General features: G+C 34.2%; 88 protein-coding genes, 1 tRNA gene and 38 pseudogenes (1 of these 127 only partly in view). 50 read left to right on the top strand and 77 right to left on the bottom strand.

From position 1 onward, the window contains the following. On the top strand, positions 1-1067 hold the 3' portion of the coding sequence (gene typA / locus M3L71_RS05155; protein WP_280143288.1) for a translational GTPase TypA. Its footprint begins 763 nt before the window's first position; only the last 1067 of its 1830 coding nucleotides appear in the window; its start codon lies beyond the left edge, outside the window; it ends in the stop codon at positions 1065-1067. Between the two features lie 317 nt (positions 1068-1384). Next, complete coding sequence (locus M3L71_RS05160) at positions 1385-2611, top strand: CCA tRNA nucleotidyltransferase (protein WP_280144149.1); 1227 nt, start codon at positions 1385-1387, stop codon at positions 2609-2611. On the opposite strand, the gene M3L71_RS05165 is transcribed toward M3L71_RS05160, so the two are convergent. From M3L71_RS05165 to M3L71_RS05185, 6 genes are all read right to left on the bottom strand, one after another. After that, on the bottom strand, positions 2595-3110 hold the full coding sequence (locus tag M3L71_RS05165) for a hypothetical protein (protein ID WP_280143289.1): 516 nt from the start codon (positions 3108-3110) through the stop codon (positions 2595-2597). The two genes, M3L71_RS05160 and M3L71_RS05165, sit on opposite strands and share 17 nt — an antisense overlap. Further along, positions 3107-3685, bottom strand: a complete 579-nt coding sequence (locus M3L71_RS05170) for an IS630 family transposase (protein ID WP_349292745.1) — start codon at positions 3683-3685, stop codon at positions 3107-3109. The genes M3L71_RS05165 and M3L71_RS05170 overlap by 4 nt, the downstream gene beginning before the upstream one ends. A gap of 10 nt (positions 3686-3695) precedes the next feature. After that, complete coding sequence (locus M3L71_RS05175; RefSeq protein WP_280143290.1) at positions 3696-4046, bottom strand: IS630 transposase-related protein; 351 nt, start codon at positions 4044-4046, stop codon at positions 3696-3698. A 470-nt stretch (positions 4047-4516) separates the two neighbouring features. Beyond that, positions 4517-5065 carry an IS630 family transposase gene (locus tag M3L71_RS08445; RefSeq protein ID WP_410543466.1) on the bottom strand — a complete coding sequence of 183 codons (549 nt, stop codon included), beginning with the start codon at positions 5063-5065 and terminating at the stop codon, positions 4517-4519. Then, a complete protein-coding gene (locus M3L71_RS08450) occupies positions 4996-5373 on the bottom strand; it encodes an IS630 transposase-related protein (protein WP_410543468.1) in 378 nt (125 codons plus the stop codon). Before M3L71_RS08450 ends, M3L71_RS08445 begins: the two co-directional genes overlap by 70 nt. Before the next feature lie 58 nt (positions 5374-5431). After that, the gene (locus tag M3L71_RS05185; protein WP_280143292.1) at positions 5432-5605 is read right to left on the bottom strand and encodes a hypothetical protein; all 174 of its coding nucleotides are present in this window, start codon (positions 5603-5605) and stop codon (positions 5432-5434) included. Between M3L71_RS05185 and M3L71_RS05190 the strand changes: the two are divergent. Both M3L71_RS05190 and M3L71_RS05195 read left to right on the top strand, forming a co-directional pair. Next, positions 5599-6412 (top strand): annotated as a pseudogene (locus tag M3L71_RS05190) (IS630 family transposase); the annotation flags it as partial. The gene M3L71_RS05185 and the pseudogene M3L71_RS05190 overlap by 7 nt on opposite strands. A gap of 104 nt (positions 6413-6516) precedes the next feature. Beyond that, positions 6517-6708 (top strand): annotated as a pseudogene (locus M3L71_RS05195) (transposase); the annotation flags it as partial. A gap of 61 nt (positions 6709-6769) precedes the next feature. On the opposite strand, the gene M3L71_RS05200 reads toward M3L71_RS05195, so the two are convergent. Beyond that, positions 6770-9445 carry a 2-oxoglutarate dehydrogenase E1 component gene (locus tag M3L71_RS05200; RefSeq protein WP_280143293.1) on the bottom strand — a complete coding sequence of 892 codons (2676 nt, stop codon included), beginning with the start codon at positions 9443-9445 and terminating at the stop codon, positions 6770-6772. Positions 9446-10017: 572 nt separating this feature from the next. Between M3L71_RS05200 and M3L71_RS05205 the strand changes: the two genes are divergently transcribed. After that, positions 10018-10347, top strand: coding sequence for a hypothetical protein (locus tag M3L71_RS05205; RefSeq protein WP_280143294.1), 330 nt, complete (start codon positions 10018-10020; stop codon positions 10345-10347). On the opposite strand, the pseudogene M3L71_RS05210 reads toward M3L71_RS05205, so the two are convergent. Beyond that, positions 10307-11311: pseudogene (locus M3L71_RS05210) on the bottom strand (IS630 family transposase). The gene M3L71_RS05205 and the pseudogene M3L71_RS05210 overlap by 41 nt on opposite strands. A gap of 177 nt (positions 11312-11488) precedes the next feature. On the opposite strand from M3L71_RS05210, the gene M3L71_RS05215 reads away from it, so the two are divergent. Beyond that, a complete protein-coding gene (locus M3L71_RS05215) occupies positions 11489-12412 on the top strand; it encodes an Rpn family recombination-promoting nuclease/putative transposase (protein ID WP_280143295.1) in 924 nt (307 codons plus the stop codon). Positions 12413-12417: 5 nt separating this feature from the next. Here the strand turns inward: M3L71_RS05215 and M3L71_RS05220 are convergent, their stop codons facing one another. Together M3L71_RS05220 and M3L71_RS05230 are read right to left on the bottom strand one after the other, a co-directional pair. Next, positions 12418-13803, bottom strand: coding sequence for an IS630 family transposase (locus M3L71_RS05220; RefSeq protein ID WP_280143296.1), 1386 nt, complete (start codon positions 13801-13803; stop codon positions 12418-12420). Between the two features lie 253 nt (positions 13804-14056). Then, a protein-coding gene (locus tag M3L71_RS05230) for an IS3 family transposase (RefSeq protein ID WP_280144151.1) occupies positions 14057-15132 on the bottom strand; the annotation gives its coding sequence in 2 pieces (ribosomal slippage) (positions 14057-14898 and positions 14898-15132; 1077 coding nt in all). A 109-nt stretch (positions 15133-15241) separates the two neighbouring features. Here M3L71_RS05230 and M3L71_RS05235 point away from each other — a divergent pair. Next, a pseudogene (locus M3L71_RS05235) lies at positions 15242-15842 on the top strand (IS6 family transposase). Between the two features lie 142 nt (positions 15843-15984). Here M3L71_RS05235 and metG read toward each other — a convergent pair. Together metG and M3L71_RS05245 are read right to left on the bottom strand one after the other, a co-directional pair. Then, complete coding sequence (gene metG / locus M3L71_RS05240) at positions 15985-17514, bottom strand: methionine--tRNA ligase (protein ID WP_280143297.1); 1530 nt, start codon at positions 17512-17514, stop codon at positions 15985-15987. A gap of 370 nt (positions 17515-17884) precedes the next feature. Continuing rightward, the gene (locus tag M3L71_RS05245; RefSeq protein ID WP_280143298.1) at positions 17885-18109 is read right to left on the bottom strand and encodes a hypothetical protein; all 225 of its coding nucleotides are present in this window, start codon (positions 18107-18109) and stop codon (positions 17885-17887) included. Between the two features lie 38 nt (positions 18110-18147). On the opposite strand from M3L71_RS05245, the pseudogene M3L71_RS05250 reads away from it, so the two are divergent. Beyond that, positions 18148-18261 (top strand): annotated as a pseudogene (locus M3L71_RS05250) (IS630 transposase-related protein); the annotation flags it as partial. A gap of 119 nt (positions 18262-18380) precedes the next feature. Here the strand turns inward: M3L71_RS05250 and M3L71_RS05255 are convergent. Both M3L71_RS05255 and M3L71_RS05260 read right to left on the bottom strand, forming a co-directional pair. Continuing rightward, positions 18381-18746, bottom strand: a pseudogene (locus M3L71_RS05255) (transposase); the annotation flags it as partial. Beyond that, positions 18715-19119: an IS630 transposase-related protein gene (locus tag M3L71_RS05260; RefSeq protein WP_280143199.1), complete on the bottom strand. Its 405-nt coding sequence runs from the start codon at positions 19117-19119 to the stop codon at positions 18715-18717. The gene M3L71_RS05260 and the pseudogene M3L71_RS05255, both read right to left, overlap by 32 nt. Before the next feature lie 52 nt (positions 19120-19171). Between M3L71_RS05260 and M3L71_RS05265 the strand changes: the two are divergent. Continuing rightward, a pseudogene (locus tag M3L71_RS05265) lies at positions 19172-19927 on the top strand (IS630 family transposase); the annotation flags it as partial. On the opposite strand, the gene M3L71_RS05270 reads toward M3L71_RS05265, so the two are convergent. Further along, complete coding sequence (locus tag M3L71_RS05270; protein WP_280143299.1) at positions 19900-20592, bottom strand: DUF1129 domain-containing protein; 693 nt, start codon at positions 20590-20592, stop codon at positions 19900-19902. The pseudogene M3L71_RS05265 and the gene M3L71_RS05270 sit on opposite strands and share 28 nt — an antisense overlap. Before the next feature lie 81 nt (positions 20593-20673). Continuing rightward, complete coding sequence (locus M3L71_RS05275) at positions 20674-22077, bottom strand: NAD(P)H-dependent flavin oxidoreductase (protein WP_280143300.1); 1404 nt, start codon at positions 22075-22077, stop codon at positions 20674-20676. Between the two features lie 134 nt (positions 22078-22211). On the opposite strand from M3L71_RS05275, the gene coaE reads away from it, so the two are divergent. Then, positions 22212-22790, top strand: coding sequence for a dephospho-CoA kinase (coaE, locus tag M3L71_RS05280; RefSeq protein ID WP_280143301.1), 579 nt, complete (start codon positions 22212-22214; stop codon positions 22788-22790). Here coaE and M3L71_RS05285 read toward each other — a convergent pair. The 8 genes and pseudogenes from M3L71_RS05285 to M3L71_RS08605 all read right to left on the bottom strand — a co-directional run bounded on the left by M3L71_RS05285 (position 22780) and on the right by M3L71_RS08605 (position 30206). Next, positions 22780-23964 (bottom strand): ribonuclease D, encoded by a 1185-nt coding sequence (locus tag M3L71_RS05285; RefSeq protein ID WP_280143302.1) that lies wholly within the window; start codon positions 23962-23964, stop codon positions 22780-22782. The two genes, coaE and M3L71_RS05285, sit on opposite strands and share 11 nt — an antisense overlap. A gap of 84 nt (positions 23965-24048) precedes the next feature. After that, positions 24049-25368 carry a dihydroorotase gene (locus tag M3L71_RS05290; protein WP_280143303.1) on the bottom strand — a complete coding sequence of 440 codons (1320 nt, stop codon included), beginning with the start codon at positions 25366-25368 and terminating at the stop codon, positions 24049-24051. Positions 25369-25475: 107 nt separating this feature from the next. Next, complete coding sequence (locus tag M3L71_RS08600) at positions 25476-26240, bottom strand: TomO hydrophobic C-terminal domain-containing protein (RefSeq protein WP_280143304.1); 765 nt, start codon at positions 26238-26240, stop codon at positions 25476-25478. A gap of 203 nt (positions 26241-26443) precedes the next feature. Then, on the bottom strand, positions 26444-26647 hold the full coding sequence (locus tag M3L71_RS05300) for an ankyrin repeat domain-containing protein (RefSeq protein WP_280143305.1): 204 nt from the start codon (positions 26645-26647) through the stop codon (positions 26444-26446). Then, positions 26644-27501, bottom strand: coding sequence for an IS630 family transposase (locus tag M3L71_RS05305; protein ID WP_280143306.1), 858 nt, complete (start codon positions 27499-27501; stop codon positions 26644-26646). Before M3L71_RS05305 ends, M3L71_RS05300 begins: the two co-directional genes overlap by 4 nt. A gap of 47 nt (positions 27502-27548) precedes the next feature. Continuing rightward, a pseudogene (locus tag M3L71_RS05310) lies at positions 27549-28036 on the bottom strand (transposase); the annotation flags it as partial. Positions 28037-28463: 427 nt separating this feature from the next. After that, positions 28464-29393, bottom strand: a complete 930-nt coding sequence (locus M3L71_RS05315) for an AEC family transporter (protein WP_015588425.1) — start codon at positions 29391-29393, stop codon at positions 28464-28466. A gap of 254 nt (positions 29394-29647) precedes the next feature. Continuing rightward, positions 29648-30206, bottom strand: a pseudogene (locus M3L71_RS08605) (GNAT family N-acetyltransferase). A gap of 97 nt (positions 30207-30303) precedes the next feature. Between M3L71_RS08605 and M3L71_RS05325 the strand changes: the two are divergent. Both M3L71_RS05325 and M3L71_RS05330 read left to right on the top strand, forming a co-directional pair. Next, positions 30304-30795, top strand: a complete 492-nt coding sequence (locus M3L71_RS05325; protein ID WP_280144152.1) for an MFS transporter — start codon at positions 30304-30306, stop codon at positions 30793-30795. Next, complete coding sequence (locus M3L71_RS05330; RefSeq protein ID WP_280143308.1) at positions 30795-31331, top strand: MFS transporter; 537 nt, start codon at positions 30795-30797, stop codon at positions 31329-31331. The genes M3L71_RS05325 and M3L71_RS05330 overlap by 1 nt, the downstream gene beginning before the upstream one ends. 474 nt (positions 31332-31805) lie before the next feature. Here the strand turns inward: M3L71_RS05330 and M3L71_RS05335 are convergent. Further along, positions 31806-32594, bottom strand: a pseudogene (locus M3L71_RS05335) (Mur ligase domain-containing protein); the annotation flags it as partial. A 52-nt stretch (positions 32595-32646) separates the two neighbouring features. Between M3L71_RS05335 and M3L71_RS05340 the strand changes: the two are divergent. The 3 genes and pseudogenes from M3L71_RS05340 to M3L71_RS05350 all read left to right on the top strand — a co-directional run. Continuing rightward, a pseudogene (locus M3L71_RS05340) lies at positions 32647-33268 on the top strand (IS6 family transposase). 163 nt (positions 33269-33431) lie between these two features. Then, positions 33432-34100, top strand: a complete 669-nt coding sequence (locus tag M3L71_RS05345; RefSeq protein WP_349292694.1) for a septal ring lytic transglycosylase RlpA family protein — start codon at positions 33432-33434, stop codon at positions 34098-34100. A 348-nt stretch (positions 34101-34448) separates the two neighbouring features. After that, positions 34449-34755 (top strand): annotated as a pseudogene (locus M3L71_RS05350) (IS4 family transposase); the annotation flags it as partial. A 12-nt stretch (positions 34756-34767) separates the two neighbouring features. Here M3L71_RS05350 and M3L71_RS05355 read toward each other — a convergent pair. The 12 genes and pseudogenes from M3L71_RS05355 to M3L71_RS05410 form a co-directional block, all read right to left on the bottom strand. Beyond that, a pseudogene (locus M3L71_RS05355) lies at positions 34768-34959 on the bottom strand (transposase); the annotation flags it as partial. Positions 34960-35063: 104 nt separating this feature from the next. Beyond that, positions 35064-35878: pseudogene (locus tag M3L71_RS05360) on the bottom strand (IS630 family transposase); the annotation flags it as partial. Positions 35879-36020: 142 nt separating this feature from the next. After that, positions 36021-36551 (bottom strand): annotated as a pseudogene (locus M3L71_RS05365) (phage portal protein); the annotation flags it as partial. A 302-nt stretch (positions 36552-36853) separates the two neighbouring features. After that, complete coding sequence (locus tag M3L71_RS05370) at positions 36854-37120, bottom strand: type II toxin-antitoxin system RelE family toxin (protein WP_280143311.1); 267 nt, start codon at positions 37118-37120, stop codon at positions 36854-36856. Then, positions 37117-37374, bottom strand: a complete 258-nt coding sequence (locus M3L71_RS05375; protein ID WP_280143312.1) for a hypothetical protein — start codon at positions 37372-37374, stop codon at positions 37117-37119. The genes M3L71_RS05370 and M3L71_RS05375 overlap by 4 nt, the downstream gene beginning before the upstream one ends. 37 nt (positions 37375-37411) lie before the next feature. Further along, positions 37412-37645 carry a gpW family head-tail joining protein gene (locus M3L71_RS05380; protein ID WP_280143313.1) on the bottom strand — a complete coding sequence of 78 codons (234 nt, stop codon included), beginning with the start codon at positions 37643-37645 and terminating at the stop codon, positions 37412-37414. Positions 37646-37844: 199 nt separating this feature from the next. Continuing rightward, positions 37845-38432, bottom strand: a pseudogene (locus M3L71_RS05385) (transposase); the annotation flags it as partial. A gap of 491 nt (positions 38433-38923) precedes the next feature. Further along, positions 38924-39259, bottom strand: a complete 336-nt coding sequence (locus M3L71_RS05390; protein WP_280143215.1) for a transposase — start codon at positions 39257-39259, stop codon at positions 38924-38926. A gap of 32 nt (positions 39260-39291) precedes the next feature. Next, on the bottom strand, positions 39292-39942 hold the full coding sequence (locus tag M3L71_RS05395; RefSeq protein WP_280143314.1) for an IS110 family transposase: 651 nt from the start codon (positions 39940-39942) through the stop codon (positions 39292-39294). Positions 39943-40059: 117 nt separating this feature from the next. Then, positions 40060-40446, bottom strand: a pseudogene (locus M3L71_RS05400) (IS110 family transposase); the annotation flags it as partial. Between the two features lie 347 nt (positions 40447-40793). After that, positions 40794-41552 (bottom strand): cell division protein FtsQ/DivIB, encoded by a 759-nt coding sequence (locus M3L71_RS05405; protein WP_264374656.1) that lies wholly within the window; start codon positions 41550-41552, stop codon positions 40794-40796. Then, positions 41533-42486 carry a D-alanine--D-alanine ligase gene (locus M3L71_RS05410; RefSeq protein WP_280143315.1) on the bottom strand — a complete coding sequence of 318 codons (954 nt, stop codon included), beginning with the start codon at positions 42484-42486 and terminating at the stop codon, positions 41533-41535. Before M3L71_RS05410 ends, M3L71_RS05405 begins: the two co-directional genes overlap by 20 nt. A 370-nt stretch (positions 42487-42856) precedes the next feature. Here M3L71_RS05410 and M3L71_RS05415 point away from each other — a divergent pair. After that, positions 42857-43966 (top strand): annotated as a pseudogene (locus M3L71_RS05415) (IS3 family transposase). 88 nt (positions 43967-44054) lie between these two features. On the opposite strand, the gene M3L71_RS05420 reads toward M3L71_RS05415, so the two are convergent. From M3L71_RS05420 to M3L71_RS05450, 7 genes and pseudogenes are all read right to left on the bottom strand, one after another. After that, on the bottom strand, positions 44055-44210 hold the full coding sequence (locus M3L71_RS05420) for a hypothetical protein (RefSeq protein ID WP_280143316.1): 156 nt from the start codon (positions 44208-44210) through the stop codon (positions 44055-44057). Positions 44211-44274: 64 nt separating this feature from the next. Next, a pseudogene (locus M3L71_RS05425) lies at positions 44275-45279 on the bottom strand (IS630 family transposase). Between the two features lie 215 nt (positions 45280-45494). Continuing rightward, the gene (locus M3L71_RS05430) at positions 45495-47603 is read right to left on the bottom strand and encodes an FtsK/SpoIIIE family DNA translocase (protein ID WP_280143317.1); all 2109 of its coding nucleotides are present in this window, start codon (positions 47601-47603) and stop codon (positions 45495-45497) included. Further along, positions 47604-47882 carry a YggT family protein gene (locus M3L71_RS05435; protein WP_264374841.1) on the bottom strand — a complete coding sequence of 93 codons (279 nt, stop codon included), beginning with the start codon at positions 47880-47882 and terminating at the stop codon, positions 47604-47606. A gap of 183 nt (positions 47883-48065) precedes the next feature. Next, positions 48066-48687, bottom strand: a pseudogene (locus M3L71_RS05440) (IS6 family transposase). Between the two features lie 66 nt (positions 48688-48753). After that, entirely contained in the window at positions 48754-49371 is a 618-nt protein-coding gene (locus tag M3L71_RS05445; RefSeq protein WP_280144153.1) for an RDD family protein, read from the bottom strand. A gap of 22 nt (positions 49372-49393) precedes the next feature. Further along, positions 49394-49476 (bottom strand) — tRNA-Leu (locus tag M3L71_RS05450). 102 nt (positions 49477-49578) lie between these two features. Between M3L71_RS05450 and M3L71_RS05455 the strand changes: the two genes are divergently transcribed. Both M3L71_RS05455 and M3L71_RS05460 read left to right on the top strand, forming a co-directional pair. Continuing rightward, positions 49579-51021 (top strand): replicative DNA helicase, encoded by a 1443-nt coding sequence (locus M3L71_RS05455; protein WP_280143318.1) that lies wholly within the window; start codon positions 49579-49581, stop codon positions 51019-51021. 347 nt (positions 51022-51368) lie between these two features. Next, positions 51369-52865 (top strand): proton-conducting transporter transmembrane domain-containing protein, encoded by a 1497-nt coding sequence (locus M3L71_RS05460; RefSeq protein WP_280143319.1) that lies wholly within the window; start codon positions 51369-51371, stop codon positions 52863-52865. 6 nt (positions 52866-52871) lie between these two features. On the opposite strand, the gene M3L71_RS05465 is transcribed toward M3L71_RS05460, so the two are convergent. The 5 genes and pseudogenes from M3L71_RS05465 to M3L71_RS05490 form a co-directional block, all read right to left on the bottom strand. Beyond that, on the bottom strand, positions 52872-53531 hold the full coding sequence (locus M3L71_RS05465) for a VirB8/TrbF family protein (RefSeq protein WP_280143320.1): 660 nt from the start codon (positions 53529-53531) through the stop codon (positions 52872-52874). A gap of 44 nt (positions 53532-53575) precedes the next feature. Next, positions 53576-54370, bottom strand: a pseudogene (locus tag M3L71_RS08335) (hypothetical protein). Between the two features lie 36 nt (positions 54371-54406). Next, positions 54407-55258 (bottom strand): DNA polymerase III subunit delta', encoded by an 852-nt coding sequence (locus tag M3L71_RS05480; protein ID WP_280143323.1) that lies wholly within the window; start codon positions 55256-55258, stop codon positions 54407-54409. A gap of 17 nt (positions 55259-55275) precedes the next feature. After that, positions 55276-55863 carry an L-threonylcarbamoyladenylate synthase gene (locus M3L71_RS05485; protein ID WP_280143324.1) on the bottom strand — a complete coding sequence of 196 codons (588 nt, stop codon included), beginning with the start codon at positions 55861-55863 and terminating at the stop codon, positions 55276-55278. Between the two features lie 139 nt (positions 55864-56002). Continuing rightward, positions 56003-56473, bottom strand: a complete 471-nt coding sequence (locus M3L71_RS05490) for a hypothetical protein (protein ID WP_280143325.1) — start codon at positions 56471-56473, stop codon at positions 56003-56005. 75 nt (positions 56474-56548) lie between these two features. On the opposite strand from M3L71_RS05490, the gene miaA reads away from it, so the two are divergent. Continuing rightward, positions 56549-57433, top strand: coding sequence for a tRNA (adenosine(37)-N6)-dimethylallyltransferase MiaA (miaA, locus tag M3L71_RS05495; protein WP_280143326.1), 885 nt, complete (start codon positions 56549-56551; stop codon positions 57431-57433). A gap of 128 nt (positions 57434-57561) precedes the next feature. On the opposite strand, the gene M3L71_RS05500 is transcribed toward miaA, so the two are convergent. The 6 genes from M3L71_RS05500 to M3L71_RS05525 all read right to left on the bottom strand — a co-directional run bounded on the left by M3L71_RS05500 (position 57562) and on the right by M3L71_RS05525 (position 64682). Then, positions 57562-57687: a hypothetical protein gene (locus tag M3L71_RS05500; RefSeq protein ID WP_006013387.1), complete on the bottom strand. Its 126-nt coding sequence runs from the start codon at positions 57685-57687 to the stop codon at positions 57562-57564. 113 nt (positions 57688-57800) lie between these two features. After that, entirely contained in the window at positions 57801-59363 is a 1563-nt protein-coding gene (locus tag M3L71_RS05505; protein WP_280143327.1) for a Mur ligase family protein, read from the bottom strand. Further along, positions 59332-60564: a cystathionine beta-lyase gene (metC, locus tag M3L71_RS05510; RefSeq protein WP_280143328.1), complete on the bottom strand. Its 1233-nt coding sequence runs from the start codon at positions 60562-60564 to the stop codon at positions 59332-59334. The genes M3L71_RS05505 and metC overlap by 32 nt, the downstream gene beginning before the upstream one ends. A 7-nt stretch (positions 60565-60571) precedes the next feature. Then, positions 60572-60856 (bottom strand): BolA family protein, encoded by a 285-nt coding sequence (locus M3L71_RS05515; protein ID WP_265030515.1) that lies wholly within the window; start codon positions 60854-60856, stop codon positions 60572-60574. Positions 60857-60928: 72 nt separating this feature from the next. Further along, on the bottom strand, positions 60929-62851 hold the full coding sequence (gene dnaK, locus M3L71_RS05520) for a molecular chaperone DnaK (RefSeq protein WP_280143330.1): 1923 nt from the start codon (positions 62849-62851) through the stop codon (positions 60929-60931). Between the two features lie 73 nt (positions 62852-62924). Then, positions 62925-64682, bottom strand: coding sequence for an Rne/Rng family ribonuclease (locus tag M3L71_RS05525; RefSeq protein WP_280143331.1), 1758 nt, complete (start codon positions 64680-64682; stop codon positions 62925-62927). A 148-nt stretch (positions 64683-64830) separates the two neighbouring features. On the opposite strand from M3L71_RS05525, the gene rpmG reads away from it, so the two are divergent. Then, on the top strand, positions 64831-65031 hold the full coding sequence (rpmG, locus tag M3L71_RS05530) for a 50S ribosomal protein L33 (protein ID WP_012481745.1): 201 nt from the start codon (positions 64831-64833) through the stop codon (positions 65029-65031). A gap of 1379 nt (positions 65032-66410) precedes the next feature. Here the strand turns inward: rpmG and M3L71_RS05535 are convergent. Further along, positions 66411-67286, bottom strand: coding sequence for a zinc ABC transporter substrate-binding protein (locus tag M3L71_RS05535; RefSeq protein WP_280143332.1), 876 nt, complete (start codon positions 67284-67286; stop codon positions 66411-66413). Between M3L71_RS05535 and M3L71_RS05540 the strand changes: the two genes are divergently transcribed. The 4 genes and pseudogenes from M3L71_RS05540 to M3L71_RS05560 form a co-directional block, all read left to right on the top strand. Beyond that, positions 67278-68009: a metal ABC transporter ATP-binding protein gene (locus M3L71_RS05540; RefSeq protein WP_280143333.1), complete on the top strand. Its 732-nt coding sequence runs from the start codon at positions 67278-67280 to the stop codon at positions 68007-68009. The genes M3L71_RS05535 and M3L71_RS05540 overlap by 9 nt on opposite strands. Then, complete coding sequence (gene ubiB, locus M3L71_RS05545) at positions 68006-69427, top strand: 2-polyprenylphenol 6-hydroxylase (RefSeq protein WP_280143334.1); 1422 nt, start codon at positions 68006-68008, stop codon at positions 69425-69427. The genes M3L71_RS05540 and ubiB overlap by 4 nt, the downstream gene beginning before the upstream one ends. A gap of 578 nt (positions 69428-70005) precedes the next feature. After that, positions 70006-71009, top strand: a pseudogene (locus M3L71_RS05555) (IS630 family transposase). Positions 71010-71020: 11 nt separating this feature from the next. Further along, positions 71021-71389 (top strand): annotated as a pseudogene (locus M3L71_RS05560) (zinc ribbon domain-containing protein); the annotation flags it as partial. A 263-nt stretch (positions 71390-71652) separates the two neighbouring features. On the opposite strand, the gene M3L71_RS05565 reads toward M3L71_RS05560, so the two are convergent. The 3 genes from M3L71_RS05565 to M3L71_RS05570 are packed head-to-tail and all read right to left on the bottom strand — an operon-like array spanning position 71653 to position 72487. Further along, on the bottom strand, positions 71653-72222 hold the full coding sequence (locus M3L71_RS05565) for an IS630 family transposase (protein ID WP_349292746.1): 570 nt from the start codon (positions 72220-72222) through the stop codon (positions 71653-71655). Continuing rightward, positions 72219-72416, bottom strand: a complete 198-nt coding sequence (locus M3L71_RS08460) for an IS630 transposase-related protein (protein WP_410543495.1) — start codon at positions 72414-72416, stop codon at positions 72219-72221. The genes M3L71_RS05565 and M3L71_RS08460 overlap by 4 nt, the downstream gene beginning before the upstream one ends. Next, positions 72383-72487, bottom strand: a complete 105-nt coding sequence (locus tag M3L71_RS05570; RefSeq protein WP_280143269.1) for an IS630 transposase-related protein — start codon at positions 72485-72487, stop codon at positions 72383-72385. Before M3L71_RS05570 ends, M3L71_RS08460 begins: the two co-directional genes overlap by 34 nt. 88 nt (positions 72488-72575) lie before the next feature. Here M3L71_RS05570 and M3L71_RS05575 point away from each other — a divergent pair. After that, positions 72576-73041 (top strand): annotated as a pseudogene (locus M3L71_RS05575) (transposase); the annotation flags it as partial. Positions 73042-73184: 143 nt separating this feature from the next. Here M3L71_RS05575 and M3L71_RS05580 read toward each other — a convergent pair. Then, positions 73185-76397, bottom strand: a complete 3213-nt coding sequence (locus M3L71_RS05580; protein ID WP_280143335.1) for an ankyrin repeat domain-containing protein — start codon at positions 76395-76397, stop codon at positions 73185-73187. 207 nt (positions 76398-76604) lie between these two features. On the opposite strand from M3L71_RS05580, the gene tnpA reads away from it, so the two are divergent. Next, positions 76605-77039, top strand: coding sequence for an IS200/IS605 family transposase (tnpA, locus tag M3L71_RS05585; RefSeq protein WP_280143336.1), 435 nt, complete (start codon positions 76605-76607; stop codon positions 77037-77039). Between the two features lie 50 nt (positions 77040-77089). On the opposite strand, the pseudogene wmk reads toward tnpA, so the two are convergent. Next, positions 77090-77984, bottom strand: a pseudogene (wmk, locus tag M3L71_RS05590) (WO male-killing family protein Wmk). 113 nt (positions 77985-78097) lie between these two features. Here wmk and M3L71_RS05595 point away from each other — a divergent pair. The 5 genes and pseudogenes from M3L71_RS05595 to M3L71_RS05615 form a co-directional block, all read left to right on the top strand. Then, positions 78098-78421: pseudogene (locus M3L71_RS05595) on the top strand (Rpn family recombination-promoting nuclease/putative transposase); the annotation flags it as partial. Between the two features lie 107 nt (positions 78422-78528). After that, positions 78529-79202 (top strand): annotated as a pseudogene (locus M3L71_RS05600) (IS4 family transposase); the annotation flags it as partial. A 43-nt stretch (positions 79203-79245) separates the two neighbouring features. Further along, positions 79246-79593 carry an IS630 transposase-related protein gene (locus tag M3L71_RS05605; protein ID WP_280143264.1) on the top strand — a complete coding sequence of 116 codons (348 nt, stop codon included), beginning with the start codon at positions 79246-79248 and terminating at the stop codon, positions 79591-79593. A gap of 28 nt (positions 79594-79621) precedes the next feature. After that, positions 79622-80131 carry an IS630 family transposase gene (locus M3L71_RS05610; protein ID WP_280144154.1) on the top strand — a complete coding sequence of 170 codons (510 nt, stop codon included), beginning with the start codon at positions 79622-79624 and terminating at the stop codon, positions 80129-80131. Then, positions 80095-80490, top strand: a pseudogene (locus tag M3L71_RS05615) (nuclease/transposase family protein); the annotation flags it as partial. The gene M3L71_RS05610 and the pseudogene M3L71_RS05615, both read left to right, overlap by 37 nt. A 328-nt stretch (positions 80491-80818) precedes the next feature. On the opposite strand, the gene M3L71_RS05620 reads toward M3L71_RS05615, so the two are convergent. Beyond that, a complete protein-coding gene (locus M3L71_RS05620; RefSeq protein WP_280143337.1) occupies positions 80819-88384 on the bottom strand; it encodes a latrotoxin-related protein in 7566 nt (2521 codons plus the stop codon). An 827-nt stretch (positions 88385-89211) separates the two neighbouring features. On the opposite strand from M3L71_RS05620, the pseudogene M3L71_RS05625 reads away from it, so the two are divergent. The 5 genes and pseudogenes from M3L71_RS05625 to M3L71_RS05645 form a co-directional block, all read left to right on the top strand. Then, positions 89212-89886: pseudogene (locus M3L71_RS05625) on the top strand (IS4 family transposase); the annotation flags it as partial. Between the two features lie 43 nt (positions 89887-89929). Then, on the top strand, positions 89930-90073 hold the full coding sequence (locus M3L71_RS05630) for an IS630 transposase-related protein (RefSeq protein WP_280143338.1): 144 nt from the start codon (positions 89930-89932) through the stop codon (positions 90071-90073). A gap of 44 nt (positions 90074-90117) precedes the next feature. After that, a complete protein-coding gene (locus M3L71_RS05635; RefSeq protein ID WP_280144155.1) occupies positions 90118-90837 on the top strand; it encodes an IS630 family transposase in 720 nt (239 codons plus the stop codon). Further along, positions 90798-91214, top strand: a pseudogene (locus M3L71_RS05640) (transposase); the annotation flags it as partial. The gene M3L71_RS05635 and the pseudogene M3L71_RS05640, both read left to right, overlap by 40 nt. 217 nt (positions 91215-91431) lie before the next feature. Further along, positions 91432-92292: an IS630 family transposase gene (locus tag M3L71_RS05645; protein WP_280143339.1), complete on the top strand. Its 861-nt coding sequence runs from the start codon at positions 91432-91434 to the stop codon at positions 92290-92292. Positions 92293-92360: 68 nt separating this feature from the next. On the opposite strand, the gene cgtA is transcribed toward M3L71_RS05645, so the two are convergent. From cgtA to M3L71_RS05685, 8 genes and pseudogenes are all read right to left on the bottom strand, one after another. Then, positions 92361-93374: an Obg family GTPase CgtA gene (gene cgtA / locus M3L71_RS05650; protein WP_280143340.1), complete on the bottom strand. Its 1014-nt coding sequence runs from the start codon at positions 93372-93374 to the stop codon at positions 92361-92363. Next, a complete protein-coding gene (eno, locus tag M3L71_RS05655; RefSeq protein WP_280143341.1) occupies positions 93362-94636 on the bottom strand; it encodes a phosphopyruvate hydratase in 1275 nt (424 codons plus the stop codon). Before eno ends, cgtA begins: the two co-directional genes overlap by 13 nt. Positions 94637-94702: 66 nt before the next feature. After that, positions 94703-94836: pseudogene (locus tag M3L71_RS08610) on the bottom strand (WPE palindromic element domain-containing protein); the annotation flags it as partial. Positions 94837-94956: 120 nt separating this feature from the next. Continuing rightward, complete coding sequence (locus tag M3L71_RS05665) at positions 94957-95955, bottom strand: recombinase zinc beta ribbon domain-containing protein (protein WP_280143342.1); 999 nt, start codon at positions 95953-95955, stop codon at positions 94957-94959. A gap of 9 nt (positions 95956-95964) precedes the next feature. Further along, complete coding sequence (locus M3L71_RS05670) at positions 95965-96576, bottom strand: SURF1 family protein (RefSeq protein WP_052264983.1); 612 nt, start codon at positions 96574-96576, stop codon at positions 95965-95967. Position 96577: 1 nt separating this feature from the next. Further along, entirely contained in the window at positions 96578-97054 is a 477-nt protein-coding gene (gene bfr, locus M3L71_RS05675; protein WP_280143343.1) for a bacterioferritin, read from the bottom strand. A 53-nt stretch (positions 97055-97107) separates the two neighbouring features. Further along, complete coding sequence (locus M3L71_RS05680) at positions 97108-97581, bottom strand: RDD family protein (RefSeq protein WP_064085312.1); 474 nt, start codon at positions 97579-97581, stop codon at positions 97108-97110. Then, positions 97581-98222, bottom strand: a complete 642-nt coding sequence (locus tag M3L71_RS05685; protein WP_280143344.1) for an HAD family hydrolase — start codon at positions 98220-98222, stop codon at positions 97581-97583. Before M3L71_RS05685 ends, M3L71_RS05680 begins: the two co-directional genes overlap by 1 nt. A 124-nt stretch (positions 98223-98346) precedes the next feature. On the opposite strand from M3L71_RS05685, the gene M3L71_RS05690 reads away from it, so the two are divergent. Continuing rightward, complete coding sequence (locus M3L71_RS05690; protein WP_280143345.1) at positions 98347-99537, top strand: lipocalin/fatty-acid binding family protein; 1191 nt, start codon at positions 98347-98349, stop codon at positions 99535-99537. 208 nt (positions 99538-99745) lie between these two features. Here M3L71_RS05690 and M3L71_RS05695 read toward each other — a convergent pair. Beyond that, positions 99746-101082 (bottom strand): annotated as a pseudogene (locus M3L71_RS05695) (IS110 family RNA-guided transposase). A gap of 262 nt (positions 101083-101344) precedes the next feature. Here M3L71_RS05695 and M3L71_RS05700 point away from each other — a divergent pair. The 3 genes and pseudogenes from M3L71_RS05700 to M3L71_RS05710 form a co-directional block, all read left to right on the top strand. Beyond that, a complete protein-coding gene (locus M3L71_RS05700; RefSeq protein ID WP_280143346.1) occupies positions 101345-102229 on the top strand; it encodes an ankyrin repeat domain-containing protein in 885 nt (294 codons plus the stop codon). Between the two features lie 188 nt (positions 102230-102417). Continuing rightward, positions 102418-103806 carry a class II fumarate hydratase gene (gene fumC / locus M3L71_RS05705; RefSeq protein WP_264683365.1) on the top strand — a complete coding sequence of 463 codons (1389 nt, stop codon included), beginning with the start codon at positions 102418-102420 and terminating at the stop codon, positions 103804-103806. A gap of 81 nt (positions 103807-103887) precedes the next feature. Next, positions 103888-104124, top strand: a pseudogene (locus tag M3L71_RS05710) (IS6 family transposase); the annotation flags it as partial. Positions 104125-104228: 104 nt separating this feature from the next. Here the strand turns inward: M3L71_RS05710 and M3L71_RS05715 are convergent. After that, positions 104229-104612: pseudogene (locus tag M3L71_RS05715) on the bottom strand (transposase); the annotation flags it as partial. Then, on the bottom strand, positions 104591-104968 hold the full coding sequence (locus M3L71_RS05720; RefSeq protein ID WP_280143223.1) for an IS630 transposase-related protein: 378 nt from the start codon (positions 104966-104968) through the stop codon (positions 104591-104593). The gene M3L71_RS05720 and the pseudogene M3L71_RS05715, both read right to left, overlap by 22 nt. Positions 104969-105018: 50 nt before the next feature. Here M3L71_RS05720 and M3L71_RS05725 point away from each other — a divergent pair. From M3L71_RS05725 to M3L71_RS05760, 8 genes and pseudogenes are all read left to right on the top strand, one after another. Then, positions 105019-105429: pseudogene (locus tag M3L71_RS05725) on the top strand (DDE-type integrase/transposase/recombinase); the annotation flags it as partial. 145 nt (positions 105430-105574) lie between these two features. After that, entirely contained in the window at positions 105575-106174 is a 600-nt protein-coding gene (locus M3L71_RS05730; RefSeq protein WP_280144156.1) for a peroxiredoxin, read from the top strand. Next, positions 106161-107108 carry a thioredoxin-disulfide reductase gene (gene trxB, locus M3L71_RS05735; protein ID WP_280143347.1) on the top strand — a complete coding sequence of 316 codons (948 nt, stop codon included), beginning with the start codon at positions 106161-106163 and terminating at the stop codon, positions 107106-107108. Before M3L71_RS05730 ends, trxB begins: the two co-directional genes overlap by 14 nt. A 168-nt stretch (positions 107109-107276) precedes the next feature. Beyond that, positions 107277-108138 (top strand): annotated as a pseudogene (locus M3L71_RS05740) (IS630 family transposase). 27 nt (positions 108139-108165) lie between these two features. Then, positions 108166-109052: pseudogene (locus M3L71_RS05745) on the top strand (IS3 family transposase); the annotation flags it as partial. Between the two features lie 110 nt (positions 109053-109162). Beyond that, positions 109163-109255 (top strand): annotated as a pseudogene (locus M3L71_RS05750) (transposase); the annotation flags it as partial. 51 nt (positions 109256-109306) lie between these two features. Further along, a complete protein-coding gene (locus tag M3L71_RS05755; RefSeq protein WP_280143348.1) occupies positions 109307-109684 on the top strand; it encodes an IS630 transposase-related protein in 378 nt (125 codons plus the stop codon). Then, positions 109681-110193 carry an IS630 family transposase gene (locus M3L71_RS05760; protein ID WP_280144157.1) on the top strand — a complete coding sequence of 171 codons (513 nt, stop codon included), beginning with the start codon at positions 109681-109683 and terminating at the stop codon, positions 110191-110193. The genes M3L71_RS05755 and M3L71_RS05760 overlap by 4 nt, the downstream gene beginning before the upstream one ends. An 88-nt stretch (positions 110194-110281) precedes the next feature. Here the strand turns inward: M3L71_RS05760 and M3L71_RS05765 are convergent, their stop codons facing one another. Further along, positions 110282-111355, bottom strand: coding sequence for an IS3 family transposase (locus tag M3L71_RS05765; protein ID WP_280144158.1), 1074 nt, complete (start codon positions 111353-111355; stop codon positions 110282-110284). A 356-nt stretch (positions 111356-111711) separates the two neighbouring features. Between M3L71_RS05765 and proS the strand changes: the two genes are divergently transcribed. Together proS and M3L71_RS05775 are read left to right on the top strand one after the other, a co-directional pair. Next, entirely contained in the window at positions 111712-112971 is a 1260-nt protein-coding gene (proS, locus tag M3L71_RS05770; RefSeq protein ID WP_280143349.1) for a proline--tRNA ligase, read from the top strand. Beyond that, positions 112968-113342: a holo-[acyl-carrier-protein] synthase gene (locus M3L71_RS05775; RefSeq protein WP_007302804.1), complete on the top strand. Its 375-nt coding sequence runs from the start codon at positions 112968-112970 to the stop codon at positions 113340-113342. The genes proS and M3L71_RS05775 overlap by 4 nt, the downstream gene beginning before the upstream one ends. Positions 113343-113394: 52 nt before the next feature. Here the strand turns inward: M3L71_RS05775 and M3L71_RS05780 are convergent, their stop codons facing one another. Genes M3L71_RS05780 through M3L71_RS05790 form a run of 3 tightly spaced genes read right to left on the bottom strand, consistent with a single transcriptional unit; the run spans position 113395 to position 114950 of the window. Next, positions 113395-114129, bottom strand: a complete 735-nt coding sequence (locus tag M3L71_RS05780; RefSeq protein WP_280143350.1) for a hypothetical protein — start codon at positions 114127-114129, stop codon at positions 113395-113397. A 58-nt stretch (positions 114130-114187) separates the two neighbouring features. Continuing rightward, the gene (locus M3L71_RS05785; protein ID WP_280143351.1) at positions 114188-114577 is read right to left on the bottom strand and encodes a phage tail tube protein; all 390 of its coding nucleotides are present in this window, start codon (positions 114575-114577) and stop codon (positions 114188-114190) included. Further along, the gene (locus M3L71_RS05790) at positions 114552-114950 is read right to left on the bottom strand and encodes a DUF3168 domain-containing protein (protein ID WP_280143352.1); all 399 of its coding nucleotides are present in this window, start codon (positions 114948-114950) and stop codon (positions 114552-114554) included. The genes M3L71_RS05785 and M3L71_RS05790 overlap by 26 nt, the downstream gene beginning before the upstream one ends. Positions 114951-115343 lie beyond the last annotated feature (393 nt).

Below are 115343 nucleotides of genomic sequence, written 5' to 3' on the forward strand. Positions count from 1 at the left end.
CTAAGTTACTCTCATTTTCTGGCTTAAAACGCGTTCCAGTAGAGCAAGCTGTAGCTGGTGATATCATTGCCATTGCAGGACTTGAGAAAGCTTCAGTTTCAGACACTATAGCAGCACCAGAAGTTACAACTGCGATCAGCTCAACTCCAGTTGACCCGCCAACAATGGGGATTACTATAAGCGTGAATGACTCACCTTTTGCTGGGCAAGAGGGAACAAAACTTACCTCAACTGTTATAAAAGATCGTTTATATGCAGAAGCAGAAACAAACGTTGCAATTACTGTAACTTTGGCTCCAAGTGGTGAAGCATTTGAAGTAGGTGGACGTGGTGAGTTGCAGCTTGGGGTACTGATTGAAAATATGAGAAGGGAAGGTTTTGAACTTTCAGTTTCACGGCCTCGAGTGCTGTTTAAAGAAGAAGATGGCAAAAAACTTGAACCTATAGAGGAAGTAGTAATTGATGTAGATGATGAGTATAGTGGAATCATCATGGAAAAACTTAGCTTTCGAAAAGGTGAAGTAAATGACATGAGACCTTCTGGTAGTGGAAGAACTAGGTTGACATTTTTAGTGCCATCAAGGGGATTAATTGGCTATCAAGGAGAATTTTTAACTGATTCTCGCGGCACTGGTATAATCAACCGTTTATTTCACAGTTATGCTCCACATAAAGGTTCAATTTCCGGAAGGCGTAATGGGGTTTTAATTTCAACAGACAAAGGCGAAGCAGTAGCGTATGCAATTTTCAATCTGCAAGATAGGGGAATTATGTTTGTTAAGCCACAAGATAAGGTATATTGTGGTATGATTGTCGGTCAGCATAGTCGTGACAATGATTTAGAAATAAATGTACTTAAAGGTAAGCAATTAACAAACGTAAGAGCTTCAGGTAGCGATGAAGCTATAAAGCTTACTCCACCAAAAATAATGACACTGGAGGATATGATAGCATATATAGACGATGATGAATTGGTAGAAGTAACTCCAAAATCTATACGTTTGCGTAAGAAGTTCCTCGATCCGAATGAACGTAAGCGTGCAGGAAGGGCGAAGAATAAGGAGTAATAAACGTTCCTGATAAAAATCTGGATGAGCTACTAGGATAACACCATCATAAAGGGAACCAGTGTCAGTTACTTGAGCAGGTACTGGGATGACAAGAGAAGGCTACAAAGGTGTCATGCAAGTAGCTCATCCAGCTTTTTTATAATCATCGAAAACATTGTATTTTAACATTACTTTTATACTTATAAGTTTCTAGGCACTGGATTTGTTGTAGACTTACTCTATCACTTTACCCTCTTATTTTACCACTCTCCTGCCTATATATTTTTATATGAGGCTTTTTGCGAAAATTTTGCATTTTGTGTAATATGATATATATGAAAATTGATCACGAAGTTAGTATAATTATTGAGGCAATAGAGAAATTTGGTGGTGAGGCAAGGCTTGTTGGTGGGTGTGTTAGAGATTCAATTTTGCAGCGTGAAATTCACGACATTGATCTTGCTACTAATCTGCTGCCTAATCAAACAATTAAAGCGCTCAAGCTTTGCAATATAAAGAGTATTCCAACTGGTCTGAAACATGGAACTATCACTTCAATTTTACACAAGAGGTCCTTTGAGATTACAACGCTAAGGCATGATGTAAAGTGTGACGGTAGACATGCGAAGGTAGAGTTTACTAATGATTGGCAAGCTGATGCTTCAAGGCGAGATTTTACATTTAATGCTCTTTATGCAGACAAGCATGGCCATATATACGACTACTTTGGTGGCATTCAGGACTTAAAAACACGAAAGTTAAACTTTATAGGTAACGCTGAAGATAGGATTAAGGAAGACTATCTACGTATTTTAAGAGCGTTTCGTTTTCACGCTAAAATATGCATAGGAGATTTAAGTGATGAAATATTGGATGTGTGCAAAAAGCATTCGCACATGATTCAAAACCTCTCTGGAGAGAGAATAAGAGAAGAAATATTTAAACTCTTGGAATTCAATGATCCTGCTCCAACACTTAAGAGCATGCAAAAATCTGATGTTTTACAAAAAATTATTCCAAAAGAAGTAAAATGCGAAATTTTATCTTCACCACTTCTTATCAACACTAAACCTCCTACAAAACCCTCAGCGTATGTCCATACGCCTTTCCTAGATCCCACAATCGATGCACTAACAAAATTAGCTTTGCTTCTTAGGACTGCCGAAGATAGGATTAGTCTTGGGGAAGAAGTGAGCAAGTTTTTACGTCTTTCAAATAAGCAAAAGAAAAAGCTATTATTTTTATTATCAAACAATATTAAAACAGAGCTTTCAGAAAAAGAGCAAAAGAAATACATATCTTTATTTGGTAAGGAATTATATTGTGACTTAATGAAGATTTGTGGTATTGAGTCTGGAACAAATGTTGATGAGTATATTTTATTTGCCAATATATTCAATGTTCCAAAATTTCCTTTATCTGGGGATGATTTAATAATCATAGGTCACCAACCAGGAAAAAGTTTAGGTAGAAACTTAGAATTGCTACGACAACACTGGGAAGACAGCTCCTACACTTTAACAAAGGAGGAGCTGTTGCTTTATGCTAAGAGCCTACTCTAGTTACTCTCTGAATGTTTGATGTAGTAGTGTGACTCATGGAAGAATTAGGTGTTAATGGGAGTGTTAATTTGTATTCTTCTTTAGCTTTTTCTGTGAGTCGATATTCATTGTTTTTTCCTGAAATTTTAATGCACATTTTCTGATCTGGGCATAAAAATTTATCTCTTATACTTGATGCCAGTTGTTGAACCTTATCTGAAAAACATTTTATTTGAGCTTTTATTAACTCCTTCACAATAAATTTTTTGACTGAATCATTATTGCTATTATTTTTTTGAGCTAAAAAGTCTGTGAAAGAATGTATTACTGCTTTACTATCTTCTTCATTTAAGTACAACTCTTTTGCGCACTTTTGAACAGAAGATACCTTTATGACAGAATTTTTTTTAATCTCTTGTTCAAAAACTCGTGTAACAACTTGTTTAACCCGATCTTCTATGATCTCTTTTCCAGATTTAACCAAATTCTCTTCCAACAGTGCAAGTATAGCTCTTTTCATAATGGTCCAAACGGTTTAAAATAAGAGTTTATAGTAGTGAAGGTAAGTATGCCAGCAGCATATATAGTATTTTCTAAAATGAATGGATAAATTTCCATTATGGTATTACCAACCAAAAGTTGTAAGTCTGTACATTTATACATTAGAGGTCTGAGGCGGCTTTTGATGGTATGCCAACAGTGTTCTATGGGATTCAAATCTGGTGAATATGTTGGAAGATACAGCACATGAAAGCCAAAAGACTCTATTAATGATTTTGTTTTAGTGGTCTTATGAAATGTAGCATTATCCATAACTATGGTTGTGCCAAGTGGCAATTTAGGTAATAACATCTTCTCCAACAATATATTGAATACCTCTTTTTCACACCCACCTTTGAAAGTCATTGGTGCAATAAATCTCATTCCAATCCACCCGGCTACTATACTGATTCTCTCTCGAGTTCTCCCTGGAACATCTGCATAAATTTTCTTTCCTCTTGGAGCACGTCCATATTCTCGGTATAACTTATTATCAACTCCTGCTTCATCTATATATAAGATGCTGGAATGTTCTATTTTTGAGATTTTATCAATAAATTGCTGCCTATCTTCTTGATTGCGCTCTTGATATAGTGTGACTTTTTTTTTTTAAAGTATTTTTTAGCTGTTTTAGTCTATACCAAATTGAATTTATTCCAAATCCAAGATTTTGTTTCATCTCTGCCAGAGTATGATCTGGATTCTTTGTAACATATTCTTCGAGTATTTTTGGGTCTATTTTTCGAATAAAGCTACCGTTTTTAGATGGCTTTAAGCTTTCACCAGCAGCTTTCTTTTTTAACCAGCGGTACAGAGTTGCTATTCCTATCTCCATGAGCTCTGCTATCTCAACCTTTGTCTTCCCTTTTTCTATCATCAATACTGCCTTTTCCCTTAAATCCACACTATATGCCATTATAACTCAAATACTTTGTTATACCTTTATCATTTGCTTTGGGAAATACTATAATTGCTAATACAAGACTTAAAGAAGAATTTAATTTGCATATTTAAAAATTTACACAGCAGTAACTGAAATGAATATTGTGAATAAGTACGTTAACACAGACTTAAAGTACTTATTCACATATTCATTGGCTTAAGTAAAAATTGCTGTGGTAGCTGTTTGATATAGGATCCTATTTCTATGACAAGCGGGTTTTTATTACCCATATAATTTGCAAAATTACACAAATAAAAAAATTTTTAAAAACATAGTTGATACTAAGTAAGTAATTTTCTGCACTAATTGTTTGCAAACTTCTTGTCAAACAATATTATACTAATATAGTATTATGCTAGCATCTATATAGAGCTATTTGGGAATAGGTGTGAACTTTGTCTTCTTTCAATATTTATAGCTCTTTTCATAATAGTCCGGAAAGTTCATAGAAAAGCAGAATCAACAGCATGACGAAAAGATGTGAATAGAGGGATGTTTTTCCTAGCTCTATTTTTTATAGCAAACCAATGATGCTCAATTTTATTGAAATCTGGGGAATACGTAGGAAGATACAAAATTTCAGCACCAACTTCTTTAGCAAGTTCAGTAATCTTATTAGACTTATGAAAAGTAGCATTATCAAGGATAACAGTTTGTCCAGGTTCCAAAATCGGTGTCAAAAACTGCTCAAACCATTTATTAAAGATATCCATATTACAATGGCCCTCAAATGTTAACGGAACAACTATTTTTCTACTATTTAGAGCTGCAATCATGCTAATTCGTTGAGTTTTCTTTCCAGATTTTAGGGCATAAAATCGCTGTCCTTTCTGAGAATATCCATAGGGATAGTCTTCGGTATTATCAATACCAGATTCATCTATATATACTAAGTTTTGAGGTTCTTTCGTTGCTATAATTTTCAAAAATTCAGCACGTTTTTCTTCATTCCTTTCTTTGTATCCATATGTCTTTTTTGCGTGTGAGTCCAATTTTTAAGAGCTAGATGAATCGTTGGGGTACTAACATTACTCCAAAGCTTAGCCATTTCCGATAGAGTTTTTCCACCATGTTTTTTGGCAAATTCAGTAAATTTATTCCAGTCGGTAATTTTATGATTATAACCTCCATTTCCAAGTTTTTTCGACTGAAAATCTCCTGTTTCTTTTTTTCTTTGCTGCCACTCCCATAATGTAGTTCTTCCAATTTTAAATCTTTCTGCTACCGTTTCTCTGCTTTCCCCTTCGTCTAGTACCTCCATTGCTTTTTTTCTTAAATCATAACTATATGCTGCTGGCATACTTACCTTCACTACTATAAACTCTTATTTTAAACCGTTTGGACCATTATGAAAAGAGCTATACTATTCTTCTGTGGATATATGCTGCTTTATTTATCAAGACAAAGTATACCAATTGCTCTGCCACTGTTAATAGATACTCATACCAATTCCCGCTATAGAAAGAACAGATAGAGAATAATGGGGAAAAAGTCATACTAGAGTAAGTGAAATAGCGAGGTATAAATGGCATTAAGGTCAAAACTATTAGACGAAAGAGTTGTAAATTTAGCGAAAGAAATGTTAAAAAAGGTAAGAAATAACGCATATGTTTCAAAAAAGTTACAAGCGGTGATAGCAGGAAAAGAAAGTAGTATAAGCGCTGTGGCAAGAATATGTAAAATTTCAAGGACTGCTTTGACTGAATGGATAAAGCATCTAAAATTTGGTAGAGTAGAAAAATTATTTGCCCCGTTTCAGCGGAGAAGAAAAAGCAAATTAAACAAAAATCAACGTGAGCAAATTGAAATATGGGTAGAAAGAAATCCAAATATTACTATTAAGGAAGTACAAATAAAAATCTCAGAGGAATTTGCCCTAAACATCAGCAAATCAACAGTGCACCGTGAGATACAAAGGATGAAATTTTCTTACATAACACCGAGGCCAATGCACCATAAACAAGATAAAAACAAGCAAGAAGAGTTTAAAAGATACTTCAATAAAATAGTCAATTTCCACCCTAAAAGGGAGGTGTTTTTTTGATGAATCACGATTTGGGACTCATTCAAAAATCGGACACGGATGGTTTAAAAAAGGGGTCAGAACGCAGGTTAAAATGAAAATTGGTAGACAAAATTTCTATATCTAAAGTGCGGTAAATCCAAGAAGTGGTAAGAAAATTAGCCTACTTGCTCCATATGTAAACACTGATTGTATGAATATATTTCTGGAGCAGATGTCGAAAGATTTAGGCACGAAAGAAGCCTTTCTTGTAATGGATTGTGCAAGTTGGCATAGATCAAAAAGTTTGAAAATTCAGGAAAACATTACCATCATATATAGCCTTTCTTATAATAGTTCGAACGTGATAAGATATGTATTTATGACGATAGTGGGCCAGTAGCGTATTACGATACGTTCGGATTATTGTGAAAAGAGCTATACTTGCCTCCTTATTCACCGGAACTGAATCCTGTTGAAAGGTTGTGGCAATATATCAAATACAATACTTTACGCAATAGTATCTACGATACCATAGGTTTACTTGAAGATGTTTTGTGTAATTTTATTGTCAATATTTCCAGTACTACTATTAAACGAGTTTGTAATGTTTCTTATTTGTTCCGTCAGTAATGGATTTTGGTATAAGTTATCTAAGTGCCAGAGTCTAATTAATAAGTCTGCTTGAAGCCGCTCAGTGTTTGTACAGTTGTGCCTGCGCAACTTGCTTCAAAATTTCTGCTTGTTGCTGAGCATGGACATTAGCATAACCACATGCAGGAGATGCAGCAGCAGGTCTTGCAATGCACTTAGGTCTTTTTGCTTGAGTATTGAGGCCAGAAAATACCTCTTCTATCAATGGGTTGACAAAGAACCATCCTCCCATATTTTTTGGTTCCTCTTGACACCAGGTAATTTCAGCGTTCTTATATTTTTCGAGTTCATTGTTTAGTTTATCGGCCGGGAATGGATAAAATTGTTCTAAACGCACTACTGCTATATCGTTTATTTTTTGTGCTTCAAGCATTTCAATTATGTCGTAATAAACTTTACCACTACATATTACAACTTTACGTATTTTATCACTTGCAACTAAACCTGTTCTACACTCTGGAATTACCGTAAGAAATTTTCCTTCAAAGTCAGAAAGGTTAGAAACTGCGCTTTTATGACGCAATAGTGATTTAGGTGTAAACACCACTAAAGGCTTACGAAAATCTCGATTGATTTGTCGGCGTAAAGCATGAAAATAATTCGCAGGATTAGAGCAATTAACCACCTGCATATTATCCTCTGCACAGAGCTGCAAAAACCTCTCTATACGAGCAGAACTATGCTCAGGCCCCTGCCCTTCATAACCATGAGGCAAAAGTAGAACTAGACCACTTGACCGCAACCACTTTGTTTCTGCAGATGAGATAAATTGGTCAATCATAATTTGCGCGCCATTTGCAAAATCACCGAACTGCCCTTCCCAGAGCACAAGTGAATAAGGAGAATCAAGGCTATATCCATATTCAAAACCCATCACAGCATACTCAGATAGTGCGCTATCTATAACTTCAAAGCGAGCTTGCTTCTCACTTATGTTGTTGAGTGGAATAAACGTTTCTTCTGTTACTTGATCAACAAGTCTTGAATGACGGTGCGAGAAGGTACCGCGACCAGAATCTTGTCCTGACAAGCGCACTCCTATTCCTTCTTTAAGCAATGATGCGAATGCAAGACTTTCAGCAGTTGCCCAGTCTATGTTGCTACCGGAATTTATACTTTCTATTCTGCCATCAAGTATTCTTCTGACTTTATTATTGAGATTAAAACTACTTGGAATATTGCTATTTATGTGTACACCTAATTTTTTTAGCTCATCTGGTGAAACACCAGAGTCCGTATAATATTCACTCAAATCGTTCAACTTTGCTCTCCTGAGTTTTAACCACACTCCATCAAACCAATCAGCTTTTTTTGGAGTATAAGTCGTTGACTCAGTAAGGCTTTTATCTAATCTTGTTCTAAATTCGCTGCGTAATTTACTTACTTCATCGCTACCTAGCACTTTCTCTGCAGTCAGATTCTCTTCGTACAGCGTGCCTGGAGTTTTATGCTTTGATATTGCTTTATACATAAGTGGCTGAGTAAAATTTGGCTCATCGCCTTCATTATGGCCATATTGGCGGTAGCATATTATGTCAATCACCACATCCTTTTTAAATTTCTGCACATACTCCATTGCCAAATTCGCAGCAAAACTCACAGCTTCTGGATTATCTCCATTAACATGAAATATTGGAGCTTCTATTGATTTTGCTACATCAGTGCAATAAAAAGATGAGCGTGCGCAGGATGGGTTGGCGGTAAAACCAACTTGGTTATTAATAACAATATGCACGATACCACCTACTGTATAACCTTCAATGTTGCTCAAAGTAAGGGTTTCGGCAACCACTCCCTGCCCGATGAAAGCTGCATCACCATGAATTGATATGCCAAGCACAGATCTCGTATTTTGTTTTGCTCTTACTCTTCCAGCTAGAACCGGATTTACCGCCTCAAGGTGAGATGGGTTAGGACATAAACTTAAGTGTATTTTTTTACCACCAGCAAGTGCTCGATCAGAAGAGTAACCAAGGTGATATTTGACATCACCAGACACCTCAAGACCACTTGGGTATGCAAGATTGCCTTGAAATTCAGACAGCATTGCCGCATAATCTTTTCCCATCACTTTGGTTAGAACATTGAGCCGTCCTCGGTGGGCCATACCAAGAACTATTTCTTCAATACCAAAAGCTGCAGAATCACTAATAACTCTTTCAATTGCAACAATGGCTGACTCCCCACCTTCGATAGAAAAACGCTTATATCCAGGAAATTTCATATGGAGAAATTGCTCGAACATCTCAGATTCAATCAAGTGCCTTAGTATTTCTTTTTTATCCTTAGGGCTTAGCGTATAGACCTGATTTTCAATTTTCTCCTGCAGCCACACTCTTTCCTCATAAGAGGAAATATGCATAAATTCAAACCCGATGTTCTTGCAGTAAATATCTCTATAGATTCCAGCATCATGCGCTGGAGAGATATTCAAATATTTCTGACAATCTATTTCTTTATTTACATGCGGTGATAATGGATTTAAGTCCGCAAAAAAATGACCGTAAGATCTGAAGAAATTTGCTAAGCTAGAAATTGAATCATCCGACTTGACTGCGTGCTGTGCATTGCAGGCTTCCGTTTTATTCATTTCTAAATTGCTTGAAAAAATCCTATTCCAATCCTCCCCGATTGATTTATCGCCCTGCAGATAACGGCTATACATTTCTTCTACAAATTCTGCATTATCACCATAAAGGCAGCTTAGACTTAGCATAATCACTACAAAAGATATCAAATACTTATAAGTATACCTTAAGTTTTTTAAAAAAGAACTCCTTTAGTTTCTAATTATTAAGTTATACAAACACTGTAATACGAGTTTTCCAGAAAGGGTGTCATTCTAGACTGACATCTAATCTTTCCATAAATGATGTATTTCAACATAAAACAACTATACTCATCAACTTGTGCTCAATCATAATTCCTAGGTTCCAGTGTTAGCTACTTGTTTTTTGGATTTCTATACTATTGCTGATTATTGAAATTTTTTGCACATTAAGGAACGCAAGCGTTTATGAGTCAGAGGATAAGTCATATAACATTTACTCGGTCTTAATACTTTGAATTTATATTTGAGTAAACGATAAACAGTAATTGGTATGAGTGATCTATTTAAAAGTGACAATTATGATAAAAATCTCAATTCTTTGATAAGAGTCATAAAGCTGAAGGATACAAAAAAAAATTAATGAACAATATGATGAAACACTGAAAGATTTATCTCAAGCTCTGAAGAATTTTACAAACAACGCAAAAGATGTAGCCAAATTTGTTATATATAGCGACTTGAATAATTATGTAGAACCTTTGAGCACAAAGCCACTCTGTTTTATTGGAACATTAAAAGGGATATTAGATAGAGTCTTGGGAAAAGATATTCCAACTAATGATAATGACATAAAAAATTTTGTTGGTGATGAATTATCAGGTTTCACTATAGAAAAAGCAGCCGAATACACAAATATTTTAAGTACAATTAATCTATTCAAGAAAGGACTTAAAGAAATTTTAGATTCGAAACAGAGTGGAAAAGGCAATAAAGAACATAAATCATACGAAGTAATACCAAAATCCATTACTGACGGAACAAATAAGAAACATTACAAACTCGTTTAATAGTAGTACTGGAAATATTGACAATAAAATTACACAAAACATCTTCAAGTAAACCTATGGTATCGTAGATACTATTGCGTAAAGTATTGTATTTGATATATTGCCACAACCTTTCAACAGGATTCAGTTCCGGTGAATAAGGAGGCAAGTATATGATGGTAATGTTTTCCTGAATTTTCAAACTTTTTGATCTATGCCAACTTGCACAATCCATTACAAGAAAGGCTTCTTTCGTGCCTAAATCTTTCGACATCTGCTCCAGAAATATATTCATACAATCAGTGTTTACATATGGAGCAAGTAGGCTGATTTTCTTACCACTTCTTGGATTTACCGCACTTTAGATATAGAAATTTTGTCTACCAATTTTCATTTTAACCTGCGCTCTGACCCCTTTTAAACCATCCGTGTCCGATTTTTGAATGAGTCCCAAATCGTGATTCATCAAAAAAAACACCTCCCTTTTAGGGTGGAAATTGACTATTTTATTGAAGTATCTTTTAAACTCTTCTTGCTTGTTTTTATCTTGTTTATGGTGCATTGGCCTCGGTGTTATGTAAGAAAATTTCATCCTTTGTATCTCACGGTGCACTGTTGATTTGCTGATGTTTAGGGCAAATTCCTCTGAGATTTTTATTTGTACTTCCTTAATAGTAATATTTGGATTTCTTTCTACCCATATTTCAATTTGCTCACGTTGATTTTTGTTTAATTTGCTTTTTCTTCTCCGCTGAAACGGGGCAAAGAATTTTTCTACTCTAGCAAATTTTAGATGCTTTATCCATTCAGTCAAAGCAGTCCTTGAAATTTTACATATTCTTGCCACAGCGCTTATACTACTTTCTTTTCCTGCTATCACCGCTTGTAACTTTTTTGAAACATATGCGTTATTTCTTACCTTTTTTAACATTTCTTTCGCTAAATTTACAACTCTTTCGTCTAATAGTTTTGACCTTAATGCCATTTATACCTCGCTATTTCACTTACTCTAGTATGACTTTTTCCCCATTATTCTCTATCTGTTCTTTCTATAGCGGGAATTGGTATGAGTAGATCATTTTCTGACTAACATGTTTGCATTTTAGTTGAATATTTCTTCACAATTGTGCATAATTATGAATGCTTTTTATCTTACTTTCTCATGGCTCTTTCGAAGTTTCTTGATGCTCGCAATGATTATGCCTTCAAAAGAATATTTGGCACTGAGAAAAACAAAGATATTCTCATTCATTTCTTGAACGATATTTTAGGCTTTACTGGCTTAGCTGCTATCCACGATGTTGAATTCTTAGCTACCATCTTAGACCCTGAAATTGCTGCTAAAAAGCAGAGTATTGTTGATGTTCTTTGTAAGGACTCTCAAGGTTCCAGATACATCATAGAGATGCAATTCACTAAGACCAAAGGCTTCGAAAAGCGTGCTCAATATTATGCTGCTAAAGCCTATTCAAGTCAAGCTGATCAAGGTGATAATTATCATAATCTCAAGGAAATTATCTTCATAGCCGTTGCTGATTGTATTATTTTTCCAGATAAAGCCGAGTACAAATCTAATCATGTCATTTTAGATCAAAATAGCTTTGAACATGACTTAAAGGATTTTTACTTCGTATTCATAGAACTACCTAAATTTACAAAGACAAAAGAAGATCAACTAGAAAATATAGTAGAAAAATGGTGTTATTTTTTCCGATATGCAGCAGAAACAAACGAAGAAGACCTAGATAAAATAGTTGGTAGTGACGTAATAATAAAACGAGCTTATGAAGAGATGAATAAGTTTAATTGGTCAGAAGAAGAGTTACTAGCATATGAACAAATGAAAAAACGCATAATGGATGAGATAGCTGCTTTAGCTCAAAAATTTGATGAGGGTCTTAGAGTAGGTCAAGAAAAAGGTAGACAAGAAGGCATCCAAATCGGCCATCAAAAAGGTAAAATTGAAGGTAAAATTGAAGTTGCAAAAAATTTACTTAAAGCTGGCATCTCTATTGACGTTGTATCGCAAACTACAGGTCTTTCTTTCGATGAGATCAAACAGTTACAGGCAGAAAAGACCTCATAGCTCCCTCAATTTATCGCTCTGCTTATTCCTCTAACTACTGATGTGCCATTTAAGAATGTATTCGGCTTTTTAGATAACTCTACTTTCCCTGAAACTTCCTTACTCAAGTCTTTAGAAGGCTTTTCTACTTTCTGTTGTAGCATGACTGTTTCTTTTTCCTCTTTTAAAGAGCTTTTCAAATGATCTAGAAACTTATCAGTTTGTTTAAATTCTGGACATGCTTCTTTTGCAAACGAGTATAGGGTTTTTGCTATTTCAGAAAATTTTCCATTTATTATTTTTCCAATTATAGCTGATTGCACTGCCAAAGGATCAAAGTTTAGATTTGTTAGTGATATTCCTGACTTAATAGCAGTTTTATTTAACAATTCCTCAAATCTATTTGTAATATTTAGTGCATAACTTCTCTCCTCTAATAAAGGTATAGATTGATCTACTGCGAATATATATTGTTTACCAGTGAACTTTCTTACGAGCACATCAAGTAACATTATCGTACCATTTAAATCCATTTTTGCATCTATAGTATTTTCTAAAATGAATGGATAAATTTCCATTATGGTATTACCAACCAAAAGTTGTAAGTCTGTACATTTATACATTAGAGGTCTGAGGCGGCTTTTGATGGTATGCCAACAGTGTTCTATGGGATTCAAATCTGGTGAATATGTTGGAAGATACAGCACATGAAAGCCAAAAGACTCTATTAATGATTTTGTTTTAGTGGTCTTATGAAATGTAGCATTATCCATAACTATGGTTGTGCCAAGTGGCAATTTAGGTAATAACATCTTCTCCAACAATATATTGAATACCTCTTTTTCACACCCACCTTTGAAAGTCATTGGTGCAATAAATCTCATTCCAATCCACCCGGCTACTATACTGATTCTCTCTCGAGTTCTCCCTGGAACATCTGCATAAATTTTCTTTCCTCTTGGAGCACGTCCATATTCTCGGTATAACTTATTATCAACTCCTGCTTCATCTATATATAAGATGCTGGAATGTTCTATTTTTGAGATTTTATCAATAAATTGCTGCCTATCTTCTTGATTGCGCTCTTGATATAGTGTGACTTTTTTTAAAGTAATTTTTAGCTGTTTTAGTCTATACCAAATTGAATTTATTCCAAATCCAAGATTTTGTTTCATCTCTGCCAGAGTATGATCTGGATTCTTTGTAACATATTCTTCGAGTATTTTTGGGTCTATTTTTCGAATAAAGCTACCGTTTTTAGATGGCTTTAAGCTTTCACCAGCAGCTTTCTTTTTTAACCAGCGGTACAGAGTTGCTATTCCTATCTCCATGAGCTCTGCTATCTCAACCTTTGTCTTCCCTTTTTCTATCATCAATACTGCCTTTTCCCTTAAATCCACACTATATGCCATTATAACTCAAATACTTTGTTATACCTTTATCATTTGCTTTGGGAAATACTATAGTGCGTTTTTCATGCCTTTTTCACTTTAGTGACAAGCTTTAAACCTCTATCGAAGAGTTCCTCAAAGAGCTCCTTCTTGATATAGCCTTTTATAGTGCACCCATTTGTCTAGACCATTTTTTTAAAGTGATCCGATTTTTAAAATGAATATGTTGATAAATACGTCGACACACATTTAAAGTATTTATCAATATATTCATTTACTGTTTATGATAATAAAGATCAGCAGGAACTTTATAATTTAGAGTCTGATGTAGCCTTCTATAGTTATACCAACCAACAAAGTCATTTATTATAAGATTCAAATCTCTGATACTATTTGGTCTATAATAATATATAGCTTCTTGCTTTAAAGTTCTCCATAAGCGCTCAACAAATATATTGTCGAAGCAACGTCCTTTATGGTCCATACTGATTTTAATATTAGCATGCTCTAATTCCGTAATAAAGTTGTAGCAAGTAAACTGTACCCCTTGATCACTATTAAAAATCTCATGTTTACCTTGTTTTAGAGCTTCTTTGAGAGTATAAAGGCAAAATCCAGCATCGAGATATGGTGATAATGAATGAGCAATAATATAGCGACTATACAAGTCCATTATTGCCACAAAATAGACAAACTTACCTTCTACCATAATATATGTTATATCAGTAGCCCATACCTGATTAACTCTACAAATAATCAAATCTTTGAGTAGATAAGGATATATTTTATGCTTTTTTTCTTTAATACTTGTATTACATCTTTTTCTACAATACAGCCCACTAATCTTCATTTTTTTCATAATTCTTAAGATTTTTTTGCGATTGACTACTACCCCACTCGCTATGATTTCAGCAGTAATTTTACGATATCCATAACGGCAATCAGAAGCCAAATATACTTCTTGAATCAAATTTGCTACTTCACTTTCGTTATTAATTATAGGCCTATAATATAGGCTAGATCTGCAAATCCCCAATAAATCAGCATGTTTCCTAATTGACAGATCAGAATCTTTTTCTATAAACCTTACTCTATCTTTTTTGCTTATTTCAGTAATTTTTTTTTCAAATAGCTATTTTCCACTGTCAATTCTCCTATTACTTTATGTAAACTTTCTATTTCTTGCGCTAAGATTCTTTGTTTTCTCGCACTTTCACTTTCTTCAACAAATAGGTCTTTTAACCTTGCCAATACTCTATCACGCCAATCATATAGATTTGTTGATGGTATTTTATATTCACTACATATCTCAGCTGTGCTTTTTTGATTTTTTATTGCTTCCAAAGCTATCTTTGCTTTTAACTCTGGTTCATATTTTTTTTTGTTGCCATTCTTTTACCCCTTTACCTTCCTACTCGGATCAACCATTTTTTTGTCTAGTTTATGGGGTGAATTATAATTGTTGCCATATTTCAAAGGATTTAGCTTTTCAGAGGATGTTATCTGTATACATGAAATGTCGATTCTCTTTGAGCTATCGAGATTTGGAAGAAATGATGAGTACAAGGGGAGCAAAATGCTACGTTACAAAGGTGGGTTATCACCACTGATAGATGAGGCAGTAAGGAAAAGAAAGAAGCAGGTTGGTAGTAGTTGGAGAGACTTACATTAAATTAAAGGGTAAATGGGTTTATTTATATACTGTACTCTTGTGTGTTAGTAGAGACAAGTCTTCAGCACTTGCATTCTTTCGTAAAGCCTTCAGGAGTAACTGTCTTCCTGAGAAAATTGTAATTGATAAAAGCGGCAGTAATACTGCTGCTCTTGATGATTTGAATGAAGAAATTTCTGAAGATTACAGTTCTTCAAATAAAATATCTAAATAATATTGTTGATAGATTTATCAAAAAACTAATAAAGCCAATGCTTGGGTTTAAAAGCTTCCATTCCGCAAAGATTACCATCACAGGCATAGAAAATATTCGTATGATTCAAAAAAGACAAATTATTAAAATAATGTTTCTACTTTTGAGAATTTTGCTATGTTAATGGCTTCATAACTCCTATAATCCCACCTTTAATGATCTTCTTTCCTATGGTTTATAGTGCGACAGAACCTTTTTTTTGACTCTGTTGAATTAAAAAGGCTAACTACAGAACGGCCAACTCAGTCTAGTCTTGTAACGGCTTACTAAGGATTCTTTAAATATCGATCCTCAAAAAAATCGGCGTAGGTTTAGGCAGTGTAATGCCTAAGCTTACACATGCGTTGCACAGAGATTTTAAATCACGTTGTTCTTTTGGAATTTGCAACTGATCGAGTATCATTTTTGCTGACTTTGGAGAAATTGGCTGCAGCAAAATGCCAATCATTCTAATGTATTCAAGTAATTTGTAGATTACTAAATCCATGCGCTCTCTATCGGTTTTACTGAGTGTCCAGGGTGCACTTTTATCTATGTAAGCATTGGCCTTGGAAGAGATATTGATAATCAGGAGTATAATCTGGTTAAATTCATACTTTGATAGATGATCCATTACTTGATCAATTATGGCTTTGCAATTTGGTAAACTCTCATCATCTTTAAGCAAATTGCGATCGACCACTGGTACAACTCCAAAGCATTGCTTGTGCAGAAATGAAATTGTTCTTTGCACTAAATTGCCTATATTGTTTGCCAGCTCTGAGTTTATGCGGCTGATCATGTTCTTCTTACTGAAATTACCATCTTGACCGAAACTTGCTTCCCGAAGGAGAAAATAGCGTAGTTGATCAACACCAAACTCTTCTGCCAGACCAATTGGATCTATAACGTTACCAAGGGATTTGGATATTTTTTCCCCCTCGTTCAGCCACCAACCATGAACTGCAATTTGCTTTGGCAGTGATAAATCTGCTGCAAGGAGGATCGCTGGCCAGTATACAGCGTGAAAACGCAATATGTCTTTACCGATCACATGAACGTTGAAGGAGTCTGTCCAAAATTTCTTATATTCCTCATCTTCTATATTAGGAAAGCCTATTGATGTGAGATAGTTAGTGAGCGCATCTATCCAAACATAAATTACGTGCTTGTCATTCCCTGGTACTTTTATTCCCCAATTAAAACTAGTACGAGAAATCGAAAGGTCAGTAAGTCCTGATTTTACAAACGATACCACCTCGTTTTTTCTGCTCTCAGGAAAGATGAAATTCGGCTGATTTTCGTATAACTCTAGTAATTTATTTTGCCAACTTGACAAACGAAAAAAGTAGCTCTCTTCTTTTATCCACTGAACTTCAGCACCTGTTGGTGCTCTGCCATCTATCAACTCTGATTCCTGATAAAACGCTTCATCACGAACTGAATACCAACCTGAGTAAGAATCCAGATATATTTGCCCTCTCTCTTCAAGCCTATTCCATAGAGCTATAACTGCTTTTTCATGACGTTCTTCTGTGGTGCGAATAAAATCATCATAATCAAAGTTGATTAGCTCGGCCAATTTTCTGAACGTAACACTTATTTCATCTGTAAATTCTTTTGGCTCTATTCCCTTTACCTTAGCCGCTTTTTCAATTTTCTGTCCATGTTCATCTGTACCAGTAGTAAATTTGACGTTCTTTCCAGCTAATTTCATAAATCTAGCTGTAACATCACAGATAAGGGAAGTATATGCGTGGCCGATATGTGGCTTGTCGTTTACGTAATATATTGGCGTAGTGACGTAAAAGCTCTCAAATTGCTCCATTTTGTACTGTTTAAAGCTTCATCGTATCTGCACTAGTAATAAAAATCAATATATATCCTATCGTACAAGCAATCTGAAAAGCCATTATACCGCTGCGTTTTGCAGCGGTATAATGTGAGTAACTTACGTTTGAGTTGCTATGATATTGTTGTCCATAACTTCACAACTGTACAAACATTCGTCTGTGAAAGCAGTGTGTTAAATATTATAGCAGATTTTGCCTCAAACACAAAAATGTCATCCCAGTGCCCAGACACTAGGATCCAGAAAAATTAATTGTAAACAAACGACTATACAACATGTTCAATAAAATTACAAAAAAGCTGGATTCCAGTGTCAAGCACTGGAATGACACTATTTGCTGTACAATTTACCTTCTACAATCAATATTACATCCATGATTTCCAGAATGTTTTTCCTCATTAGAATGAGAAAACAACCCACCAAGTCTGGTTTCATCATAAGAAGGAGCACTTGGAGCAGTATTAGGATCTTGAGGAGAGTAAGGAGGTGGTGGTTCAAGATTAGAAGAATCTCCCAAATCATATCCAGGTCCTGATTTATGATAGTTATAGCTCTTTTCATAATGGTCCAAACGGTTTAAAATAAGAGTTTATAGTAGTGAAGGTAAGTATGCCAGCAGCATATAGTTATGATTTAAGAAAAAAAGCAATGGAGGTGCTAGACGAAGGGGAAAGCAGAGAAACGGTAGCAGCAAGATTTAAAATTGGAAGAACTATAGTATTTTCTAAAATGAATGGATAAATTTCCATTATGCTATTACCAACCAAAAGTTGTAAGTCTGTACATTTATACATTAGAGGTCTGAGGCGGCTTTTGATGGTATGCCAACAGTGTTCTATGGGATTCAAATCTGGTGAATATGTTGGAAGATACAGCACATGAAAGCCAAAAGACTCTATTAATGATTTTGTTTTAGTGGTCTTATGAAATGTAGCATTATCCATAACTATGGTTGTGCCAAGTGGCAATTTAGGTAATAACATCTTCTCCAACAATATATTGAATACCTCTTTTTCACACCCACCTTTGAAAGTCATTGGTGCAATAAATCTCATTCCAATCCACCCGGCTACTATACTGATTCTCTCTCGAGTTCTCCCTGGAATATCTGCATAAATTTTCTTTCCTCTTGGAGCACGTCCATATTCTCGGTATAACTTATTATCAACTCCTGCTTCATCTATATATAAGATGCTGGAATGTTCTATTTTGAGATTTTATCAATAAATTGCTGCCTATCTTCTTGATTGCGCTCTTGATATAGTGTGACTTTTTTAAAGTAATTTTTAGCTGTTTTAGTCTATACCAAATTGAATTTATTCCAAATCCAAGATTTTGTTTCATCTCTGCCAGAGTATGATCTGGATTCTTTGTAACATATTCTTCGAGTATTTTTGGGTCTATTTTTCGAATAAAGCTACCGTTTTTAGATGGCTTTAAGCTTTCACCATCAGCTTTCTTTTTTAACCAGCGGTACAGAGTTGCTATTCCTATCTCCATGAGCTCTGCTATCTCAACCTTTGTCTTCCCTTTTTCTATCATCAATACTGCCTTTTCCCTTAAATCCACACTATATGCCATTATAACTCAAATACTTTATTATACCTTTATCATTTGCTTTGGGAAATACTATACATTATGGGAGTGGCAGCAAAGAAAAAAAGAAACAGGAGATTTTCAGTCGAAAAAACTTGGAAATGGAGGTTATAATCATAAAATTACCGACTGGAATAAATTTACTGAATTTGCCAAAAAACATGGTGGAAAAACTCTATCGGAAATGGCTAAGCTTTGGAGTAATGTTAGTATCCCAACGATTCATCTAGCTCTTAAAAAAATTGGACTCACACGCAAAAAAAGACATATGGATACAAAGAAAGGAATGAAGAAAAACGTGCTGAATTTTTGAAAATTATAGCAACGAAAGAACCTCAAAACTTAGTATATATAGATGAATCTGGTATTGATAATACCGAAGACTATCCCTATGGATATTCTCCAGAAAGGACAGCGATTTTATGCCCTAAAATCTGGAAAGAAAACTCAACGAATTAGCATGATTGCAGCTCTAAATAGTAGAAAAATAGTTGTTCCGTTAACATTTGAGGGCCATTGTAATATGGATATCTTTAATAAATGGTTTGAGCAGTTTTTGACACCGATTTTGGAACCTGGACAAACTGTTATCCTTGATAATGCTACTTTTCATAAGTCTAATAAGATTACTGAACTTGCTAAAGAAGTTGGTGCTGAAATTTTGTATCTTCCTACGTATTCCCCAGATTTCAATAAAATTGAGCATCATTGGTTTGCTATAAAAAATAGAGCTAGGAAAAACATCCCTCTATTCACATCTTTTCGTCATGCTGTTGATTCTGCTTTTCTATGAACTTTCCGGACTATTATGAAAAGAGCTATAATGCCAAGAATGACTAAACCCCAAACTGGTAAGACTGGGTTAATAGCGCAACCTATCAAAGCTGCTAAAGAAATTGCACCAACTGCAAATTCTATATTTCTGAACATTTTAAGTTGACTATCTAGATAATCTATTTTTTCTGACTTTCTAGCCGTTTTTTCGCTGCTGTTGTACCAAACACACATTAAAGCATGGAAAGCAACACACGCAACTACAGCTACTATCCCTAAAGCTAATAATTTCCTGCTGTCTTCTGAGTATTTTTTCTTATCTTCTCTGCTTTGGTAGCCAACAGTATCAAAACCAGGGTTATTTATAACTGTAGTACGACCACCAAACAGGTTGCTAAGTAGTAAATAATCCCAAAAATCTAAACCTCTATTATCGTTTATATGTACGTGCGTGACTTGAGGGACTGTGGTTTGTTGCCTATCGCTTCTATCATATTCTGTACTGTGCTGATCATTAGTTCGATTACTGCGCTTAAATCCCTTATACTCATCTTCAAAAATTTTATCACTCCAGTTCTCAATATCTTGCATACCACGAAAACATAAAAATTCTTGAACACCATTGTCACTGCCATTTTCTTTTATATAGGGAAGTGCATACCTTTTTAAAACACTATCATGCATAAAAATTCCCCCAGAATTAAGATTAAATTAATAAAGAATTATTATAACAGAGTAACGTTTTCTTGTCAATTCAACCATACCCTAATACCCAGTTAATATCCTTTCCACCAATTCTTTTACTGTCGGTACGTAGCCATTCTCATAAAATGGGTCTTGCTTAAATCTGTACACATTGTGTCCAGAAAACATGAGTTCATTTTCAACATTGCCGTCATGTACAATGTTTTGCAGTGTCTTTTGTATACAGAAACTCCGTGGTTCTGGCTTTCGCCCTGTTGAATGGTCACCATGATCTTTCCAATTGCTAAACAGACAATGGCTTAAACATCCCATGCAATTAATTTGATCTTGTCTTATTTCCGCAAATTTGCCTGGTGTCACAAAAATAACAGTTGTATCTGGAGTTTTCATTACCTCTGTATACCCTGCTTTAATCCATGCATTTGCTAGCTCTTTGTCTTTTACAGTGAGGTAAATCTTTCTACCTCTGCTACCCATTGCAAATTCATTATTAAACTCTCCACTCGCACTTTCTGAAAATTTTATTTGACGTGAATTTCGTTCCTGTAGCTCATGTATGAAGTTATTTTTTACTGCAGATGAATAGAATCCTGTTGGACTAAATTTGTTTAAAAATACATCACCTTCTTCTAAAGTAAGTAACTTCTTTTTCCATTCTGTAGAAATCTGACTTTCTTTTGTTAAAAGTGGACGAGTGCCAAACTGAAAAGCTATTGTTCCGATTTGTAAATTGTCAAACCAATGTTCCCAATCCTTCAAATGCCATACTCCCCCTGCCATAACAATTGGCGTTTCAGCAAGACCAACCTCGTTCATGAAAGATCTAAGCTCTGCAACTCTTTCAAATGGAGCCTGCGGTAATTCTGGGTCTTCACTATTACTGAGCCCATTGTGACCACCAGCAAGCCACGGATCCTCATATACTACTCCACCAAGTAAAAAAGAAGATATTTTTTGGTAAGCACGTTTCCACAACGCTTTAAAAGCGCGCGCCGATGAGATAATAGGGTAGTAATAAACTTGATATTTAGCTGAAATTTCTCCAAGCCTGTAAGGCATACCAGCACCGCAAGTGATGCCATGAACTAAGCCTTTTGCTTTTTCTAATATGCCATGAAGGACTTGTTCTGCTGCTCCCATTTCCCAAAGCACGTTCATATGTATTCTTCCACGGCCCTTTGATATTTCATTCGCTATTTTTGCTTGACTAACTCCAGCCTCAATACTATACTTGATTAACTCTTCGTGCTTTTCATTTCTTGTTTTACCTTTATAAATTAGTGGTACCAGCTCGCCATTGTCATCGATAAGTTTAGCATTTGCACCAGAAAACGTACCAACAGCATCCGCTGCAGCAAATGCCCCACTTGATCCTCCATCACTGATTGCAATACCTTTACCGCCCTCAATGATTGGCCACACTTCTTTCCCTGAAATCACTATCTTTTTTATCTTATCTTTCAAAATTTCCTCTTAATCTTTCACTCTATTTTACTTAATTACTAAAAAAATAATAGCTTTTCTTTTTATACCTATGCATTCAGTTTTAAATAGGCATAGGAGATGCTATAAATATAGTTTTATAAGAAATTTGCTATATGATCATAGGTTTAACAGGTGGGATTGCAGTTGGAAAGAGCTTTGTAGCCAATTGCTTTAAAGAATTTGGTGCCGCTTTGTTTGATTCCGACTCTGTCGTGCACCAGCTTTATAAAGTGGACAAAAACATAATAAGTTATGCAGAAGAAAAATTTCCCGGGGTAGTAGTAAATGGAAAAATTGATAGAACAGTATTGTCTAAATATTTTTTAGCACATGATGAAAATTGGAAGCAATTCCAGTCTTTAGTACATTCCGCTGTGCGAAATGAATTAGAATTTTTTATTGATCATGAGAAAGAAAACAACAGAAAACTTCTAGTTCTAGACATTCCACTCCTGCTGGAAACGAGATTCCATTTGTATTGCGATTTTATTGTTTTTATCCATGCAGATAGCGTTGTGCAATCTCAAAGGATTAGTGAGCGTAATATGGATAAAGAAAAGCTGAATCTAATGTCCAGTATTCAGCTACCTATTGAAGAAAAAAGGCAAATGAGTAACTTCATAATCGATAGCAGCGCAAATGTTTTTTCTCAAGTGAAAGACATAATAAACTCGTTAGACCTCAGCACGTGATACGGTTATTTTTCACGAGATTACTCCGAATTTTAGCTATACTATCAGCAGATTTTACCATTAAAATCTCAAACCTTGAGCCTTCGTTCAAAAATGATTCAACTGACTTACCGAAAAAATCATATCTCCACCCCTTGAATAGTTTATCTATCTGCCCAGATATTGAACCAGCTAACTCATCTTTTGATGAAACTAACTTTCTTGATATGTTATTTTCCTTACATTTGCTCTCTAAAATAATCGAGAGTATATCAAATACAGATTTATCATAATTATCTGACAGAGTATAATTTTGCTGCACAAACTCCTTCTCATTCTCATTAAAAATATTCATAAATTCTAATAAATCTTCCTCTTTTATATTTTTTGTGTTCCTCTCAAGATCATCTAAAACCTCGTCAATACTCTCCACATTTTTTTCAATAAGACCAATTATTACAGCATTATTAATTACTTTATTGCGATTGATGTTATAGCGTTGTGCTAAAGTCTCTTGCCACTCACTCACTGCTTTAACAACTAACATTAGCCTCGGATTTGCTTCATAGTTAAATTTAATCCTCCTCCATGCATCTTTTGGACTATGCAAATACTTATTTATATCAACCAATAATTCCATCTCTTCTTGAAACCAACTCATCCTATTACTTTCTTCAAGTTTATTGCACAATATTTGGTATAGATCATATAGATATACCACGTCGTTTATTGCATAGTCTAGTTGATCCTCAGACAATGGACGCCTTAACCAGTCTGAATTTTTAGCTTTAATTTTATCCAGTGCTATTCCTTGATATTGCTCTACTACTTTTGAATAACCAATAAAGTCATGATAATAATGGCAAAACATAGCAGCAACTTGGGTATCAAAAATAGGAGTGGGAACACATTTAAACACAGTGAGTAAGGATTCTATATCCTGCCGGCAGCTATGAAACACTTTGATTATTCCCTGATTTAGCATCATTTTCTTAATGAATGATAAATCAATTTCTGGCACTAATGAATCTACAATAAAACTCTTCTCTCCGTAAGAAATTTGAATTAACGATAATTTTGGGTAGTAGGTTAAATTATTTCTAATGAACTCCGTGTCAATTGCTATAAATTTTGGATCTTTTTCCATCAATTCTTTACATGCATTTTCCAGTTCCGATGTCGCACTAATTAGCATATATTTTTTATTCAGTGGCTATATTTTACCACTTATATTAAATCTTTACAATTGATTGAAATTGAGAGCACAATTGTATAATAACTAACTCTTCTGTAAATATACAGTTTTGCCAGACACAACGGTACGTACTACGTGCCCTTTCACTTTGCGTCCACCGAAAGGAGAATTCTTTGATTTACTAGCAAAGTTGTCAACTTTAATTTCCCATTCATGATCCAAATCAACTAAAATTAAGTCCGCTACAAGGTTTTTCTGTATGCGGCCACGTGGCATATGTATGATATCTGCAGGCTTATATGTCAATTTTGCAAGCACATCAAGTAGACCCATTTGTCCACTATGATATAGTTCAAGTGAAAGGGGTAGCATTGTTTCAAGGCCAACAATACCAAATGCAGCATTTTCAAGTGGAAGATCTTTAGAACTAAGATCATGCGGAGCATGATCGGTTGCAATGCAATCAATCAGACCTGTTTTTAAACCTTCAATCATAGCTAAACGATCTTCCTCAGTACGTAGTGGCGGATTCATTTTTGCGATTGCCCCATGTTGCTTTACTATATCTTCAGTTAAAGTAAAGTGATGAGGAGTTACTTCACATGTAACATTTAATCCCAAATCTTTTGCACGTTTAATAGCATCAAGTGAATCTTTTGAAGAGACATGTAAAATATGATAGTGTACATTTTCTATGTCCTTCATTAGCAGTATATCACGAGTCACCATGACCGACTCTGACGCACTCAAGATTCCCTTTACTCCCAATTCTTCAGAAATCTTACCCTCGTTAATTGCGCCACCAGCAGATAGATTCAAATCCTCTGCGTGTTGAGCAATAGGAACACCAAGCATACTTGAATAAAGCAGTGCCTGTCTCATAATCGTTGGATTCATAACTGGCATACCATCATCGGTGAACCCAACTGCACCTTCTTCCTTTAAGAGTGCCATTTCAGTTAATTTTTCTTCCGAAGTGGTGATTTTAGCGTAAAATTGAACATTCACATGCGAAGTTTCAAATGCTCTATATTTCAAATACTTAGCCAAGACAACACTATCAATCGCTGGAACAGTGTTTGGCTGGCAAACTACAGTTGTAACGCCCCCTGCAGCTGCAGATTTGCTGCCTGTATGTATAGTTTCTTTATGCTCTTGACCTGGTTCACGAAAATGCACGTGAATGTCAATAAGACCTGGCATTAGAACAAGCCCTTCACAATCTATTGTTTCATCAACTCCACTTGTTGAAAATAATGATTCGCCAAAATCAACAATTTTATCCCCTTCAGTCAATAATGAACCTTTTATATCAAGTTTAGTTTCCGGGTCAATAATACGAGCATTGGTATACGCAATTTTATAGCCTTCCTTTTGCCCTGTCTGCAATAAATTCAAAATCATATTTGAGTATCAATTATAAAATAAATCTAAAGTTTTTTTAGTAAAACACAACCAAATTAAAGTGATGATATAAAACTAGCAATAATAAAGAATATTTAAATTAATACTCAAGTAGCTATTCTATAACTACCATTTTCGATTTCAACGTTATTAAGTGCGGTATTTGCGTTATAAGAACAGTAACATCCTACTGCAAGAAAAGTTAATGCAGCTACAGCAAGCGAAACACACATTGCTAAATGAACCATTGTTAGACTTGTACCAACAGCAAATGCTCCAGATAACACAAAAGAGGCAGAGGCATAGTTACTTTGCCTTCTATTATAAATGCTTGCTTCTGAAAGTTTTCTGTTTTTGTTCTTTGAGTCTTGATTTTGAGCTTGAAGTTCTAATCTCTCTTGCCTTAAATCCCTTTCTAACTGTGAAATTTTGTCAGTGTCTATTGTTCTTTCACTTACGACCCTATTCAGCTCTTGCTCTTTTTCTGTAAGTTGAGCCTTTGTTCTTTCAAGCTCATTTCTAAGGTTTTCGAGCTGCTGCAATTCTTGAGCAATCAAATCGTCGTTTATTTCCGGGGCAATATTATGTACATTTGCTGAAGACTGTTCCACAGTTGCAGGGAATTTTTTATTTAGATATTCTCTGACAGGATTAAAACTTTTAAGCACCTCAATAACAATTTGACCATTCATAAAGCAGTTATCTTCTACTAATTTTTTTACATCATCCAAATCTTTTCTATTAATAGCATCAGTTAATCGCTCTTTCATAGCTTGTTCAATGATTTGCTTCAATCTTGAATTTTGCTCTATAGCTGGTATTGGTTTTATTTGACTAAAATCTAGCTCCTTATGTTTTAAAAGTTTTTTCAATACTTCTTCGTTACTTTCTGTTATTCCTTGTAAACATGATTTGATAATCAGGCTAAGTGGTGTTTCTATTTCTCCATTTGAATTTCTTTTCCAACAATTAGGGTTGAGTTATTGATTTAATAGTTCTTTTGCTCGGTCAATATTTCTGTTAGAAAGAGCATTCAATAATTGTTTTCCTGTTTCTGCTTTTTGTATTTCTATGATCAAATGCTCAGCACGATTTTTTTAGCACATTCCTCAGGATCTTGAAGTCTTTTATTTAGTAGATACATCATTATTCTCGGATGACTTAGTAAGAGTTGTAACACTTTCCTTTGTTGAAAGGACATTGCTAGATGCAAAGCTGTATTGCCATAACCTTTTTCTTGAATATTATAGCTCTTTTCATAATAGTCCGGAAAGTTCATAGAAAAGCAGAATCAACAGCATGACGAAAAGATGTGAATAGAGGGATGTTTTTCCTAGCTCTATTTTTTATAGCAAACCAATGATGCTCAATTTTATTGAAATCTGGGGAATACGTAGGAAGATACAAAATTTCAGCACCAACTTCTTTAGCAAGTTCAGTAATCTTATTAGACTTATGAAAAGTAGCATTATCAAGGATAACAGTTTGTCCAGGTTCCAAAATCGGTGTCAAAAACTGCTCAAACCATTTATTAAAGATATCCATATTACAATGGCCCTCAAATGTTAACGGAACAACTATTTTTCTACTATTTAGAGCTGCAATCATGCTAATTCGTTGAGTTTTCTTTCCAGATTTTAGGGCATAAAATCGCTGTCCTTTCTGAGAATATCCATAGGGATAGTCTTCGGTATTATCAATACCAGATTCATCTATATATACTAAGTTTTGAGGTTCTTTCGTTGCTATAATTTTCAAAAATTCAGCACGTTTTTCTTCATTCCTTTCTTTGTATCCATATGTCTTTTTTGCGTGTGAGTCCAATTTTTTAAGAGCTAGATGAATCGTTGGGATACTAACATTACTCCAAAGCTTAGCCATTTCCGATAGAGTTTTTCCACCATGTTTTTTGGCAAATTCAGTAAATTTATTCCAGTCGGTAATTTTATGATTATAACCTCCATTTCCAAGTTTTTTCGACTGAAAATCTCCTGTTTCTTTTTTTCTTTGCTGCCACTCCCATAATGTAGTTCTTCCAATTTTAAATCTTTCTGCTACCGTTTCTCTGCTTTCCCCTTCGTCTAGTACCTCCATTGCTTTTTTTCTTAAATCATAACTATATGCTGCTGGCATACTTACCTTCACTACTATAAACTCTTATTTTAAACCGTTTGTACCATTATGAAAAGAGCTATAATTTTACGATATCCATAACGGCAATCAGAAGCCAAATATACTTCTTGAATCAAATTTGCTACTTCACTTTCGTTATTAATTATAGGCCTATAATATAGGCTAGATCTGCAAATCCCCAATAAATCAGCATGTTTCCTAATTGACAGATCAGAATCTTTTTCTATAAACCTTACTCTATCTTTTTTGCTTATTTCAGTAATTTTTTTTTCAAATAGCTATTTTCCACTGTCAATTCTCCTATTACTTTATGTAAACTTTCTATTTCTTGCGCTAAGATTCTTTGTTTTCTCGCACTTTCACTTTCTTCAACAAATAGGTCTTTTAACCTTGCCAATACTCTATCACGCCAATCATATAGATTTGTTGATGGTATTTTATATTCACTACATATCTCAGCTGTGCTTTTTTGATTTTTTATTGCTTCCAAAGCTATCTTTGCTTTTAACTCTGGTTCATATTTTTTTGTTTCCATTCTTTTACCCCTTTACCTTCCTACTCGGATCAACCATTTTTTTGTCTAGTTTATGGGGTGAATTATAAACAATATGCTTCCAAATCTTATTAAGTTTAGTTTTCCCTTTAGTATTACTAATGATAACAAAGATATGGAAATGTCAAGCGAATACCTATTCGGTTAATAGCATCATATAGAAAAAGGCAAGTTACATTTATTTGTTGCTGCTCATAGAACATCCAAATTCAACTACAGACCTGCTAAAAGGTGTAGGAAATCTTACTGCTATTGACATTATTGCGAAAATTCCATCAATTGATAACTTCCTATTCTGTGTAAAAAAATAAGAAAGGAGAGGAAAAAAGGATTAGTTTCTTTTATGATTATCCAAGAAGTCTAGTCTAAATTCAAGTTTTGTGAATAGGCCTAGCGCTTAAATTTTTGATCAAAAAGGGACAAGTTTAGTAAAAAATAATGATATTATAAGTGGAACATAAAATAGTCCCACTGCAGTACTAATTAGGAGCAATAAAGTAGCTTTATCTGGTTGGTAATTTAAAATATTAGCAAGTATTATACTGGATCCAGAAATCGGAATAATAGCCAGTAACATCAGTGCTTTATAGATGCTTTCATCGTATATACCTGTAACATGCTTGTCTAGCAAGACAATTCCCAAAACAAATAACGGCCAGAATATGTACTTTGCTACAATAGTGGTCAAGGCAAGCTTCCAATCTACTTTAAAATTTGTAATTTGTGCAATACTTACTCCAAGCAGCACCATTCCTAATGTGATAAATGTACTTCTGATATTTATCATAACATCTGTCAAAAAAGTGGGTATTTGTATATCATATATACTTAAAAAGAAACCTAGAATCATTGCATATAATGAAGGAAGTTTGAGTAACTTTAATACGCATTCTTTTGCAGTATAGATACCATTTGCAGCTATATAAAATCCCAAACTATTTTCAAATAGTGCCATTCCTATGTAACAGACAACATACACAGACACTGAATCTTCATCAAATAAAGCCATGGCAATCGGTAGACCAAAATAACCCATACTTGTGCTGCCCGAGCTAAATGCTAATATGTTTCTCGTGTTGTCCTTAAATAAAAAAGAAGAAAGATAATACACTGATAAGGACATAGTACTACCTATAAACCATATCAAAATCGGCAGAGAAATTACTTTTAAATTAACTTCTGTATGAGATACTCCGTATAAAATCACTATTGGATTAGCTATATAAAAGAGTATTTGAGATATAGTATTTCTATCAATTTTAAGATATCTTCCTGCTAAGTAACCAATAAGTATTGTAATGTAAATAGGTAATATTTTTAGGAAAAGAGTAAAGAACATACTAGCCTATTGTGATATCTTTGCTGATAAAGTGATATTAGATTTTAAGGTATTGTAAAAGTAAGTAAAATTTATTTTCCAATTAATCAAGTTCATAGTTAGTTAAAAAAAGATTCACTGAGTGCCAAAATTTGTTCTTATATAGGACTTAATAATGATATTTTTATGATTAAATTATGTTAAGTTTGTATAAAGCTCCTTGTATATTTTTATAAACCACTTGTAGTAATTTAGGTAGATTGTTGAAAAAACACTCATCTTGAATGGTTCTCAGGAATTCTTGCCTTAATCATTAAAATCGCACTATTACCTTCCATAATTTTTTTTAAAGCCAACTTTTTCGTAAACACGGATTGCACAAACATTTGCTATACCTGGGTCGACAAAGGCATTCTCATAAACTTTAAAGACAAATTTGTTTAAAAATATATTCAAAGCTTGTGAACCAACTCCTTTACCTACATAATTCAGCTCTCCGATATACCAGTCTATAGCAGCACAACTTTCTGGAAGTTCTAAAGTGTTATAGACCTGTTCAGGTGGGAAATCATGTTTGTTGTAATATTGAATATAACCAATATCAACTCCATCACAATTAATAATGAATGCGTGCATTGGTTTTTCAATAATTTGTGTCTTAGATTTCAAACGTTTGAATCCTTTAACGTAGTTGCTATATTTTTTCTCAATTAACTCTGGTGTCCAATTTATATCCGCATCCCACTACTTCTTTATATGGTGTGTTTCTACCCATTTTAATAATAGTGAAAAATGTTCTTCTTTCAACGCTTTAAATGTGATATTTTTATTCATTAATTAAAGATTTTAAGTTTTACTACCGTTTTTATTAATTCTATCTCTAATTGCTAAGTTCATTGAAATTGATATTTCTGTACCTAGTTTTCCTGATATAGTACGCTATTTTAACGTACCGGAAGGCACAATTCAATTAACTATTGCTTATAATTTTTTAGGCGTTTGCATAGGAGGGTTATTTTTTGGTCCATTGTCTGAATGCTATGGCAGAAGAAGGATGATGATCATAGGCAACACTTTGCTACTCATCGGTGCTGTTGGCTGTGTTTTTGCGCTGTCAGTTTCTTGGCTTTTAATCTCTCGCTTTATTCAAGGCATTGGTGTTAGCACATCTGTAGTTGTGTTTGCAATTATTGCAGACAGCTATAAAGGCAACGAAGCAGTAAAATTTATTGTAATCATGAATTCTATTCTCACAGTTCTCATAGCAATTGCACCAGTATTAGGCAGTTTCATCAACAAAATTGTTGGGTGGCGTGGCAACTATGCAACTGTTGCAATACTTTGTTTCATCTCTTGGGTCTTGCTGCTTTTTATGTTACCAGAAACAAAAAAGGACCGTGATATTTTTAGTCTAAAAAAATGATGAAAGACTATAAAAAATTATTATCAAGTTCAAAATTTATGGTGTTGTCTTTGGCACAGAGCCTTTTTTCTGCGGCTTATATGTCATTCATTACTTGTGGCCCTTTTTTGTATATGGAAACTTTTGGTTTATCCAGCACTATTTATGCGCTACATCAAGGTGCAATGGTTGGGTCTTTCTCACTAATTAGCCTGTTTTCCAGTAAGATCTTAAAGAAACTTGGAGCAATTTGGTGTGTAATTTCCGGTACAGGCGTAATTGCTATTGGATCCCTATCACTTTTAATATTCAGTATAATCATGCCCAGTGCTTACTACTTAGTAACGCTGTCTATGGCTATTTTTTGTATTGGCTGTGGAATTTGTCAAGCAGTCATTTTCAATGCATCATTAAATATTTTCCCTGAAATGAAAGGCACAACTTCTTCTACAATTTCATTTATTAGAGCTTCTATCATGGCTATTTTTATCGGCTTAACAAGCTACGTTTACGATGGTCAAGCAACCAGTGTGGCTATTCTTGTTTTTTTGCAGTAGTTCTAATTTACTGTCTATTTATTGTTTTCAAGATCTGGAAAAATCTACAATCACCATATAGATCCTTCTCATTTCTAGTTATTGCGGTAATATGTATTGCAATTTTGCCGACTGCTCTAAATGTATCTCTTCCACATCACCTAGTCTATATTAGTTAACAAGTATGAGCTTGCTCATGCGTCTAAAATTTGAGAGCCAACTTTCAACAATCCAATCAAATTCTAACTTTCTTTAAAATACTGTTTCTTGCTGTTTTTATACCCTAAAAAATTTAGCTTACTTTTGCGCTAGTTCGTTCAAATAGCATTAGTACGATTTACTTTTTTTGGGATGTAGAGATTTTCTAGGGATTGTCTTCTTGAGTTCTATAGTATTTTGTTCAACATTGAAACGAGAGTCCCGTTTCAAGCATTGAAGTGACGAATCAAAAGCTGCTTTTATCACATCCCTATCAACTATTTGAGTAGTTGACAATGGAATCCAGTTATTTTCGTTTATACTAATCAATACATCAAATTCTATGCTATTATTGTGTTGTTTGACGTTGCTGGCTCTAATCTTATCATTCCCAAACCCAAACGTTATAGAATTATTCTCATCATAATTGACGCTTGCAGAATCAGGTAAAACCGCAAAATCCGCGTTGTTTACAAATCGAGAAAATGCATTTTTGATTTCGTTAAATGTACCGTAATGGTCTATATGGTCGTCATTAATACTTGTTACAACAGCAATATTTGCAGGAATTTTTAACATAGTTCCATCAGACTCATCAGCCTCGATTAAAAAAATGTCACTCTTGCCAAGTTTTGAATTACTCTGATAGGAGTTTAATACTCCTCCCACAATTAAAGTAGCATCAGTACCAGAATGATCAAAAATGGAAGCAATCATAGCTGTTGTTGTTGTCTTGCCACTTGAACCAGAAACAGCTATCACATATTTACCTTTCATAATTTTAGCCAGCATTTCTGACCTATGCAAAACTGTTTTATTGTTATTTCTTGCTGCAACTAGCTCCACATTATCAGGTTTTATTGCGGAAGAATGTACAACTATTTGAGCTTGTCTAATACTACTTTCATCGTGACCAATATAGACCTCTATACCTAATTTTTGTAACCTATCTATATTGTCGTTTGATCGCGTATCACTGCCTTGAATTTTATAACTGGAATTATGAAGAATTTCAGCAATTGCGCTCATTCCAATTCCACCTATACCGATTATATGTATTACTTCTTTTTTAGGGTTCTGTCGCATTTGTAGGGAAGTAGAAAGAAGAATGATATAACTGTCTAAAAAAAAAGCAAAGATGTTTCGTATCAATCAAAAATTGTTGCCATATTTCAAAGGATTTAGCTTTTCAGAGGATGTTATCTGTATACATGAAATGTCGATTCTCTTTGAGCTATCGAGATTTGGAAGAAATGATGAGTACAAGGGGAGCAAAATGCTACGTTACAAAGGTGGGTTATCACCACTGATAGATGAGGCAGTAAGGAAAAGAAAGAAGCAGGTTGGTAGTAGTTGGAGAGACTTACATTAAATTAAAGGGTAAATGGGTTTATTTATATACTGTACTCTTGTGTGTTAGTAGAGACAAGTCTTCAGCACTTGCATTCTTTCGTAAAGCCTTCAGGAGTAACTGTCTTCCTGAGAAAATTGTAATTGATAAAAGCGGCAGTAATACTGCTGCTCTTGATGATTTGAATGAAGAAATTTCTGAAGATTACAGTTCTTCAAATAAAATATCTAAATAATATTGTTGATAGATTTATCAAAAAACTAATAAAGCCAATGCTTGGGTTTAAAAGCTTCCATTCCGCAAAGATTACCATCACAGGCATAGAAAATATTCGTATGATTCAAAAAAGACAAATTATTAAAATAATGTTTCTACTTTTGAGAATTTTGCTATGTTAATGGCTTCATAACTCCTATAATCCTACCTTTAATGATCTTCTTTCCTATGGTTTATAGATGCAACAGAACCTTTTTTAGTGCTGTGCATATTTGGCAATAGACGTTTACTTATTACTAAATTTATTATAGTATAATTTAAAATCCTCATGGTATCGAACCATTTCACTAAGTACAATGATAAAAAAACTAGCCTTTCTATGTCTAATATTCGTTTTGATGAGTAGTTGTAGTTTTAGCAATAGGTGTAATCACACTGCAGGTCATTATAAAATTGGCAATAGCTATACAATAAATGGTATCACCTACCACCCAAAATACTGTAGCTGTTACGAAGAAGTAGGAATAGCATCGTGGTATGGAATAGAAGATCATGGCACAATTACAGCCAACGGTGAAGTGTTTAATCGTCACTTGATTTCTGCAGCACATAAGACCTTGCCCCTACCCTGCTTTGTTCGTGTTACTAATTTAGAAAATGGAAGAAAGATTGTTATAAGAGTTAATGATAGAGGGCCATTTGTTGAAGGTAGAATAATAGACTTGTCAGAAAAAGCAGCACAAGTTTTAGGACTTCATAAGTCTGGGCTTGCGAAGGTAAAAGTCGAGTACTTAAGAAAGAGGTCAGAACAATTGATACAAAATACTCCTCATTACAAAAGGCAATATGAAAAAGAAATGCAGAAACGTCACCCAAAACAAAACAATGCAGAAAGTAAGGGATATGTAGCATTTTTTGTAAACGCTCAAGTAGCTAAATCAGCTGCATCAAAGCTTCGTAATCAAGGAATAGAAAATGTTAGATTGCTTTTCAAGAATGATCAATATTGCGTAAAAGTAATTTAAAACCTGCATTACAGATTGTGTAGCATGCCAGAAACTATTTGACAAATGAGAATGTTCCAAAAGCATGTGCGTCAAGTTGAGAAACTATCGTGAAATATAGCAATATTTAAGATTGGTATTTTATTTGTTACATTTCAGGTAGTGACAGCTACCTAAGCTAGAGCTGTAAAAAATAATCTACCACTCAAGAAATTTCATTAAAAAAATAGCATAATCTTATTTCTCGGGAGTGTTAAATAAACCATACGCGTCAAGTTAAGGAACTGTGGTAATAAACTTAGTGTAAGGAAGAGAAAAAAAAGATATAAGTTCTCTTAAATCTAACAAAGAAAACGGAGAACTTATACAATGAAAAGAATGGTTTGCATCTCAAAAAAAGCTCAAAGAATTTTTTAATGAAAAAGCAGATAAAATCTCAGCTACAACAGGGTTCATAAAAAGAAAGAGGAAGCTAAAAGGCTCGTAGTTCATAAAAGCCATCGTTTTGGGTAATATAGGGGTTGATAATTGTAGTATAGAGACAGTGTGTCAATTATTGAATGAAGACTCGATAAATATAACAAAACAAGGTCTGGACTTTAGATTTACCAAGGAAGCAGTGGAATTTATGAAAAGAATGTATAATGAATCTTTAACGTTACTTAAAAATACCTTATACCAAAATCCATTACTGACGGAACAAATAAGAAACATTACAAACTCGTTTAATAGTAGTACTGGAAATATTGACAATAAAATTACACAAAACATCTTCAAGTAAACCTATGGTATCGTAGATACTATTGCGTAAAGTATTGTATTTGATATATTGCCACAACCTTTCAACAGGATTCAGTTCCGGTGAATAAGGAGGCAAGTATAGCTCTTTTCACAATAATCCGAACGTATCGTAATACGCTACTGGCCCACTATCGTCATAAATACATATCTTATCACGTTCGAACTATTATAAGAAAGGCTATATATGATGGTAATGTTTTCCTGAATTTTCAAACTTTTTGATCTATGCCAACTTGCACAATCCATTACAAGAAAGGCTTCTTTCGTGCCTAAATCTTTCGACATCTGCTCCAGAAATATATTCATACAATCAGTGTTTACATATGGAGCAAGTAGGCTAATTTTCTTACCACTTCTTGGATTTACCGCACTTTAGATATAGAAATTTTGTCTACCAATTTTCATTTTAACCTGCGTTCTGACCCCTTTTTTAAACCATCCGTGTCCGATTTTTGAATGAGTCCCAAATCGTGATTCATCAAAAAAAACACCTCCCTTTTAGGGTGGAAATTGACTATTTTATTGAAGTATCTTTTAAACTCTTCTTGCTTGTTTTTATCTTGTTTATGGTGCATTGGCCTCGGTGTTATGTAAGAAAATTTCATCCTTTGTATCTCACGGTGCACTGTTGATTTGCTGATGTTTAGGGCAAATTCCTCTGAGATTTTTATTTGTACTTCCTTAATAGTAATATTTGGATTTCTTTCTACCCATATTTCAATTTGCTCACGTTGATTTTTGTTTAATTTGCTTTTTCTTCTCCGCTGAAACGGGGCAAATAATTTTTCTACTCTACCAAATTTTAGATGCTTTATCCATTCAGTCAAAGCAGTCCTTGAAATTTTACATATTCTTGCCACAGCGCTTATACTACTTTCTTTTCCTGCTATCACCGCTTGTAACTTTTTTGAAACATATGCGTTATTTCTTACCTTTTTTAACATTTCTTTCGCTAAATTTACAACTCTTTCGTCTAATAGTTTTGACCTTAATGCCATTTATACCTCGCTATTTCACTTACTCTAGTATGACTTTTTCCCCATTATTCTCTATCTGTTCTTTCTATAGCGGGAATTGGTATTAGTAAAGCAACCAAATTTCTGAACGCGTTGCTCATCTCCTCCTTCAGGTACACACACATCTATAGATATGTAAAACATCGTTTGCTGGTACTCTCACTGACTCTCCAAACGAACCTTCTCCTGGATGTCCTCTAAATAAGTAATATGCCTCTCTTTGATCAAGCTTGTTAAACTCAATCCCATTTCTTATTACATTACCATTTCCTAAAGTTTGATTTGTTTTATTATCTAAATGTTCAGACTCAAGTACTTGCAGTTGTAATGGCACAGAAAATCTATCTTCCAGCTTTCTCGTTCTTAAACGTACAAAACATTCTCCTCCGTCTATCATACTTCTGCATACTAGAGCTTGTAATCCATAAAAATCACTTATTCCACAGCTATCTTCTTCATCTGTCCATTTTAGCCATAACTCTTGCACTTTCTTTCGAAATTCCCCATTCCTTGCCTTTGATTGTGGTTTTATTCCTGTTCCAATAGAGTTACTTACTATTGTATCAATAATATTTGCTGCATATGGATTTTTTCTCACCATATCACGTGATCTACTACGTAAAGTTTCAAGGCTTTGAGACAGCAAATTGTTTATATAGCTCTTTTCACAATAATCCGAACGTATCGTAATACGCTACTGGCCCACTATCGTCATAAATACATATCTTATCACGTTCGAACTATTATAAGAAAGGCTATACTTCCTAACTCTGGTTGAAAGTGAAAAAATCTTCTTCCTGACCCTGCTGCATCCCACGCTGAACTTTTGATTTTTGGCTTGTGGAATAATTGCTTGAACGATTTTAATAACATTTTGCCTCTTTAATTATGCAGGAGGTTGTTGCACAAATTTGAGTGATTTTATTTCAATTTACACTTCAGTAAGTTTTGCTTTTGCTATCTTTTATAAATTGTATCTCTATGTCCTATTTCGGTGATAATTACTGTATATTCTAGTTTAGCTGTTTTGTAAATAACCCTGTAATTACCTACCCTTAGTCTCTTACTACCTACTAACCTACCACTCAATGGCTTACCAAGATTAATTGGGTCAATTGTAAGACGCTCATCTATAGCTCTTCTTATTCTTGATCTTATTGTTGGTGGTAAAGTAAGGAAATCTTTCTCAAGAACCTTTTCCGAATAGATAATACTGTATTTCACTCATCTTTAATTGTCTTTGCAGATAATATTTTATCCCAATCAACATCCTCATTTTTCACCGTCTTTGCATCTGGGACATCACGTTCTTTTATGATTTCAGCCATCTCTTTCTCTGCCTCAAATTCTTCTTTCACAAGACACACTAAAACTTCTGGTATAGTTTTATTCCATGCTTTTGCAACCTCTATAAGATACTGGGCAAATTCACCTTCAAAACTTACACTAACATTGACCTTTTTTTGACCTTGAGCCATATAATTAACCAGAAAACAATCATAAACTATAACATTTTTACATAATTTTGTCAATCCCTTTACTCGTTGAAAAAACAATTTTCCTCTTTGGCTTCACACCTGCAACTTTTAACTCAGCCTTAATACGTTGTCTTAAGTTTAGTAAATCATTTATATCTACTTCAGCATATCTCACAACATGGTCACCATATGCAATTGATACTACTCTTTCGCCACTCTGAAGCTTCTTTATTGCTTGTTCAACTTGAAACAAATACTCTTCGTTATACATTTTTCAACCACTTACTCTGTCTCATCAACTATGTTTTTTAAAAATTTTTTATTTGTGTAATTATGTAACTTTGTTCAATCATGTTGACAATAAAAACCTATGTGTCGTAGAAATAAAATTTTATATCAAACAACTGCCATAACAATTTCTGCTTAGCTAATGAATATGTGCTTTAAGTCTGTGCGGACGCACATATTCATTAGCCAATTTCAGTTACCATTGTGAGAGTATGCAAATTAATTGCTTCTTTAAGTCTTGCATTAGCGATTACTATAATTTTTCGCATTAGAGCTGTTATAGCTACCATTTTCTTCTTACCACTTTCAACAAGCTTGGAATAAAAGGCACCAAGTACAGATTTGGACCTTGCAGCAGACATCGCAGCTGTAAAAAGCTTTTTACGGACATTACTTCTACCACCTATAATCCTTCGATAACCAACAGCTTTACCACTTTCCCTAGGATGAGGTGCAACTCCAGCAAGACTTGCTACTTCCCTTCTGTTTAAGCAACCAAGCTCTGGTATTAAACACAGAAAATCTTGTGATAACTTTTTACCTATTCCAGGAACTGTTTTAAGGATTTTTTGATGTTCTTGTAACTCATGGCTTTCATCAATGATTTTTTGTATAGCATTATTGAGTTCATCTATTTGGCCATTAAAGAATTCAATAGTTTTTTGACAACTTTCCCTTATATGGTCGTTTTCAGGTGCTTCCAGTCTACATTTTTCCTGAGTTCTCATTTGCGTGATGTCATCACGACGTTGACAAAGTGCAACCAAGGTTCTCTAATTGCGTACAAGTCAACAATAATTTTCACATAGATCAAAATAGCATATTTCCTCCATAATCCTTGATATAAATTAAAAATAGCATGCTTCCATGGTTCTCTAATTGCGTACAATTCAACAATAATTTTCACATAGATCAAAATAGCATATTTCCTCCATAATCCTTGATATAAATTAAAAATAGCATGCTTCCATGGTTCTCTAATTGCGTACAAGTCAACAATAATTTTCACATAGATCAAAATAGCATATTTCCTCCATAATCCTTGATATAAATTAAAAATAGCATGCTTCCATGGTTCTCTCCGCGGTCTGATATGGCTAGTTTAATTTTAGCCAAGCCGCACTATACTTGTTAGGGCGGAAGTGGATGGCAACATGTTGTTTACGAAGTCTACGCTTCAACCATAGCTCTTGCTTATCCCTTCCATCGGCATTACTATCTTTACTTTCAATAAAATTATTGTCCTATACTCCTTTAGTGTTTATTGATAATAAAATTCTGTTTTATCAACCAACATTCTATGCATAATTAAAGCTAGTTTTCTTGCTAATGCAACTACTGCTTTCTTTACACCCTTCTTTTTTGCAAGCTTTATTCCCCAGCTTTTTAATTTGAATTTTTTCTTGCTAACTGTCAGTATTGTATGCGCAGCTTCATACAACATATTTCTACATTCTACCGGTCCCATCTTTGATATGCTACCATGACGATTAACTTCTCCAGAAGCGTACTGTCTTGGCGTCAATCCCATATAGGCTCCGACTGTATCAGATGTTTCAAACCTATGTGGATTATCAATTGTAGCCTTATACGTCATTGCTACTATAATACCAACTCCTGGTACAGTAGTTAATAATTTGCAATCTTCGTCTTTCTTGCCTTTCTCTGATAATATTTTATCAAGCTTTTTATTGATTCTTCTATTATTTCCAAACTACAAACTAATGCTTCAATTGAATCCTTACTGACTTTATCTAGATCTTTTATTGCTTCTTGCACTTTTAAAGAAAAGATTACAATCTTTGACTTCTTGCCAAGATTTATTCCGTATATCTTCAATAGCCCTCTTATTGTTCCCATAATTTGCTCTCTGCAATACATTAACTGCCTTCTACTTCCGAGCGTTACCTTAACTTGACAAGACTCATCTGATTTTACTAATACCTCTTTATACAGCCCAGCTCTCATCATTTGTGCTATACCCCTTGCATCATTTTTATCGTTTTTATTGATTCTCGCAGACAATGATGCTGCCATATGCCTCGCATCTACACAAATTACTGGTAATTCAAAGCTCCTTAACTCTTTGCACATCGATATTGACAATTGCCCACTTTCTATTCCTATGGATTCGTATTCTCTGCTTTGACTAAGCAGAAACTCAGCTATTGCACTGCTCTCACTTGCAACAATTTCTTCTTTAACAATTTTTCCTTTCTCATCAACGATACTTACAAAAGTTTCTTTGAGTGACAAATCTAATCCGCTATAATATTTCATAAGACTACTCCTACTGTAAAGGTTTAAATTATTTTTGAAGAACAGATTCATTGAACTTGTTACTTCGTGCTAAAATAATGGAGTATGTCTCTCCATCATTCAATCGCAATTACAGTATGTTGATTGTTTTTCAGAAGTAGGTACAAATAGAGAGAGAGTTCTATGGCGTTCAAATCCATATTGAGCAAGAGCCCTTGCATCTGATTTATCGGATTTTGCTAAAGTTCCGTGAGATAAAATAAAACTTTTTACTTTGCGGGTATTAGCTCGATGTACAGTGATATTCTTGTCAATAAGAAAATTCGACAAACCAAGCTCATATTTTCCTGTATTTTCTAAAGTCACTAAAGAATTAGGTAAGATATCTGAGAACTTTTGACACAATTGTTGCCAACCAGAAGTATTATTGTCAAATTCGACAGCATTCTTCTGCTTGTGAACTGCAACAACATTCTTGAATTTTCCGATGTCAATACCAATAAAATTTTGATGAGATCTAACCATGATAACCTCGATAGTTTTATTAATTTAAGATTGTAAACGGGTGCATATATATGTCCCACACAACTATTCAAACGTATCGAGGGATAGGGCTAGTGTACCTTGATGAACACGGTTGTAATACCAAATTTTTTTTCGGTCGCACAGGCCCGTGATAGTCCTATTCCTATAGTGAGTAGGGCTATCTTTCCCTCTTATCTCTTTTATATCACATTTTTAACTTACAATATTTTTTTGTTGCCATTCTTTTACCCCTTTACCTTCCTACTCGGATCAACCATTTTTTTGGTCTAGTTTATGGGGTGCATTATAGGGCTACTTGCATGAAATTAAAAGGAGCACCGAGCAGATCACTTCTTCACAAAGATCTTATCAGCAACACGCATATCAATTACGCTCCAATTGCTAAAAGTAAAGTCGGTTGTATTTTGCAAGTGGCTTAAATAATCCCATGCGCTATAAGGATTATCTTCAGGCAATTTTACTGTGGCACTGTTATCGAGTATGATATTCCATCTTCTATTGCCTACATAAACACAAGAAGAAATATGATCACTTAATTGAGTTTTCCTCTCTAGTATATCTTTAATGAATTTTAGGCTTGATAACGAATTTTGTCCTTTGATTATAACGAGGTTATCTATCTGGTAATCATCTACGATTACTTTACCTTCAGAGTCAATTACTGAAGTTCTGTTATCATCTTTCCAAAGAGCAAAAGGTTTGTGTTCATTTACATCAATGCGTAAGGTGTTGGGTAAAATCCTATAAATTCTTACATGTTTTATCCATTCGCTTACAGATTGTATATTATCTGTTAGTTTTGAGAGTGATACATACATGATAGGTTGTGTTCTATCTACTAAACTTAGAATGTCCTGTTCATTTGTAAATTTGTTTCCAGTAACGGTTACTTTGTCGATTGAAAATCCATTGCTAATTAATAAGCTCGATAAGCGATCGTTACACCAAGTAAAGTAGTAATTGAATCGATTTGTTATTTTATCAAGTGAACTATAAAGTACTAGTGTAAGGAAAAGTGCAGTTATAATCATGAAAGCACACTTGCGCAAAAAACTCCTTTGGCTTCTAGTAACATTGTTCAACATCGGCTTGATCTCTAATATTCTTGTGGTGTAAACTGTCTTTGACAATAATTTTAATTAATTCATTAAAATGAATTCCTTTTGTCAATTTTGCAATTTCTGGTACTAACGATAATTCAGTAAATCCAGGATGTGTATTAATCTCAAGCATTTTTAAAGTGTTATTTTGAGGATTATAACGGAATTCTGAGCGGGAAACAGTTTTGCATCCTAAAAATTGATGAACTTTTAGTGCGTGTTCCAAGGTCATTCTATATATGTTGTCAGGAATTTTAGCAGGAAATATATGTTCTGCAAATCCATCTGTATACTTTGCTTCATAATCATAGAATTTATTTTTTGGTCGTATTTCCATAGTGCCAATTGCTTCATTCAGCAACACAGCAGTATGTAACTCTATACCCGGTATGTATTCTTCTATGATCATCTTTTCCATTATAGTAGAACTGTTATTTTTCAGCTCTAAGTAATCCTCATGTGAGAAAATCATGTGTACTCCAATGCTTGAGCCTTCGTTAATCGGTTTTAAGACGTACGGATAATCAACTTTAATATTATTTTTTAGCACATCTTCTCGACTAATTACATAACCTCTTGGAGTGTCGATATTAAGAGAATGGAATATATGCTTTGACATCACTTTATTCATAGCAACAGCCGAAGCCATAACTTCTGAGTGTGTATATTTTATACCTAAAATCTCCAGTAAACCTTGAATACAGCCATCTTCACCATAAGGTCCATGTAGAGCAATAAAAGCAAGAGCGGGATTAGTTTTTTTAAGCTTTTGAGCAATGTTGCTATCAACATCTATTTCTATTGAATTATATGAAAGGCTATCAAGCGCCTTCTTTACTGCTTTTCCGCTCATAAGCGATATTTCTCTTTCGCAAGAAAATCCACCACTTAAAATTGCTATAGTTGGAACCATAAGCACCCTAATATTTTGCTATATATCATATATAAAAGATACTTTTATCTTCAATAGAAAAAACGCTTTGAAAAATTCCACAGCTGTACAGATATTGCAATTTGCAGGTGGCAAGTAGTTTTATGTAAACTGGTTCCTTTGTGATCAGACACCAGATTGCAAGTAATACATTGGGTTTTGCATTATAGAATAGGGTTATTGCAAAACATATTTCCTTCAAACGCAAATGGTGTCCCTATATCCTATTGTAACGATAGTTACTTCATGTTTTTGGTGTCTGTATAATACACATCGCCAACTCTTAGTCTTTATAATTCACCCCATAAACTAGACAAAAAAATGGTTGATCCGAGTAGGAAGGTAAAGGGGTAAAAGAATGGAAACAAAAAAATATGAACCAGAGTTAAAAGCAAAGATAGCTTTGGAAGCAATAAAAAATCAAAAAAGCACAGCTGAGATATGTAGTGAATATAAAATACCATCAACAAATCTATATGATTGGCGTGATAGAGTATTGGCAAGGTTAAAAGACCTATTTGTTGAAGAAAGTGAAAGTGCGAGAAAACAAAGAATCTTAGCGCAAGAAATAGAAAGTTTACATAAAGTAATAGGAGAATTGACAGTGGAAAATAGCTATTTGAAAAAAATTACTGAAATAAGCAAAAAGATAGAGTAAGGTTTATAGAAAAGATTCTGATCTGTCAATTAGGAAACATGCTGATTTATTGGGGATTTGCAGATCTAGCCTATATTATAGGCCTATAATTAATAACGAAAGTGAAGTAGCAAATTTGATTCAAGAAGTATATTTGGCTTCTGATTGCCGTTATGGATATCGTAAAATTACTGCTGAAATCATAGCGAGTGGGGTAGTAGTCAATCGCAAAAAAATCTTAAGAATTATGAAAAAAATGAAGATTAGTGGGCTGTATTGTAGAAAAAGATGTAATACAAGTATTAAAGAAAAAAGCATAAAATATATCCTTATCTACTCAAAGATTTGATTATTTGTAGAGTTAATCAGGTATGGGCTACTGATATAACATATATTATGGTAGAAGGTAAGTTTGTCTATTTTGTGGCAATAATGGACTTGTATAGTCGCTATATTATTGCTCATTCATTATCACCATATCTCGATGCTGGATTTTGCCTTTATACTCTCAAAGAAGCTCTAAAACAAGGTAAACATGAGATTTTTAATAGTGATCAAGGGGTACAGTTTACTTGCTACAACTTTATTACGGAATTAGAGCATGCTAATATTAAAATCAGTATGGACCATAAAGGACGTTGCTTCGACAATATATTTGTTGAGCGCTTATGGAGAACTTTAAAGCAAGAAGCTATATATTATTATAGACCAAATAGTATCAGAGATTTGAATCTTATAATAAATGACTTTGTTGGTTGGTATAACTATAGAAGGCTACATCAGACTCTAAATTATAAAGTTCCTGCTGATCTTTATTATCATAAACAGTAAATGAATATATTGATAAATACTTTAAATGTGTGTCGACGTATTTATCAACATATTCATTTTAAAAATCGGATCACTTTAAAAAAATGGTCTAGACAAATGGGTGCACTATAATCTTTTGAGCTTCTTGCCATTCTTTTAATGCGCTAAATACTTCTTGAAACTTTTTAGCATCAATATTTTGACTTTCCTGCAATGCTGTTACATCCGATTTATCAAAACCTAATACAAATTTGGTTATACCCATTTTTAACCCCCTAGCTAATTAATATATTACTATTGTACGTTTTTAGTAGTTATACCAAAATCCATTACTGACGGAACAAATAAGAAACATTACAAACTCGTTTAATAGTAGTACTGGAAATATTGACAATAGAATTACACAAAACATCTTCAAGTAAACCTATAGTATCGTAGATACTATTGCGTAAAGTATTGTATTTGATATATTGCCACAACCTTTCAACAGGATTCAGTTCCGGTGAATAAGGAGGCAAGTATATGATGGTAATGTTTTCCTGAATTTTCAAACTTTTTGATCTATGCCAACTTGCACAATCCATTACAAGAAAGGCTTCTTTCGTGCCTAAATCTTTCGACATCTGCTCCAGAAATATATTCATACAATCAGTGTTTACATATGGAGCAAGTAGGCTAATTTTCTTACCACTTCTTGGATTTACCGCACTTTAGATATAGAAATTTTGTCTACCAATTTTCATTTTAACCTGCGTTCTGACCCCTTTTAAACCATCCGTGTCCGATTTTTGAATGAGTCCCAAATCGTGATTCATCAAAAAAAACACCTCCCTTTTAGGGTGGAAATTGACTATTTTATTGAAGTATCTTTTAAACTCTTCTTGCTTGTTTTTATCTTGTTTATGGTCCATTGGCCTCGGTGTTATGTAAGAAAATTTCATCCTTTGTATCTCACGGTGCACTGTTGATTTGCTGATGTTTAGGGCAAATTCCTCTGAGATTTTTATTTGTACTTCCTTAATAGTAATATTTGGATTTCTTTCTACCCATATTTCAATTTGCTCACGTTGATTTTTGTTTAATTTGCTTTTTCTTCTCCGCTGAAACGGGGCAAATAATTTTTCTACTCTACCAAATTTTAGATGCTTTATCCATTCAGTCAAAGCAGTCCTTGAAATTTTACATATTCTTGCCACAGCGCTTATACTACTTTCTTTTCCTGCTATCACCGCTTGTAACTTTTTTGAAACATATGCGTTATTTCTTACCTTTTTTAACATTTCTTTCGCTAAATTTACAACTCTTTCGTCTAATAGTTTTGACCTTAATGCCATTTATACCTCGCTATTTCACTTACTCTAGTATGACTTTTTCCCCATTATTCTCTATCTGTTCTTTCTATAGCGGGAATTGGTATTAATTTAGTATTAAACACTATACAACTGGGATCCAATAAGAAATATCTGGTCATGCGCTGGAACTTTTTAATTCCAGTTATGCAAGAGATCTATTGATCTTAGAAATAACTTTCCTTGATTTAAGTTAGCGATTATTCTACCAATATCTCTCTCTTTCCTGAGTAACTCGGAGCACTGACAATACCTTCTTTCTCCATTCTTTCAACAATATTTGCAGCTCTGTTATAGCCTATTCTAAGTTGCCTTTGAATGTAACTAGTTGAAACCTTTTGATCTCTCTGAATGATGGCCACTGCTTGCTTGTATAGATCGTTCTCTTCATCTTCTGTTTCACCTTCTGATTCCGCGAAAGAATTTTCATCTTCTTGAGTGATTTCCTCCATGTAGTTTGGCTCACCTTGCGTTTTTAGATGATCAACTATATTTTGCACCTCATCATCACTTACAAATGGACCGTGAACTCGAATAATCTTACCACCAGAGGCCATATAAAGCATATCACCCATACCGAGCAATTGTTCAGCCCCTTGTTCACCAAGTATTGTACGGCTATCTATCTTAGAAGTAACAGCAAAACTAATTCTCGTTGGAAAGTTTGCTTTTATCACACCTGTTATCACATCTACAGACGGACGTTGCGTTGCCATTATGATGTGTATTCCTGCAGCACGAGCCATCTGAGCTAAACGTTGAATAGAGCATTCTATATCTTTGCCAGCAACAAGCATTAAATCTGCCATTTCATCTACAATCACCACAACATACGGAAATGTCTCCATTTTAATCGGTATTTTTTCAAACAAAGGTTTACCCGTTGTTGAGTTAAAGCCAATCTGTACAACGCGTTCCAATTCTATTCCGCTATTCATCGCTTCTGTAATTTTTTGATTATAGTTTATTACATTCCGCACATTTAAATATGACATCATACGATAGCGATTTTCCATCTCTTTCACGATCCACTTAAGAGCAATAACAGCTTTTTTTGGCTCTGTTACCACTGGCGTTATTAGATGCGGTATTGCATCATATATTGAAAGCTCAAGCATCTTTGGGTCGATCATTATCATCTTGCATTCATCAGGACTTAATCGATAAACAAGCGACAGAATCATCGTGTTAATCGCAACTGATTTACCTGATCCTGTAGTTCCGGCAACAAGCAAGTGGGGCATTTTAGTCAGATCTGCAATAATTGGTTTTCCGCTTATTTCCTTGCCTAGTGCAATCGGAAGATTTAAGTTTGCATTTTGGTATTCTGGCGATTCCAGTAAATCACGCAGCATAACAATTTCTCGTTCTTTATTTGGCAATTCTATTCCCATTGCATTTTGTCCACGAATTATTGAAATACGTGCAGAAAGTGCACTCATTGAACGTGCAATATCATCTGCAAGACCAATCACTCTTGCAGATTTTGTGCCTGCTTGTGGTTCAAGTTTGTATAAAGTCACAACCGGTCCATAACATACACTTATAATTTTTCCTTGCACGCCAAAATCACTTAGAACCTGCTCGAGCAGAGATAAATTCTTATTGCTCTCTAATGCATTCAACTGTTTTCTCTGCACAGATTCTTCTACTTTGGAAAGTAAGTGAATGCTTGGAAACTCAAACTCGCTAGAAGGTGGTTTAAAAATCTCTTCGGTAGCTTTTTTCTGTCTTTCTTTTGGTTGTTGTCTAGTGGTTCTATATTTTTCTTCTACTACTAACGATGCTATTGAATGATCAGTAGTTTTACGTAACCTGAAAAACAGAACCTTTGTAAAAAGGGAAAATATTTTTTTACATAGGAAAAGCAAAGAATAAACCGTTCTCTTCCAACCAATCAATCCTACAATACCTATTGATGCTACTACTGTGAATATGTAAAACGGGCAGTGGCCAATTAGAGTATTGCCGACTATTCCACTGTGCATGTACCTAGTAGTGATACCGAGCGAAAGTTGCGCTAATGTAGCACATATTCCTAAATTGATTAATATTAAATAGAGAATTTTCAGCAGCCTTTTTGATATCAAAAAGTAAACTATGGTTGTAGCTATTGTAATACTAGCGAGTCCAAGAAATTGAACCAATATATCAGCTAAATATGAACCTACTACTCCTCCCAAATTTGTTACTTTCTCATTTGTAGCTGTATTTAAGGATGGATCTTGATAATTATAGCTAAAAACCGATATATATATATACATTAAGAGTAACAGGTATATTGCTGATTTTAGCTGTTTTTTTAACATCTACTTAAAGTAATAAGTAATTGTATATTTTACAAAGTGAATTGCTATTATCAATATCATCACGGATAAATCTAATCCATTGAATGGTTGTATATACCTTCTGATAACCTTTAGTGGAGGATGGGTAAGTCTGTTTAAAGTTTGCATTATGCTGCTTACAATCTCATTATACATGTTAACTACATTCAATTTAATCAACAAATCGAGAGCAACTGAGCATATTAGAACTAAGCTGTAAAGATCAAGTAACAAGTTAAGTAAGTATATGATTGGATGCATATTACTAATTTATACTAAAGTCTATTATCTGTAGTGATATATATAAAATCAAGCCTCACAATAATTTTCATACTGAAACAGGTATAAACAATAACTGATTAGTCTGTTTATCAACTGATATGTCGGTTCTGTTGCATCTATAAACCATAGGAAAGAAGATCATTAAAGGTAGGATTATAGGAGTTATGAAGCCATTAACATAGCAAAATTCTCAAAAGTAGAAACATTATTTTAATAATTTGTCTTTTTTGAATCATACGAATATTTTCTATGCCTGTGATGGTAATCTTTGCGGAATGGAAGCTTTTAAACCCAAGCATTGGCTTTATTAGTTTTTTGATAAATCTATCAACAATATTATTTAGATATTTTATTTGAAGAACTGTAATCTTCAGAAATTTCTTCATTCAAATCATCAAGAGCAGCAGTATTACTGCCGCTTTTATCAATTACAATTTTCTCAGGAAGACAGTTACTCCTGAAGGCTTTACGAAAGAATGCAAGTGCTGAAGACTTGTCTCTACTAACACACAAGAGTACAGTATATAAATAAACCCATTTACCCTTTAATTTAATGTAAGTCTCTCCAACTACTACCAACCTGCTTCTTTCTTTTCCTTACTGCCTCATCTATCAGTGGTGATAACCCACCTTTGTAACGTAGCATTTTGCTCCCCTTATACTCATCATTTCTTCCAAATCTCGATAGCTCAAAGAGAATCGACATTTCATGTATACAGATAACATCCTCTGAAAAGCTAAATCCTTTGAAATATGGCAACAATTTTTGATTGATACGAAACATCTTTGCTTTTTTTTTAGACAGTTATATCATTCTTCTTTCTACTTCCCTACAAATGCGACAGAACCCTTAATCCACTCTATTATGTTCTGAGAACATACATCTAAGACTTTTACTTGTTACAACTACTGTGCCTGCAATCTTATCGTGCCAAGTTTGGCAACGTTTGTCGAAGCTTGCCCATATGAAACCTAAGAATAGTGGTGAAGTTGAAAATATAAAGGAAAAAAACCTCTTTATTGCTTGTTTTAGAGTCAATTTTTCAAAAGTTTGTGCATTTACAACTCTGAGTCCAAGTAATAACTTTCCAGTTGTAGCGCCAAATCTTATCCACATATATGCTACATAACTAAAAAGCATAATAAATTGAACTATCTGATTTAGAACTAGTAACTTGATTAGTTTACTCTGCATTGCTGTTTCCTCTGCAGATAATGGTGTTTGCATCTGATATTTCGCAGCAATTTGGCCTAATATTTTACTGCTCTCTGAGTTCATGAAGAGTTGGCTTAAGGCTTGGCCGCAAAGCTGCAAGAACAAAACGATGATAATTAAATCAAGCAGCACTGACAAATAGCGTCTAAGTCCTGTTACGTAACATATTCCATTTTCATCTTTCTTTACCCTTTGAATAGCATTTATCGAAGAAAGAATGGAAAATAAACGATTAAAAAATTTGTGTAACATAAAGCATTTTCCAATATTTGAGTGTCCCTGGCCGGACTTGAACCAGCATGCTTTTGCAAGCAACAGATTTTGAGTCTGCCGTGTCTACCATTCCACCACAGGGGCCTACTTTAATGCTATAAGCAACACAGGATTAGTCAAATTTTTTCTCTTTCAAGTAAGGACTGAATATTCTACAATAATCAATCATTACTCTGAAAACTTAAAATGAATGAATTAGCCAATCTTATTGATTCAAGAGAAGAAATATGTAAATTGCCACACAATTTAGAAGCAGAGCAAATGCTAATTGGTGCAATGGTTCGTGATAATAGAATTTGTGATGCAGTAGAAGATATAATTGCAGCAGATAATTTCTATGATCCACTACATCAAAGCATTTTTACCCAGATATCTAAAACCAGAAAACACGGTATAGTTGCTAATGAACTGAGTCTCAAGATGTTTTTCGAGAATGATAAAGCATTTGCCGAATGTGGTGGAGTTGAGTACCTAGCAAAACTTGCAGCAAAGGCAAGCATTGCGCTTGACATCTATAGCTTGACCAGAATAATCCGTGATACTTATTTAAGGAGATGCTTAATCAAGCTCGGGCAGGAGATAGTTGACGATAGTTACAACTACGACATTGAAAATCCTGCACAGGTACAAATTGAGCAGGCAATGACAAAGTTGTTCAACTTAGCAGTAAAAAAGCAAGGTGATAAGACATATATAAAGCTTGCAAGTTCAATTAAAGATGTGGTTGAGAAGATCAGCAAGCTGAAGAATAACCCAGAGGCTCTAGGTATTACAACCGGACTTCAAGACCTAAACCAGCTTCTTGGTGGTTTGCAGAAATCTGATCTGTTAATTATAGCTGCAAGGCCCTCAATGGGAAAGACAGCATTGGCGCTGAACATCGCACTTAATGCTTGTAAGATTTTGAAAAAAAGAAAAGATAAACAACATTATGTAGCATTCTTTTCACTTGAAATGTCAGCAGAGCAATTGACCGCAAGATTGATTACTATAGATTCAGGCATTGGTTATTATAAGGCACTGACTGGGAGAATTAGTGATTTTGAATTACACGAATTCATTAATGCTAGTACAGATCTATCAGAATTACCTTTCATCATAGATGACACTCCTGCGTTATCAATTAGTGCTCTTCGTACCAGAATACGTCTTCTCTATCAACTATATAATGTAGAGTTGGTCTTTATCGATTATCTGCAGTTAATTCGAGGAACAACAAAAAGGAGTAGTGAAAATAGAGTGCAAGAAATCTCAGAAGTGACGCAGGGTTTAAAAGCAATTGCAAAGGAACTAAATATTCCCATTGTTGCACTATCACAGCTCTCTCGTTCTGTTGAGCAAAGGGATGATAAAAAACCACAACTTTCTGATTTACGTGATTCAGGAAGCATAGAGCAGGATGCGGATATAGTAATGTTCCTTTATAGAGAAGAATATTATGAATTAAGAAAGCAACCAAATGAAGGAAGTAATAAACATCGAGAGTGGCAAGAGAAAATGGAGAAAATTAGAAATATTGCAGAACTGATCATTGCAAAACAAAGAAACGGGCCAATTGGTAGTGTGAAACTACATTTTGACTCCAATAGAGGTGCATTTAAAGATTATACAGAAAGATATAGTCTGTAGCGGTTTTGAGTAATTCTGGAAGTGTTTAACAAACCATACGTGCCAAATTAAGTAGCTATCGTGAAATATAGCAATATTTAAGATTGGCATTTTATTTGTTACATTTATTTTTTTAGGAAATTCTTATCTAGGATAAGATATTTTTTTAGAAAAATCTATAAATTACTAACTTTATTACTTAATATATAAAGTAGTTTTTTCTTATTTCCTTTCTTCCTTACGCCACTTTTTCTTAACTTGATGCGTATGGTTTATTTAACACTTCCGATATACAACTAAGAAATAGCAAATTCTCTATAACTTGAATATAATTTTATCTTTACCTAAACAGAAAGATGAATTACTTAATGGATTTTGTTTTAATATCTCTTTCCTTGCCACTTTTTATTACTGAGAATTATTTGTTAATTACTTCGTTGATCCCACTTTTAAGTGCATTAGCTATTTCTTTTACTAGTAAATGGCCCAGAGTGAACAGTAGCGTTACTGTTGCTTCTTCTATGATTCTGTTTGCGTATACATCTCTATGCACTTTATATTTGGTGTATGGTGATCATTCTCAATTTATTCTCATGGATTTTGGTAATAATTTGCATATTAGTTTAAAGCTAGAGTCTAGTGGAGCAATATTCAGTTTATTAATATCATTTTTGTGGGTACTAACCAGTATATATGCAATATGTTATATGAGAAATAACTATGCTGATAGCAATCACTCAAGTTTTCTATGCTTTTTTTCAACATCAATCAGTTGTGCAATGTTTATTGCTTTTTCTGGAGATTTGCTCACTACATTTGTCTTTTATGAGCTTCTAACTATTAGTACATACCCTCTGATTACTTACAACTCAACAAATGAATCATTAATTGCAGGACGCTATTACTTTGGTTTACTATTTTTCTCTTCTTTAGTATTATTTTTTCCTGCAATAGGCCTATTATATAATGAATTCCATACTTTAGATTTTGTAAGTGGTGGAATATTCAAGTTTGATACTTCACTCATCACTTTTATTGCAGTGTGTTTTGCTATGCTGATTTATGGAATAGGAAAAGCTGCATTAATGCCAATGCATTTTTGGTTACCAAAAGCAATGGTTGCACCAACTCCTGTGAGTGCACTATTACATGCTGTTGCTGTTGTGAAATCCGGAGTTTTCATCATCATCAAAGTTATATTATATACTTTTGGCGTCGATAATATGCAACGTTTTGTGCAGCAAAATTGGTTTGCTGGAGGGTGGCTTCCGTACGCTGCTGGATTTACTATCATTACTGCATCGTTGATTTCATTAAAGCAAAAGGAATTAAAGAAATTGCTTGCTTACTCTACCATCTCCCAATTGTCGTATATTATATTGTTCGCTTCAATTTTTAGTGAATTCAGCATGAAGATTGCAATCTTTCAATTAGTTTGCCATGCATTTGCAAAAATTACTTTATTTTTTTTTGCAGGTATCATAATAACGAAAACGGGTGAAAAATATATAGATAGAATTCACGGTATAGGACGTAGTATGCCAATTAGCATGATAGCATTCACTATAGGTGCATTGTCCATGATAGGAGTACCTCCTGCTCCGACTTTTTGGAGCAAATTTCTCATCTTTCAAGCTGTTTTCAACTCTAGTAATGTAACACTTTCTGTGTTTGTAACTCTAGTGTTAATTGTTAGTACTATACTCAATGCTCTATACTTTTTACCAATAATTTACAACGCCTTTTTCTCAAAACCTTCTAGAAATTATTTTATTAAAAAGACACCAATGCTTCTAGTTTTACCCCCAGTTATTACTGCTATATGCACTTTAGTTATTTTTTTTAGCTACCAAATAATGTTATAAATATAATCATCTATATTTATAGCTATTAACAATAAATTTAAATGGCACTATTCCAGCTAGAGTTGCTTTTATATTTGACAAAGTGAAGCTGACCTCCACAGCATAATCTTTCATCTTCTTATTTTTCTCAGCTGTAAAAACTACAGTAGCGTTTCCAGCAAATGTAACTAAGTTCTTGGTCAACCGGTCAATAGATAATGTTGTTACGTTTATGTTGGTAATTTTTCTTGTGGATGAAACAGCTTCATTGTTCACTTTTTCCTGAAAGTTTTGGTAGATTTTGTATACAGAATTGTTTTTTATAAAATTTTCTTGATACTTTGGCTCAACAGTCCTAGAGGACTCATATGTTTCAATATATTTACTTATTAAATACCTTGCTATGGAAATGTACTCATCTTCTTTTTTACTAAAACTAAGTTTATGTATTGCAGAGAACTCATCTTCTGTGTGGTTCATATACTTCACAAAATTTAAATCTTTTTTAACAGGAAGTAATAGGTATATGTTTAGTAGTGATAAAAATAAACATACTAAGAGAAGTAACGCTATTAACGCCATCCAAGATCTTTCTACAACGCAGAACAGGTATCTGTGGCAATACCATTCAACTGCTTTCCTGAAGTAACTTTTGTTTTTTACTGATTCAAGTAATTTATCTTCCATAATACAAACCCAATTATATAATATACTGGATACTCTAAAAAACTTTAAAATATGTCTAAATTTTCCAAAATAGGATGAATTATTATATCACCTTGTTCTGCAATAAGGTGAAATTTATCAATTTTGCTCACATCTAAATTTATCATTTTTACACTGAAGCTTTCAGGATCATAAGTATTACTTTCTGCACTTTTGTGATAATTATAGTAGTGTAATTTATTTTGATCATCAAAATAACCAAATTCATCAGCAAGAGTTCCCACTTTTTTTTCCTTTACCGTCTCTGACTAGCTCAAATAGATCAATTACATGGTTTTCAGATCCAGGATCAATAGATCCTTCTACAGCAAAAATTTAGGTGCATGACCAACATACTCCTTAAGTTTTAGATTATTAGTCTTTTTTATACTACCAAAATCCATGAGTTTATATTCATCTGAAAGACCAGAATATTGTGGATCATACTTTTTATATTCAAAAAACTCATTACCTAAAAAATTACAAAACGTTAATTTACAATCATCGTGATTGGATTTAACAACTTTAAAGTAATGAAAATCTCTAGGGATCTTTACTTCCTCTTTCGTAATATGATTACGTACAACAAGTTCATCATTAATCATATGATAGCCAATTCTCGGCAAAGTAGCTATATTGATTGCCTTGTTTAGCTTAAAATTTTCCTCATAGATGCCACTTGATAGCTCCTTCCCTTTTTCTAAAGTGACGTCTTGATCTAAAGATGTATTCTTGATTAAACTCAATTCTTTCTGCATGTTCAATATGGTTTTTGTTAAAACTTCTATTGATTGCCATACAGTTGATTTATTATCAGTCAAATTATATAATTTAAGTATTAAATTAGCAGAATTTTATCATAAATTTATGTTAAAAGTATTATATTTTTGTGTCATGATGTTAACTACATTAGCTAAAACATGCTTTTTATCTAAGCGAAATTGCTTTGCAGCAACGAAAACTTCATCTATTTCTTTCCATTGACTTAGCAAAATTTCAATATTATTTACTTCTTTCTTTACACTTTCTAAAATGGAGGTTTGAATTATATGTGATGCTAGTTCTAGCTCAATTTCACTATTAATTATTTTATTAACTATATCAGAATTATTTAGATTACGGAAAAATGTATAAAAATGCTTATGTGACTCATAAGCACCACTGTTTATTGCATTTATTATTACTCCCGGAGTTCCAGGAAACAAAGTAATGATCTCACTAAATATTTTATCGTCGAATTTACACTGAGATGAAACAACCTGCTTTGTTTCATCGTAAGTTAATGGAAGTAAATTCAGCTGAAAACACCTACACCGGATGGTGGTTTGTACATCATATGGCTTATGGCTAATTACAAATATTTTAGAATTTTGTGGCTGCTCCTCTAATATCTTTAATATTGCATTTTTAGCATTGCTAGTCATTGCCTCCAAGCTATCTATTATAGCTATCTTATATTCTGATTGAATGGGGCTTAGGTACAGAAAATTTTTCATTTCTCTCACCTTTTCCACTCCTATTGTATCACCTTCAACAATGTGTAAGTCTAATGCTACTTCATCGTAATTTTTGATAAGAAACCAATTAGAAAAGGATTGTGCAAGTGTTGCTTTCCCTATGCCTTTTTTACCACAGATCAGCCAAGATTGAACAGACAAGTTGTTCATTATCTTTTTTTTTGCTTGGTTGTGGCCTATCACCTTTTTCATTCTTTCTCCTATAGATCTTAGTTTGAAAATTCGTTATTTGTTGTTTGTAATGAAATTTTACCTTTTCTTAAAACCTTAATCTTGTCTCCAGTTAAGTCAATAATAGTAGATTCTATACCAGAAACTAATTCATCATCTTCAATTACTGCAGATAAGTGTTGCTTAATAGACTGAGGTATATCTCTTGCTTTGCATATACTTTTTTCTCCTGAAATGTTAATACTAGTTGCAACTACTGGAGTTTTCAGTTCATTTAATATTGAAATCGCAATAGGATGATCAGGAATTCTTATGCCTATACTATCTTTAAAGAACTCATTTGGTAATATACTGTTATCTTGAAGTGGTAAAATATAGGTCATTGGTCCAGGAGAAAAGTAGTTTATTAAATTGATATATTCTTCTTTTACCTTTGCTATATTTGTCAAACTATCAACATCACTAACAAATATAGAGAGTGGCTTGTTTTGAGAACGCTTCTTTATCCGGTATATTTTTTCTATAGATTCTTTACCTAGCGCATTACAAGCAAGAGCATATACTGTTTCTGTTGGAAAGCATGCTAACAAATTATTTTGTATTGCGTTTATTACTTCAAATACCATATAGCTAAAACTTATGTCTACAATAGCTCTGGCTTTACCGTTATCTCGCTATATGGTAGCAATTAAGATACCGAAATGGCTACTGTTGTATACTTACAGTAAATTTTATTAGCAACTGCTCGTTTTTACAACAGATTTACTACAATACGAACTCCTCATTGATTTTATCGACTATCGTCTGTGGTGGATCATCTCCCCATCCTGAATATAAAATCTCTCCATAATCTGCAACATCTATAGAGCCAGTTCTACTTTTTGCCAGAAACATTTCTCTTTTATCTTTATCAACTAATACATAGTGCCAAGCTGATCTTCCTCGATCTTTACCACGAACTAGATATATGAGATCTGATCTACTTCTTCTTGTTGCATCAGCAAAGGATCTTTCATTGATAGTTCTGCTTTTACTCTTTATGCCGCCACTTTCAGAAAAAGCTTCCTTGGCTTCAGCTTTTTTGTTTGCCAATTCAGAAATTTTTCCTTTTGCTCCTAGTGCATGTTCTTTGGTATTTTGAGATGAATACTTACTGGAAAAACCTCCTCTTGTCTCATTAGAGGTCCTATTTGTAAAACGCTTAGTAAACGAGTTATCGTTATCATTTTCTGCCATAAAAGTCTCCAAATTTTAGATTGTAGAATCCAAATTTTTACTACACCCTATCATAGGTTAGTTAAATTAATATAAATGAAAGATAATATAGTAATTATTACAGGAATTACAGCCTCAGGTAAATCAGAATTATGCGATAACTTGATAAAAAAGTATAAAAACATTAGCATAATAAACTGTGACTCAAAGCAGGTATACAAAGAGATTCCCGTAATTACTGCTCAACCACCAAAGCAGAAAGAATTTTATAGGCTATACGGTTATGTTTCAGCAAGAGAAAATTATTCCGTAGGTTTATGGCTAGAGGATTTAAAGAGGGAAGTTAACAACGCGCTGAAAAATTCACGAATACCCATCATCACTGGAGGAAGTGGGCTTTACATTAGTAGCTTAATCAAGGGATTATCATCGATTCCACAAATAAGCCAGGAAGTGAGAGAAAACGTAAATGAACTTAGGAAAAATTTAAGTAAAGAGGAATTCTACAAATTAGTGCTAAGCAAAGATCCAAGGATTCAAGGTAAAATATTTATTAATGACTCACATCGCCTCTCAAGAGCACTTGAAGTTATCACTGAAACTGGCAAGACAATCTTTGTATGGCAAGAAAATAGACAGCCTCCTTTTTTCAATAATTTTAAGGTATATACAATTCTACCTAAACGTGAAGATATATACCGAAAAATAAATTCTCGTTTTATTGAAATGGTTGAAAATGGAGCAATTGATGAAGTAAAAAACCTACTTAGCATGAACCCATCTCCACATTTGCCAGCTATGAAAGCACATGGAGTACCAGAAATTATAAGATACTTAAAAGGGGAGATTACTTTAGACGAAGCAATACAGATTGCTCAAACAAACACAAGGCATTATGCAAAACGCCAGTACACTTGGTTTAAAAATCAATTTCCGAATTCTCAAGTGATTGACTGTGCAAATAAATTGACAGAATTTTAGATATTTTGATTATTATGTATTATATTGCTATGCCTATGCAAACTTTTCTTGATAGTATTAAACTTTTTTCTTAAAGAACTTTCATCATTGCCTAAATTGTGATTATTAAATTCTTTGTAAAAATATTCTTACTTATGAAGCGCTACTATACCTGTAAGAGCCTTTATCACTAAATGAACTATATCACGCAATATTTCATCCTCAATTTTTCTATATTCTCTCACTAATCTTGTAACCACAATCTCCACTTTCATATCCTTGTATAGCTCTTCTCATAATAGTAGGAACAAGATAAGATAGTGATTTAGTGTAACAAGAAGGTAAAAATGCCAGCAGCGTACAGTTATGACTTAAGGAAAAAAGCCATTCAGGCGTTGGATGAAGGAGAGAGCAAAACAGCAGTAGCAAATTTTTGGCCCTCTCTAATAACTTCAACATCACTAAATTCAAGGGATTGGCCTTCTATTATTTGGAATCTTTCATGTCCTTTTCCTGCAACTAGCAGAATCATATTTTCATCATGTGCTATATTTATACCTTTCTCTATAGCTTTTTTTCTATCTCCTATCTCCAGTGCATCAGGGCAATGTAACAAAATATCGTGACGAATTTTCCCCGGATCTTCATCGCGCGGATTGTCATCTGTGACTATAACTTTACCTGCAAGCATTTGTGCTATTTTACCCATCTCTGCACGTTTTGTTTGATCACGATTCCCGCCACAACCGAACACTAGAACTATCTTTTTATTGAAGTGCCATTTTAAAGACAACAGAGCTTGTTTGAGTGCACTTGGAGTATGAGCGTAATCGACAAATGCAAAAGTGTTCACTTTTTCCATTCTTCCAGATGGAGAAGCGAGTTTATCTATACACATTCTTTGATAGTCCATACCAGATGAAATAACTATACCGATTGCACACAACAAATTATATGCTTGAAATTGCCCAAAAATCGGAAAAAATGCGTTATAAATTTCATCACGGATTTGAATTGTCAGGTATTGACCATTGGCAGTGGGCATCTGCTTTAATAAAGTAATGTCAGAGTTTTTTTTTCCATAGGTTATAACTTTGTTGCCACGCTTTTCAGCTATGTTGAGCAACTCTCCATATTCGCCTATATCTGCATTTAAAATCGCTGTTTTTTCTTTTGGCAATACCTCATCAAACAACCTTTTCTTGGCATCAAAATACTCATCGATACTTTTGTGATAGTCCAAATGATCTTGAGAGAAATTAGTAAAAGCTGCAGCATTGAGCCTTAGTCCATGGATTCTGTATTGATCGATTCCATGGCTTGAAGCTTCTAATGCTAAGTGTTCTACGTTCTTATTATTTATGTCACGCAATGTGGAATAAAGATCATCTGCACTTGGCGTTGTAAGGCTATTATCTTTTCTATTATTATTGACACATGTTCCCAGTGTTCCTATAGACGCTACATTATCTTGCCAAATCTGGCGACAAAATTCCACCACTGAAGTTTTACCATTCGTACCAGTTACAGCAGCAACATATTTAGGTTGTTTGAATTGATAAAACCTGCTGACTATTTCACTGTATATTCCTTGAGGGTCCGAGTGGTAAAGCACTGCAAAACTTGGAGTACTTGTCATTCGAGTAGCGTACACTGGAATCCAGTTTTCATTATACAATTGTCTAGTATGCTTGTTTAAAATTAAATTTTCTGGATCCCAGTGTCTGAGCACTGGGATGACATCTTTCTTGGCCCCTTGTATTACAACGTCTACACAGTTGTGTACACATCCATTAGGAAGACATGTTACGTGTTCTTTACTCCTTTCTGACACACAAACAAAAAGGTAACCTTCTTTAACTCTCTTAGGATTACATGTGACGCCTTTGATTTCAATATCAAAGTCAGCATTTACAATGTTATGCAGTAGCTCTTTCAGTCTCACAATCATCTTTAACACTTGAACATGGCAGTCTTATTAATGCAGTATTCAAGTCAAAAATCAAATCTTCAGGATCTTCTAGTCCGCAAAATATTCGCACAAAACTTCCACCATAATCTGAATTCATTACAGATCTTGACATAGATCTATGGTCTACTGGTAATATCAAACTGTCACATCCTCCCCAAGAAGCACCAATGCCTAAAACTTTCATGTGATCAACCATGCAGCCTAGTTCTTCACATGAATATTCTCTATCTAGTACTATACTAAATACGCTACTTGCCCCTTTGAAATAACTTTTCCATAATTCATGTTGAGGATGGGAGGCAAGTGCTGGATACAAAACTCTTTTGATTTTTGGATGTTTTTCCAGCCACTTTGCCACTTGCATTGCTGTACTTTGATGCTTCCTCATGCGTGTTTGCAATGTTCTAAGTCCCCTGTGTGCAAGGTAACAGTCATTCGATTGAATGGTGACTCCATAATTTTTATAGCTCTCATAAAGCAATTTAAAAATTTTACTTTCAGCAACCATAGCTCCCATCACTAGATCTGAGTGACCGGCTAGATACTTTGTCACCGCGTATAGTGCAATATCAATTCCATAATCAAGCGGCTTAAACAACAAAGGAGTGGCCCATGAATTGTCACAAACGGTTACGATTCCACGTGCTTTAGCAACTTTTACTATATGCTCTATATTTGAAATCTCAAACGTTATAGAACCAGGAGTCTCAATCATGATGAGTGAAGTATTACTCTGAACTAAATCAGTTATATCCTGTGTCGGATTATAAAAAGTTACTTCTACTCCTCTTTTTGGTAGCTCATTTTCGGCAAATCTCTTTAGCCTATAATAACTATTATCTTGTATCAGGACATGTGAACCTGCTTTAGTGAAAGTCAAAATAGCAAAAGTAAGTGCAAATAATCCAGAAGGGTAGATGAGTGCTTGTCCCCTACCCTCAATTTCAGCCAGTGCATTTGAAAAATAATGAACAGTAGGCGTACCAACATTACTGTAACTGTAATCCCTTGCAACACCATCATTGATTACATCGTATATACTTTCTCCATTTGCTGCATTTAAGTAGTCCTTGTAAGTAGGAAATAATATAGTAGAAGAATGATAAACTGGTGGGTTCATCGACCCTTTATAATCATTAAATTTTCTTCCTGCTTTAACTAATAAAGACTCTTCGTTCACATTTTTATTATTTATTTTTTAGATTGTATTCGCTTTGCGTATACAAGTGAAGAGAAATCGCATGTACTCGTTCTATTTCACTCTTTAATAATTCATAGATCAATTTATGCCTCTTTAAAGAGCTCATTCCAGAAAAGTCGTTAGATATTAATACTAATTTGATATGTGAAGGTAGTGTCGAAGAAGAAGCAAAATAATGATCTGCATGCTTCGCTGACTCATCTATAACATTAATACCAATTATACCTATTGAATCGCGTAATTTTTCTTCTATTGTCTTAATAATATCCACAATAGTTCCTTTAAGCAACAATACGCTCCTCTTGTCATCGCACAGTATCTGGGCACTGGGATGACAATCGAATTACTTATTCTCTTCTTTATTATCTATGTCTTGATAATCAGAATCTACTACTTTTTCTTCCTTATCATTTGGATTTCCTTCTGATGAAAAGCCATTTTCAGCACTGTTTTGCTGAGATGCTTGATACATAGCTTCTCCAAGCTTCATAGAAAGTTGAGAAAGATTAGTAACCTTCTGTTGTATTGAATCAGCATCATCAATATTATCAGACTTACTAACTTCCTTTAATTCATTAACTGCATTCTCAATAGCATATTTATCTTCTGGAGAAATTTTATCACCATATTCTGTCAAAGATTTTTCTGTAGAATGAACTAAACTATCCGCTTGATTCTTCACTTCAATAAATTTCTTACGCTTTTCATCTTCTTGTGCTTTTTCCTCAGCTTCTCTCACCATCCGATTTATTTCATCCTCCGATAAACCACCTGAAGACTGAATACGTATTTTTTGCTCTTTTCCAGTAGCTTTATCCTTTGCAGAAACATGCGCTATTCCATTTGCATCTATATCAAATGTCACCTCAATTTGAGGAACCCCGCGAGGAGCAGGTGGTATTCCTTCTAAACTAAACTGACCAAGCAGTTTATTATCAATCGCCAATTTTCTTTCACCTTGATGTACCTTAATTGTAACGGCTGTTTGGTTATCTTCTGCAGTTGAAAACACCTGAGATTTTTTTGTGGGAATAGTAGTATTACGTTCAATAAGTGGAGTGAATACTCCACCTAGAGTTTCAATACCAAGAGAAAGTGGAGTTACGTCAAGTAGTAATACATCTCTTACATCACCTTGAATGATTCCCGCCTGTATTGCAGCTCCAATTGCTACAACTTCATCAGGGTTAACCCCTCTGTGTGGATCTTTGCCAAAGAATTCTTTAACTTTCTCTATGACTTTTGGCATACGAGTCATGCCACCAACAAGAACTACTTCACCAATTTGACTAGCAGACAAACCAGCATCTTCAAGAGCTTTTTTGCAAGGAATTATAGTCCTTTCAATCAAATCATTCACTAAGCTTTCAAGCTTTGCTCTTGTTAGCTTCATATTTAAGTGTTTTGGGCCACTTGCATCAGCTGTAACAAACGGTAGATTTACTTCTGTTTCCATTGCACTTGACAATTCTACCTTTGCTTTTTCTGCAGCTTCTTTGATTCTTTGCATAGCCATTGGATCGTTTTTCAAATCAATGCCATTACTTTTCTTGAATTCACCCAGTAAATAATTTACTACTGCATTATCGAAGTCTTCCCCTCCAAGGTGAGTATCACCATTTGTAGCCTTTACTTCAAAAACTCCGTCACCTATTTCAAGAACTGAAACATCAAATGTACCACCACCAAGATCATACACTACTATTGTGTGTCCGTGCTTTTTATCAAGACCATAAGCAAGTGCTGCAGCAGTTGGTTCGTTAATTATTCTGAGGACATTTAATCCAGCAATTTTTCCTGCATCTTTTGTTGCTTGACGTTGAGAATCATTGAAGTACGCCGGCACTGTTATCACAGCATCCTTTACTTCTTCCCCAAGATAAGCCTCAGCTGCTTCTTTCAGGTTTTGTAATATAAATGCACCAATTTGACTAGGAGAGTATTCTTTACTATCAGTTGTTTTAACCCATGCATCACCATTTTTTGCTGCAAATACCTCATACGGCACACCTAGATTCTTCATTTCAGGATCGCTATATTGGCGACCTATCAATCTCTTAGTTGCAAAAAAAGTATTACTTGCATTGGTAGTTGCTTGCCTTTTTGCTGGAGCACCAATCAACCTTTCTCCAGATGAAGTAAATGCAACTATAGATGGAGTAGTTCTTGCTCCTTCTTTATTCTCAATTACCTTTGTATCCTTACCTTGCATCATTGCAACACAAGAATTTGTCGTTCCAAGATCTATACCTATTGCTCTTCCCATAATGAATACTCCCTTTTAAATATTATCTGATGTAAAATATATAAGTATAAAACTCGTTAATTACAAGTCCCGTTTAGTTGTTAGATCCCAAAAGGCGCGAAAGCCATTTAGTTAACCAAAAGTTGCCCGGTAGTTTATCTGAACTACCAGATTCTTTATTCCTGCTATTCACAATTTTACATCCAGAATTCTGCAATGGCTTATAATCATTAAAATTAATATGGTCTCCTTGCTTTAAAATAAATGTATCTGCATCTAAACTATTATCAATACTAACATTTAATGTAATATTGAACTCTTTTTCGATTGTAGAAACCATATCACGCTTATTATTAAAAATGTGCGCTATAACTGCACTGCGTGCTATTAAATCAAAGGACTTATTTTGATTTTTACTAGCAATATGTTGCAAATCCCTTAGTATCGATGCAACAACCACTTCGTTTGATTTCACTCTTCCAATACCTTTACAGCGTAAGCACTCTGTAGTATTAATTTCCTGTATATTTGGTTTAATTCTTTGTCTTGAAAAGACCATTAAACCAAAGTCATTGATAAAGCTAAATTGAACTTTAGCTCTATCATCTTTAAACGCCTGCTTGATAGCAAATTCAACATTTTTGCAATACTCAAGTTTCAACATGTCAATAAAATCAACAACTATTAACCCTGATAAGCCCCTGAGATTCGCTTGCCTTGATATTTCAGATAATGCCTCCATATTAGTTCTATAAGCTGTTTCTTCTATGTTATCTTCTCCTGTCATTTTCCCTGAATTTACGTCTATTGAAACAAATGCCTCAGTTAAGGTTATCACCAAAGACCCACCAGATGGTAATTCTACTCTATTGCTATATAATTCAGAAATTTGATCTTCGACTCGATAGTAAGTGAAGATTGGAACAGAGCCTCTATATAACCTAGGACGTAATTTTCCTTGTAACACATTTTTAGTGTATTTTCTTACCGCTTCACAAACTTCTCTATCAGATACTATAATTTCTGTATCATTACTACAAAAGTCACGTACAGATCTCATAACTACATCTGCTTCGTTGTAAATTAATGATGGAACATTTAAAGAAGAGAAGTTTTGCTGGATATTTTGCCATAATAAGGTCAAATTATCGTAATCTTGCTCAATTTCTTTCTTACTTTTTCCTGCACCAACAGTTCTTACTATTAAACCTGAGCCTTTTGGTAAATTTATTGAATTTAATATATCCTTTAACTGTTTTCTAACGTTGGTATCTTCAATTCTGCGAGATACTCCACCCCTACTTATGGAATTGGGCATGAAAACACAGTATCTACCGACCAAAGTTACGTATGTTGTAAATGAAGCTCCTTTATTTCCTCGTTCTTCTTTAGTTAATTGAACCAATAACTTTTGATTTACTGAAATCACATCTTGTAACTTATATTTTCTATGTAAAGGTACCTCCCTCACAAAACCACTGCTGGATTCATTACTAGCTGTAGAATCTAGGCCTTCTTCTGTGCAATTATCATTTGAACAGTCCACACCTCTCGAATAGCCTTCGTCAGGGAAAATTTCCTTCTCTTTTTCTGGAATATTAAAGTAATTTAGAGATATCTCAGAAAAAGACAAAAAACCTTGCTTATTTTTTCCATACTCAATGAACACGGCCTGCAAAGCAGGCTCTATACGCTTTACATAAGCAACGTATATATTACCTCTTAATTGTCTTTTTTCCTTGAATTCTTGTTCAAACTCTACAACCCTACCATTAACTAGTAGGGCAACCCTTACCTCGTTAGAACAGGTAGTACTTTCTATCAATAATAACCTTTTGCCATCACTAGCCACTTATTTACCGTCTGCTTTTCATTCTGAAATCTTCTTATACTACTTAATATATTATTGATTGTCAAGAATTTTGCGACCTGCATTATTGGGTTGACTTTCAGTGTTTTGCGTTCTAAACTTGCATAGAATTTATTATATCACTAAAATTATGGCGAAAAAAAATGCTTCTTTGCTTGTCAAGCTAGTTAGCACCGCAACTAAAACAACAAAAACTGGAGAAGAGAAACTAACAGGCTATTTTTGTGTAAAAAAACGTAATCCTAAGAACCTTCCCAAGAAGCTCGAGTTTAGGAAGTATGACCCAGTGGTCAGAAGACACGTATTATTTAAAGAAGAAAAATTAAAGTAAGTATATTATCATGCAAAGCTTACAGCTAAAAGGAGTGTGGCTTATTCCTCACTAGTTATACTGTTTTGCATTAGGGAAAGTCTGTTTGAGGTTTTGAAAGATTACGGTAACTTATATAAGTTACGGGAAATTGAGCCACCTGAATAAGGGCTGAAAATGGTAGCGTTTTTGTCCTGATCTGGTCTTTTTATTCCTTAAATGGAACTTGATCTGATACTTTAAATGATCCAGATAGTCTATATACCATCACACTCTGTGACCATACACTTAGAGGTTGTTCACAAACTTTTGAATTCTTTTGTTAAACTTTTACAGAAAAAAATTGCTTGCGCATATTTTAAATCTTACTATAATCATAGTAAAAGATGTTTTAAGAGCTCAAAATTTATCTTTATCTGCAGACTTTTTTCATTAAACAATCAAACTCATTAAAAAATGTGGCGTATCTTCTTCAGCGTACGTGGGTGCACACACATGCTTAATCTCTGTCGTATGTGCGCCGCACTTTTTTTCTAATCTTTTTTACACAGGAGGATTTTATGTCCAGAATGCCAGATACTTGATCTTTACTTTAGCTAAAAACCATAGGCGCCTATGGTTTTTATAAAGAAAGTTTAGAAAATAACCAAAAACCACTTGCCATAAAAAGTAACTATATTAGTATGATATTCACATTTATATGTTAATATAGATGTAATCAGATTAAGGAGTATATTATGGTAAAATTTACACAAGATTCTTCTTCATTGACAGTGCATGGTGTTGATTTACTTAATTTGTGCCACAGACAGTGTGAAAATAAATACGAGGGTAATGATTTATTGACAAAAATTAATAGATCTTGGTGTAAGGCTGACTGTAATAGAAAATTAAAAGCTCCTGAACACCATTCACCAGAAAAAGTAACCTTACTGAACAGTTAACAGATATTGCAAGTAATCTCCGTTTTGAGAGCATAAAATTATCGCTTATATCAGATGAAATAGACAATTACAATTCAATGTCTTTTTAATTAGAGTAAAAGAAGATATTGGTTATCTTCTTTTTTTTATACGATTATTTCTATAATTAACCACTTGAAATTAAGTTCGTTCAGGCAAGATAATTATGAGTAAAAATAGCAGATGCAAGTAGCTGGCACACAGCTGTACGAGCATTCATTTTTGAGGGCATAGCAAATGGTGTCATTCAAGTAGCTGACATTGGCTTGCCCTAATCTCATCAAGAACGTTGTGCTTTAACATAATATTTTTATGCTTACCAACTTAACTGAATCCCAGACTGGGATGATATACTTCTGGTAGATAATGTCGGTATAGTTGTGATTGGAATAGAAAGCACTAAGTTTGCAATGCTATCTGAATAGATAAAAGAACTCATTACTCAGTGAAACAAGACTTGAAATTTTGTGCAATGCTGCTGATTATATCTAGATATGCATCCTTTCCAGGCTCTACATCTGATCCAATAGGATCAAGAATCACCATTTTTACGTCACTAGAAAAGACATTAGGCTTTATGCTATCCTCTCGTGAATGAGAAACAATACATTTAACGTTTTCCTCTTTCATTACCTTTTTTAATTTCATTAAACTCTTCATACCTATGTAAGAATCCTCTTCTATAGAAAGAATGGCGCTTGGGTAACTTAAATCAAAATATTTTTCGAAATATTGATAAGCATCGTGAGTAACTATGTATTTTTGATTTTTTAACTCATCCAATTCTTTCGTAATTTTTTCTACTTCTTGGTCTATCTTTCTTATAGCCTCCTCTGCGTTAGTATTGTATCGATAGGCATTTTCTTTATCTATATTAGATAATGTTGCACTGATAGAAAGTATCATACTTTTTGCATTTTCAGGACTCAGCCAAATATGCAAATCTTTTTCATCTTGAATGTGACTAGAAAACGAATGTGGTCGAGCAGGAAGTAGATCGATTGCACTTGATAGCGGTATTAACTTCTTATTTTCTTTAGCGAAAGTTTTAACAAATGTTTCCAAAGAATCATCGATATAAAATATAATATTACTAGATTCTAATTTACTTGCATCTGAAGGCCTGAGCATGTAGTTATGTTCATACACTATTTCGTACATTAGTAATTCTGGCTTTGAAATCCCATCTGTAACAGAAGCTACAAGTGAGTGTATAGGTTTGATTGTAGCTACAATTTTTAAATTGGATGAAAAGGCACTATTGTAGTATAGTGTAAGTGAAAGTAATAGAAAAAAAATCAGTAAATGTCTCATATAAATATTGAGAAGAAGTCAATTTTCGCCAAAAAGTTAAGTAATGTCAATAACTTCATTCTAAAAATAGAAAACCTTACTCTTGCACATGGTAGTAAAAAAGTTCTTGATAATATCAATATATCAGTAGAAAGAGGAGATATAGTTACAATACTTGGTCCAAATGGCGGAGGTAAAACCTCTTTAGTGAAAGCAGTTGCTGGTATAAATAAAGGTTTTATTGGCAGTATTGTATTCGCTGACAATATAAAAATTAGCTATATGCCACAAAATTTTAGTATTGGTAATTTGATGCCAATAACAGTTGAGTCTTTCCTTTTCAATAGCTCCTCGAAGAAATTGAAGAAAAATCAACCCATTGTTACAGAAGCAATAGAATTGGTTGGTATCGGTAACATCCTAAAAAATCAAGTATTAGAAATCTCTGCAGGACAAACACAATTACTGCTGCTTGCACGCTGTTTAATTTCAGAATCTGATTTGATCATTTTAGATGAGCCAGTCAGTGCAATGGATATTAACGCACGAGCTAAATTTTATGATATTATAAATAAAATCGCAAAAGAACGATCAGTGTCGATTCTCATGACTTCTCATGACCTTAACTCTGCTCTACCATCCTCAGATTACATAATTTGCATAAATAATACTATCTATTATCAAGGTAAACCTGATGAAATTATGGAGATAAATGAAATATTTGGCAGTTACGCAGCGAAATGATTCAAAATATTCTACGTCTTCTGCAAATAACTACAGTGCTAACACGCTACAATGTGTTACCTTATTTACTTCCACCATCAAAAAAATCAATAAATAAAATACAAGGTCATAAACTAAAGCGTGCTCTTGAAAGATTAGGTCCGGTGTTCATTAAATTTGGGCAATCCATTTCATCACGCACTGATATTTTAAATGAGGACATAACAAATAACTTGCTATTGATATGTGATAGATTGCCATCATTTTCGTATAAAATAGCAGTTAAAACTATAGAAAGTGAGTTTAATTGTAAATTAAGCGACATTTTTTCAAGTTTTTCTGAAAAGCCAATTGCAGCAGCATCAATTTCTCAGGTGCATAGAGCAGTTACAATTGAGGGTAAGGAAGTTGCTGTAAAGGTTTTGAGGCCAAATATTGAGAAAACATTCTCAAGGGATATAAAAATGCTTTCTTGGCTTGCAGAAATTGCAGAAAAATTTAGTGAACAATCAAAAAGGCTGAAGCCAGTTGAATTAGTCAAAACTTTTGCTGAAATTTGCCGATTAGAGTTAGATCTACGCTTTGAGGCTGCCCACTCTTCGGAACTGAAGGAAAATACTAAACATGACAGAGGTTTCTACGTACCTGAAATAGATTGGAGTAGAACTTCAAAAAAGGTTTTAACATTAGAATGGATGGAAGCTATACCAATATACGAAGTTGAAAAGCTGAATAACCGCAAGCAAATAGCTATCAATCTTATAGAATCGTTTTGTAATCAGGTGTATAGGGATTGCTTTTTTCATGCTGATATGCATCCAGGAAATCTAATGATTGATAGTAACAACAATATTATTGCCTTGGATTGTGGAATCATGGGTAGAATAGATCGTGAGACATGCTATTACGTTATAGAGATACTCAAAGGCTTTTTAAATAGGAATTATAATCACGTTGCAAAAATGCACTTTAGAGCCGGTTATGTTCCATCACAGCATAGAAATTTTGTTACAGCTTGCAGAGCAATAGGTGAGCCCATTGTTGGACAGCCTATACATAAGATTTCATTTGCTCGATTACTTACTCAGCTACTAAAAATAACTGGTGATTTTGATATGAAAGTTCAAACACAATTGTTATTGCTGCAGAAAACTATGATTTTATTAGAAGGAACATGTAGGAAAGTCTATCCAGAAATCAATATGTGGAAAGTAGTTGAAACATGGATAAACAGTCAACATGAAAGTAAAATAGGGTATAGGGAAAAAATTAAAAGCTCTTATCCCATCAAAACAATCCAAGGAATATTTAGCCTTATAGAAAAATTAAACCTAATAGCTGACAAAAAATTACAAGTGAAAAATAGATCAAATGGAAAAGCCTACTTTTTACTTTGGTCTGTAATTATAATTCTCATCGTTAAATTTTTAATTTCTTAAACTAAAAGATAATAAAAGCAAGTTTACAACAACTATTTAAGTCTTGAAACCACTCAGGTTCACATTCACTCGAATTATCAAAGTATTTTCAGGGGTTCTGTTGCATCTATAAACCATAGGAAAGAAGATCATTAAAGGTGGGATTATAGGAGTTATGAAGCCATTAACATAGCAAAATTCTCAAAAGTAGAAACATTATTTTAATAATTTGTCTTTTTTGAATCATACGAATATTTTCTATGCCTGTGATGGTAATCTTTGCGGAATGGAAGCTTTTAAACCCAAGCATTGGCTTTATTAGTTTTTTGATAAATCTATCAACAATATTATTTAGATATTTTATTTGAAGAACTGTAATCTTCAGAAATTTCTTCATTCAAATCATCAAGAGCAGCAGTATTACTGCCGCTTTTATCAATTACAATTTTCTCAGGAAGACAGTTACTCCTGAAGGCTTTACGAAAGAATGCAAGTGCTGAAGACTTGTCTCTACTTATACCAATTCCCGCTATAGAAAGAACAGATAGAGAATAATGGGGAAAAAGTCATACTAGAGTAAGTGAAATAGCGAGGTATAAATGGCATTAAGGTCAAAACTATTAGACGAAAGAGTTGTAAATTTAGCGAAAGAAATGTTAAAAAAGGTAAGAAATAACGCATATGTTTCAAAAAAGTTACAAGCGGTGATAGCAGGAAAAGAAAGTAGTATAAGCGCTGTGGCAAGAATATGTAAAATTTCAAGGACTGCTTTGACTGAATGGATAAAGCATCTAAAATTTGGTAGAGTAGAAAAATTATTTGCCCCGTTTCAGCGGAGAAGAAAAAGCAAATTAAACAAAAATCAACGTGAGCAAATTGAAATATGGGTAGAAAGAAATCCAAATATTACTATTAAGGAAGTACAAATAAAAATCTCAGAGGAATTTGCCTAAACATCAGCAAATCAACAGTGCACCGTGAGATACAAAGGATGAAATTTTCTTACATAACACCGAGGCCAATGGACCATAAACAAGATAAAAACAAGCAAGAAGAGTTTAAAAGATACTTCAATAAAATAGTCAATTTCCACCCTAAAAGGGAGGTGTAGTTTTTGATGAATCACGAATTGGAACTCATTCAAAAATCGGTCACGGATGGTTTAAAAGGGGTCAGAACGCAGGTTAAAATGAAAATTGGTAGACAAAATTTCTATATCTAAAGTGCGGTAAATCCAAGAAGTGGTAAGAAAATTAGCCTACTTGCTCCATATGTAAACACTGATTGTATGAATATATTTCTGGAGCAGATGTCGAAAGATTTAGGCACGAAAGAAGCCTTTCTTGTAATGGATTGTGCAAGTTGGCATAGATCAAAAAGTTTGAAAATTCAGGAAAACATTACCATCATATACTTGCCTCCTTATTCACCGGAACTGAATCCTGTTGAAAGGTTGTGGCAATATATCAAATACAATACTTTACGCAATAGTATCTACGATACCATAGGTTTACTTGAAGATGTTTTGTGTAATTCTATTGTCAATATTTCCAGTACTACTATTAAACGAGTTTGTAATGTTTCTTATTTGTTCCGTCAGTAATGGATTTTGGTATGAGTTCAGAGAATAAGGTAGAATTTATACCAATAAAAAAGAAAGGAAACAAATGCACATTAATCGAACCAGAAGGAAAAACAAATAATGCGTTACTGAAAGCATTGGTAAGAGCCCATTCGTGGAAACGGCAACTAGAAGAAGGTAAATACGCAAATATAGAAGAGCTGAGTACCAAAATTAATATAGGTACAAGACGTATACAGCAAATTTTGAGGTTGAACTATTTAGCACCAGAAATTAAAGAAGATATAGTAAGTGGAAGACAGCCAAGAGGTTTGAAGTTAGTGGAATTGAGAGAAATACCGATGCTGTGGAGTGAGCAGATGGAGAAGTTTTACGGGTTTAAGCAAGCTGTCTGCCAGTAAAAAATAAGATAATTTCTTCGGAAGAATCTATAAATTATTTACAATTCTTTAATCTCGTTTTTGGAGAAATTAGTAAACTCAACACTCCCATTAAATTTGATAAATTGATTGCAAAAAGATAGGATTTTCAGTAAGTTGGCCTTTCATAGGTAACAAAGCCAACCTTCCTGATATTTCTCTTTACCTTGAGTTATAATCCTGCCACTGTTGTTTTATTCACTACAGCTTCAGCATTGCTATTCTCAAGTGAGTTTAAAGGGTTATTACAATATAGTATTTTCTAAAATGAATGGATAAATTTCCATTATGGTATTACCAACCAAAAGTTGTAAGTCTGTACATTTATACATTAGAGGTCTGAGGCGGCTTTTGATGGTATGCCAACAGTGTTCTATGGGATTCAAATCTGGTGAATATGTTGGAAGATACAGCACATGAAAGCCAAAAGACTCTATTAATGATTTTGTTTTAGTGGTCTTATGAAATGTAGCATTATCCATAACTATGGTTGTGCCAAGTGGCAATTTAGGTAATAACATCTTCTCCAACAATATATTGAATACCTCTTTTTCACACCCACCTTTGAAAGTCATTGGTGCAATAAATCTCATTCCAATCCACCCGGCTACTATACTGATTCTCTCTCGAGTTCTCCCTGGAACATCTGCATAAATTTTCTTTCCTCTTGGAGCACGTCCATATTCTCGGTATAACTTATTATCAACTCCTGCTTCATCTATATATAAGATGCTGGAATGTTCTATTTTTGAGATTTTATCAATAAATTGCTGCCTATCTTCTTGATTGCGCTCTTGATATAGTGTGACTTTTATAAAGTAATTTTTAGCTGTTTTAGTCTATACCAAATTGAATTTATTCCAAATCCAAGATTTTGTTTCATCTCTGCCAGAGTATGATCTGGATTCTTTGTAACATATTCTTCGAGTATTTTTGGGTCTATTTTTCGAATAAAGCTACCGTTTTTAGATGGCTTTAAGCTTTCACCAGCAGCTTTCTTTTTAACCAGCGGTACAGAGTTGCTATTCCTATCTCCATGAGCTCTGCTATCTCAACCTTTGTCTTCCCTTTTTCTATCATCAATACTGCCTTTTCCTTAAATCCACACTATATGCCATTATAACTCAAATACTTTGTTATACCTTTATCATTTGCTTTGGGAAATACTATAGTTACATCTCTATTAGATGAGAAACGTTTTACAGTTGAAGAGTTTGAGAGATTATATTACTTGCGCTGGGGAGTAGAAACATTTTTCTAGGCTGAAGGGAAGATTAAATTTAGAGAATTTCACAGGAAAAAGTATTGAAACTATCAAGCAGGATTTTTGGTCAACTATCTTCATCAGTAATCTAGAAAGTATCATGATAGAAGATGATGAAGAGACATTGAGCTCACAGAATAGTAAACTAAAAAAAAAGCATCAATAAATCTGTCTCATTTAATGCGATTAAAAACTTATCCTTTGATATTTTTCTACAGAGTCAGACATAGACTGCATTATGTATCGACTATCACAGTTATTTTTGATGAACACTTTAGTGGTGAGAAAAGGGAGAAGAGTTAATCGTCATAAGATATCTGATATTCGTTCACTCAACTACCAGAAAAGAGCTAGAAAACATGTGTTTTAAATTCAAGATATCTTTTCAGTATCATTGTATTAGTACATTCTTTGCAAAATAACCTGCAATTATTACTTTTTAAATAACTTGCACTTTTCAGACTCCCTTTTCTTAAAAATTCACCCTAGTATTTACCATAATTATCAATCACTTCAAATTTTTTGTCCAATCTTAACTTCTCTTTCCCTTAACTTAATGGCAGTGATACTGTCTAGCACGACACTTCCTATATTTAAAAGGACTCCTGCACCAGTACTTACATGTTGTAGCGATGAAGTCGTTACGCTAGCAACCTCTTTACCTTCGCTAATGGCAATAGCAGCTTCATATAGCCCAGCGGTTTTATCAATGTCTTCAACTGCACCATGACCCATCTGTGCTAGATTAACCCAAGTATGCACTTGCAGTGCAGTCTTTAATATCTCTGGAACATTATCATCTGCTACTGCCATACGACTTTTATTGGCAAACCAGGGAATAAGTGTTTTTACAATAAATGCTGAGTTAAGACCATCAACAGACTCAACATCAAAAACAGATCTACCTTGTGTACCAGCATTGTCATATGCTTCCTTGACTATTGCTAATTTTTCATTGTAGTCTTCAATAAAATTGATAATACGTTGATCATGGGTTGTAGCTGTTTGCAACTGTTGTTCAGCATTGATAAATTTCACCTGGTAGCTATCAGTCTTAGTATCTTTAGCCACATTACGTAGTATTGGCCACCATTTCCCTTCTGGTAATTGATTACTCTTGTAAAGCTCTGACATGGATTGGTGGAAATTTTCTGCAAGATCGATAGACTTGAGCAGCTCGGTTGCTCTCTTGCCAATCTGAGGTACTAATTCACCGTCTTGATTCCAAGCATAAATGATCTTGTCTTCGCTGATTTTATGTTTCCACTTACCTGAACTGTCCTCAGTAAGCTTCTTTCCAGTATAAGTAACAGCAACTCGCGCAGATCTTGCAGCAATGTCTGCACGAATACCCTGCTCATCTAGTGACAGTGCAAGTTCTCTAGCATAATTCATCTCTATGGTATCTACCAATGAACATCCGACCAAACTGATGTACTTAGGGGAACTACTGATGTTATACTCAGTATCAAGCTCAATAGTAAAATCTGCTATCTCATCTGCAAGTTCTGTAGCACTATATCCTCCTAATGTTTTATCAATGATATTACTGCGACCATGGCCTACTACTTGCCAACGCAGGTTTTCTTGTCCTTTTAGAGTATCAAGATTGCCATAGACTTCCTGGTAATTACGTTGAGCATCAAGCTGCACAATCACTGAACTTTCAGGATGTTTGGCAGCTAATCTTGCTGCTGCTTCCATGACTACTGGATCATCCTCAAGTTGCAAAATAATCTGGCCATCAAATCGAGTTGCAGTACTATCCTCTGCTCTGACGCTGATCTTTGGCTTTGCCCATTTATCAACGTCATCCTTGTTAAGCTCTCGAGTATCTGCATCAAGTGAATGTGGGACTTCATAAGCTTCCTCTCTAGAAATCTCTTTTATATCTTGCTGAAGGTCACTGAGAAGTGGTACAAAATGGTTCTTGTAGTTCACTATATAAATAGTATTACTATTTTTACCCACTTCACTTGTAGTAACGTGTAATCCACCTACCTCTTCATTCCTCAATTCTATTGCTGTGATTTGAACTTTATACTTCTCACATATCATCTTTCCTTCAATCTCAGTTCTTCCCCATATGGGATTGTTAGATTCTTCTGATATTTTCTTTATTTCTTTCAAGTAGAGTTTGAAAGTGTCTTCATTATCAATTTTATTCTCTTTAGTCTCTGGATCTTGTATAGGGCCATATGGACCTTGCAATGCAACAAAATAGCCTCCTTCTTTTGCATCTTGTATGATTTTATCTTTGTATTCATCAGCATAGCTTGCACATTCTTTCCTTAATGATTTTGCATTAAACCTTTTATCGCTTACAATTAAGCCTTTATCTTTTAACTCATTTAATCCTTGAGCTAAGGAATCAAAAAAGCAATCTCCTTTACCAATTGCAGCTCCTATTTTAAACTCGTTAGGACAATGAGTTTTTAATTCATTTAATAAACTTTCAAGATGTTGTTTTTTCTTCTGCTCTTCTGCTTTTTGTATCTCTTGAAAGATGGAAATAGGTTCTCTAGTAAAAGTTTTTAATTCTTGCTCAGTATTATCCAGTTCACTATTGTTCTCACCTAGCTTCTCCATTTCGCTTTCATTATTAACTTGCTCTAGGTCTTTGCCACTACCTTGTAAAGGAGTTAATGCTTTTAGTAAATTTTGCCTATCTTCATGACTTAAATATTGATTAATCTTTTCTACTAACTCTGGAGGTAAAATAGATCCTTCTTCTCTGTAGAATTGTACTTTTTCTATTATTTCATTATATAAGTAAGCTTTTTCAATCCTATTGCTAAGAATATCAGAGAATTCAGGAAATCTTTCTAGTAGCTGATCTGGGTCCGATAAAGCATTTAATGTTTTCACATATAATCCTAATTTAGCATCATATGCTGTAAGAAAATCATAAAGTGATACTTGTCTGATTCCTATTGAACCAATGTTAATGGTCTTCGTTAATTCAAGATCCCAGTATTTTGATAATGTTTCATGCAGTAAGTTGCTTGGTAGTAGTGTTGCAAAGTTCGGCTTTTCTGCACTAATATTCTGCGCTAATGTGTATTTAATCAAAACCTTACTGGCATCTTCACAACCTCTACCAACTGCACATTCGAGCGGTGTTTGGTTACTGTTGTTTCTCTTCGTGATATCGGCTCCCTTTATTAATAACTCCTGCACAATCTCTGAATAACCATTTTCAGCAGCATAGTGTAATGGTGTTTTCTGATCTATAAGGGTCACTGCATCAACATTTGCTCCATGATTTAATAACTTCTGCACAACTTCTGCATGACCATTTTGGGCAGTACAGTGTAGTGGTGTTTTCCGCTGTAGAGAAGCTTCTGCATCAACATTCGCTCCATGATCTAACAACTCCCGCACAACTTCTGAATGACCATTTTCGGCAGCAAAGTGTAGTGGTGTATAATGATTAGGAGAATTTCCTGCGTTAATATTTGCATCATTGCTCAAAAGAAGTTTTACAGTTTGTGGACAATTTTCTTTAGCAGCAAAATGCAATAAGGTGTTGAGAAATATATTGCCACTTACTCTAAATAGGTGATTGATATTTGTGTTTAATTGATTGTATATTTCTGTGTTTGCTTGTTTTATTTCATCTAAAATTTCTCTATAACTCGAATTTTCTGAGCGATTAGGGGAGTTAAGTCTTTTTTCTGTTCTGTGAAGTATATCCCGTAATGTGTCAATTTCTATATTTACCACAGCCTCGCCCTCTAATTTTTCTTATATTAGTAATATAAATCCATAAAAGAATCATTAAGAGTAAGGACCTCTTGATACAAACTTGCCTTATGAACTTTCTTTCTGTTTCTAAACAATTTTTGTTGTCCCAAATTTGGGAGAAAAACCCTGGACTTGAAGTCCATCCTTTCAAGAATATAATTTGAAAGGTGAAAAAATTAGAGGGATGTGAAATATTATAGAAAGAGTAGCCATTCGGTATACGATTGCACTTATCATATAGTATGGATTACTAAATACAGATACCCAGTTCTTGTTGGAGACATAGGGCTAAAAGCAAGAGAGATAATTCAAGCAGTATGTAGAGATAACCAAGTAGAAATTATCAGAGGTAAAGTAGCATCAAGCCATGTCCACATATATGTTTCAGTACCACCATATTTGAGTATCAGTAAATTAGTACAACTGATAAAAGGAAGGTGCTCGAGAAAAATACAGCAGAGTTTTCCAGAATTAAGGAAAAAATATTGGGGGAATCATTTGTGGGCAGTTGGTTATTTTGTCAGGACTACCGGAAATGTGACTGATCAAATGATAAAGGACTACATTGAGAATCACTCTAAAAGAGAAGACAAATTTGGTGACTTTCAAGTTGAAAATTAGCATTCCATGCTCTCTCTCAATCTATGGATTTCAATCCATAGTGGTTGAATTTAAATCTGTTGAATTTCGCCTAAAGAGAGGCCTGTTATTTGCAAAATAATATCGGTAGAAATTCCTTCTTTTACTAAGTCTTTTGCAACTTTGATCTTTTCTGCTCTTTTCACTTTTTCTTCGCAAATTTGTATGCTTTCAAACAGAGATTTTATTAGCGCATAGCATAATTCTTGACTCTCAATTTTTTTGTACTCTTTTATTAAATCAGGTAGCTCATTTTCTACTATCTCATCTTCCTCTATTAGCAGATCTGTAATGCTAATTGATAATGTTTCTGCTATTGCATACAATTTTTCCAGTGGAATGGCCACACGTCCTTGCTCATAGTTGCTTATTTCATCACGTGTTGTACTCATTTTTTCTGCTAAATCCTTCTGAGTATATTCCCGTCCATTCTTTTATCTTTTTTCCTATTTTGTAGTAGATAGAACCAACTTTTTCTTCAACACATTCATTAGCAGAAAGACCAATTGTTTTTGAAACAGTATCAACAGAAACTCCTGCTTTAACCAGACCTTTTGCAATTTTTATTTTTCCGATTTTCTACTACTTTTCTCACCAACTCAGGTAAATTTTGCTAGCAAGTAAAACACCTTGCGCAACTCTTGATCATTAATCGTTTTATATTTTCTTACTAATTTCCTCCTCCTCGTCTTCAAGGCGGATTTTTTCATTTGATACAGGAATTAGGTCTACAATACCAATCGACAATATCTCTGCTATAGCATACAACTTTTCAATCGAAATTTTACGTGTTCCTTTTTCATATTGTAGTACTATTTGATACTTTACGCCGATTTTTCCCGCTAAATCTTTTTGAGTATAACCTCGCTTTAACCTCCAGCTCCTTACTTTTTGTGCTATCTGATACCTTATCGAGATATTTGCCATAAATATTATACAGGTTGATACTACCAAATAAAGATATACAAAATGTTTGCATTTTAGTTGAATATTTCTTCAGAATTGTGTATAATTATTAATGCTTTTTATCTTACTTTCTCATGGCTCTTTCGAAGTTTCTCGATCCCAAGAATGATATATCGTTCAAGCGCATCTTTGGTACTGAAAAAAATAAGGACATTCTTATTCACTTCCTTAATGATATCCTTGGCTTCACTGGCAAAAGCACAATACAGGATATAGAGTTCTTAAGTACTATTCAAGACCCTGATATTGCTTCTAAAAAACAAAGCATTGTTGATGTTCTTTGTAGGGATGAAAATGGGCTGCAAGTCATAGTCGAAATGCAGGTCGCTAAAACTAAGGGCTTTGAGAAACGCGCCCAATATTATGCTGCTAAAGCTTACTCAAGACAGGCTGATAAAGCATACGCGTCAAGTTAAGGAACTGTGGTAATAAACTTAGTGTAAGGAAGAGAAAGAAAAGATATAAGTTCTCTTAAATCTAACAAAGAAAACGGAGAACTTATACAATGAAAAGAATAGTTTGCATCTCAAAAAAGCTCAAAGAATTTTTTAATGAAAAAGCAGATAAAATCTCAGCTACAACAGGGTTCATAAAAGAAAGAGGAAGCTAAAAGGCTCGTAGTTCATAAAAGCCATCGTTTTGGGTAATATAGGGGTTGATAATTGTAGTATAGAGACAGTGTGTCAATTATTGAATGAAGACTCGATAAATATAACAAAACAAGGTCTGGACTTTAGATTTACCAAGGAAGCAGTGGAATTTATGAAAAGAATGTATAATGAATCTTTAACGTTACTTAAAAATACCTTACAAGTTGATTGCAGAATCTTGAAGCACTTTGGAGGTGTTAAATTATTAGACAGCAGCTACATTAGCTTACCTAACAGTATGGAAGACATGTATAAAGGTTATGGTACCAGCTACAGTGGTTATGAAAGCAATACTAAGTCTGGAATAAAGTTACAATTAGTTTTTGACTACCTAAACCAGACATTAGACCAGCTTAATATAACTGAAGGAATAAGGTCAGATCAGGGTTATAGAAGCCATTTAAGCAATATATCGAACAACGATTTACTAATATCTGATTTGGGTTATTTTGTGCCAAGTTCTTTTAAACACATCAATGAAATAGGAGCTTATTTCATAAGTCGTTATAAATCCGATACTATAGTATTTCCCAAAGCAAATGATAAAGGTATAACAAAGTATTTGAGTTATAATGGCATATAGTGTGGATTTAAGGGAAAAGGCAGTATTGATGATAGAAAAAGGGAAGACAAAGGTTGAGATAGCAGAGCTCATGGAGATAGGAATAGCAACTCTGTACCGCTGGTTAAAAAAGAAAGCTGATGGTGAAAGCTTAAAGCCATCTAAAAACGGTAGCTTTATTCGAAAAATAGACCCAAAAATACTCGAAGAATATGTTACAAAGAATCCAGATCATACTCTGGCAGAGATGAAACAAAATCTTGGATTTGGAATAAATTCAATTTGGTATAGACTAAAACAGCTAAAAATTACTTTAAAAAAAAGTCACACTATATCAAGAGCGCAATCAAGAAGATAGGCAGCAATTTATTGATAAAATCTCAAAAATAGAACATTCCAGCATCTTATATATAGATGAAGCAGGAGTTGATAATAAGTTATACCGAGAATATGGACGTGCTCCAAGAGGAAAGAAAATTTATGCAGATATTCCAGGGAGAACTCGAGAGAGAATCAGTATAGTAGCCGAGTGGATTGGAATGAGATTTATTGCACCAATGACTTTCAAAGGTGGGTGTGAAAAAGAGGTATTCAATATATTGTTGGAGAAGATGTTATTACCTAAATTGCCACTTGGCACAACCATGGTTATGGATAATGCTACATTTCATAAGACCACTAAAACAAAATCATTAATAGAGTCTTTTGGCTTTCATGTGCTGTATCTTCCAACATATTCACCAGATTTGAATCCCATAGAACACTGTTGGCATACCATCAAAAGCCGCCTCAGACCTCTAATGTATAAATGTACAGACTTACAACTTTTGGTTGGTAATACCATAATGGAAATTTATCCATTCATTTTAGAAAATACTATAGTGAAGAAGAGCTAGAGAGAATAATAGGAAGTGATCTAATAATTAAAAGAGCGTATGAAGAGCTAAATAGGTTCAACTGGTCAGAAAAAGAATTTATTGCCTATGAACAAAAAATCAAGCGTATTTGTGATGAACAGGGTGTCCTTGCTCAAAAACTCGATGATGCTAAACATGAAGGCATCCAAATTGGAGAAGAGAAGGGCAGGAAAGAAGGCATCCAAATCGGCCATGAAAAAGGCAGAGTGGAAGGTCGCAAAGAAAGGGATATTGAAGTAGCCAAAAACTCACTCAAGGCCAGTGTCCCTATAGATGTTATAGCTCAAATTACCGGTCTCTCTCATTCTGAAATTTTACAATTCAAGGAAAAAAGATAATTATTCACTTCAACATTTATGAAAACCTTCTCTAAGTTCGACATATCACCTAATTAAGAATCTAGTGAACTATCTAAAACAGCTATGAAGATTGCACAAAGAATTATATAAATTACTATCATAACGTTACCCAAACTTCTATATCAAAGCTACGTGCTGTAAGTTCAATATGGAAAATACATTAATCACTTAGCAGTTAATTTCTACTTCATCCATTTTAGTATTAAGACCATCAAACTTGATACTGGTTTCCCTAATTATTTTGGCTACCCTCACTTTAAATTTTCCACTACTTGACATATTATATCTCCATCTCTCATATTTTAATCTACCTACTGAGGTTATTCACAAGCTTAGTTACTCCTATATCAGAAAGACAAGTTGATACTTTTGAATGGCCTTGAACGGAAGCATTACTTAAATAACTTTGAGGCTCTAAATTCATTTGCTTTGCACCATCAACTTCTAATCTACCATCTACGTTGTGTAATATCCGTTGTATCGATCGATTTAGTACAACATTTATCCTGCTATTAAACTCTACCATAAACTTATCAAACTTCTTCGAACTTAACTTACCAGGACATCCTGCTTCTCTACTAGGACATGCTTTCTCTAAATACGAACTTAAAACTCCTGAGATCTCATCAAATTTACCACTCATGATTTTTCCTGTAACTTCTTTATATATTTCCACAAAATCAATATTTAATCGATGCATTGATACACCACTTTTTAATCCAGCTCGCTCTACTACTTTCTCAAATCCCTTTGTAATATTGAGTGCATAACCTCTTGCTTCTAATAAAGGTATAGATTGATCTACTTCAGATATATATTTTTTACCCGTAAACTTTCTTACAAGCACGTCAAGCAACATTATTGTACCATTTACATCCACTGGTGCATCAACTTGTGAGATTGGAGTTGGAGTGATTGATGTTTTCCTAGGTAATGCAGGCTCAGAACTTAATAACCCACTCACAGAGCTTCTTATCCAACCAAATAAATCATTTATCCATGAAGACGGTCTTGTGCCACTACTTGCTGCTATCTCAGTTTGATTATTTAAATCCGCAACAAGAGATTTTCGTGATGAGTGCACATGATAACCTCCAGTGTCACGACGACGTCTGCGTTGTTTTGTATTTTCTTCCCTATACTCTCTTTTTACAATACTTACATCTCTTGCCTCACTTATTTCTTTCTCATGATCTCTTAACACTATTTCTTGATCAGCAAACTGTATGTATAATTTTCTCATCTTATCTTTTATATAGAACTTTTTAAGTGTAATGGTGCAGAAATCATCTTCAGTAATACTAGCATCAAAAACATTTGTTATCATCAGATCATTATTATTACTACGAACAAACTTATACTTTCCTCCTTTTCTAGGTGTGATAATCTTACTATCTTTCTCCACATCTTGATCGTTTACTATAATAATCTCTTTATCCTTTTCAAACACTAAAGGCTGCGGTTTTAAACTCCACTGATTGTTGTGAATGCTGATTGTCATAGGAACATTTGTCACTATTACATGTATCTTGTTATATCTCTCTACTCCATCTTTCAAACTCACAGTACATGATGAACCTTGCTCTTTCACCGTTGCTTTTAATAACAAATCATTTCCAGATCTAATTATTTGTACTTCTTTTGCTACATTGCTTAAGTCAATCGCATCTATTGAATTCTCCTCATCAACATCATGAATAACAACCTCCTTAGTTCCAGAATCAATTACATATACATTTTCACCACCATTACCAACTAAATGACTCCTATAAGGTGGATTACTATGTATTACTTCATGATCTCCACTTCCTATTACTACTGTCTCATTACTTAAAAGTGATTGAACAAAAAATGACATTCCACCTATTCTCTTCGCTATAGGTAAATATTCTCTTATCACTTCTTCGCTAGACTTATTAGTCCTTTCTAGGAAATACGCTTTACCTTTTTTTCCTATCTTTATTTCAGCTTGATTACCAAATCTATAAGAAGCATTAACTGGAATATCTGAAATAGTTATATTAAACATTTCGTTATAAAACGCACTATTAAATTCACTCATCAATCTATCTTTATCAGCAACTGTGAAGTTACAAATGTCATCAATCCTAATTGTGCTATTGGGAACTTTAGTAAGGTTACTCTTACCCCTTGCAAATAAATTAAACAAAAATTCTAAATTCACGGGTAAGTTAAGCAAATCGCTAATATTATACGACCTACTATCAAATCCACTAGGTGCGAAACTAAAAGTAGCACTCTTTACTATGTGATTGTAAACTTGAGTAACGTTCTGAATATATATTCCCATAAGCTGAGAAACCGAAGAATTAAAAAAGAAATTATGTCTATCACTTGCTTCACCAGACAACAAGCTCGATATATTCACAACTGCTTTTCCTCTTTCAGGTAAAACAATGTAGTTGAACTCTCCTGTAGAAGCTTGATTGTTAATATTAGTATTAGGTCTTACTACAATTTTTATCTTATAACTACAGGTGTTACCACTTACTTGACTTCTTATTAGTATAGTGTCTGGAGTGTTTCCATAAGAACCTTGTCCATCTAAAAACTTTGTATCACATGCACTAAATATAGATTCTGAACTTCCTTTTCTACCTAAAACACTTTCAACGTCTTCCATCCACAAGCAATTAAGACCATACATTACATATCCAGTGTTGAGAAGATCAACTTCGACTTTTGTAACATCTCCAGCAAATCTAGTTAGATCTAAGGTATCAATACCACCACCTCCTTTTAACATTCCTGTAATGTTATTATCCATTAGGATAAAAAGGTCATCTTTATCACCTCCAGTGAATTTTTTATCACCATCTTCTACCAAAAAGACACTGGGACTATCTTTAAATCCCCTCGCAATATCATCTCCTTTTCCCAATGCAATGAGAGTTCCGTTTCCTGTTTTATTAGGGGATAAATCAGCTACACCAATTGCTTCTTCACAAAGATAAGATCCATAACTTGGCGCAGGTTCACCATCTCCCTTTGTGAAACAAAACAATTTTCCATCATTAAGATCCTCTGATATTTCTCTACTACCCCACGTTACATTTTCTACCTTTCTATCAAGTAGCACAACATTGTCCAAATCTACCTCAAACTTCTTTACGCATTTCTTGACATATCCTATATATGTAGAGCACACTGCTCTGAGCGGTTCTGGTATATTGTCTAGTTCCCACGTCGGGGGGATGTTGCACATAAAACTAGTTGGTACCTCAGAACAAACATCTACTAACTTAACAGTGGGAGAAACATATCTTTGAATATCACTATGCTGTTTTAAATACTCAAGTCCTTGCTTCACTAATTGGTTATAAAGTTGTTTTTTCTCGATGAGCTCTTCTATATACTTCTCAGGCTTCATACCTATAAATGCACGTAAACCTTCAACAAACTTCTCATTCCCAGTTAGATGAACAATCTGATCAATTTTATCAACTCTCTTTACTGCCATATAAATATCAGTGCCAACAAATACTACAGCGCCAATTGCAGCTCCAATAGGACCAGTAACACTTGACACTCCTTCCAGTATTCCAAAACCTTCAGCAACTTTCACACCAATCTCTGCAGCTTCAACTCCCAAGTAAATACCATCTCCTACTATACCAACTAGTGCTTCTTCTGTACCATTTTTAAATGCTTTTATCTGATTGACTAGATCGTAGATAACAAAAGCAGAAGTACCACGAGCAAGAAAAGGTGATGCTGCTTTTAAAGCTCCACCAACTAACAGTCTTCCTTCTTCAGCTAATTTTAATCCCTTAAGAGATACAGATTCAGCAACCTTAGCAAATCCTTGACCACCTGCCATAAAACCCACATTAACTGCTACGCCTTGATAATTACCATTTAAAAAGTCAGCTAATACATTTTTAGCCATCATTCCGCGCATGGTCATTTCGGAGATTTCCCCTGCTCTCTCTAAATGACTCATAACTTTTTGATCTCTAATGATTCTATTAACAAGATCTCTAGCGTTACCTGTAACTTTTACCTCATCTGCCAGCTGAATTAGCTGATTCACCTTTTTTTGCGGAAAATCCTTAACGTAATTGATGAACTTTTCGCTATCTATCTTAATCTTACTAAAATCCCTTCTCTCATCCTTCTCCTCATTAAACGCATCTACATCTTCCCAGGTGAATAAACATCTACTTTCTACTTCTCTTTTGTGCCTCAAAACAGCAAGACATTCTTTCCCACTTGATGATCCTTGTTTTGCTTTTTTAGCTTGTTGTTGCTCTAGTGATGAAGGTCTTTTCTTTTTCTTGGTAGTCATTTCCACATTAGGACTTTCAAGTTCTGCTTCCTGCCCACTTGATGATCCTTGTTTTGCTTTTTTAGCTTGTTGTTGCTCTAGTGATGAAGGTCTTTTCTTTTTCTTGGTAGTCATTTCCACATTAGGACTTTCAAGTTCTGCTTCCTGCCCACTTGATGATCCTTGTTTTGCTTTTTTAGCTTGTTGTTGCTCTAGTGATGAAGGTCTTTTCTTTTTCTTGGTAGTCATTTCCACATTAGGACTTTCAAGTTCTGCTTCCTGTTCGATAGGCTCTACTCCATCATCTATTTCACTCTCTTCGACAAGCGATACGTCATCATTCCTGTTTTCTTTCAATTTATTTCCATAATACTGCGTTTTCCGTCCATTTCCATCAAACCAAAGGTCATATAACTGTTTAAAAGCATATGGACCTTTAGATCCCGATGCAGCTAAGATAGATGACATCGTAGCCAGATCCACACCATGTTCTTCTAAGGTTTTTAAACGATATCCTTTCCGTCCAGTTACATCAAACAAAAGTTTGTATAACTGTTTAAAAGCATATGGACCTTTAGCTCCCGATCCATGTAAGATAGATGACATCGTAGCCAGATCCACACCATGTTTTTCTAAGGTTCTTAAACGATCTCTTTTCTCTCCATTTCGATGAAACCAAAGGTCATATAACTCTTTAAAAGCATTTGCAGCCTTAGCTCCCGATCCATTTAAGATAGATGACATCGTAGCCAGATCCACACTATGTTTTTCTAAGGTTCTTAAACGATCTCTTTTCTCTCCATTTCGATGAAACCAAAGGTCATATAACTCTTTAAAAGCATTTGCAGCCTTAGCTCCCGATCCATGTAAGATAGATGACATCGTAGCCAGATCCACACCATGTTTTTCTAAGGTTTTTAAACGATATCCTTTCTGTCTATCTCCATCAAACCAAAGGTCATATAACTCTTTAAAAGCATTTGCAGCCTTAGCTCCCGATCCATTTAAGATAGATGACATCGTAGCCAGATCCACACCATGTTGTTCTAAGGTCCTTAAACGATATCCTTTCTGTCTATCTCCATCAAACCAAAGGTCATATAACTCTTTAAAAGCATCTGGACCTTTAGCTCCCGATCCATTTAAGATAGATGACATCCTAACCAGATCCACACCATGTTCTTCTAAGTCTTTTAAACGATATCCTTTCTGTCTATCTCCATCAAACCAAAGGTCATATAACTGTTTAAAAGCATCTGGACCTTTAGCTCCCGATCCATTTAAGATAGATGACATCCTAACCAGATCCACACCATGTTGTTCTAAGGTCCTTAAACGATATCCTTTCTGTCTATCTCCATCAAACCAAAGGTCATATAACTCTTTAAAAGCATTTGCAGCCTTAGCTCCCGATCCATTTAAGATAGATGACATCGTAGCCAGATCCACACCATGTTGTTCTAAGGTCCTTAAACGATATCCTTTCTGTCTATCTCCATCAAACCAAAGGTCATATAACTCTTTAAAAGCATTTGCAGCCTTAGCTCCCGATCCATTTAAGATAGATGACATCGTAGCCAGATCCACACCATGTTGTTCTAAGGTACTTAAACGATATCCTCTCTCTCCACTTCCATCAAACCAAAGTTTATATAACTCTTTAAAAGCATCTGCAGCCTTAGCTCCCGATCCATGTAAGATAGATGAAATACTAGCCAGACCTACACCATGTTGTTCTAAGGCTTTTAAACGATATCCTCTCTCTCCACTTCCATCAAACCAAAGTTTATATAACTCTTTAAAAGCATCTGCAGCCTTAGCTCCCGATCCATTTAAGATAGATGAAATACTAGCCAGACCTACACCATGTTGTTCTAAGGTCCTTAAACGATATCCTTTCTGTCTATTTTCATCAAACCAACTTTGATATAACTGTTTAAAAGCATCTGCAGCCTTAGCTCCCGATCCATTTAAGATAGATGACATCCTAACCAGATCCACACCATGTTGTTCTAAGGTACTTAAACGATATCCTCTCTCTCCATTTCCATCAAACCAAAGTTTATATAACTCTTTAAAAGCATCTGGACCTTTAGCTCCCGATCCAGCTAAGATAGATGACATCCTAACCAGATCCACACCATGTTCTTCTAAGGTTTCTAAAGGATATCCTTTCCGTCCATTTCCATCAAACCAAAGGTCATATAACTGTTTAAAAGCATTTGCAGCATTAGCTCCCGATCCAGCTAAGATAGATGACATCCTAACCAGATCCACACCATGTTGTTCTAAGGTCCTTAAACGATATCCTTTCTGTCTATCTCCATCAAACCAAAGGTCATATAACTGTTTAAAAGCATCTGGACCTTTAGCTCCCGATCCATTTAAGATAGATGACATCCTAACCAGATCCACACCATGTTGTTCTAAGGTCCTTAAACGATATCCTTTCTGTCTATCTTCATCAAACCAAAGGTCATATAACTGTTTAAAAGCATCTGGACCTTTAGCTCCCGATCGAGTTAAGATAGATGACATCCTAGTTAGATTTACACCACGTTCTTCTAAGGTTTTTAAACGATATCCTTTCCGTCCATTTCCATCAAACCAAAGGTTATATAAATCTTTTAAACTCTTTACAGAACCACTGTGTATTCCACCTAATATAGAGGTTATCTTGGTGTTCACTTTCTCTCTATATATAACATTAAACATATTCGTTCCCTCAGATGTATTTAAAAATTCCCTGAAAGAAGTATCATGTTTTACTCTTCCCATAAGAGATGTTATAAATTTCTCTTTCGCCTGATATAAATCTTCTTCTGGTGACCTACGTTGTCGAGCTAATTGTGGCAAATTAACCCCCCTTAAGCTAAGAGTTTGTTCAATCTTCAAAGTAAAGCTCTCTATACTTCTAAGATTATCGTCCACAAAAGACTTTAAACTAATCCTCCCGATTGCAAATAAAATATCATAAGCATCCTGAGGAATTAACTCACCATAAGATTTTGCTGCTGTAAGATTAACAATAAATTGCCTTATACTCTCCTGATTTTGAAAAAAATTCAAACCAAGATCTGCGATTGAAGAAAGAATACGAGCAGCATCTGCATAATTTAAATTACCACGCAGATCTTTTTTCACAAGCTCGTGCAGTAATCCCTTTATCTCTTTGTTTTCATCATCACTCATTTTTTTGCCATAAAAAGCAGCACTTTTAATACGACTAAACAGTAAAACAAGGACATTACGAGCATCATTGTAATTCAATATATATGATTGATCTCGTAATATTACTTTAACGATCTTGTACACTACACGGTCTGTATGTCCGACATGTAAACTGACAGAAAGGCTTGGTGGATTTTTACGAAGAAATTGGCATAAATCACTAGCTTGCAGATTTTCACTCTCGGAAGCTTCCTTGCATTTCTTCATGAAATCTTCACTATCACGCTTTGGGCGTTTTAAAATCGTTTTTCTTTCCTGTAGTTGTTGATACGCAACCCACTCTTGCCCTAATAGTTCACCAACGAGTAAATTATTCCCCTTCTTCTTTTCTTTTAGATATTCTAAGCTTAACATAATCACCTTAAATTTGTTTTATATAATAGTGTAATACCAACTACCATTAGTAATAAAACAGATGAAAAGAGCTCTTTTTGCCTATAATTGGAGTTAAGCAAATTTATAACCTATTTCATTTGTCTTCCCAATAACGATTATTGGTATAAGACCATATTCCATATATAGCTACAGGATAATAAGTAAAATTAAAAATACAAACAATTATTTTATTTTCGTGCTGTTTTATTTAAGAGATTGTCCACAAATCAAGAAATAGGTAGTGTATAAAGAAAGAATATTCAGGCAAGAGATGAGGGAAAGTATCGAACAGATTTAAGTAAACTGGACTTTTAATATACTCTACTAAAAATTTAAATAAAATAACCATTATGATACTCAAAATTAAAAGACGTGAGAAGTATTTTTCTTGGAATGCATTGGTCTACCACTCGATACATACGAACTTTTTAGTATGCCAACTTTATTATACGCTAAAACTAGCCAAATTAGAACGTTTTATCCATATCTACATACGAACTGTTTTGCCTAAGCTTATTGAAATAATTTAAATCTTCTATTTCTACAATCCTATTTTTACGCTGCTTGTTCTCAAAAATATACGACCTTTTTTGAAGGAGTAAATAATTCAATTTGCCGTGACACTAATAGACTGATATTTTTATAAAATCTTTTCTATATTAGTTCAAACCTTTCAAAAATTTGGGAATGTTCAAAGAAGCATACGCGTCAAGTTAAGGAACTGTGGTAATAAACTTAGTGTAAGGAAGAGAAAGAAAAGATATAAGTTCTCTTAAATCTAACAAAGAAAACGGAGAACTTATACAATGAAAAGAATAGTTTGCATCTCAAAAAAGCTCAAAGAATTTTTTAATGAAAAAGCAGATAAAATCTCAGCTACAACAGGGTTCATAAAAAGAAAGAGGAAGCTAAAAGGCTCGTAGTTCATAAAAGCCATCGTTTTGGGTAATATAGGGGTTGATAATTGTAGTATAGAGACAGTGTGTCAATTATTGAATGAAGACTCGATAAATATAACAAAACAAGGTCTGGACTTTAGATTTACCAAGGAAGCAGTGGAATTTATGAAAAGAATGTATAATGAATCTTTAACGTTACTTAAAAATACCTTACAAGTTGATTGCAGAATCTTGAAGCACTTTGGAGGTGTTAAATTATTAGACAGCAGCTACATTAGCTTACCTAACAGTATGGAAGACATGTATAAAGGTTATGGTACCAGCTACAGTGGTTATGAAAGCAATACTAAGTCTGGAATAAAGTTACAATTAGTTTTTGACTACCTAAACCAGACATTAGACCAGCTTAATATAACTGAAGGAATAAGGTCAGATCAGGGTTATAGAAGCCATTTAAGCAATATATCGAACAACGATTTACTAATATCTGATTTGGGTTATTTTGTGCCAAGTTCTTTTAAACACATCAATGAAATAGGAGCTTATTTCATAAGTCGTTATAAATCCGATACTATAGTATTTCCCAAAGCAAATGATAAAGGTATAACAAAGTATTTGAGTTATAATGGCATATAGTGTGGATTTAAGGGAAAAGGCAGTATTGATGATAGAAAAAGGGAAGACAAAGGTTGAGATAGCAGAGCTCATGGAGATAGGAATAGCAACTCTGTACCGCTGGTTAAAAAGAAAGCTGATGGTGAAAGCTTAAAGCCATCTAAAAACGGTAGCTTTATTCGAAAAATAGACCCAAAAATACTCGAAGAATATGTTACAAAGAATCCAGATCATACTCTGGCAGAGATGAAACAAAATCTTGGATTTGGAATAAATTCAATTTGGTATAGACTAAAACAGCTAAAAATTACTTTAAAAAAAGTCACACTATATCAAGAGCGCAATCAAGAAGATAGGCAGCAATTTATTGATAAAATCTCAAAAATAGAACATTCCAGCATCTTATATATAGATGAAGCAGGAGTTGATAATAAGTTATACCGAGAATATGGACGTGCTCCAAGAGGAAAGAAAATTTATGCAGATGTTCCAGGGAGAACTCGAGAGAGAATCAGTATAGTAGCCGGGTGGATTGGAATGAGATTTATTGCACCAATGACTTTCAAAGGTGGGTGTGAAAAAGAGGTATTCAATATATTGTTGGAGAAGATGTTATTACCTAAATTGCCACTTGGCACAACCATAGTTATGGATAATGCTACATTTCATAAGACCACTAAAACAAAATCATTAATAGAGTCTTTTGGCTTTCATGTGCTGTATCTTCCAACATATTCACCAGATTTGAATCCCATAGAACACTGTTGGCATACCATCAAAAGCCGCCTCAGACCTCTAATGTATAAATGTACAGACTTACAACTTTTGGTTGGTAATACCATAATGGAAATTTATCCATTCATTTTAGAAAATACTATAATGTTCCAAAAAGTAAGATTAATGCTGAGCAAATACTAGTAGTTTACCGAATAAGATGGCAAATTGAATTATTGTTCAAATTATATAAGAGTAATATAAGGATTGATAAGCTGAGAGGAAAGCCATACAGAGTATTATGTGAGCTATATGCCAAATTGTGTGCAATTCTTATATTTCATGGAATAGTGGGTTGCACAGAACTGAAAAAAAATACGGAGCTTAGCTTAACAAAGGCATTTATTGAGCTAAAAAGACGGGTTAGAGAGTTATTTTTAGCACTAAATAATAAAATTAAAGGCTTAAATATTTTTCTCAAAAAGCTTACCATAACTTGGTCGCAGTTTTCATTAAAAGACAAGTGCAGAAAAACTAGGGTATCCACCTTAACTTCTCTAAATTTGCTCACAATCTCTTAACTTGACGCGTATGCTTTTTTGAACATTCCCGAAAAACATAATTATTCACTTTAACATTTATAAAAACCTTTTCTAAGTTAGACATGTCCCCTAATTAAGAATCTAGTGAACTGTCTAAAACAGCTATGAAGATTGCACACAGAATTATACAAATTATAGCTCTTTTCATAATGGTCCAAACGGTTTAAAATAAGAGTTTATAGTAGTGAAGGTAAGTATGCCAGCAGCATATAGTTATGATTTAAGAAAAAAAGCAATGGAGGTACTAGACGAAGGGGAAAGCAGAGAAACGGTAGCAGAAAGATTTAAAATTGGAAGAACTACATTATGGGAGTGGCAGCAAAGAAAAAAAGAAACAGGAGATTTTCAGTCGAAAAAACTTGGAAATGGAGGTTATAATCATAAAATTACCGACTGGAATAAATTTACTGAATTTGCCAAAAAACATGGTGGAAAAACTCTATCGGAAATGGCTAAGCTTTGGAGTAATGTTAGTATCCCAACGATTCATCTAGCTCTTAAAAAAATTGGACTCACACGCAAAAAAAAGACATATGGATACAAAGAAAGGAATGAAGAAAAACGTGCTGAATTTTTGAAAATTATAGCAACGAAAGAACCTCAAAACTTAGTATATATAGATGAATCTGGTATTGATAATACCGAAGACTATCCCTATGGATATTCTCAGAAAGGACAGCGATTTTATGCCCTAAAATCTGGAAAGAAAACTCAACGAATTAGCATGATTGCAGCTCTAAATAGTAGAAAAATAGTTGTTCCGTTAACATTTGAGGGCCATTGTAATATGGATATCTTTAATAAATGGTTTGAGCAGTTTTTGACACCGATTTTGGAACCTGGACAAACTGTTATCCTTGATAATGCTACTTTTCATAAGTCTAATAAGATTACTGAACTTGCTAAAGAAGTTGGTGCTGAAATTTTGTATCTTCCTACGTATTCCCCAGATTTCAATAAAATTGAGCATCATTGGTTTGCTATAAAAAATAGAGCTAGGAAAAACATCCCTCTATTCACATCTTTTCGTCATGCTGTTGATTCTGCTTTTCTATGAACTTTCCGGACTATTATGAAAAGAGCTATACCCACTGGAATCCAGACTTTGATTGTCAAATAAAAAATTCACATCTTAAAAGGATCATATACATTAATTTCGTTAATTTTCACTTTTTCATTTAATAATCTTAAGATGGGCTGTAAATCATCGTCGATTGATAAGCACAGTACTTCTCTATCAAGATAATTGGCTAAATGATTCTTCTTCTCAAGAATTTCTGTTTCTTCCAATAAGTCACATTTATTTAACACTACAATTTCCTCTTTTTCAACAAGATCGCTATTGTAAAGCTTCAGTTCATTATGCGTACAATTATAAGCTGAAATAATGTCATCGTGAGTTACATCAATTAAATGCAGTAAAATTTTGCACCTTTCTATGTGCTTTAAAAATTTGTGTCCGAGCCCAACTCCAAGATGAGCATCAGCGATTATTCCAGGAATATCTGCTATTACAATTTCGCTATAATCCACTTTTGCTACACCTAAATGTGGTCTTATAGTAGTAAATTCATAATCGCCTACTTTCGTATCAGAATTCGAGCAGCGGGTTAAAAATTTAGATTTACCTACATTTGGCATACCAATAATGCCAACATCAGATAAAACTTTTAGCTTCAATACTATGTTTCTTTCCTCACCAGGCTGACCATGAGTAAAATGCCTTGGTGCCCTATTGGTGGAAGATTTAAATTTAGTATTTCCAAGTCCACCTTTTCCACCTTGTGCTACTTGAAATTCCATGTCGGGTTTATCAAGATCTACTATCACTTCCTCACTTTCTTCATCGATTATTTGTGTACCAACTGGAACTTTAAGTATAATATCTTTTCCTGCCGTGCCAGATCTATCTCTACTCGTGCCACTTTTTCCACTACTTGCTTTAATATGTCTTCGACAACGAAAATTAAGCAAAGTGTTGAGATTTGCATCACTGATGAAAATTATGTCTCCTCCCTTGCCCCCATTACCACCGTTTGGGCCACCAAATTCAACGAATTTTTCTCGACGAAAACTTGCGCAGCCATCGCCACCATCACCTGCTTTTAAATATAATTTAACTTCGTCTATGAAGTCCATGCTAACCCACAATAATATTTAGCATTTTCTCCTAATGAACTTTCTATTCTCATTAATTCATTATACTTTGCAAGCCTATCAGAACGCGACAGCGAACCAGTCTTGATTTGTCCACAATTCGATGCAACCGCTATGTGGGATATCGTTGTATCTTCTGTTTCACCTGAGCGATGCGAAATAATAGCCCTATAGCCATTTGATTTTGCCATTTCAATAGCATCAAGAGTTTCCGTAAGCGTTCCTATTTGATTTGGTTTAATTAGTACAGAATTTGCCATTTTTTCCTCTATTCCTTTACTTATTAGTTCACAATTTGTAACAAATAAATCATCTCCAACCAATTGAACTTTATTCCCAAGTTTTACAGTAAGTAATTTCCAACCTTCATAGTCGTCTTCATTCATTGCATCTTCTATAGAAATTATTGGATATTTGCCTACAAGGTCAAAATAATACTGAACCAATTCCTCTGAAGTGAGTTCTCTGTTTTCAAATTTATAAACTCCATCTTCATAAAAAGTAGATGCAGCAACATCAAGACCCAGTTCAAAGTGATTTTTCATCGAATAACCAGCAGATTCTACAGCCTGAATTATCAAATTAAGAGCTTCTTCAGTGCTTCCAATGTTTGGTGCAAAACCACCTTCATCTCCTACGTTTGTGCTATAACCCTTTTTCTTAAGAATGCTGCGCAAGTTATGAAATACCTCTGCAGATATTCTGATTGCTTCACTGAAAGTTTCAGCACCAACCGGAAGAATCATAAATTCTTGAAAATCGAGTTTATTATCTGCATGTACTCCACCATTAATGACGTTAATTAGCGGAACTGGCATCTGCTCTTCCCCTACTCCCAAATACTTATATAACGGCATTTTAAAGCTGTTTGCTGCTGCTTTTGCAACAGCAAGAGACACACCCAAAGTTGCATTTGCTCCAAGTTTAGATTTATTTTTTGTTCCATCTAGTTCAATTAAAACTTTATCAATTGCACTCTGGTTTGCTGCATCCATGCCAATGATTTTATTTGCTATCACTCCACTCACAGATTGAACAGCTTTCAGCACTCCTTTACCACAATACCTTTTTTCATCTTGATCTCTCAGCTCCAATGCTTCTAGTTTACCGGTCGAAGCCCCAGAAGGGACAGCGGCTCTACCTGTTGCTCCATCACATAGTTCTATTTCTACCTCAATTGTTGGGTAACCCCTGCTATCTAAAATTTCTCTTGCAAATACACTGCTGATCGTCTTTTTCATCATGCTAAACCTCCACTAGATTCACAATTGTGTTCACGTTCGGGAAATGTCACCCCAGCGCTGTAACATTTCAGTGTACGAACATTGCAATATACAGGTAATTTGAGTAGCGGATGGTCAGTGCTTGACACTGGAATCCAGTTTTTATTATACAGCCACTTATTTAAAGTTAAGTCTTCTGGATCCCAGTGTCTGGGCACTGGGATGACACCATTCTTAATGGAAGCTATCCCCATATCGCAATGTCTGTACAGTTGTTTGCCTAGACACTGGGATCCAGTTTTACTACACAATTTTATCATATAAATCACCAATGCTTAAGTTTATTTTACTAGCAGCAGCTTTGCAGTTTCTTTCGCTAGTTTAGCTATATTACTACCAGCACCAATAAATAATACTACATCTCCTGAACTTGTCGAATTACTAATAAAATGTGAAATGAGTAAAGCATCATTCATAATCTTCACATCATTAAACCCATTACTGATCAAGGTTTTTTGTATATCATCAATTCCACAGCCAGGAATAGGCTTATCTTGTGGAGGATGGACAGGAGTGAGAATTACATAATCAAACATCATGAAAATTCGTACGAACTCATCAAAAAAATTACGAATACGAGCAAAACGAAGCGGCTCGATAATTCCTGTTACCTTTCCTTTAGTGGTCAAACGTGCTGCTGACAGGGTTGCCTGTATTTCATTTGGATGATGAGCATAGTCCTCAATTAACTTAACACCTTTAATATCGGCAATTAAAGAAAATCTCCTTGCTACTCCTTTAAATTCCAAAAGACCTTTTTTAATCTCTTCATCACTAATTCCAAGTTTCACTGCAACTGATATTGCAGCCAGGGCATTGCTAACTTTATGCATTCCTATTGCATTTGATAGCACTACATTCTTTATAATTCTGGTACAAGGTTGAATATCTTCTTTTTGTCTTTCGAGAGCGAGTTCTTTTAATCGAAACACCATATGTACATTATCATCATCAATTTCAATACGCTGAACTAACTTTCTAATTATATTAAATTTAGTCTCCCAATCTACCTCTGATAAATCACACTTTTCCTTCGTTATATGCCCTCTTAACATCTTCACTTCTTCCCATACTACCCCTTCTAGTATATCTGCGCGTATTGATTTGCTGTTACATTCACCAAAACGTTTTCCAGGACAACGATAGTAACTTCTTCCTCCCTTAGCATTACTCATTCCATAATAAACGGATTTGCAACACTGACATATCACTAACCCTTGTAATAAGTATTTCCTTCCACTTTGTTGCATTTTTTTTATTTGTAGCTTTTCTTTTTCCACACTGTATCTCTACGACTTATATATATTTTGCCTATAGTAAAATACGCACATAATGAGCCAAATCAAGGAAAGTGCAAACCAAGTAATTGCGTATTCAAGATGCTTTATTGGCTGTATAGTCAATTTGCCACCAAAATTGTCTTGCCACAATATACATTTCTCTAGCTTAATACCTAGATCATTGGAGATTTCTTCTGTACTTAAGGTAAACCATGTATTTGAAGCAATATCATTTTTGATAAACCAATTTTTGCTACCATCACAATACAAAACGCCATCAGCAGCTACTTTTTCAATTTTTGCTTTTTCTTCTTTTTTTTCTCTGACTATTCCTTTATTTATTAACATGTAATGTCCATTGATAAGCAACATAGGAGACAGAACATGATAGCCACGTTGACCTGCGAAAACATATAGTTCTATATCACTTAAAATTCCGTCGATTTTAACGTTTCTGTAGTTAAACTTTGAAAGATTATCACTAGGCAGTAGATGAATAACCGGAAGATCCATATTTTTGATAATATTATTCTTCCAGCTCAATCTAAATAACTGCCATAACCCGAGTGAAAAAAGAAGTAAAAAAGGTATAATGAAAATAAATACTGTTTTTCTTAACACTCTATATTTGTGTTCTCAAGTAATTTTCAATACCCATAAGCTCAATAAGGTCAATCTGTTCTTTGATCCAATGTAAGTGCTCTTCCTCATTTTTCAGTAGTTCTTCTAATAACATTACACTCACGAAATCCTTTTCTTTTTCAGCAACGGAAATTGCCTCTTTGATGCCCTTGATACCTTCTTCTTCTAAGTTAGAATTATCTTCTAAGATTTTCTTCATTGTATCTTTTGTGAACTTTCCTTCATACTTTGAGATTTTATTTGTATCTTGAAAATTTGGCATGCCCTTAAGCAGTAAAATTCTTTCTGCCAGCCTATTTGCATGCTCAAGTTCTTCATTAAGCTCCTTTCTCATCTTTTCTGCAAGTTTATTGATTCCGCTATTTTTAAGAATCGCAGAATGCAAAAGATACTGGCGTACAGAAGTCAGCTCATTTGTAAGTAATTTATTTAAATGTTCTACTATTTCTTTATTCATAACCTTTCTTTAGCTAATATACCAATGTAATCTACATAACAATCAAGGCAACATCAATTCATTTTTCTCACAACAATCGTATCAAATAGCACATCATGAAATGCCTGTTTCCTCTGAGAGAAGCAAGCAACTAAATACCAACTGAAGGTAAGCATCACTATAATCACTTCTAGTGTACTTAAAGCATTTACTGATGTTTGAAAAAGTTTGATAAAGGTGATAATTGAATTATTTAGCATAGGAAGGAAAAACTGAGAGATAGTGCGATCAAATGCTAAGCTCAAACCTATTTTAGAACTATCTAAAGTGATAGTATATATATTCATTAACTGTTGACCAGGAGTTGCTTGAGCTGTTGAAGATATAAAATATGTAAAGTAGCCACAATTTATACACATGTATGACAGGTGTAAAATTAATGGAAAATCCCCTAATGACAACACAATTAGTAAGGTTGGAATTAATAAAATTGCTACATCTATTAAATATGCGCAAAAGCGCCTGTGTACACTAGCGATCTCTGTCATTACCACCTATCTTTCAAATACTTTACTATGAATTCTGTAAGTTTATTAAAATGTTGAAAATATAACAAATCTTCATAACCTCTTATTGATTGTCCGTATACAATAGGTAAGCAATTTGCATTTTGTGCACATAGAATGTCTGTGATGCTGTCACCAACAAAAAACACATTTTCTATATTTACAGGTAGCGTACTCTCCTCTAGTGCAAATAGCAGTGGAGTTGCAGATGGCTTATCTTCTGCAGTATCACATGATCCAACTATTCTTTCAAAGTAAGAATCTAGTTTAAAGTAGGCAACTTCTTGACGTAAATTAGTATTTTTCTTATTGCTAACTATCGCTAGGTAAATATTGTGGCTTTTCAGTGTCTGCAGCATTTTCTCTACTCCTTCATTCAGAGTAATATTTTGTAACAATGCATTATCTAGGTATTTTTGATATATCTGATTCGCTTTTTTCCACTGATCACCAAACAAATTGACCATGTAGCTCTTTCTTGATTCATGAGAATTTCTATCAACAACTTTACTGCCAGATCCCATCAAATCTAAAGTATGCTTAATGGCATTAGAAATATTATCTTGAGTATCAACTAAGGTATTATCCCAATCGAATACTACCGCTAATCGGATATTTTTCATTTTTATATTGTGACGTATTTTAAACTAATAAGTAAATAATATTTTGATGATAAAGCTTCTATGTTAATCATTTTTACATAATACCTAGTATACTTATTTTAGCATAAGCTTTTATATAGTAGGTATGATACAGCTTCAAGATATATCAAATATTGAGAAGAAATTTCAAGATGCTTTTGCAGGCGCTTTTCCAGAAAGCACGTCGCTGAAAGATAAAGTGAAGATTATCAATGAGTTGCGTCTAGATCTTAAAGATTACAAAAGGCAAGTAACTAGACAAAGTCTCGAGAAAAGGTTAAAAGATGTTTCTATAGCAGATAATTCTTCACTAGAAGATAAAATCAAGACTATTGCAAAATTGAATCGTAGTCTTAGAGATCGAATGAACCGTGCAGCTAAAAAAGTAGCTAAAGATTTTGAAAAGATCGTCGAATTGAATCGGGAGTTTAAACCAGAGAACTCTTCATTGGAAGACAAAGTAAAAATTATTGTTGAATTGCACCGGGAACTTAAAGCTCAAAAAGGGCATAAAGATGAAGTGAAGATTATTGCAAAATTGATTCAGAATCTTGAAGGTCGAATGGATCGTGCAGCTACAAGAATAGCTCAAGATTTTGAAAAGGTTGCTGAATTTAAACAAAAATATGAAGGAAAAGACGTTTTTACAAGTGAAAAAGCTGCAGAGTTTGAAAGTAGTAAAAAATCTCAAGATACCGCAACTATACTAGAAGACAAAATTTCTGAGCAAAATAAACAAGAAAAGACCTCTGCTCAAACAGACAAAATTCATGACTCAGTTAGTGAGGCAGATACTTATGAAAAAGCTGTTTCAGAAGATAGAAACTTTGAACAAGAAAAGATTTCTGTCCAAACAGATACAGTAACTAAGTCACAACCTTCAGTAAGCAAAGATCCTATAAAAGATAAACCGAACGACAAAAAGCCTGAAATTTCGTTAAAACAAGTCTCAGTGGATAGGAATGCTACAGAAAAAAAATCTAATAATAAAAAATCTCAGTTGAGTGAAAAGAAAAATATAGCTCAAACGAAAGAAAATCAAAAAGAAGAAGGCTTTTTGGTACGTTTTCTGAAGAAAATATTCGAAAAACTTTTTGGTAAAGATAAAAAGAGTGTAAAGGATATAAAAGGAACTGCTCAAAAAAGTACGCTAAATGATGAAGGGCAACAACAAAATGAGCTCCTTTCAAATCAAGACCAAAGCGCAAGTGAAGGTTTAAAGCAAATTGATGATCCATCGGTAACGCCTGTCAATACTCCTGAAGTAGAAAAAACAAACACAGGTCGCGGAAGATAATGCACATAGCCTGTATAATAGACTTGCGTCATATCAGTTTATTATACAGGAGATTTTACTAACTTCTAGCTCTAGAATGAGGGTTGATTAATACGCCTGTAATAAAGAATTCAGCTTCTAATTTTCATAGCATGGACATATCTAGGTGACAATTAAACTACCGTCATCAGTATCATTCCAATATTGATAACTTTTTCTCCTAAGAAACTCACTCAACTAACTCTTCTTGTTGAACTAATATGTAGCCAAATTCCCTCGCTTTTTTGATCAAATTTTTTACAATTCTATCTTTATAGCGTGTTTCATAGTATTCCATTCCTTTTTCTACATATTCCTGTCCGTATTTGAGCATACTATAAAATATGCATGCCATTTTTCTTGCAGTAGCTGTTATTTCTTTTGGTTCTCCCAGTCGTTTTTTCAATCTTCTGTAGTATGCACCCAACGCACTTTTACTCTTTCCTACAGAATGAGCAGCTATTCGCAAAGCATTTGCAGCACGGTTAATGACTTTACGTGTTCTTGTATTAAACACTTTTTCCCCTGTAACTTTATTAGCAGGACTGAGTCCCAACCACGACGAAAAGTGCTTTTCTGTTGGCCATTTACTGTGGTTTATACCAACTTCTGAAATTATGGTTTGTATACTTAATACATCAAATCCAGGAATTTTAGTGAAATCCATACCAGTGATTCGGTGCAGTTCCTCATACAAAGCAAAGCTTGGCTTACTTTTGCTATTTTTATTCTTTTGCTTACTTAGCTGTTTGCTTTCACAAGACTTTGTTTCAAACGTTTTATAATAGGCTTCAATATTTCTATCACATTCTGCTATTTTTCTTGATAAATATTATATAGTTCAAATTCTTGCTTTAGCGTGAATAAGTGTTCTTCTCTATAGTCACCAGCTAACGCTTTTGCAATAGTAGACTGATCATTTTTCATTCGCACGTCCCTGAATTCTGCTAATTTTTCAGAATCTCTTTCGCCTTCAATTATAGCTTCAATGATTTTCATACCAGTTATCCCAGTAATATGACTAATAACCTTGTGTAATTGTATATTCATTTGAATTAATGCCTTCTGCATACGTAGAATATGCGTAGATGCACTTTCAGTGAGATTTCTGCGCTGCCGCACGTAACTGCGCAATACACACATCTGATTATCTGGCCTAAACGATCCATAAAGCAGTCCTTAGCTATGCAGTTGTTGGAGCCATTGGCAATCTTGAACGTCAGACTTCCTACCAGGTACATTCTTTACATGCCGTGCATTTACCAATCTTACCTCGAATTTATATGACTCAAGTATTTGAAATAAAGTAATCCAGTATACTCCTGTTGATTCCATAGCTACTGTTGTAACTTTACACTTTTTCAACCACTGTGCTAAGTTATGAAGGTCTTCAGTAAAGCAACCAAATTTCTGAACGCGTTGCTCATCTCCTCCTTCAGGTACACACACATTGTGTACAGCTGAACCAATGTCTATTCCTGCTGCATTAGGATTCACTATTTCTAATTTACTTTTTGCTTTTTTCATGCTAACTCCTACATATAATTTGTTACAGGGAAACGCTTCAGCTTGGAACGGTTGATAGTACAATCTCCTAACCGAGGTAGTCTAAATGACTCCATCAATGATTTGACCGTTCCTTCCAAGACCATGCTTGCATACGGGCACTTAGGCACCATTGAAAATGTCGATCATAACTGCAGAGGCGCTCCCTCTACAACTATACTTGAAAATTACTAAAAACTTAAATTTGTGTGTTTCTTTCTGATTTGACAGATTTTTCTGTTCGATGCTTGTAAGTAAGATAATTAATGAACAGGTAAGAATTTGGACAGAGAGTGAGACAATACAAAATATTTCACAAGATAGATTAAATATAGAATACTCAATCTATGCTAAAGATTTAACAGGTAAAATAGAATTAGTGATATTTTTTCTTAACAACAGGGAAATAATCAATTCTTTATTGCGGTATTATAAGGTAAGAATTCAAACAATTGATCAGGTAAAAAGCCTACTTGATCGTTTCACAAGAGAACATGTAGAGCTTGAAGTAGAAATTGTTCCAGCACAATTAAACTTTAATACTAAAGAGTTACAACCCTCTAAACTAAAAATATTATCATTTCCACAAATGATTAACAATCATGCAGGATTATTTTCAGCTGCCAAAAATGGTCAATTAGAAACAGTAAGATACCTGATAGAAAAACAGAAAGAAGATATTAATTCAACAGATCACTATGGAAGAACTGCTCTAATGTGGGCTGCTGGAAGTGGCTATTTAGAGGTAGTAAAGTACCTGATAGAAACAGCAAAAGCAAATGTTAATGTGAAAGATGGCTATGAAAACACTGCTCTGAATTATGCTACTAGAAACGGGCATTTAGATGTAAAAGAATATCTGAAAGGTTACATACAAAAAGAACTGCGGAAGAAATACGTCTGCATTGGCGTGAGTGGTGCAATAGGTTATGTTGCCGGTATGACAATATCATGTTCTGCGGGAGCAGTGATTACAGTTTGTGCAGCATCAGCGACCGTTAGTCTAGCGTTAGGTGCAATGTTGGGTTATATGATTGTAGAAGTAAAAAAAGAGAAAGCAAACAAAGGTATAGCTTCTGCGCTTAAAGATTTTTTCACTATTCAATCTCTAAGTAGAATAGCCTTATAGAGAGTGAAAGTAGGTTTATTGCTTAAGGTTGCATGATTGCCTTAATAACAATAAAAAAATAATAGAAGCAAAAGATATGGCTTGAAAATTTTCTAAGGTCTTCACTAAAAATGTCTCAACTTGACACTGAAATACAATTTGATTTAATTAATTCATATATGTAGTGTCAAGCACTAGAATGAGGAAATATGGATAAAAAAGTTAGAATAGAATCAGATAGCTTAGGAGAAGTAAAAGTACCAAGTGAACATTACTGGGGAGCTCAGACTCAGCGTTCTTTGGAAAATTTCAAAATTGGTACAGAGAAAATGCCAGAGTTTCTGATTAAAGCGCTAGCAATAGTAAAACTTGCAGCAGCACGTGTTAACATGAAGCAGGGTAGCATAGATAATAGAGTGGGGGATGCAATCTGCTCAGCTGCAAAGGAAATAATAGACGGTAAATTTAATAATCAATTTCCACTTGTTGTTTGGCAAACCGGGTCTGGAACTCAGACTAACATGAATATGAATGAAGTGATCAGCAATCGTGCAATAGAAATTTTGGGCGGTGATTTAGGTAGTAAGTCTCCAGTGCATCCAAATGATCATGTAAACTGTGGTCAGTCATCAAATGACACTTTTCCAACAGCAATGCATATAGCAGTAGCAGAGCAAATAAACCGCTTGCTTATTCCCAATCTTGAAGAATTATATAAAGCGCTAAATAATAAGGTTCATGAATTTAAAGATATAATAAAAGTAGGGCGTACTCATCTGCAAGATGCAACTCCTCTAACACTTGGGCAGGAATTTTCTGGCTATGCAGTTCAGATTAAAAAGGGAATAGAGAGAGTAAAGTCAACTCTGATCAATGTATATGAACTTGCACAAGGTGGCACCGCGGTTGGCACGGGAATCAATACTAAAAAGGGTTTTGCTGAGGATTTTGCTAAAGAAGTGGCAAAAATCACTAATTTTCCATTTATTTCAGCAAAAAATAAGTTTGAAGCACTAGCAGCAAATGATGCTTTAGTTGAGCTCAGTGGAGCACTCAATACAGTAGCAGTAAGCTTGATGAAAATTGCAAATGATATAAGGCTACTTGGTTCTGGTCCAAGATGCGGAATTGGAGAAATAATGTTACCAGAAAATGAGCCTGGCTCTTCAATCATGCCGGGTAAGGTGAATCCAACTCAATGCGAAGCGGTGACTATGGTATGTGCTCAAGTTATGGGAAATCATGTTGCCGTGACAATTGGTGGCTCAAATGGTCACTTTGAATTGAACGTGTTTAAGCCGGTGATAATTTACAATGTTTTGCAGTCCATAAGACTTTTAGCTGATGCAAGTTTAAATTTTGCAGAGAAATGCGTAGTTGATATTAAAGCAAACGAAGAAAGAATAAAGGATTTACTAAATCAGTCGTTAATGCTAGTTACTATATTAAATACGCATATAGGATATGACAATGCAGCAAAAATAGCGAAGCTTGCTTATAAAGAAAATATCACTCTAAAAGAAGCAGCAGCAAAACTTCAACTGCTCACTGAGGAGGAGTTTGAAAGGATAGTGAAACCAGAGGAGATGGTAGGTTAAACTACCACCTTTTTTAGGGTTCTGTCTCATTTGTAGGGAAGTAGAAAGAAGAATGATATAATTGTCTAAAAAAAAGCAAAGATGTTTCGTATCAATCAAAAATTGTTGCCATATTTCAAAGGATTTAGCTTTTCAGAGGATGTTATCTGTATACATGAAATGTCGATTCTCTTTGAGCTATCGAGATTTGGAAGAAATGATGAGTATAAGGGGAGCAAAATGCTACGTTACAAAGGTGGGTTATCACCACTGATAGATGAGGCAGTAAGGAAAAGAAAGAAGCAGGTTGGTAGTATAGTATTTTCTAAAATGAATGGATAAATTTCCATTATGGTATTACCAACCAAAAGTTGTAAGTCTGTACATTTATACATTAGAGGTCTGAGGCGGCTTTTGATGGTATGCCAACAGTGTTCTATGGGATTCAAATCTGGTGAATATGTTGGAAGATACAGCACATGAAAGCCAAAAGACTCTATTAATGATTTTGTTTTAGTGGTCTTATGAAATGTAGCATTATCCATAACTATGGTTGTGCCAAGTGGCAATTTAGGTAATAACATCTTCTCCAACAATATATTGAATACCTCTTTTTCACACCCACCTTTGAAAGTCATTGGTGCAATAAATCTCATTCCAATCCACCCGGCTACTATACTGATTCTCTCTCGAGTTCTCCCTGGAACATCTGCATAAATTTTCTTTCCTCTTGGAGCACGTCCATATTCTCGGTATAACTTATTATCAACTCCTGCTTCATCTATATATAAGATGCTGGAATGTTCTATTTTTGAGATTTTATCAATAAATTGCTGCCTATCTTCTTGATTGCGCTCTTGATATAGTGTGACTTTTTTAAAGTAATTTTTAGCTGTTTTAGTCTATACCAAATTGAATTTATTCCAAATCCAAGATTTTGTTTCATCTCTGCCAGAGTATGATCTGGATTCTTTGTAACATATTCTTCGAGTATTTTTGGGTCTATTTTTCGAATAAAGCTACCGTTTTTAGATGGCTTTAAGCTTTCACCATCAGCTTTCTTTTTTAACCAGCGGTACAGAGTTGCTATTCCTATCTCCATGAGCTCTGCTATCTCAACCTTTGTCTTCCCTTTTTCTATCATCAATACTGCCTTTTCCCTTAAATCCACACTATATGCCATTATAACTCAAATACTTTGTTATACCTTTATCATTTGCTTTGGGAAATACTATAGTTGGAGAGACTTACATTAAATTAAAGGGTAAATGGGTTTATTTATATACTGTACTCTTGTGTGTTAGTAGAGACAAGTCTTCAGCACTTGCATTCTTTCGTAAAGCCTTCAGGAGTAACTGTCTTCCTGAGAAAATTGTAATTGATAAAAGCGGCAGTAATACTGCTGCTCTTGATGATTTGAATGAAGAAATTTCTGAAGATTACAGTTCTTCAAATAAAATATCTAAATAATATTGTTGATAGATTTATCAAAAAACTAATAAAGCCAATGCTTGGGTTTAAAAGCTTCCATTCCGCAAAGATTACCATCACAGGCATAGAAAATATTCGTATGATTCAAAAAAGACAAATTATTAAAATAATGTTTCTACTTTTGAGAATTTTGCTATGTTAATGGCTTCATAACTCCTATAATCCCACCTTTAATGATCTTCTTTCCTATGGTTTATAGTGCGACAGAACCGTTTTTATAGGATTGGGGCTAGAGAAAACTTGCATGTAAATGTATCAAGGTATAAAATTATAAATATTAAGAATGAATAGGTTAGTTATGAATCTTGTAACAAAATCCGCTATCGATTTTACTGCTTCGGCTGTTCTTGCTAGTGGAAAAATAGTTGATGATTTCTGTTTAAGTAAACATATAAAGGATAAGTATGCTGTCCTTTTTTTCTATCCACTTGATTTTACTTTTGTCTGTCCAACTGAGTTGATATCATTTAGCAACAAAATAGAAGATTTTTCAAAACGTAATGTTGAAGTGATGGGAATAAGTATAGATTCAAAATTTTCACACTATAAATGGCGAAACACTCCAGTTAATGATGGTGGTATTGGAGAGGTTAGCTACAATTTAGTGTCTGATATCAAAAAGTCTATATCAAGAGACTATGGGGTCTTATATGATGACTCAATTGCACTAAGAGCAACTTTTGTTATTGATGATAAGTTTGTTGTACGTCATCAATCGATAAATGATTTTCCTTTAGGGCGTAATATCGATGAGTTTATTAGAATTATTGATGCAATAAAACATAATGAAGAGCATGGTGAAGTATGTCCAGCAGGGTGGAAAAAAGGTAAGCCAGCAATGCAGGCAAGCGATGAAGGAGTGGCTGATTATCTAAACTCACACAGTGCAGAATTATAAATTGAGTACACAAGTTCTTATTATTGGATCTGGAGCAGCGGGTTATGCTGCTGCTATATATGCAGCACGTGCAAATTTAGAGCCAATTGTAGTAACAGGAATGCAACCTGGTGGTCAGCTTACAATTACTACGGATGTTGAAAACTATCCAGGTTTTATTTCTATACAAGGTCCAGAACTCATGGAACAAAAGAGGTTGCATGCAGAGAAGGTGGGGGCAAGGATAATAGATGACGAAATAAAAAGCGTTGAACAACTTGAGGATTCTAATGAGTATAGATTTAGATCTTGTGGTAATGCTAGTGACTACTATTCGAATGCAATTATAATCGCAGCTGGTGCGCAAGCGAAGTGGCTTGGCCTCGAGAGTGAAAAGAAATTTCAAGGTTACGGAGTTTCGGCATGCGCAACTTGTGATGGTGCATTTTTTCGGAATAAAGTTGTAGCTGTGGTTGGTGGTGGAAATACTGCTGTTGAAGAAGCAATATTTTTAACTCGATTTGCTAAGGAAGTTATACTGATACACAGGCGTGATAAGTTAAGAGCAGAGAAAGTAATGCAAGACAGGCTCTTTAAAAATGATAAGATAAAGGTAATATGGAATCATACCGTAGAGCAGATTCTTGGAGAAGAAAATCCTAAAAAAGTTACTGGCATTACAATTAAATCGACGAAAACCAATAAATTTCAGGAATTAAAAGTGGATGGAGTGTTCATTGCAATTGGGCATGCGCCAAATACAGGTATTTTTAAGGGCTTTGTTGAAATGGATCAGCAAGGTTATATAATTACGAAACCTGGAACAACTCTAACCAGTAGGATAGGGGTGTTTGCCGCTGGTGATGTTCAAGATAAGGTATATCGCCAGGCAGTAGTTGCAGCAGGTACAGGGTGCATGGCTGCACTTGATGCAGAAAAATTTTTGGAATTATAATTAGTTCTAAAATTTTTAACTAAATTACTTGCAATTTTCTTTGTTTTTTTTATAGTTATGTTAATAAATTATAGATTGAGGAGAATTTAGTATGCTTTCGAGAAGTATAGCTCTTTTCATAATGGTCCAAACGGTTTAAAATAAGAGTTTATAGTAGTGAAGGTAAGTATGCCAGCAGCATATAGTTATGATTTAAGAAAAAAAGCAATGGAGGTACTAGACGAAGGGGAAAGCAGAGAAACGGTAGCAGAAAGATTTAAAATTGGAAGAACTACATTATGGGAGTGGCAGCAAAGAAAAAAAAGAAACAGGAGATTTTCAGTCGAAAAAACTTGGAAATGGAGGTTATAATCATAAAATTACCGACTGGAATAAATTTACTGAATTTGCCAAAAAAACATGGTGGAAAAACTCTATCGGAAATGGCTAAGCTTTGGAGTAATGTTAGTATCCCAACGATTCATCTAGCTCTTAAAAAAATTGGACTCACACGCAAAAAAAGACATATGGATACAAAGAAAGGAATGAAGAAAAACGTGCTGAATTTTTGAAAATTATAGCAACGAAAGAACCTCAAAACTTAGTATATATAGATGAATCTGGTATTGATAATACCGAAGACTATCCCTATGGATATTCTCAGAAAGGACAGCGATTTTATGCCCTAAAATCTGGAAAGAAAACTCAACGAATTAGCATGATTGCAGCTCTAAATAGTAGAAAAATAGTTGTTCCGTTAACATTTGAGGGCCATTGTAATATGGATATCTTTAATAAATGGTTTGAGCAGTTTTTGACACCTATTTTGGAACCTGGACAAACTGTTATCCTTGATAATGCTACTTTTCATAAGTCTAATAAGATTACTGAACTTGCTAAAGAAGTTGGTGCTGAAATTTTGTATCTTCCTACGTATTCCCCAGATTTCAATAAAATTGAGCATCATTGGTTTGCTATAAAAAATAGAGCTAGGAAAAACATCCCTCTATTCACATCTTTTCGTCATGCTGTTGATTCTGCTTTTCTATGAACTTTCCGGACTATTATGAAAAGAGCTATAATAGGAGAATTGACAGTGGAAAATAGCTATTTGAAAAAAAAATTACTGAAATAAGCAAAAAAGATAGAGTAAGGTTTATAGAAAAAGATTCTGATCTGTCAATTAGGAAACATGCTGATTTATTGGGGATTTGCAGATCTAGCCTATATTATAGGCCTATAATTAATAACGAAAGTGAAGTAGCAAATTTGATTCAAGAAGTATATTTGGCTTCTGATTGCCGTTATGGATATCGTAAAATTACTGCTGAAATCATAGCGAGTGGGGTAGTAGTCAATCGCAAAAAAATCTTAAGAATTATGAAAAAAATGAAGATTAGTGGGCTGTATTGTAGAAAAAGATGTAATACAAGTATTAAAGAAAAAAAGCATAAAATATATCCTTATCTACTCAAAGATTTGATTATTTGTAGAGTTAATCAGGTATGGGCTACTGATATAACATATATTATGGTAGAAGGTAAGTTTGTCTATTTTGTGGCAATAATGGACTTGTATAGTCGCTATATTATTGCTCATTCATTATCACCATATCTCGATGCTGGATTTTGCCTTTATACTCTCAAAGAAGCTCTAAAACAAGGTAAACATGAGATTTTTAATAGTGATCAAGGGGTACAGTTTACTTGCTACAACTTTATTACGGAATTAGAGCATGCTAATATTAAAATCAGTATGGACCATAAAGGACGTTGCTTCGACAATATATTTGTTGAGCGCTTATGGAGAACTTTAAAGCAAGAAGCTATATATTATTATAGACCAAATAGTATCAGAGATTTGAATCTTATAATAAATGACTTTGTTGGTTGGTATAACTATAGAAGGCTACATCAGACTCTAAATTATAAAGTTCCTGCTGATCTTTATTATCATAAACAGTAAATGAATATATTGATAAATACTTTAAATGTGTGTCGACGTATTTATCAACATATTCATTTTAAAAATCGGATCACTTTAAAAAAATGGTCTAGACAAATGGGTGCACTATAAAAGGCTATATCAAGAAGGAGCTCTTTGAGGAACTCTTCGATAGAGGTTTAAAGCTTGTCACTAAAGTGAAAAAAGGCATGAAAAACGCACTATAGTATTTCCCAAAGCAAATGATAAAGGTATAACAAAGTATTTGAGTTATAATGGCATATAGTGTGGATTTAAGGGAAAAGGCAGTATTGATGATAGAAAAAGGGAAGACAAAGGTTGAGATAGCAGAGCTCATGGAGATAGGAATAGCAACTCTGTACCGCTGGTTAAAAAAGAAAGCTGCTGGTGAAAGCTTAAAGCCATCTAAAAACGGTAGCTTTATTCGAAAAATAGACCCAAAAATACTCGAAGAATATGTTACAAAGAATCCAGATCATACTCTGGCAGAGATGAAACAAAATCTTGGATTTGGAATAAATTCAATTTGGTATAGACTAAAACAGCTAAAAATTACTTTAAAAAAGTCACACTATATCAAGAGCGCAATCAAGAAGATAGGCAGCAATTTATTGATAAAATCTCAAAAATAGAACATTCCAGCATCTTATATATAGATGAAGCAGGAGTTGATAATAAGTTATACCGAGAATATGGACGTGCTCCAAGAGGAAAGAAAATTTATGCAGATATTCCAGGGAGAACTCGAGAGAGAATCAGTATAGTAGCCGGGTGGATTGGAATGAGATTTATTGCACCAATGACTTTCAAAGGTGGGTGTGAAAAAGAGGTATTCAATATATTGTTGGAGAAGATGTTATTACCTAAATTGCCACTTGGCACAACCATAGTTATGGATAATGCTACATTTCATAAGACCACTAAAACAAAATCATTAATAGAGTCTTTTGGCTTTCATGTGCTGTATCTTCCAACATATTCACCAGATTTGAATCCCATAGAACACTGTTGGCATACCATCAAAAGCCGCCTCAGACCTCTAATGTATAAATGTACAGACTTACAACTTTTGGTTGGTAATACCATAATGGAAATTTATCCATTCATTTTAGAAAATACTATAGTGCACCCATTTGTCTAGACCATTTTTTTAAAGTGATCCGATTTTTAAAATGAATATGTTGATAAATACGTCGACACACATTTAAAGTGTTTATCAATATATTCATTTACTGTTTATGATAATAAAGATCAGCAGGAACTTTATAATTTAGAGTCTGATGTAGCCTTCTATAGTTATACCAACCAACAAAGTCATTTATTATAAGATTCAAATCTCTGATACTATTTGGTCTATAATAATATATAGCTTCTTGCTTTAAAGTTCTCCATAAGCGCTCAACAAATATATTGTCGAAGCAACGTCCTTTATGGTCCATACTGATTTTAATATTAGCATGCTCTAATTCCGTAATAAAGTTGTAGCAAGTAAACTGTACCCCTTGATCACTATTAAAAATCTCATGTTTACCTTGTTTTAGAGCTTCTTTGAGAGTATAAAGGCAAAATCCAGCATCGAGATATGGTGATAATGAATGAGCAATAATATAGCGACTATACAAGTCCATTATTGCCACAAAATAGACAAACTTACCTTCTACCATAATATATGTTATATCAGTAGCCCATACCTGATTAACTCTACAAATAATCAAATCTTTGAGTAGATAAGGATATATTTTATGCTTTTTTTCTTTAATACTTGTATTACATCTTTTTCTACAATACAGCCCACTAATCTTCATTTTTTTCATAATTCTTAAGATTTTTTTGCGATTGACTACTACCCCACTCGCTATGATTTCAGCAGTAATTTTACGATATCCATAACGGCAATCAGAAGCCAAATATACTTCTTGAATCAAATTTGCTACTTCACTTTCGTTATTAATTATAGGCCTATAATATAGGCTAGATCTGCAAATCCCCAATAAATCAGCATGTTTCCTAATTGACAGATCAGAATCTTTTTCTATAAACCTTACTCTATCTTTTTTGCTTATTTCAGTAATTTTTTTCAAATAGCTATTTTCCACTGTCAATTCTCCTATTACTTTATGTAAACTTTCTATTTCTTGCGCTAAGATTCTTTGTTTTCTCGCACTTTCACTTTCTTCAACAAATAGGTCTTTTAACCTTGCCAATACTCTATCACGCCAATCATATAGATTTGTTGATGGTATTTTATATTCACTACATATCTCAGCTGTGCTTTTTTGATTTTTTATTGCTTCCAAAGCTATCTTTGCTTTTAACTCTGGTTCATATTTTTTTTTGTTGCCATTCTTTTACCCCTTTACCTTCCTACTCGGATCAACCATTTTTTTGTCTAGTTTATGGGGTGAATTATACCACGTTCTACACTAAAGGCAGAGAAGCCACCGATATCGCCTAAGCCTGTTAATTCAAAAACGAAATATGAAGCTTCTCCTGCAGCACAAGCAAATAATGTTGACTCAGTGAATAGTGAGGTGCAAAAACCATTTCAAGTTCAAAGTGTCGTAGATCGAGGTAAGAGAAAGTAGTACACTCTTCTTAAAATAAGTTTACCTACAGGCCTGATTGTATTAAGATTACTTAGTACAATCAGATTTATCAAATGCGTTTATCTCAATATTACCTGCCAACTTTAAAAGAAACCCCGGCTGGTGCTGAAATTATTTCTCATCAATATTTGTTACGTGCGGGCTTAATCAAGCAGACAGCATCTGGAATTTATTCTTGGCTGCCGCTTGGTCTTTTGGTACTTAAAAATATTGAAAATATTATCAGAGATGAAATTGGTGCGATTGAAGTGTTGATGCCTTGTGTGCAGCCAGCAAGTCTTTGGCGAGAGTCAGGACGTTACGATGATTACGGCAAAGAAATGCTACGTATTAAAGATAGGCATGAAAGCGATATGCTTTTTGGTCCAACACATGAGGAGGTGGTAACTGATTTGATTAGAAATACGGTAAAAAGTTACAAAGATTTACCACTTTGTTTATATCAAATTCAGTGGAAGTTTCGTGACGAAGTAAGACCTCGTTATGGCGTTATGAGAGGCAGAGAATTTCTGATGAAGGATGCATACAGTTTTGATGTAGATTACGAAGGTGCACTGAATTCATATAATTTGATGTATAAAACTTACATAAAAATCTTCAAACGCATCGAACTCACTCCAATTGGAGTGAGGGCAGATACAGGACCAATTGGAGGAAATTTAAGTCATGAATTTCATATATTGGCAAACACCGGTGAGAGCACTCTATATTATGACAATAAATTTTCTGAACTACTAGAGAGTGAAGATATTGAAAGTCTGAAGAGCATATATGCAGTTGCAGACGATATGCATGATCCTGAAAGTTGTCCTATACCGCAAGAACAGTTAAATGTTAGCAAGGGTATTGAAATAGGGCATATTTTTTATTTTGGTGATAAATATTCGAAACCTATGAAGGCAAGTGTTACTTCTCAAGATGGAAAAAATGTTAACATGCATATGGGTTCGTATGGTATTGGAGTTTCAAGGCTTGTTGGCGCAATAATAGAAGCTTTCCATGATGATAAAGGAATTATCTGGCCAGAGGCAGTAGCTCCTTTTAAAGTTGGTTTGATCAATTTACAAACGAAAGTAACGGAGGCTGCAGATAAAATATACAAAGCTTTGAAAAGCGATAAAGTGCTTTATGATGATACGGACGAAAGTGTAGGAGTGAAATTTGCCAGAATGGATCTGATAGGCTTGCCGTGGCAAATAATTGTTGGAAAAAAAGTAGTAAGTGAAAATACAGTTGAAGTAAAAAATAGAGCAACTGGAGAGGTAGAGGAAATACAAGTTGAAGAAGCAATAAATCGTTTTAGCGCAAAATGATATACGGTATTGGCACTGACATAGTATATATACCCAGAATATTGAGGATATCACAAAAATACGGGGAAAAATTTCTCAATAAAGTCTATACTAAGAAGGAGATAGAGATAAGCAAAAAATATAATAGCCAAGAAGTAAGGGCAAAATATTTTGCTAAACGCTTTGCTGCAAAGGAAGCTTTTGTTAAAGCGCTAGGCACTGGATTCAGCCAAGGAATTATAATGAAAGATATAGAAATATACAGTAATATCAGGGGAAAACCACATCTTGCTATCACAAAGGATTTCATCTCGAAAGACTACAAGATACACCTTTCTCTAAGTGATGATCAAGATTATGCTACTGCGTTTGTTGTAATTTGCGTTGAGTAGATATTGTTTAGTACATACGATTTCAAAAATTTTTTTGAAATTATACTTTGACCTACACAGATCGACCTTTCTGTGAATCCTGGTTTCTGCTTTCTTCAACTTGTTTTGCAAAAGACGTCTCTTGTGTATTCATATGTTGAAGTGGTTTAGCAATTTCGCGCACAACAGCAGCAACTGCAGTTAAAAACGCCTTGAATAATCCACCTAAAACTCCACCAACTGCTTCTCTATCGTACATAAGAGCTTGCTTTTCATTGTCATCAGCAGTTTCCCCTGCCCTCCTTCTTGGATCCATTCTATGAGCAATAACTGAAAACAAGACCCCCCTAATTGAAGACTTCACTCGTGCTTTTGCCTTCTGAATATCCCCATCACTTGCTACTTCATGTTTTTCCCTACTATTCATTAGCTCCTTTTGTTGTTGAGCACTTAAGATCTCTTCCATCAATTGTTTTTTTCTCTTTTCCAGAACTCTTTTCTTGGATTCTGATTTATCGCGAGTGTGCTTTGTGGTTTCAAGTTCTACATCAATATCCTCAGATGCTGCTTGGCTATATAAGGTTTCTATGAGCCTATCTATACTTCGCTTTACTTGCATAGTCCTTTCGTAACTATCTAAATTATCAACTCCTTCATCAATTTGACTTAAAATATCCTCGAAAGGTTTTAAATACTCTTTGCACTGCTCTTCCAGATGATTTTCATTCTTCAAATTCCTTTCTCTTCTGTCATCGCTATTCTCTTCAATATTATCATCGTCTTCTTCGAAAAGATCCTCATCGTTCATAATTTTTTTTAATTTATTCCCACTTATTATTATTGTATATGAAAAAATTAAATTAACACTAATGAAAAGTGTTCACAACTTCAGCACTGGCTAAAACTACATTGAAGCTGTCAAAAGTGGCAGGATCATAATATCTCTCATACAATTCAACCGAACACCTGAGTTTTATCTTCTCCTTAGAATTAAAACTAATCTCATAATCATTATTAGAGTTTAACATTGCAGAATTACGCAATAATTCATCAGCCAATACTGAATTTAAAATGCCATTAATTTTTATTGTAATCTTTCTACTTCCAGCACAATCAAGCACTTTTCTCCAGCCAAAAGAGGAAATATCTTTCATCTCCTCTTTGTTATTACGCAAAGTAAACCTTAAGTTTCGTATATTATTCAGCACAACAAAATTATTGTCATGACCTTTAATTTTCAGCTGTAATTTGCTCATCGCTACCTCCTTGTATTAAAATATCAAAATTAATTGTTGAATGTAAAACTTCATCATGCTGATTCATAGCACAATTACTTTCAAAAATGGTCTCACTACTAATGCTCTTTACCACCAAGCTAACATGCTTTATAGCAGCAAGCATGCTGCTTATATGATAAGTATATATGTCGCATGAAAATCTTACTTTTGTAGCAAAATTAGATAGCATATGCAGGTTAACATAATTTACTATGCACATCAGATAAGGAATAGTAACCTGCTTAGGCGGGTAATCATAGATGTTAGTAACATATTTCTTTAAATCAGAGTTTGCTTTTAATGCTGCATAAATACTATTATACAACTCATTTATAATTTGAATTTTTTCCATCTCACAGATACGGCTAAGAACATTGCAATTTGTAGATAATTTACGTAATAAATGGTCAGTGCTTACTGTACGAACATTGTGATCAATTTCCACTAAGAAGGTGTTATTCCAATAGTTCTTTTGGTGTCATCCCAGTACTGGGATCCAGCTTTACCTAACTATTTTTCTTGTTGGTCATTTTATTGAAAATGTTTGCTCATTTAGAATCAATTTTCCTGGATACCAGTACTGGTATGACACCTTCCTTTATGGAATTAAGTTACAATGTTTTTACAGTAAGCGCTGGAATGGCACCTTCCCTTATGGAATTAAGTTACAATTTTTGTACAGTAAGCACTGGAATCCAGTTTTCTTAACCAAAAACACTTCATTCTATAATGCAAAACCCATACT

It is taken from the genome of Wolbachia endosymbiont of Frankliniella intonsa (assembly GCF_029856955.1).
Taxonomy (GTDB): domain Bacteria; phylum Pseudomonadota; class Alphaproteobacteria; order Rickettsiales; family Anaplasmataceae; genus Wolbachia.

Bases quoted from the DNA above. Each gene is read 5' to 3' on its own strand.
- M3L71_RS05220 (WP_280143296.1), bottom strand. From the start codon at position 13,803: ATGGCATATAGTGTGGATTTAAGGGAAAAGGCAGTATTGATGATAGAA.
- cgtA (WP_280143340.1), bottom strand. From the start codon at position 93,374: ATGGACTTCATAGACGAAGTTAAATTATATTTAAAAGCAGGTGATGGT.
- M3L71_RS05790 (WP_280143352.1), bottom strand. From the start codon at position 114,950: ATGGAAAAAATTCAAATTATAAATGAGTTGTATAATAGTATTTATGCA.
- bfr (WP_280143343.1), bottom strand. From the start codon at position 97,054: ATGAATAAAGAAATAGTAGAACATTTAAATAAATTACTTACAAATGAG.
- M3L71_RS05455 (WP_280143318.1), top strand. From the start codon at position 49,579: ATGAATGAATTAGCCAATCTTATTGATTCAAGAGAAGAAATATGTAAA.
- M3L71_RS05785 (WP_280143351.1), bottom strand. From the start codon at position 114,577: ATGAGCAAATTACAGCTGAAAATTAAAGGTCATGACAATAATTTTGTT.
- M3L71_RS05435 (WP_264374841.1), bottom strand. From the start codon at position 47,882: ATGCATCCAATCATATACTTACTTAACTTGTTACTTGATCTTTACAGC.
- metG (WP_280143297.1), bottom strand. From the start codon at position 17,514: ATGGAGCAATTTGAGAGCTTTTACGTCACTACGCCAATATATTACGTA.
- M3L71_RS05500 (WP_006013387.1), bottom strand. From the start codon at position 57,687: ATGAAAGTGGAGATTGTGGTTACAAGATTAGTGAGAGAATATAGAAAA.
- M3L71_RS05375 (WP_280143312.1), bottom strand. From the start codon at position 37,374: ATGGCTCAAGGTCAAAAAAAGGTCAATGTTAGTGTAAGTTTTGAAGGT.
- M3L71_RS05165 (WP_280143289.1), bottom strand. From the start codon at position 3,110: ATGAAAAGAGCTATACTTGCACTGTTGGAAGAGAATTTGGTTAAATCT.
- M3L71_RS08450 (WP_410543468.1), bottom strand. From the start codon at position 5,373: ATGCCAGCAGCATATAGTTATGATTTAAGAAAAAAAGCAATGGAGGTA.
- M3L71_RS05720 (WP_280143223.1), bottom strand. From the start codon at position 104,968: ATGGCATATAGTGTGGATTTAAGGGAAAAGGCAGTATTGATGATAGAA.
- M3L71_RS05630 (WP_280143338.1), top strand. From the start codon at position 89,930: ATGGCATATAGTGTGGATTTAAGGGAAAAGGCAGTATTGATGATAGAA.
- M3L71_RS05460 (WP_280143319.1), top strand. From the start codon at position 51,369: ATGGATTTTGTTTTAATATCTCTTTCCTTGCCACTTTTTATTACTGAG.
- M3L71_RS05390 (WP_280143215.1), bottom strand. From the start codon at position 39,259: ATGACGTATAAGGCTACAATTGATAATCCACATAGGTTTGAAACATCT.
- proS (WP_280143349.1), top strand. From the start codon at position 111,712: ATGCGTTTATCTCAATATTACCTGCCAACTTTAAAAGAAACCCCGGCT.
- M3L71_RS05215 (WP_280143295.1), top strand. From the start codon at position 11,489: ATGGCTCTTTCGAAGTTTCTTGATGCTCGCAATGATTATGCCTTCAAA.
- M3L71_RS05620 (WP_280143337.1), bottom strand. From the start codon at position 88,384: ATGTTAAGCTTAGAATATCTAAAAGAAAAGAAGAAGGGGAATAATTTA.
- M3L71_RS05465 (WP_280143320.1), bottom strand. From the start codon at position 53,531: ATGGAAGATAAATTACTTGAATCAGTAAAAAACAAAAGTTACTTCAGG.
- M3L71_RS05330 (WP_280143308.1), top strand. From the start codon at position 30,795: ATGAAAGACTATAAAAAATTATTATCAAGTTCAAAATTTATGGTGTTG.
- ubiB (WP_280143334.1), top strand. From the start codon at position 68,006: ATGATTCAAAATATTCTACGTCTTCTGCAAATAACTACAGTGCTAACA.
- M3L71_RS05380 (WP_280143313.1), bottom strand. From the start codon at position 37,645: ATGTATAACGAAGAGTATTTGTTTCAAGTTGAACAAGCAATAAAGAAG.
- M3L71_RS05445 (WP_280144153.1), bottom strand. From the start codon at position 49,371: ATGTTACACAAATTTTTTAATCGTTTATTTTCCATTCTTTCTTCGATA.
- M3L71_RS05605 (WP_280143264.1), top strand. From the start codon at position 79,246: ATGGCATATAGTGTGGATTTAAGGGAAAAGGCAGTATTGATGATAGAA.
- M3L71_RS05270 (WP_280143299.1), bottom strand. From the start codon at position 20,592: ATGCATGATAGTGTTTTAAAAAGGTATGCACTTCCCTATATAAAAGAA.
- miaA (WP_280143326.1), top strand. From the start codon at position 56,549: ATGAAAGATAATATAGTAATTATTACAGGAATTACAGCCTCAGGTAAA.
- M3L71_RS05480 (WP_280143323.1), bottom strand. From the start codon at position 55,258: ATGAAAAAGGTGATAGGCCACAACCAAGCAAAAAAAAAGATAATGAAC.
- M3L71_RS05175 (WP_280143290.1), bottom strand. From the start codon at position 4,046: ATGGCATATAGTGTGGATTTAAGGGAAAAGGCAGTATTGATGATAGAA.
- M3L71_RS05395 (WP_280143314.1), bottom strand. From the start codon at position 39,942: ATGAAATATTATAGCGGATTAGATTTGTCACTCAAAGAAACTTTTGTA.
- eno (WP_280143341.1), bottom strand. From the start codon at position 94,636: ATGATGAAAAAGACGATCAGCAGTGTATTTGCAAGAGAAATTTTAGAT.
- M3L71_RS05185 (WP_280143292.1), bottom strand. From the start codon at position 5,605: ATGCCATTTATACCTCGCTATTTCACTTACTCTAGTATGACTTTTTCC.
- fumC (WP_264683365.1), top strand. From the start codon at position 102,418: ATGGATAAAAAAGTTAGAATAGAATCAGATAGCTTAGGAGAAGTAAAA.
- M3L71_RS05300 (WP_280143305.1), bottom strand. From the start codon at position 26,647: ATGAACTTTCCGGACTATTATGAAAAGAGCTATAATATTCAAGAAAAA.
- dnaK (WP_280143330.1), bottom strand. From the start codon at position 62,851: ATGGGAAGAGCAATAGGTATAGATCTTGGAACGACAAATTCTTGTGTT.
- M3L71_RS05775 (WP_007302804.1), top strand. From the start codon at position 112,968: ATGATATACGGTATTGGCACTGACATAGTATATATACCCAGAATATTG.
- M3L71_RS05780 (WP_280143350.1), bottom strand. From the start codon at position 114,129: ATGAACGATGAGGATCTTTTCGAAGAAGACGATGATAATATTGAAGAG.
- M3L71_RS05685 (WP_280143344.1), bottom strand. From the start codon at position 98,222: ATGAAAAATATCCGATTAGCGGTAGTATTCGATTGGGATAATACCTTA.
- M3L71_RS05690 (WP_280143345.1), top strand. From the start codon at position 98,347: ATGATACAGCTTCAAGATATATCAAATATTGAGAAGAAATTTCAAGAT.
- M3L71_RS05405 (WP_264374656.1), bottom strand. From the start codon at position 41,552: ATGTTGAACAATGTTACTAGAAGCCAAAGGAGTTTTTTGCGCAAGTGT.
- M3L71_RS05535 (WP_280143332.1), bottom strand. From the start codon at position 67,286: ATGAGACATTTACTGATTTTTTTTCTATTACTTTCACTTACACTATAC.
- M3L71_RS05430 (WP_280143317.1), bottom strand. From the start codon at position 47,603: ATGTTAAAAAAACAGCTAAAATCAGCAATATACCTGTTACTCTTAATG.
- coaE (WP_280143301.1), top strand. From the start codon at position 22,212: ATGATCATAGGTTTAACAGGTGGGATTGCAGTTGGAAAGAGCTTTGTA.
- M3L71_RS05700 (WP_280143346.1), top strand. From the start codon at position 101,345: ATGCTTGTAAGTAAGATAATTAATGAACAGGTAAGAATTTGGACAGAG.
- M3L71_RS05290 (WP_280143303.1), bottom strand. From the start codon at position 25,368: ATGATTTTGAATTTATTGCAGACAGGGCAAAAGGAAGGCTATAAAATT.
- rpmG (WP_012481745.1), top strand. From the start codon at position 64,831: ATGGCGAAAAAAAATGCTTCTTTGCTTGTCAAGCTAGTTAGCACCGCA.
- M3L71_RS05570 (WP_280143269.1), bottom strand. From the start codon at position 72,487: ATGATAGAAAAAGGGAAGACAAAGGTTGAGATAGCAGAGCTCATGGAG.
- M3L71_RS05160 (WP_280144149.1), top strand. From the start codon at position 1,385: ATGAAAATTGATCACGAAGTTAGTATAATTATTGAGGCAATAGAGAAA.
- M3L71_RS05730 (WP_280144156.1), top strand. From the start codon at position 105,575: ATGAATCTTGTAACAAAATCCGCTATCGATTTTACTGCTTCGGCTGTT.
- M3L71_RS05305 (WP_280143306.1), bottom strand. From the start codon at position 27,501: ATGCCAGCAGCATATAGTTATGATTTAAGAAAAAAAGCAATGGAGGTA.
- M3L71_RS05285 (WP_280143302.1), bottom strand. From the start codon at position 23,964: ATGCTAATTAGTGCGACATCGGAACTGGAAAATGCATGTAAAGAATTG.
- M3L71_RS05490 (WP_280143325.1), bottom strand. From the start codon at position 56,473: ATGGCAGAAAATGATAACGATAACTCGTTTACTAAGCGTTTTACAAAT.
- M3L71_RS05645 (WP_280143339.1), top strand. From the start codon at position 91,432: ATGCCAGCAGCATATAGTTATGATTTAAGAAAAAAAGCAATGGAGGTA.
- M3L71_RS05755 (WP_280143348.1), top strand. From the start codon at position 109,307: ATGGCATATAGTGTGGATTTAAGGGAAAAGGCAGTATTGATGATAGAA.
- M3L71_RS05315 (WP_015588425.1), bottom strand. From the start codon at position 29,393: ATGTTCTTTACTCTTTTCCTAAAAATATTACCTATTTACATTACAATA.
- M3L71_RS05260 (WP_280143199.1), bottom strand. From the start codon at position 19,119: ATGGCATATAGTGTGGATTTAAGGGAAAAGGCAGTATTGATGATAGAA.
- M3L71_RS05505 (WP_280143327.1), bottom strand. From the start codon at position 59,363: ATGATTGTGAGACTGAAAGAGCTACTGCATAACATTGTAAATGCTGAC.
- M3L71_RS05485 (WP_280143324.1), bottom strand. From the start codon at position 55,863: ATGGTATTTGAAGTAATAAACGCAATACAAAATAATTTGTTAGCATGC.
- M3L71_RS05420 (WP_280143316.1), bottom strand. From the start codon at position 44,210: ATGGGTATAACCAAATTTGTATTAGGTTTTGATAAATCGGATGTAACA.
- M3L71_RS05680 (WP_064085312.1), bottom strand. From the start codon at position 97,581: ATGACAGAGATCGCTAGTGTACACAGGCGCTTTTGCGCATATTTAATA.
- M3L71_RS05540 (WP_280143333.1), top strand. From the start codon at position 67,278: ATGTCTCATATAAATATTGAGAAGAAGTCAATTTTCGCCAAAAAGTTA.
- M3L71_RS05200 (WP_280143293.1), bottom strand. From the start codon at position 9,445: ATGCTAAGTCTAAGCTGCCTTTATGGTGATAATGCAGAATTTGTAGAA.
- M3L71_RS05345 (WP_349292694.1), top strand. From the start codon at position 33,432: ATGATAAAAAAACTAGCCTTTCTATGTCTAATATTCGTTTTGATGAGT.